Below are 111,896 nucleotides of genomic sequence, written 5' to 3'. Positions count from 1 at the left end.
GAGGTCACCCGCCGATACGTCCGGGCGGTGTTCGACAAGCACCTGCGGCACCGGCCCCAGCCCCTGCTGAACCGTTCGTCGCCCCGCTACCCGGAGGTCGTGATCGCGGCACGATGAGACGACCGCCGGCCGTACGTCAGGCGGGGAACCCGTCGCGCTCGACCTGCCGGAGGTACGGCCGGCGGTAACGTTGCGGGGCGTGCCGGACATGGACGTGTCGTGATCTCTCCCGATGAGCGCTTCCGGCAGGTCTACGCCGCCAACTTCGAGGCGCTGCTCGCCTACGCGATACGCCGGGTCGAGCAGCACGAGGACGCGTCGGACATCGTCGCCGAGACGTTCCTGGTGGCCTGGCGGCGCGGCGCGGACCTGCCACCCGACGACGAGGCGACCCTCTGGCTGTACGGGGTCGCCCGTCGCGTCCTGGCCAACCACCACCGGGGCGGCGTACGCCGGGAACGGCTCGGCGAACGGCTGCGCCAGCGGATCACCAGCCTGATGTCCGCCGATCCGGGCCACGAGGTGCCGCAACGGCTGATCGTGCGCGCGGCGCTGGCCCGTCTTCCCGAGATCGACCGGGAGGTCCTCATGCTGACCGCGTGGGAGGGTCTGCAGCCGCGTGAGGTGGCCGAGGTGCTGGGGCTGAGCGCGGGCACCGTACGGACCCGGTTGTCCCGGGCCCGTTCGCGGCTACGGGAACTGGTCGGTGACGATCCTCCGGACGCCGGACATGTACTCGACGTCCTGACCGCGACCGTCCCGGAGGAGGGCCGATGAGCGACGAGCAGCTGGACCGTCTGGTTCGCGACGCCGACCCGTACCGACCCCATCTCGTCACCGGCCTCGACGGGGCGCAGCAGAGTCTCCTGGAGGAGATCATGTCCGCACCCCCGCTGGATTCCCTCCCGCACCGGCGGCCGCTGCGCCGGCGCCTGGCCGTCGCGGTCGCCGCGGCCGCGGTCGTCACCGGCCTGATCGGAGCGACCGTCCTGCTGCGCCCCGAGCCGGAGTCGCCGCTGGTCCTTCCCGGCATCGGGGCGAGCGCCGGCATGGGGGCGAGCCCGTCGGCCGGCACGGACACCGGCGGCGAGGGGGCCGGTCGCCGGCTCGACCTCAAGGCTGCCGAGAGCTACCACCGCCTGCTGGTGGAGGAGCCGGGCTGGAAACTCGACACCATCTACGGGTTCGCCACCGCGGAGGGCACCGCCTCGTACTCCAAGGACGGGGCGACCGTCGAGTTCAACTGGTCGGCCGACGAGTTCTACCAGGGCCGCTACGAGGACCGGCTGTGGGTCGACTTCAGACCCGGTCGGACGACCGTGGCCGGCCAGGCGGGTCACCTCTTCCACAGCAACAGGTGGAATCACGAGGTGCTGCTCAAGCCGAAGGACGGCTCCTTCGTCGCCATCGTCGGCGGCGGCATGACGGCGTCCCGCTTCGACCAGTTGCTCGACCGCGTGGTCCGGGCCGGCCCGGAGGCGTTCCTGGCCTCGCTGCCGCCGGAGGTCGTCACCCCCGGCAAGGTGCGCGAGGCCGCCACCGCGATCCTCGCCGACGTGCCACTGCCTCCGGGCTTCGACGTCGACGACGTGGAGGTGGGCGGGGCGAACTCGCCCTACCAGTTCAACGCCCGGGTCATCACGAAGGTCAGCTGTCAGTGGCTCGCCGAGTGGGAGCGCGCCGACCGGGCCGGCGACGATCCGGCGGCCGAGACGGCGGCTGCCGCACTGAGCGGCGCCACCGGGTGGCAGGTCCTCAAGGACATGGAAGACGGCGGCGGCTGGTCGCGCCAGCTGTGGGACCTCGCCGCCGACGCGGCCGGCGGCGACTACCCCGAGGAGTACGAGGACAGGCTCAGCTGTAACCGGTAACGGGGGTACAGCTCAGCACCGTCGAGCCGGGGTGGTCGTTGCGGCTGCCCCGGCTCGGCGAACCCCGGGAACGTCTCTCATTTTGCGGGCCCAATACCCTGGACCGCCCGAAGTGGAAGACGGCGATAGACAAACTTCGACGAGCGCGAACCCGGCCGCGCCAGCAGGCCGAGCCTCAGCCCCGGCGGTGGGCGGAGCTGGCGAGCCTCCCGCTCGCCCTCCTGGCCCTGGGCGTGGCCGCGATGACCTACCTTGACCAGCGCGACAACAACGCCCTCATCAAGGAACGCCACGAACGTCGCTATGCCGACCGGGTCGTCTGGTGGGAGAAGGCCAGCCAGCGGGCGGACACCCGGCAGACCGAACTGCAGGTGTTCGTCCAGAACCGTGCCACGGCTCCGGTACAGAAGGTGTACATCAACTTCCGCCTCCATGCCGGAATGGACTACGGCGAACGGATCGGCAAGTACCTCACGGACGCGGGTGCCGCGTACGACGACAACTTCGACGGCACCTTGCACTCCGTCTTCACGCTGGACAGTCTTGCTCCCTGCACGAGCATCAAGGTCGTCACGCCGACTGTCGCCGGTGTCAACGTCCTGGTCGACAACGTCGAGTTCCAGGATGTGACGGGCCGATGGTGGATCGGATCCCGTGCCGTCGGGCTCGACGGCCCCAACACGCTCGGTCAGACGGTCCGCCGGATCGACGCCACCGCGATCAACGTGCTCGTCAAGGTCGCGGAGGAGAAGACGATCGAGGACTGTACCGACGCGTGACCAGGCTCGCCGGGAGCCGGGCGGGCCGGCGCTCCCGCGGCTTGATCGAGGGCGGTAGATTCGCCGCATGTCCGGGGGTTCGGCGCGGGTGGTGGGTGGCCGGTACCGGCTGGACGGCTGGCTGGGCCGGGGCGGGATGGGCGCGGTCTGGCAGGCCCACGACACGCTGCTCGGCCGCGATGTCGCCGTCAAGGAGATCTATCTGCCGGGCGACGGCGACGGTCCCGTCGACGCGGACGAGCACGCGGTCCGGCGGGCGATGCGGGAGGCGCGGGCCGCCGCACGGCTGCGACACCCCGGCATCGTCACCGTGCACGACGTCGTCGTGCAGGACGGCCGGCCGTGGATCGTGATGGAGCTGATCAGCGGCCCGTCCCTGGCGGCGGCCATCCGGGAGCACGGCCTGCTGACCGAGCACCGGTGCGCCGCCATCGGATTGCAGGTCCTCGACGCGCTGCGCGCCGCCCACCGCGAAGGCGTCCTGCACCGGGACGTGAAGCCCGCGAACATCCTGCTCGACGCCGATCGGGTCGTCCTCACCGACTTCGGGATCGCCGCGGTCGACGACGCCACCGCCCTGACCACCGCCGGACAGATGATCGGCTCCCCGGCATACCTGGCACCGGAGCGGGTCAACGGCCGGCCGGCGACCGCCGCCAGCGACCTGTGGTCGCTCGGCGTCACCCTCTACACGGCGGTGACCGGCCGTCCCCCGTTCCACGGTGCCGACACGCAGGGCACGCTTGCCGCCGTCCTGCACGGCCGCCCCGCGACGCCCGCGCACGCCGGGCAGCTCTGGCCGGTCCTCAAGGGCCTGCTGGCCAAGGATCCGGCCCACCGCCTCACCGCCGACCGGGCCCGGCCGTTGCTGGAGGCCGTGGTACGTACGCACGGCGAGGTGCCCGGCCGCAAGCCGACCGGGCGGACGCCCCGCGGGGAGCGGGTCCGGCCGGACGGCCCGGAACCGGCGCCGACCCTGCCCGCCCCGCCGGTCACCCTCGCCGCGCCGACGGCGGTACGGCCCCCGGACGGCCCGGCAGCCGGCGCGCTGCCGTCCTCCGCCCGGCGTCAGAGGGCTCCGGGACGGGGGCCGTGGATCGCCCTGGTCGTCGTCAGCGCGTTGCTCGTCGCCGGCGCGGTCACCCGGGAGGTCTGGCTGCGCACCGGGCCGGCCGGGTCGGCGGCCCCGGAACCGGCCACCTCGGCCACCACCGGCCCGGGGGCATCGGCGCCGACGGGCGTGCCCGCGGCGTTCGCCGGCCGATGGTCGGGGCGGGCCAGCCAGCCGGGCGGCAGCGTCACGTCGTGGCAGGTGACGATCACGTTCGCCGCCGCGTCGAGCGTCGGGGAGTTCGAGTCGCCGACCCTGAACTGCACCTGGAGCCTCACCGTCGTCGATCCGGCGCCGACCGGCCGTGAGCTGCGCCTGCGGCAGGAGAAGACCAGCTGGGACCCGCGCGGGTCCTGCGTCACCACAGCCGACCTCACCCTGCGCCTGGGTCCGGACGACCGCCTCGAGATGCGCTGGCAGGCGGCCGGTGACGAGTCGAACCAGGCGACGGCCTCACTGACCCGTTCCTGAGCGTCAGACGCCGATCGGGTGACGGCGGGCCCACCGGCGTAGCCGTGCCAGGCGTCGGCCACGCGGACACGGCTGGGGAACCGGGTGGACCCATCGGCAGACCAAGCCGGTGGCATTGGCTCTGTCGCGGGCCCGCCGGGGCTGACCAGGATCGAGGGTATGCATCCTGACACCCGCGTCGTCCACATTCCCGTACCGGTCCCGGACAGCACTCCGCTGAGCGTGCCGCTGTACCAGACGTCGTCGTTCGCGTTCGACGATCCCGGCCCGCTGGCCGACGGGCTGAACCGGCCCGACGGGTCGTACGTCTACTCGCGTTTCGCCAATCCGACCGTGCGCGCCCTGGAGGAGGCGATGACCGATCTCGAGGGTGGTGCCGCCGCCATCGCCACCGGCTCCGGGATGGGCGCCGTCTCGTTGCTGCTGCACAGCCTGCTGCGGTCCGGCGACCATGTGATCGCCCAGCACACCCTCTACGGCGGCACCCACGCGGCGCTGCGCAAACTCGCCGAGCGCCACGACCTCACGATCTCCTGGGTCACCGGGCACGACCCGGAGGAGGTACGTCAGGCGATCACCCCGCGTACGCGGATCCTCTACCTGGAGACGATCGCCAACCCGACCGGTCACGTGAGCGACCTGCCGGCCCTCGCCCCGATCGCGCGGGCCGCCGGGGTCGTGACGATCGTCGACAACACGTTCGCCACGCCGCTGCTGTGCCGGCCGATCGATCACGGGGCCGACGTGGTGATCCACTCGGTGACGAAGTTCCTCGGCGGGCACAGCGACGTGACCGGTGGCATCGCGGTCTTCGCCGACGACGCGCTGTACCGCGAGGTGTGGGCCGAAGCGGTCGAGTTCGGATCGGTCGCCGACCCGTTCGCGGCCTGGCTGACCCTGCGCGGCATGCAGACGCTGCCACTGCGGATCGCCCGGCACACCGGCAACGTGGCCCGCGTCGCCGGTCACCTGGCCGGGCACCCGGCGGTCGAGCGGGTGCTGTGGACCGGCTCGCCCAGCCATCCCAGTCACGCGGTCGCCACGTCGTACGTCCACGGCTTCGCCGCCCCGTTCTGTTTCGATCTGGCCGGCGGGTACGAGGCCGGCCTGCGGTTCCAGAAGCGGGTACGGGTGATCAAGCTCGCGGCGTCGCTCGGTGGTACGCAGACCCTGATCCTGCATCCGGCGTCCACGTCGCACCGGCAGCTCGACGCGGAGCAGCTGGAGGCCGCCTCGATCGGCCCCGGCACGATCCGGATCGCGGTCGGCATCGAGCACCCGGAAGACCTGATCGCCGACCTCGATCAGGCACTGCAGAGTTTCCCGGCCGCCTGAGCGGGGCATCGTCGATGGTGCGACACATCCACCACCGGACAGGAGGCCCCCCGATGGCCGGGAACGAGCACGAGGTCAACCGCAGCGCCAAGAGCGGCCGCTTCGTCAAGGAGAGCACCGCCAAGCGCAATCCGAGCACCACGACCACCGAGCGGGTGGGCGGTGACAAGGAGCACGGTGACCGGGAGGTCAACCGCAGCGCGAAGACCGGCAAGTTCGTCACGGAGACCACCACTGAGCTGCACCCCTCCACCACGGAGACGCAGCGCCGCTGACTCCCCTCGGGGAACAGGCCGCCCTCCGCCGATCCGGCGGAGGGCGGCCTTGCTTTGCACCTGGTGCAACGATGCACTTAGTGTAGAAGGGTGACCATCGATCGCCGGTCGGCGTTGAAGGCACGCCACCGGCGCGCCATCCTCGACGCCGCGAACGCCTTGATCTCCGAGGGCGTCCGGTTCAGCGTCGACCAGCTCGCCGAGCGCGCCGACGTCTCCCGGCGCACCATCTTCAACCACTTCGCGTCGATCGACGACGTGGTCACCACGGTCTGCACCGAGACGCTCAACGTGGTGATCGCCGGCTTCCGCACGAACGTCACGGCGGGCGAGCGGGCGTCGATGTTCGGTGACGTCGCCGGCGCGCTACGGGTCACCGACGTGCCCGGCATCATCGCCTTCCTGTGGCGGGCACTCGGCGGATTCGGGCCCGGCGACCCCCGGGCCACTCAGATCTTCCAGGCCACCTTCACCCGTACGTCGGAGGAGATGGCCCGGGAACTGGCCCGCCGCTACCCGGAGGCCGACCCGATCGAGGCCGCGATCCTGGTCAGCTCGCTGATGAACGGAGTCGTCGTGATCGCCACCCACTGGCTCGGCGTGACCGCCGCCCAGACCGACGAACAGTCCCGCGAGCTCTGGCACCACCTGCTCGAACGATTGATCGACACTGTCCGCACCGGCTACTAGAAGGACCGAGACACATTGGCCGAGTTTCTCTACCGCCTGGGCAGGTTCTGCGCCCGGCGGGCCGGGGTCGTCCTGGCGTCATGGCTGGTAATCCTGGGGCTCGCCGTCACCGGCTACTTCGTCGCACGGGGTGAGCTGTCCCCGGTCGTCGACATTCCCGGCACCGAGACCGCGAGGGTGAGCGACCGTCTCGGCGAGCGGCTGCCCGTCGCGGCCGGCGGCAACGGCAAGCTCGTCTTCCACACCCCCGACGGGGCGCCGCTGACCGACTCGCAGCGGGCCGGGATCACCGCCCTGCTCAAGTCGACCGCCGAACTCGAGGGCGTCGGATCGACGACCGACCCGTTCGCGATCGAGAAGCGCATCGCCGACCAGCGGGCCCAGCTCGACGACGGTCTGAAACAGATCACCGACGGCCGGGCGCAGCTCCTCGACGGGCAACAGAAGATCAACGGCGCCAAGAGCATCTGGGACCAGCTCGACCCCGCCACCCGTGCCGAGGTCGACGCCCAGCAGGCCACCGTCATCGAGAAGCGCAAGGAACTCGAGGCGCAGGCCCTGAAGGTCGACCGCGGCCGGCAGCTGCTCAACATGTCGGCGGCGATCCGCACGGTGTCCGTGGACGGCTCCGCCGCGGTGGCGCAGGTCCAGTTCGACCTGCCGCAGCTCGACGTCACCCCGGAGACCAAGGAACGCGTCGTCGAGCACGTCAACGCGGGCCTGCCGGGCGGCGTCGAGGTCGAGTACTCCAACGAGATCACCCAGGGCCTGCCGGAGCTCGTCGGCATCGGCGAGATCGTCGGCCTGATCATCGCGGCGATCACCCTGCTGGTCATGCTGCGTACGCTGATCGCCGCGGCCCTGCCCATCCTGACCGCCCTGACCGGCGTCGGCATCGGCGTCACCGCATCGCTGGCGCTCTCCGGCACGGTCGAGATGCTGTCGATCACCCCGGTGCTCGGCGTCATGCTGGGCCTGGCCGTCGGCATCGACTACTCGCTGTTCATCCTCAACAGGCACCGGCGGCAGCTGCTCGACGGCGTGGACTTCCACGAGTCGATCGGGCTGGCCAACGGCACGTCCGGCAACGCCGTGGTGTTCGCCGGGTCCACGGTGCTGGTGGCGCTGCTGGCCCTGAACGTGACCGGCATCCCGTTCCTCGGCCTGATGGGCACCGTCGCCGCGATCTGTGTGGCCGTGGCCGTACTCCTCGCCGTGACCCTGACCCCCGCACTGCTGGCGCTGATCGGCAACCGCGTCCTCAACCGCAAGGCCCACGCGCAGTCGAACGCCGACGTCCGGCCGATGAGCACCGGCCGCGCCGTGACCACCGTCCTGGTCCTGCTCATCGCCCTGGTCGCGGTCGCGGTGCCGGCGCTGTCGATGCGGCTCGGCCTGCCCGACGGCTCGTCCGAGGCGCAGGACTCCAGCCAGTACCAGGCTTTCAAGACGATCGAGCAGAAGTTCGGCGCCGGCGTCAACGGCTCCCTGGTGGTCGTCGCCGACCTGCCGGCCCCGGCCACCGGCGACGCGCTGATCGACGAACAGGTCCGCATCGGCACACTGCTGCTGGCCCAGAACAACGTGAGCGCGGTCGCCCCGATCGGCGCGTCCGCCGACAACCGGACGCTAGGCTTCCAGATCATCCCGGAGGAGGGCCCGACCACCGCCGAGACCGAACAGCTGGTCCACGACCTGCGCGGCCTCTCCCCTCTGTCCGCCGGCCCCGGCGCCTCCGGAGACGTCGTGCTCGGCGTGGCCGGCAGCGCCAGCGGCAACATCGACATCTCGGAGCGGCTGGCCGACGCGCTCCCCGGCTACCTGGGCCTGGTCATCGGCATCAGCCTGATCATCATGATCCTGGTGTTCCGGTCCATCCTGGTCCCGGTCACCGCGACGCTCGGCTTCATTCTGTCGCTGTTCGCCACGTTCGGCGGCGTCACCGCGATCTTCCAGTGGGGCTGGCTGGGCGCCGTGTTCGGCGTCCACGACCCCGGCCCGGTGCTGAGCTTCCTGCCGACCATCCTGATCGGCATCCTGTTCGGCCTGGCCATGGACTACCAGCTGTTCCTGGTCTCCGGCATGCGTGAGGCGTACGCCCACGGCGCCTCCCCCCGGCTCGCCGTCCAGCAGGGCGTGCACGCCGGCCGTACGGTCGTCACCGCGGCCGCCATCATCATGATCAGCGTCTTCGGCGGCTTCATCTTCTCGAACACCGCCATGATCAGGTCGCTGGGCTTCGGGCTGGCGTTCGGCGTGCTCGTCGACGCCTTCCTGGTCCGCATGCTGCTCATCCCGGCGGTCATGCACCTGCTCGGCCGCTCCGCCTGGTGGATCCCGCGCTGGCTCGACCGCATCCTGCCCAACGTGGACGTCGAGGGTGCCGCCCTCGAACGGGCCCACCCGGCCGGCGCCCACCACACCGGCCACGCCGAACCAGCGGAGCCCGCACTCCACTGAAACCCCTGACGATGCCTCGCTGCCGGCGATCCACTCCCGGCAGCGAGGCATCACCTTTCCCGAGGACGTCTCTCCCCAGCCGTCGCACACCGCTGCCTCAACCCGCCCGAGACAGCGACAGCGCCCAGCCCAGCCCTCGGCGGCTGGCGCGTACCGCTGTCTCAACGGGTTTGAGAGGACGGTGCTGCGCGGCCGGGGTTATGGAGTGGTGAGCAGGGTTCGGACGCCGGCGGCATCGGTGTTGGAGCCGAACAGGGCGGTTCCCGGCTCCATGTGTACGCCCGCGCTCAGTCCACCCGCGTGGACCGGGTCGAAACCGAGCCGGTCGACGATCTCGGAGACCGCGGCCACGCCGCCGGGATCGTCACCGGCGATCGCGATCGCTTTGCGCCCGGGGGCGCCGGTGGGCCGGGCCTCCTCCTCGAGGACGTGGTAGCCCATGTGGTTGAAAGCTTTGACGACCCGTGCCCCGGGCAGGGCCGCGTGGACCAGACGGCTGGTGTCGGCGCGCAGGTCGTCGCGGTGGCCGTCGACCTCCCACCAGTAGTTCATGGCGTCGATGACGAGCTTGCCGCGCAGCTCCGCGGCCGGGACGGTGCGGTGCTTACCGAGCGGCAGCGCCAGGACGACGACGTCAGCGCGGGTGGCTGCCTCGATCGCGGTGACGGCGGTGGCGCCGGGCGCCAGCACCCCGACGATCAGCTCGATCTTCGCCGGCTCACCGGAACCGGCGATCAGGGCCCGATAGCCGGCGGCGGCGGCCAGCCGTGCCAGCACGGTGCCGAGTTTGCCCGCGCCGAGAATGCCGATGGTGGTCATGACCGGACCCTTCCCCAGTAGTTGACGTGTCAGTCAACTACTGGGCGGCGAGGCTCATTCCCTACCGCTCTCACGTCCGCGGATGTAGGCCTCGATCTCCTCGTCGGTCGGCTCCCGGAAATACTCGAACGGGGCGACCGAGACGCCCTCGACGACGCGGCGCGGGTCGTCGTCCGGCGCGGCCGGATCGAGGTACGAGCCACAACGAGGCAGCCAAGGCCCTCGCCGCCACCATCGAGGCCAGCAGGGGCGCCATCGCGACAACGGCGCAAGACGCAGAAGGCAGACGGCGGGCGCAAGACCGTAGGCGGTAGGCGGTAGGCGGCAGGCGCGGAAGCGGCCACGAGCGGCACCCCCAGCACGGAAGGGCCGCCGCGACAGCCGGTGAGCGGGGATCGCAGCCCGGCGGCCGCGTTGTCGGCCGTGCGCCCCACCCTCGTCGCGGGGTGGCCCCGGGTACGGCATGGTTGCGGTTGCCCGCGGCCCACCCCGTACCCGAAATGGATCTCAGCGGGCCAGCCAGCCTCCGTCGACCGGGAGGACCGCCCCGTGGACGTACCGGGCGGCGTCGGAGGCCAGGAAGACGACCGCGCCCTTGAGGTCGCCGGGTTGACCCCAGCGGCCGGCCGGGATGCGGTCGAGGATGCCGGGCGCCCGGTCCGGGTCGGCGCGCAGGGCGGCCGTGTTGTCGGTGGCCATGTATCCGGGGGCGATGGCGTTGACGTTGACGCCGAAGCCGGCCCACTCGTTGGCGAGTGCCCTGGTCAGCCCGAGGATGGCGTGCTTGCTCGCGGTGTAGGCGGGCACCCGGATGCCGCCCTGGAAGGAGAGCATCGACGCGATGTTGATGATCTTCCCGTGGCCCTGGGCGATCATCCGCCGGCCGGCCGCCTGGGAGAGATGGAAGGCGGCGTCCAGATTTACGGTGAGCACGTCGTCCCAGTCGCCCGCGGTCACCTCGGCGGCCGGGGCACGGCGGATGATACCGGCGTTGTTGACGAGGATGTCGATGTGGTCCAGTTCGGACACGTAGGCGTGCACGTCGGCGGTGGCCAGGTCGAGTTCCTTGCTGCCGGCCGCGATCACGGTGGCGCCGGCCTCGGCCAGCGCGTCGGCGCACGCCCGGCCGAGACCGCGGTTGCCTCCGGTGACGAGGGCGACCCGCCCGTCCAGGCGGAAACTGTCCAGCACCATCAAAGGCCCAGGTCCCGCAGCGTGGGCACGGTCCGGCCGACCCAGCGCAGACCGGCGTCCTCGTGTGCGCCCTGGGTACGTTGCAGCTTGACGTCGAGGAGCGTGCACGGGTTGAACGGCAGGTCGTTGAGCCCGGCCGCCACGGGGATGCAACAGTGATACCGACAGTCCACGATGGAGCTCCTTACCAGGGGTGGGACCAGCCGGGCCGGGCGGTACGGGTGAGCGCCTCGAGGTAGAAGTAGTCCCCCCAGAGGTTGCCCTCGTCGACACCGACGGCCTTGGGTTTGTCGTAGACGCCGTGCAGCAGCAGCGCGTTGGAGTCGGGCCGCCGCACGGTCGAGTAGCCGTCGATCAGCGATCGCAGGATCCGGCCGGCGGACGCCCGATAGTGATCAGCCAGCGACGCCGGGACGTAGGCGGCCAGCTCCAGCAGGCCGTTGACCGCGATGGCCGCCGCCGAACTGTCCCGCTCCTCGGTGGTCACGGCATCCCGCGCGAAGATCAGATCCCAGTGCGCGACGCCGTCCTCCGGGAGATGTGCCAGGAAGTAGTCGGCACACCGGACCGCGGCCGCCAGCAGCGAAGGGTCTCCGGTGTACTGGTGGTTGAGCGTGAACCCGTAGATGCCCCACGCCTGGCCACGGGCCCAGCACGACTCGTCCGCGCTGCCCTGCTCGGTCTCTCCGCGCAGCGGCTCGCCGGTGGCCGGATCCCAGTAGAACGTGTGGTACGTCGTGTCGTCCGGCCGCAGCAAATGATCGCGCAGCTGGGCGGCATGCCGCCGGGCGGCCGCGGCATATCGGGGGTCCCCGCTGGTCCGGCTCGCCCAGAACAGCAGCGGCGTGTTCATCAGGCTGTCCACGATGGTGCGTCCCTGCTGTCGCGGATCGGCCAGGTCGCCCCAGGCCTGGATGATCCCCGCGGACGGCAGCACCCGGCTGAGCAGATGATCGGCGGCGGACAGCGCGGCACGTCTGGCCTCCGGGTCCCGGCTTCGCCGCCACGCGGTCACGCAGGAGAGGGTGTAGAGGAACCCCAGATCGTGGGTGTCGAGATCGATGCCCCGGCCGACCCGGTCGGCGAACGACCGGACGTGCGTGCAGGCCGCCTTGCGGTAGGTGTCGTCGCCGGTCAGGTCGTGGGCGAGCCACAGCATCCCGGGCCAGAAACTGGTGGTCCAGCCGGTGTTCGCAGGCCGGGGCCGATAGCGATCGTTCTCGGTCGTGTCACCCGGGTACCGGTCGCCGAACTCAGCCATGTTCGCGTCGATGGTGCGCAGGGCGGCGGTCACGGCAGTTCCGGTCTGGTCGGCGATCGCCGTCATGTTGTCCTTCCGGTCGGGGTCAGGGTGAACCGGCTGTTCGCCCAGACGACATAGAGCAGCGGACTGGCCACGACACCGATCGCGATGGCCGGCCGCGCTGCCAGCAACGCCTCGAACAGCACCAGCGTGACCAGCGAGAGCAGGCTCAGGTACCAGCGTCGTACGCCGAGGTGGAGTCCGGCCCGGGCGGCGTCGCGCAGTCGCGTCCCGGGGCGGTCGGCCAGGAGCACCAGCACCAGCAGTGTGGTGACGGCGATCAGCGTCATGGCCACGGTGATCATCGGCAGGACGAGGGCGCCGATCGGCCTGCCCCACGCCCAGCGCGCGTCCACGCCGAGGACGAGCAGCACGACGGTGGCGAGCGTCCCGGTGGTCAGCGCGCGTCGCGCCGAGGTGCGCCAGGCCGTCCAGAAGACCTTGACGACCGGGCTCGGGTACGACTTGAGCACCGTGAACACCGCAACCAGGGCCGGTCCGCCGAGCGGCGCGAACAGTACGAGCAGCGGCCAGGTCCGTCCCGGGTCGGTGGTGAGCACGACCAGCACCAGCGGCGCGCAGGCGATCGCGAGCAGCAGGTTCGTCAGCAGTGCCGTGTGCACCGCCTGGAAGATCCGGCCGGGGTTCATCCCTTGAGTCCCGTGGTCGCGACGCCCTCGACGAAGTACCGCTGCCCGGCCAGGAAGATCACCACGACCGGCAGCACCGACAGCACCGACCCGGTCATGATCAGCGCGTACTCGGCGTTGTACTGGCCGATGAACGACTTCAGTCCGATCTGGATCGTCCACAGGTCGGGGCTGCGCAGGTAGAGCAGCGGCCCCAGATAGTCGTTCCAGGTCGTGACCAGGGTGATCAGGCTGAGACTGGCGAGTGCCGGCACGGACAGCGGCAGCATGATCCGGCGGTAGATGCCGTACTCGTTCATCCCGTCGATGCGGGCCGCGTCGAGCAGTTCGTCCGGGACGGTCTCGTAGAACTGTTTCATCATGAAGACGCCGAGCGCACCGAACGCCTGCAGCGCCACGATCGACCACAGGGTGTCGGTGAGCTGCAGTTTCGTCATCATCACGAACTGCGGGACCATGTACGACGCCCACGGCACCGCGAGCGTGCCGATGTAGGCGAGGAACAGCACGTCGCGTCCGGGGAAGCGGATCTTCGCGAAGCCGTACGCCGCGAAGCTGCCGGTGAGGACCTGCAGCAACGTGACGATCGCGGCCAGGAAGACGGTGTTGCCGAGCCAGGTCGTCATGTCCGACTTGCGCCAGATCTCGGCGTAGTTGCTCCACACCGGGTCGGTGGCGATCCACTGGATCGGGACGGTGAAGACCTCGTTGTTGGTCTTCAGCGACGACATGACCATCCAGTAGAACGGCAGCAGCACCCCGACGGAGGCCACCCCGAGCGCCAGATAGCCCAGAACCCGCCAGCCCCGGGACGGACGGCGTGCCGGCATCCCGGTCGCGGCCGGCGCCTCTTTCACAGCCAGCAGGGTGGTCATCGGTCACTCCCGCGCTTGTTCACGACGAACTGGATGATCGTCACCAGGAAGCAGATGGCGAAGAGCACGATGGAGACCGCGGACGCGTAGCCGAACTGGTTCTCCTCGAAGCCCTTCTGGAAGATGTACTGCGACAGCACGAGCGTGGACTGGCCGGGCCCGCCGTCGGTCATCACCAGGATCACGTCGAACACCTTGAAACTGTTGATGGTGATCAGCACGGTGACGAAGAACGTGGTCGGCCGCAGCCCCGGCAGCGTGACCGCCCGGAACCGCTGCCACGCGTTGGCCCCGTCGACCCGGGCGGCCTCGTGCAGCTGCGCCGGGATGGTCTGCAACCCGGCCAGGAACAGCAGCATGTAGTAGCCCATGTCGCGCCAGGTGCCGACCAGGATGACGGCCGGCATCGACCAGTCCGCCGAGGTGGTCCAGCCGGGCGGGTTCGCCACGCCGATCCACCGCAGCACCTCGTTGACCGGCCCGAACCCCGGGCTGAGCAGCATGTTCCAGATCTGCGCGATCGCCACGATCGAGGTGATGTACGGGAAGAACGCCACCGTACGGAAGAACGCCACCCCCCGCAGTTTCCGGTTGAGCAACAGCGCCAGGGCGAGGGAGAGGCCGAGGGTGAGCGGGATGTGGAAGACCGAGTAGTAGAAGGTGTTCGTCAGCGCGGTCCAGAAGCTGGTGTCCCGGGCCATCTGCCGGAAGTTGTCCAGCCCGGTCCAGGTCGCGCCGCCGAACACGTCCCACTCGGTGAACGCGTAGTAGAACAGCAGGCCCACCGGCACCAGCGTGAGGATCACGAAGCCGGCGAAGTTCGGCAGCAGGAACGACCAGCCCACCGCCGTGTTGCGCCACCGCCGGCGCCGCACCGGCATCGTCGTCATGCAGAGCTCCTGTCGGGGTCTTGGCGCGGGCCCGGCCCGTGATGCCGGGCCCGCGGGCGGATCACTTGCTGAGGACCTCGGCCTTGGCACGGTCCTGTGCCTTGGTGATGGCCGCGTCGATCGGCGTGGCGCCGGACAGGATCTCCGTGTGCATGTCCTTGAGGATGTTCTGCAGCGGCGCGGTGTACTTGGAGACCGGGTTCTCCGGTTTGGTGTCGTGGCTGGTGAAGGTGAACTTCGACAGGTCGTCGCCCGGCGCGCCCTTGAGCGAGAAGATGGTGTCGGCCACCGAGCTGTTGTCGGCCGGGGTCACACCGATCCCGGCGAGCGCCTTCGCGGCGTCCGCCGAGGCCGCGTACGCCAGGAACTCCTTGGCCGCCGCGATCTTCCGCGCGCTGCTCTTCGGGTTGATGCCGAGTCCGGTCGGGTCGGCGAAGGTGACCGGCGTGGCCGATGTGCCGGTGGTGGCCTTGGTCAGCTGCGGTGCCGGGGCGATACCCCACTCGAAGGCGTCCGCGTCGCCCTTGGCCTGCTGGTTGAGCAGGGTGGCGATGTACCAGGTGCCCATCGTCATCATGGCCGCCTGCTGCTTACCGAACTGGGCCTGGTACGTCAGGCTGTTCGTGGTGGCGTCACCGAGACTGACCTGTGCACCGGCGATCTGCAGGTCCAGCGCCGTCTCGTAGTACGGCTTGAGGTACCCGAAGTCACCGCTGTCCAGGTTGGCGCCCGCGGTCTGGGCGAGTGCGAAGCTCTGCGCCGTGGACTGCCAGGTGTGCTGGTAGGCCCCGAGCGCCTTGTCGCCCTTCGCCTTCAGCCCGGCGGTCAGCTGCTTCGCCGCGGCCGCGTACTCCACCCAGGTCCAGCTGCCGTCCGGGTGCTTGACGCCGGCCTTGTCGAACAGCGCCTTGTTGTAATACAGCACCCACGAGTCCTGGCGGTACGGGATCGCGTAGGTCTTGCCCTCCACCTGGTAGAAGTTCAGGCCGCCGACCTTCGGGCCGAGCTTGCCGGCCACGTCGGACACGTCCACCAGTTGCTTGCCGTTCTGGTAGGTGTAGAAGTTCTTGAGGTTCTTCTGCACGTAGACGTCCGGTGCCTTGCCGGCGGCCAGGTCGGCGATCATCTGGGTGTCGTAGTTGGCGGCGTCGTACTCCTTGAGCTCGACCGTGATGTCCGGGTGCGAGGTCTTGAAGCCGTCGGCGAGGGTCTTGAACTCAGGTGTGGTGGCCAGGCTCCACCCGGCCAGGGTGAGGGTGATCGGACCCGACTCCTCCGAGCCGTCACCGTCGCCGGAGCAACCGGAGACGGCCAGCAGGAGCGCCGTGAGAGCGGCGAGGGAACGCTTCATCTCGACTCCTCTATGTCGATACGGGTGTGTGTGAGGACGGCGTCGGGCCAGACGACCCGCACGCGTGATTGATGGATCTCGACGCGGCACCGCGCCTGCGCCGGGTGGGTGGACAGTTCGACGAACAGCGCGATCCAGCTCTCCGGCACCGGGTGGTCGGTCCACGGCACCCGGACCGGATCGCCGAGCGGGGACGCGTCGTCGTGTTCGGTGGTTCCCGTCTCCCCGCCACCGAGGACCGGGGTGATCCGGGAGGTGAGGACGTCCCCGGTGACCGGCCAGCCGAGGACGCGCAGCCGTACGGCTTCGGCGCTCGCATCGCCGACCCGGACGAGACGGACCTCCCAGGCCCCGCGGACCAGGGAGAAGGTGGTGATCCGCCCGGCCCGGCGGAGGCGTCCGGCGCGGCCCGAGCCGTGGTCCCGGCCGGGCGGATCCGGGTCCAGCCAATGTGCCTCGGTCACCGACCCGGCAACCCCCACATCCCCTTCGACGCGTACGGCCAGAGTGCGCATCCCGGTGCGGTGCGAGTGCCGGCCGGCCGCGTCGACGAGGACGGCCGACTGGTCGGCGGGGTCGGTCCAGCCACTCTCGCCGAGCACCGGGGCGGTGGCCGTGGAGTAGCCGAGCCGGGCGTACAGCGGTGAGTCGCCGCCGGGCACGCCCTCCTCGCCGTGGTCGGTGCCGTGGTTGACGACCCGGACGATGCCGTCGGCGCGGGTGCCGGCGATCAGCCAGCCCGGTGCGCGGACGGCCCGCAGCACGTCGCCGGTCTCCACCGGCAGCGGCTCGGCCGGCGCGGCCCACACCGGATGGTCGGCCGGGAGTGCCACGCCGAGCAGGCCCTTGGCGGCCCAGTAGGGCGAGCCGGGACCGGAGTACGACTGGGCCAGCCGCGGCCACGGACCGTGCCAGCCGAGAGTGAGCAGGTCGCCCGCATCGGCCGCGGGGCCGGTGAAGTGGCCGGCGACCTTGGCCGCGGCGTGCCGTAACCGTCCCGGTGAGTGCGAGGGGACGTCGGCCAGCACCCCGGCCCAGAACGGTGCCGCGGCGGCGAACCGGTAGATCAGGCTGCGGCCCTGCAGCAGCGGCGAACCGTCCGCGCCGACCAGGGCGAGCGCGTCGTCGAGGTACCGGTCGAGAGCGGCCACGTCCTCCTTGCGCGGCCCCGATACCCCGGCCATCCGTGACCAGAGAACCGGGTACAGGTGCAGGGCCCAGCCGGTGTAGTGGTCGAACGCGCGGGCCGAGCCGTCGGACAGCCAGCCGTCGGCGCGCCGGAACGTGTCGTGGGTGGCCAGGTCCTCGGCCATCTCGGTGTCGGAGAACGGCCCGCCGACCGAGCGCAGGAACGTCTGCACGACCAGGCGGAACCAGACCCAGTTGATCCGCGGATAGGTGTCGTCGCCGACGGCCGGGGCCAGGTAGCCGATCACCCGTTCCTGGACGGCCGGGTCCAGCCGGTCCCAGATCCAGGGCCGGGTCATGTCGAGGACGAGGGCGATCGAGGCCGCCTCCACCTTGGCCTGGGAGTGCTCGTTCAGCCGTACCCATCGCTCGGGGTGGGTGGGGTCGGTGCCCGCCGCGAGGCCGGCGGCGTACCGCTCGGCCAGTTCGTCGAGGCCCCGGCCACGTTCGCCGGCCAGGCGGAAACCGGCCAGCAGGAACGTGCGGGCGAAGCCCTCGAGGCCGTCGACCGCCCGCCCGTAGCCACCCTCGGCGCCGGGCAGTGTGAACAGCGCGTGTGACGGCGAGGCGTGCCGGCGCGCGGCGGCGAGGAGACGGTCGGCGAAGCCGGTCCAGTCGTCCCGGGTGCCGAGGGCAGAGTTCAGGGAGGGCACGTCACGCTCCGGAGTCGATCGGGCGGGCACCTGTGATCGGTTTCCGGGAAGTAAAACGCTCACAATCGAGCATGTCAATGAGTTCTTCGCTCAGACCTCGCCAAAAGTGCTCACAGAACGCCGTGACCTGGCCTTTTAGGAGGAGCCTCGACTGTCCGTCCGGCGGTCGGCGACCGCAACTGTCGGCACAGGACGATCAAAGTGATCTGATACGATCGCGATCGATCACGGGGAGGTGACCCATGTTCGTGCCCCCAGCAAACGACCGGCAGGCGTGGAGGTCGGCCGACGAACCGACCCTCCGTCAGCTGTCCGAGCGGGCCCGCGCCACTCTCGGCACGCCGTGGCCTGCTCCGCTCGCCCGTGACTTCGCGCGCTACTTCCGCGACGGCGACCGCGACACGTACGAACAGGCTCTCTGGAAGCGGCACCGGCGCCTGGCCCGCGCCGTGACGCTCACCGCGGCCACCCTCGATCCGGTGTGGCTCGACGAGGTGGCCGACGGCGTCGTCCTGTTCTGTGAGCAGAGCACCTGGTGCTGGCCGGCCCACGACGACACGTTCACCCGGCACGGCTCGGTACTGCCGACCGTCACCGAGCCGTACCTCGACCTGGGCGCCGGTGAGGTGGCCGCGGATCTGGCATGGACCGACCACGTGCTCGGCACCCAGCTCGACGAACGGTATCCCGGACTGCGTGCCCGGATCCGGCACGAGGTCGAACGCCGGGTGCTCACGCCGTTCCTCGAACGGCGGGACTGGACCTGGCTCGGCCTCGACGGGCACGTCCACAACTGGAACCCGTGGATCCACAGCAACATCCTGATCGCCACTTCGCTGCTGGTCTCCTCGCCGGACCGGCGGCGCCGGCTGACCGATCTCGTCATCGAGGGAATCGGGCGGTACGCCGCGGCCGTGCCCGCCGACGGCGCCATCGACGAGGGCTTCCACTACTGGTGGCTCGGGGCGTTGCGCTACCTGGAGACCATGGAGCGCCTCGGCCGCGAACTCGATCCCGAGCTGATCGCCTTCCCGCACCGCGTCCACCTGGGCGGACCCTGGTACCTCAATCACGCCGACGGCCCGGCCCGGCCGTCGCCGCACCAGCCGTGGCACGCCCTGCACCGGCTGGCCCGCCGGATCGGTGCCCACGAGGCCGAGGCGCACGCGGCCACCCACCGGAGGCCCGGCGAACCGGTCGCACACGAGAGCCACGGCCTCGGTTACCTGCTGCAGGCCGTCACCGACCGGGACTGGATCGCCGCGACGCCGGCCGCCTCGCCGCTGCCCCGCGACGTCTGGTTCCCCTCCACCCAGGTGCTGCTGGCCCGGCCCGCCGGAGGCAGCGCCGCGGGTCTGACCCTGGCCGTCAAGGGCGGCCACAACGACGAGAACCACAACCACAACGACATCGGCAGCTTCGTGGTGGCCTGCGGCGGTGTGCCGGTGCTGATCGACCCGGGGCGGCCCACCTACACCGCGCAGACCTTCGGACCCCGGCGCTACGAGATCTGGACCATGCGCTCCACCTGGCACAACACCCCCTCGATCCGGGGTTCCGAGCAGGCGGCGGGACGCGCGTTCGAGGCCCGTGACGTGGCCGTCGACGTCGCCTCCGGAGAACTGACCCTCGACCTCGCCGCCGCCTACCCCCGCGACGACATCCACCGCTGGATCCGCACGGCCCGGCTGGACCGTGCCGGCGGCACGATCACCGTGCGTGACTCCTGGGAGCTGTCGCCGGGCTCCGGGCGCACCGTGATCCACCTCGTCACGGCCGGCCAGGTCACCCTGTCCGGCGGCGGCGCCGACATCGGCCCGGTCACGGTGACCTGGGGCGACCGGCCCTGCACGATCACCACCCGACGGCTCGGCGACCCGATGCTCTCCGAGGTCTGGGGTGACCACCTGACCCGCCTCGACATCGACGTCACCACCCTGGGTCCCATCGGTACCCTCGAACTGACCGTGAAGGAGAAGCAGCGGTGAGCACTTCTGACAAGCGGGGCCCGTTACAGGTGGCCCGCCGGGCGCGGCTGCTGGAACAGTTGCAGCGCGACGGCGTGCTCCGGGTCTCCGACCTCACCGACGCGCTCGGCGCCTCCACGGTCACGATCCGCCGCGACATAGCCCAGCTCGCCTCCGAGGGTCTGGTCCGGCGGGTGCACGGCGGAGTGGCGCTGCCCACCGGCGACGAGGCCCGCGACCCCGAGCTCGACCTCGCCGGCAGCATCGGCATGCTGGTCCCGTCGCTTGACTACTACTACCCGCACGTAGCCCGCGGCGCCGAGGAGGCCGCCCGCGAACTCGACCTGCGGATCGTGCTGCGGGGCTCGTCGTACCAGACCGAGGACGACCGGCCCCAGCTCGACCGGCTGGTCGACCAGGGCGTCGACGCGCTGATCGTGGCGCCCCGGCTGGACGCGCCGACCGCCCAGCAGACCATCGAGTGGCTGGCCGGCCTCGGCATCCCGGTCGTCCTGCTGGAACGCACCGCCACCGCCGGCCCGCACCACGCCCACCTCGAGTCGGTCGTCTCCGATCACGCGCAGGGCGCCGGCATGGCCGTCCGGCACCTGACCGGTCTCGGTCACCGCAAGGTGGGCGTGGTGCTGTCCGGCCCCAGCCCGACCCGCCCGCACATCCACCGCGGCTGGCTCGAGGCGGCCTCCGAGTGCGGCATCGACGTGAGCGACACGGTCGACGCGGTGGTGCCGGACGCGTCCTCACCCGAGTGCAAGGCCGCTCTCGACCGGGCGCTCGACAAGGCCCTCGAGACGGGCACCACGGCCCTGCTGGTGCACGCCGACGCCGAGGCGATAGCGCTGGTCCAGCGCTGCGAGGAACGCCACCTGTCGGTGCCCGGCGACCTGTCGATCGTCGCCTACGACGACGAGGTGGCCGGCCTGTTCAGCCCGGCCCTGACCGCGGTCCGCCCGCCACGGCGCTCGATCGGCCGGGCCGCGGTCCGCCTGGCCGCCGACCGCCTGGCCGACCCCCAGCGCCCCACCCACCGCATCATGATCAGTCCCGCGCTGCGCCTCCGCGACTCGGTCACGTCACCACGCCACTGACCCCACGCGCCCACGTGCGTGGTGAACTGCGGCTCACCCGCGGGCGCACATCACCACGCGGGGTGGGGTGTCAGGCGCGGACGCGGCGGGACAGGGAGGACTGGCGCACCACCAGTTCCGGCGCGACCAGCACACCCTGGGCGGGCCGTTTGTCGCCGTCCAGCAGCCGCGACACCATCAACTCGACGGCCAGCCGGCCGACGTGGTTCTTCGGCGGGCGGATCGCGGTCAGTGCCGGTTCGGCCAGGTGCGCCACCTCGTCGTCGTAGGAGACGATCGCCAGGTCGTCGGGTACCCGGATGCCCTGGTCGGCGGCGTTCTGGGCGAGCACGATGGCCTGCGGGTCACTGTGCACGACAACCGCGGACAAACCCCTGAGCGGTACGTTCACGGCGTCGTCCGCGATGCCGAGGTCCGCGCAGGCCCGGTGCCAGCCCTGCAACAGGTACGCCGAGGTCGGACTGCCACCGGACAGCCGCAGACCGATCCGGCGGTGGCCCTGCTCGTACAGGTGATGGACGGCGATCTCCAGTCCGAGCCCGTGATCGCTGCGGACCCATTCGATCTGCCGGGGTCCGCCCGCCCATCGGCGCGGCTGCCGCTCGACCAGGATCACCGGCACCGGCAGCCGGGTGATCCAGCTGATCATCCGGTCCGCGTCGTCACCGTCCAGGCTGGGGGCCAGCAGCAGGCCCTGCACCTGCCCGGCGTCGACGAGCCGGCCGATCTGCCGGCGGTCCTCCTCCGGGTCGTAACTGGACCCGCGCAACTGCACGTTCACTCCGAGTGCCGCGCCGGCCGCGCGCGCACCGGCGACGATCGGCGGCCAGTAGAAGTCGAGTGACGGCACCACCATGCCGACCGTGAAGGCCGTCCGGCGGGCCGGCAGCGACCGGATGGGCGCCGGCAGGGTGGCACCGCCGTGCACCCGGTGCACCAGGTTGCGGGCGGCCAGGGCGGCGATGTCCCGCCGGATGGTCAACTCACTGACTCCCAGGTCACGGGCGAGGTCGCTGACCCGGACCGCGCCGCTGCGGCGGAGCTCGGTGAGCAGGCGGTCGTGCCGCTGCACCTGGAACAGGGTTGTTCGATTGGTTGCGTTTCCGACCGAGCGGGATCGCACCATGGCCTCACCGTTTCCGACCGTTTACGAAGACGTTACACATATTCTTACGCATCGATCGGGAGCTCGGATGAGACTTCTCGCCGCCCTCGCGGTGGTCCTGCTGTTCGTGGTGCTGCCGGCCCCGGCCCAGGCCGCACCCGTCACGATCACCAACGGGGTCCAGTTCACCGACACGGCGGGAGCCGGGGTGCACGCCCACGGCGGCGGCGTGCTCAAGGCCGGCTCCTACTGGTACTGGTTCGGAGAGAACCGCAACGCCGACGACACGTTCCGCGCCGTCTCCGTCTACCGGTCGGCTGACCTGCGCACGTGGGAGTTCCGCAACAACGTACTCACCTCGTCGTCGGCATCCGAACTGGGCAGCGCCAAGATCGAACGGCCGAAGGTCGTCTACAACGCGTCGACCGGGCGGTACGTCATGTGGATGCACAAGGAGAACGGGACGGACTACGGCGAGGCGCGGGCGGCGGTGGCGTCCTCGGCCACGATCGACGGCACGTACACGTACCACAGCAGTTTCCGCCCGTTCAACCAGTACATGTCCCGCGACATCACGCTCTTCGACGACGGCGGCGTGGCGTACATGATCTCCGCGGCCGACGAGAACCGCGACCTGCAGATCTATCGCCTCACCGCCGACTACCTGCAGGTCTCGACGCTGGTCGGCAATTTCTGGGACAACGCCACGCGCGAGGCGCCGGCCATGTTCAAGCGCAACGGCGTCTACTTCCTGCTCACGTCGGGCACCTCCGGCTGGAACCCGAACCAGGCGAAATACGCGACCGCGACGAGCATCAGCGGCCCGTGGTCCGGGTGGACGAACGTCGGCGACTCCACCACCTTCGGTTCGCAGCCGGCCTACGTCCTGCCGATCACCGGTACGTCCGGCACGAGCTACCTCTACATGGGCGACCGCTGGGCCGGCGCCTGGTCCGGCCCGGTCAACGACTCGCGGTACGTGTGGCTGCCCATCACCTTCCCGAGCAGCACCAGCATGTCGCTGAACTGGTATCCCACCATCACGGTCGACGCGGCCGCCGGGACGGTCACCGGGAACGCCGCCGGCTACTACCGTGTGACCAACCGCGCCAGCGGCAAGGTGATGGACGTGGTGAGCGCCTCGATGGCCAACAGCGCCGAGGTCAAGCAGTACACCTGGAACAGCGGCGGGAACCAGCGCTGGGAATTCCGCGACGCCGGCAACGGGTATCTCCAGATCGTTGCCCAGCACAGCGGGAAGTGCCTGGACGTGGCCTCGGCGTCCACGTCCGACGGCGCCAACATCATCCAGTACACCTGCGGAAGCGGCACCAACCAGCAGTGGCAGTGGGCCGCGACCGGCAGCTACTTCCAGTTGCGGGCCAGGCACAGCGGCAAGTGCCTCGACGTCGTCTCCTCGAACACGGCGGACGGCGCCGACATCCAGCAGTACGCCTGCGGTTCCGGCAACAATCAGCAGTGGTCCCGCACCGCCTCCTGAGCAGGGCGCACCGGCCGGCCGAGCACCCTCGGCCGGCACCGCGACCGTGACCGGCGGGTCTCGTCGCCGCCGGCCGCCCGGTTCGGCGCCGTCCGTCGCCGACGGGATGATGTCAGGCGTGACGATACGGTTCGTAACGCGATGTGAGGTCGACGATCGTGTGCTCAGCGCATTGCACGCCCGCGCGTTCGGTGGTGACCCCGCCGAGGTGAGGCCGTGGGCGCAGCGGCTGGAGAGGCATGCGCTCACCTGGGTCGGCGCGTTCGAGGGCGACGATCTCGTGGGGTTCGTCCAGGTCGGCTGGGACGGTGGCGGTCACGCGTTCCTGCTGGACACCGCGGTCGATCCGGCCCGGCAGCGCGGCGGGGTCGGCCGGCGGCTCGTCGAGGTGGCCACCGCCGAGGCACGGGCGGCGGGCTGCGAATGGCTGCACGTCGACTTCGAGCCGCATCTGGAGAGGTTCTATCTGGACAGCTGCGGTTTCCGGGCCACTCCGGCCGGCTTGATCCACCTGGGTGCGGCGTGACCGGCGAGCCGGAAGTGGTGCTGGAACGGCTCCGCCCGGGCCACGCGCCGGCGCTGCTGGAGTTCGAGCTGGTCAATCGGGCCTGGTTCGCGCGATCGATACCGGATCGCGGCGACCACTATTTCGCCGAGTTCGATGATCGGCACGCGGCTCTGCTTGCCGAACAGGCGACCGGTGCCTGCCATTTTCACGTCCTTGCCGACGAGACCGGCGCGATCGTGGGACGGTTCAATCTCGTGGACGTCAGGGACGGCAGTGCGGAGCTGGGGTTCCGCATGGCGGAGCGGGCGGCCGGGCGTGGGCTGGCGAAACGGGGTGTCCGCCGGGTCTGTGACGTGGCCCGTGACGAGTACGGGCTGCAGCGTCTGACGGCCCGCGCGAGCCCGCACAACGCCGGTTCGCTGGGGGTGCTGCGCGCCACCGGCTTCGTGGTGGCCGGCACCGGCGCCCTGGCGACCGGCGACGAGTTCGTCCGGCACGTCCGTGAGCTGCGGGTGGGGTGAGCCCGAGGATGCGGATCAGATTCGGCCGCCCCGATCTCGGCGCCCATGCCGGCCGGTTCGACGTCCCGGCCGCGGACACGGCGTTCGGGGTCACCTTTCTCGGGGTGTCAGGGCTGCTGTTCAGCGACGGCACCGACGCGATCATGACTGACGGGTTCTTCTCCCGCCCGTCGATGGCACGGGTCGCGCTGCGCCGCATCGCACCGGACGGCCGCCGCATCGACGCGGCGCTGGCCCGGCTCGGCCTCCGGCCCGGCCACGGCACCGGGGCAGGGCTGCGCGCGGTCGCGGCGGTGCACACGCATTTCGATCACGTGATGGACTCACCGGCGGTGGCGGCACGGACCGGGGCGGTTCTGGCCGGTGGCGAGTCGGCCGCGAACGTCGCCCGCGGTGCCGGGCTCGCGGAGGACCGCATCCGGGTGGTGAGTCCGGGAGAGACCCTGCGGTACGGGTCGTTCACGCTCACCTTCGCACTGTCGGAGCACTGCCCGCCGGATCGTTTCCCCGGCGCGATCACCACTCCGCTCGTGCCGCCGGCCCGGGCCGGGGCCTACCGCTGCGGGGAGTCCTGGTCGATCGTGGCCGGGCACGCCAGCGGCCGGACCGCCCTGATCCAGGGCAGCGCCGGATTCGTGCCGGGCGGGCTCGACGGGCACCGGGCCGACGTCGCGTACCTCGGCATCGGCGGACTCGGCGTTCACGACGAGCGTTACCTGCGCGATTACTGGGAACACACGGTCCGTGCGGTGCGGGCACGCCGGGTCGTGCTGATCCACTGGGACGACTTCTTCCGGCCACTGGACCGGCCGTTGCGGGCCCTGCCGTACGCGGGTGACGACCTCGACGCCAGCATGCGCGTGCTGGCCCGGCTCGCCGGCCGGGACCGGGTGCCCCTGCACCTGCCCGCGGTGTGGCACCGCGAGGACCCGTGGAACGGCCTGGCAGCGTGAGATCGAACGGGCGAGAGGTGCACGTCAGATGTTGCAGATCAACGAGCGGCTGATCAGCTGGGCCAGCATTCTCGAGGAGGAGACCCGGCGGCAGGCCGAGAAGGCGTCCCGGCTGCCGTTCATCCACCCGCACATCGCGCTAATGCCGGACGCGCATCTGGGCAAGGGCGCCACGGTCGGTTCGGTGATCCCGACGCTCGGGGCGATCATCCCGGCGGCCGTCGGCGTCGACATCGGGTGCGGGATGGCGGCGGTGCGGACCCAATACCACCGCGACGACCTGGTCGGGGACCTGCGCCGGCTGCGCACGTCGATCGAGGAGGCCGTGCCGCTGTCGGCCGGCTCCTACAACTCCCGGCTCACCGAGTCGGCGCGGCGCCGGGTGGATCAGCTGACCGGAGAGGCCGAGACGGCCGGATTCGACCCCCTGCGGTACGCGAAGAACTGGCCCCTGCAACTCGGAACGCTCGGCAGCGGCAACCACTTCATCGAGGTGTGCCATGACGAGTCCGGGTCGGTGTGGCTGTTCCTGCACTCCGGCTCCCGTGGCGTCGGCAACCGGATCGCCACCCACCACATCCGGGTGGCGCAGGATCTGATGCGGCAGCGGCGGATCGACCTGCCCGACCGTGATCTCGCCTACCTGGAGGAGGGCAGCGACCAGTTCGACGCCTACCTGCGGGAGCTGCGGTGGGCGCAGAACTTCGCGCTGATCAACCGGGACGAGATGATGGACCGCGTGATCGCCTGCTTCGCGGAGTTCGTCGGCGGGCCGGTGGAGCAGCGCGAGCGGGTGCAGTGCCACCACAACTACACCGAGCGGGAGACCCACTACGGCGAACAGGTGTGGCTGTCGCGCAAGGGGGCGATCAACGCGGGCCGTGGGGTGGCGGGGCTCATTCCCGGGTCGATGGGCGACGCCTCGTACGTGGTCGTGGGTAAAGGCAATGCGGCCGCCCTGAACTCGTCGCCGCACGGGGCCGGGCGCGCCTTCTCCCGGACCGCGGCCCGCCGGGCGTTCACCCGGGAGCAGCTGCGGGAGGCGATGAAGGGCATCGAGTTCCGGGACACCGACGCGTTCCTGGACGAGATCCCGCAGGCGTACAAGCCGATCGACGTGGTCATGCGCGATGCCGAGGACCTCGTCGAGGTCCGTCACACGCTGCGGCAGATGGTCAACGTGAAGGGCGACTGAACCGGGACGTGTGATGTGCCACTAAGTGCTTTCTCCGGCGCCCGGCCAGCCGAAGGGACAGAGGGAACGGCTGACCGGCGGGAGCGGGAGGGGGCATCTGATGGAGGAACGCTACCGGGGCGTGCACACACGCCGCGCGCTGCACCGGCGCCGGATGAGCCGCCGTGCGCGGTTCGCCGCGGGGGCGTTCGCCGTGCTCGGAGTCCTCGGCGTCGGTGCCGCCGAGGCGGGTGTGACACCGGCCCGCGAGGAGAACACCACTCCGGTCGCCGCCGCCGCACCGGCCGTCACGGTCGCCGGGGCGCCGCTGGCCGGGCCCGCCTACGACTCGGCCGCCTATCGCACCGCCCTGGAGCAGCAGATCGGTCATCCGCTCTCGGACACCGGGTTCGCCGAGATCGAGGAGGTCGCCGGGCAGGTCTGCGGGTGGGACCGGGAGGAGTTCGCCGGCTGGGTGGCCGTGAACACCGACGACGGCACCCTGGCCGACGTGCATCTGGACGTCAGTCACCGCTGCCCGGAGCGCGAACCGGAGATCACCGAGGCGCTCGCCGTGATCGACAAGGCCCGCAAGTCGTGCCGGATGCCGAAGACCGACGATCCGCAGATCCGCGAGATGACCGCCGGACGGCCAGCGCAGGCCGCTCTCACCTGCGTCCTCCTGACCAAGCCGATCGCCTGAGACGCGCCGCGGGACCGGCGCCCGGCCCGCGACCGAGACGTCCGGAAAGCCGAAAGCCGCCCCCTTCGCGGGTCGGCGGGCCGACCATGGAGTGATGGGCGAGACACACGTACCGGAAGAACCGAAGAAGATCCACGGGGACAAGCTGGCCGAGGCGTTCCGTGAGCCACGGGAAGCCGAGGATCAGCCGCGGGCCGAGGACCTGCCGCGGCATCCGGCCAGCCGGACCAAGGAGAAGACCCGCAGCGGTACGCGGAGCGGCCACAGCCGGTGAAGCCGGCGGCCTCTCACGGATCCGACCGGGACCCGCCACCCACCCGGGCGTCCTCGGCCGGGTAGTCGAACCAGCCTTCGGGATCGTGGCCGGGCCGGTTCCGCAGCAGCCATCCGACCGTCTCGGCGACGGTCGCCGCGTAGTCACCGACCGGCCGGTAACCGAGTTTCTCCGCCGCGCTCGTGTCGAGGACGATCGGCGACATCCGGTGCCACGGATGCCATCCGGCCGGATCGTCGCCGGGCAGCAGGATCTCCTCCCGGGTGTGCCCGGTCAGATCGGCGATCACCCGGGAGATGGTCAGACCGTCGGGCGCGTCCGGGTCGGCCGCGTTGAGGATGCGCCGGCCCGGCCGGTCGGCGACGCAGGCGACGAGCGCGGCGATGTTGGCGGCCGCCGACGTGTGGTCGACGCCCCGGCCCTCGGCGGCGAGCAGGACGTACGGCCGGCGGTCGAGCGCCCGCTTGACGAACCACCATTCGCGTGCCGGGCCGGCTCCCGGCCCGTGCACCTTGGACGGCCGCAGCACGGTCACCGGCGCGCCGCTGTCCAGCAGCAGCCGCTCGGCGGCGACCTTGTTGGGCCCGTACCCCGCCGCCGAGTTGTAGTCCATGTCGCCCGGAGGCACGGTCGCCTGGTCCTCGGTGACCGGGCCGTCGAAGTGCGGCGGCTCCGCCGAGTTGACGTGGTTGCCATCGGCATCGGCGTAGACGGCCTTGCTGGAGATCATCACCGCGGAGCCGGCGTCGCGCATGAGCGGAAGCACCTGACGGGCGTGTCCGGCGGTGTAGCAGGCACAGTCGACGACCAGGTCGAACTGCCCGCCCGGCAGGGTGTCGTGGTCGGCCAGGACCAGGGCGACGCCGGCCGGGACCGGGCGGGGGCGACGGCCGGTGACGGTGACCTGCCAGCCCGCCGCGAGCAGGTGACGAGCGACGGCCCCGCCGATCGTCCCGGTGCCGCCGATGACCAGAACGGTTCGCATTGGATACGTTCTAGCACGTGCCCGATCAGGTTGCGCCGCATGGAACCCGCCGGCCGCGCCGGGATCGGGGCCGGCGTGCTGACCGTAGCTGCCGTCATCGATAGCCTGGCGGAGTGAAACCGCGCGCCGAGGCCGTCGAAGTCTGCCTGGAAGCGCTGGCCACCGGCCGCGTCCACGGCATCTCCCCCAACCATGACCCCGAGCTTCTCGCCGCCCACTCGCCGTTCACCCAGAGCGTCCTGAGCCCGCACGGCATGTTCCGCGACTGGGGTCTGTTCGAGGCTCACTTCACCCGCTGGGCACCGGCCCAGCCCTGGCGCTGCCAGTTCCTCATCGTGCAGGCGCACCGGATGCGCAAACCGCCGAAGTGGAGACGCCTGCTCCGCGAACTCGACGGTTTCGGGCTGGCACCCGGTTCGTACACCGTTCCCGGCTCGGACTACGTACGGATCGTCGCCTCCGGAAGCGAGGTGTGCATCGACACCGACACCGGCCGGATCATGAAGATCAGCGTGCCGGCGACACCTCCACTGACCGTTCATGATCAGGCACCAACGCACCTGCGCCGGCAGGTGCGGACCATCGCGACCGCGCCGGAGGCCGACTGGCCACGCTGGCTCGAGCGCCGCCCGCCCGGCGAATGGACCCACCATCTGGCCGTCCTGTTCCACCTGCACCGCGACGACCCGGAACGGCGCGACACCTGGACGGCGTTCGGCCTGTGGCTGCTGCGACAGGTCGCCGATCAGGTACCGGCCGACGAGTGGGCGTGGCGCTGGTCCGATTTTGTCCTCGCCCGGCCCGGCACCGTGCCGGTCGGCGACGTGGCACGGGTCTGCCTGGCCGCACTGCCGATGTCGCCGGAGGAGGCCGCGGCACTGCCCCGGGACTGGCGGTCCCGCACCCCGGAGACCGTGCGCCGATCACGGATGACCCTCGCACTGCTGCGCTTCGCGGCCGACGACGTGCCACCTCCCCCGGAACCGGCTCCGGGACTGACCGCATGGCGGCCGCTACTACGGCACATCGGCTGAGCGCGGCCTGTGTGCGGCTCAATCTCCGCACAGCGGCACACCGCAAGCATCGAGGGAAACCCATCTCTTCGGTACGGAGAAAGCGATGCGATCCTCTCGACGCACGGCCGCGATCGTGGCCGCCACCTGCACGATGCTCAGCCTCCCGGCCGCCGCGCACGCCGGACCCGATCCGGACGTCGCCCGCCTGCACGGCTCGGCCCTGGTTTTCTACCCACCGTCGCCGGCCGACGAGGTGCGGTTCACGGTGGACGCCTATGCCCGCTACGGCGGCCTCGGCCCGTGGCCGGTCCGGTCGTGGGGGACCGCGCACCTGTCCCACCACTCCCCTGCCCAGAACTACACCGTCTGGTACTCGATGCGGGTGGACTGCCTGATGACCGGCGGTGACACGGCCACCGTCACCGGCGAGGTCCTGGACGCCTCGCCGAACGCCGCCGGGTGGATCGGTGACCGGGTCGGGTTCAGCGTCACCGACCGGGGCCGGCGCGACCGGGTCGGGATGACGGGCCTGCTCAGCCCCTACCCGGACGACTCCCCCGCACCCCGCAAGTGCACAGCGCCGGCCGCATATTCCACAGTGGTCGGCGGTGGCTACACGGTGACCGACACTGATCACTGGTGACCGGTGGCCGTCCCGCTCGGCCGGCCCCGCCGAGTTCCGGGCGCACGCCGCCACCGGCACCGTCCTGTCGGTCGAGCAGTACTGGCCACTGACCGAACTCGATCGCCGGGACGGCTTCCCCGAACCGGCCCTGTGGACCCATCTCACCCCTCACCCCGCCCAGAACCCAGCGCCGTAACGAACGCACTGATACAGCGCCCGCGCCCAGCCGGGTCCGCGCGGCTGGTGCACAGCGCTGTATCACGGCCGCTGATACAGCGGTGGGTGCTGGCCGGGTGTGGTGGCCAGCAGGAGGGTGGAGGCGGCGGCGAAGACGGCGGCGCCGGCGAAGATCAGCGCCGGTGACCCGTACGAGATCAAGGAAGCGAAGGCGACGCCCGCGGTGACCGGGACACAGGCCTCGGCCATCGCGCCGACACCGGTCAGCGCCCCCTGGACCGTGCCCTGCTCGCCCGGCCGGATGCCACGGGAGATCCATGATCGTTCGGCCGCGCCGCCGAACGAGGCGACCACCCCGACGGCCTGCCCGGTGTAGAGCATCCACGGTGCGGCCGCGACCGCGGTGATCGCCGGCGAGATCGCACCGATGAGGCTGCCGGCGATGGCGGCCCGCTGGTCACCGAGCCGGCGGACGATCGGGCCGACCGCTCTGGCCTGGAACAATGCACCGGCCAGGGCACCGGCGGCCATCACGGCACCGATGTGGGCGGTGGTCCACGCGAACTGGACGGCGAGGAAGAACGACCACACCGACTGGTGGATCATGCGGGCGACGTCGGCGCAGAGCCGGGCGCAGGTGAGGCGGCCCAGCACCGGCCGGCGCAGGACGGCGATGATCGCGGTGACCGGGTTCGCGGCACGCAGCGTGAGCGGGGTGGTGCGGTCACCGGGACGGGACTCGGGCAGGATCAGCCATCCGTAGGCGGCGTTGGCGAAGCAGAGCGCGGCCGCGGCGAGGAACGGCAGGCGTACGTCGACCGCGCCGAGCAGCCCGCCGAGGATGGGTCCGGCGACGAAGCCGAGTCCGAAGGCGGCACCGATCCGGCCGTACGCCCGGGCCCGTTCCGCAGGTTCGGTGACGTCCGCGACATAGGCGTTGACCACGGTGTTCGTGCCCGCGCAGGCGCCGGCGACGGCATGGAACAGCAGCAGCGTCCACGGCCCGGACGCGGAGGCGTGGGCCAGCCAGTCGACGCCGAGGCACGTCAGCGAGACGAGGAGGACGGGCCGCCGGCCGTACCGGTCGGAGAGGCGTCCGAGCAGCGGCGACAGCGCGAACTGCAGCATGCCGTAGGTGGACCCGAGCACCCCGGACCAGACCACGGCGGTCGCCGGATCGGCGGTGACGGCGGTCATCAGGGCGGGCACGATCGGCACGATCAGGCCGAGCCCGAGCATGTCGACGAAGACGGTGACGAGCAGGAATCTCAACGGTGGCTCCGCGATGTGAGGTGGGGCTGGAGCCCCCCTCGGACCCATCGCGGGCACGGAGAATCAGACTATCGGCGTCGTCAACCCATTTCGTAGTAGGAGTTCACGGCGGGCTGCCCGGTGTAGTTGGGCCCGGCTCGGTCGTCGGCACCGAGATAGCGGTACGGCAGGTCGAGCTTCCGTGGCCCGGCACAGACGATCCGCTTCCGGCGACCGTCGTAGTCGACGCCGGCCGCCCGCAGCAGGGCGGTCAGCCTCCGGCCGCCCGGCCGGATCGATGCGAGGTCGAGGTCCGCGACGAAGGTCCCGGACGGCGTCAGCCAGGTCAGGATCCGCGCGAGTACGCCCAGCTTGTCACCCACGTAGTGCAGCCCATGGACACACGTGATCAGGTCGAACGCCCGCTCCGGGGTCCACGTCCCGATCGGCGCGGCGACCAGGGTGAGCCCCGGCGGCGCGGGCGCGAACGCGTCGACCAGATCCACCCCCACCAGTCGCGCCGGGTCGGTCCGCGCCGCGGCCTGGATCAGTGCCCGGCCGCTGCCGCAGCACAGGTCCAGCCAGCCGTCACCGGCCCGCTCCACCGGGTCGAACCCGAGCACCCGGGCATAACTGTTGACGCCGGTCAGCTGCCGCTCCCGGTTCATGGCGTTGTTGGCCACCACCGACGACGAGTGCAGGGCCTGATCATCGAGCAGTTCTGGCACTGTCACATTCTTCCAGCGGGGTCGTCCGGTGGTCCAGGTCCGACGGTTGTGGTGGCCGAGGAGGCCGAGCGGTGGTCCTGGTCCGGCATCCGGTGACCATAGAGTCGCGGGATGACCACGCACGATGATCCGGTGACACCCCACCGGCGGCGCCTGCCCGGATCGTCGTCACCTACCGGTCGTACGAGGAGAAGGACGAGACCGGGGCCGCCGCGTTCGGCGTCGGGACCGCGAGTGAGATCGTCGGCACCAGCTGGAGCGGGACGTTCGTCCGGACCGGCTTCCTGCGGCGCAGCCACCCGGACGAGCAGTTCCAGTTCGGCAACAAGGCCCTCTGCGGTACGGGTGCGAGCCGGACCGATCGGGCCGAGTGCAACGTCTGAACCCGGGATGATCGGATCGGGCCAGGACGATCGGGCGGCGGCAGGGCCGCACCGACGAGAGTTGACGCCGGAAGGAGGCCTCCATGATCTCGGCACTCAACCGGCTCGTCGACCTGGTCGAGGAGCACCTCGGCAAGGAGATGGACGTCAGCGCGGTGTCGCGGGAACTCGCGACGACCGAGTACCACCTGCGGCGGATGTTCTCGTCGCTGGCCGGGATGCCGCTGTCGGAGTACGTGCGGCGGCGCCGGATGACGGTCGCCGCCGGCGACGTGGTCCGTGGTGACGACCTGCTGGGCATCGCGGTGCGGTACGGGTACGGCTCGGCCGAGGCGTTCGGCCGGGCGTTCCGGGCCGTCCACGGCGCCGGGCCGGCTGAGGTACGCCGCGACGGAGGCCCCCTTCGGACACAACCGCAGATCAGGTTCCACCTGACCGTCGAAGGGAGCACCCCCATGGACGCCCGAATCGCCGACCGGCCCGAGATCCGGCTCGTCGGCCACGCCACCCGGGTCCCGCTGATCCACGCGGGAGCCAACCCGCACATCCAGGAGTTCGTCGCCGGCCTGTCGACGTCGGAGCACCAGCGGCTCAAAGCCCTTAGCGACACCGAGCCGGCCGGCCTGCTTCAGGTCACGCACGGGATCGAGCCGGACGCGCCGGAGGGCAGCGAGCTGACCTACCTGCACGGGGCGGCCGTCGGCCGGGACACCCCGGTCCCGGACGACCTCGACGCCATCGAGGTGCCGGCCGGCAAGTGGGTGGTGTTCCGCACCTCGGGGCCCTATCCGGAGGCGCTGCAGACGGCGTGGGCGGCGACCGCTACCGACTGGTTCCCGTCGAACCCGTGGCGGCTGCGGCCGGGCCCGTCGATCGTCGCGATGCTCGACCTCGCCGCCGACTTCAGCACCGCCACATGTGAGCTGTGGATGCCGGTCGAGCCCGCCTGAGTGCCGGGATGCACGCGCGGCTCGGCGGTGTCAGCCGCGCGAGTCGGCGTGCATCTCCCACGGGGCCTGCGGCAGCACGTGGCCGGTCTCGAGGAGTGACTTGAGGTTGGCCATCACGGCCGGCCAGCCGTGCGAGACAGCCTCGGCGTCGCTGTCGCTCGGCAGGTTCTCGTGGGTGACGGACAGCCGGACGATGTCGTGGTGCGGTTCGATGAGGAACGTGACCGTCGACGCGTCCGGCCCGGCGCCGGAACCGGGTTCGCCGAACGTCATGACGAGCCGGTGCGGCGGGTCGGCCTCGAGCACGACGCCGCCGCCGTCGGAGATGCCGGACCCGTCGGTCCGCACGTGCTCCCACGGCGATCCGGGCCGCCAGTCGGAGACGTTGTTGTGCCCCCAGAACTCGCCGGTCAGGTCCGCCGAGGTCAACGCCTCCCAGACCCGGTCCGGGGTGGCGTGGATGTAGGTCACGTACACGAAGTTCGGTTTCATCGGTGACTCCTCCGCATGCCGCCGGATCGTGTCGAGCGTCCGCAGCCGCGGCTCCTCGAACGGGGCGATCCATCGCTGCCGTAGATCGTGGATGGGAACCGGGTTGAGGTAATGCAGCTTCTCCCGGCCGCGCCGGACCGTGCTGATCAGGTTCGCCTCCTCCAGCACGGCGAGGTGCTGGGTGACGGACTGCCGGGTGATGTCCAGGCCGGCGGCGAGCCGGCCCAGCGTCTGGCCGTCCTCCGCGCGCAGGCCGTCGAGCAGCCGGCGGCGGGTGGGATCGGCAAGCGCCCGGAACACCGCGTCCATGACCTGCATTATGCAGTCTTCAGACTGCATGTTGTCAACCGACGTTCGCGATCATCCGGCCCAGAACCCGCAGCGCGACGACGTAGTCGGCGTCGTCGATCCCCTCGTGGATCCGGGCGCGGATCGCGGGCGCATGAGACTTCATCTCCAGGCGCGCCGCCTCCCCCGCCTCGGTGATCCACCAGCGCCCGGCGCCGTCCACCCGCAGCAGACCAAGCTCCGCGAGCGCCCCGGCCTCGGCCGCCAGATCGTCCTCGGCCCGCAGGTACGTGCTCATCGCCTCCTCGAGCTCCGGAACGGTCCTGCCCTGCCCGTCCGGTGAGAGATCATTCGCGGACAGGTTGCGCAGCAGCCAGAACCCCGGCTGGGTGAACCCGGCCGCGGCCTGCTGCCGCCGGGTGAAACCGATGAGCGCCTCGTACGCCACGCCGGTCCAGTAGGCGGCCGGCTGGCCCGCCAGCTCCTCGTCAGTCAGCTCCTCGATGTCCATGCGGCGACCGTAGGACCTCAACGGAGGTTGAGATCAAGCCCGGCGGCTGGCGGTCGCGGGCTACCGTGGGCCCGTGATCGATTTCTCGAGCCCCTCCGTTTTCAAGCTCACCCCGGTCGACCCCGGTGCGGTGTATTCACAGGTGGCGCCGCTGCTGATCCAGGGCGAGCAGCTGATCTACGCATTCAAGACGACCCGGGACTTCGTGGCGTTCACCAACAAGCGGCTCATCGCCGCCAACATCCAGGGCATGACCGGCAAGAAGGTGGACTTCACCTCGCTGCCGTACAACAAGATCCAGGCCTTTTCGATCGAGACCGCCGGCAACTTCGACCGGGACGCCGAGCTGGAGCTGTATTTCAGCGGCCTCGGCAAGGTGCGCCTGGAGTTCAAGTCGAGCTCCGACATCCGTCAGCTGGGCCAGCTGATCGCCGGCTTCGTCCTCTGAGCACCGCGTAATCTCGCGGGATGATCAAAGCAGTCGTCATCGATGTGGACGACACCCTCTGCATGACCGAGGCGTCGTCCTTCGAACTGGAGAACGAGGTGCTCGCCGCGATGGGGCGGCCGCCGATCCGGCGTGCCGTGCACCTGGCGACCTGGGGCGAGCCGTTGCTCGAGGCGATGCCGAAACGATCACCGGGCCTCGACCTCGGCGAGTTCGCGCCGCTGTTCCAGGCCACGATGGAGCGTTACATCGCCGAGGGACGGCTCGACGTGATCCCGCCGGAAAACCTGGCCGCCCTCGACGAACTGGTGCTCTCCGGGCGTACCGTCATGTTGCTGACCTCCCGCACCGGGCCGGAGGTACGCCACATGCTGGAGCCTGATCACGTGCTCGCCGAACGGATCAGCGGCATCTGGCACCGCGACAACACCCGGTACGGCAAACCCGACCCGCGTGCGTTCGACGAGCTGCTCGCGCACACCGGGCTGTCGCCGGCGCAGTGTGTCTACGTCGGCGACTCGCCCGGTGACGCGGTCGCGGCCGGCGGCGCCGGGATGGCGTTCGTGGCCTGCCTGCAGAGCGGTGTCCGCAGCATCGGCGATTTCGACGGCCGTTACGTGACCGCGTCGGTCAACGCGTTCCCCGAGGTCGTCGCCGTGGTGGAGGACCTCAGCCGAATTCCACGCTGATCCGGTGCCCGCTCGACGGCCAGGCCGGCACCGGCAGCACGGTACGTCCGCCGCCACGTTCCTGGGCCACGATCCGTACCGATCCGCGGTCCGACGCCGGAATGAACAGGTCCACTCCCGAGATGAACGTCTGCGCGATGAACTCGGGCAGCGGCGCGGACAGGTCGCTGACCCCGTCGACGTCGTCGTCGAACGCGAAGACGCCGATCACCCGCCGGTTGTGCGGGGCGGTGGCCGGGTTCAGGATGTCCTGCCCGTTGATCCACAGGTGGTCGCCCTCGCCGCCCCACCACTCCTTCTGCCTTTGGAAGGTCAGCGCGGTGTGCCGGTCGCCGGTGTCGACGAGCCCGCCGAGCCCTTCGCCGGGACGACTGGTCAGCAGCCGCACGAACGAGTCGGACCGGCGGAACGGCTCGAAGTAGAAGTGGTGCGCCGACTGGCCGTCCCGCAGGAGCGCGAACTCGTACCGCTCGTGCGGTGCCAGCGCGACCGGGCCGAATGCTCCGTCGGCACCGACCGTCGTCCGAATCGGCCGGCCCCGGCGGTGACCGGTCCGCGGGCTGACCCGGTAGATCTCCAGGTCCGCGCCGGTCACCCCGGCATTGCTGGGAAAGAGAACAGCCCTGCCGGAGACGTACGCGACACGCGCGAGACGGACCTCGGTGGTGTGCGGTTCGCGCCCGGCCAGGAAGCGGAAGATCTCCCGGAACGACTCCGGCGACGAGACGGTCTGGGTGTGCGACTGCGCCGGGAAGTACACATTGGTCGCGCCGGTGACGGTGCGCGCCGGGTCACCCTCGCCCCAGATCGCCAGGGTCGGCACCCCGCCCGGCAACGCGGTGGCCGGGCGGCCGTCCAGGTTGACGTAATGCGCGACCCGGGCGGCCCGCTCCGGCGAACTGTTCAGATAACCCTGCGTCACATAGGTGCCGAGCGAGTGCGCCAGCAGGTCGACCTGATCAGATCCGGTCAGCGCGAGGAGCCGCTCGATCCGCGCGTCGAGGCCGGCCCACACCTGCTGCAGGATCGCGACGATGTTCGGCGAGTCGTACTCGTGCGCCTCGACGGTCCCGGCCGGGTAGCCGTTGCTCGCCAGGCGCTTGGCCTGCACCCGGAACTGCATGGCCGAGCCGGCACTGCCGTGGACGAAGATCGCCGGGCGTGGCCGCCGGCCCCGGCCCGCGGTGGCCGGTGTGGTGACGGCGGCGGCGACAGCCACGCCGCCGGGTAGTGCGATCAGAGTTCGGCGAGTAATCCCCATCGACCCTCCCGATAGACAGTCGTGATTATTGCACGGTCCGTGCGATTATCTCGGCCGAGCCGGAACCGGGCAACCTCCAGCTCGGGGTGCCGCCGCTCGCAAGTCACCGTCCCCGTCAGCGCCGCCGGACTGGGCAGCGTCCGCTTTGGGGCTTCCCGCCGTCACGGTCAGCGCCGCCGGGATCAGGCAACGTCCGCCGAGGGGGTCCCGCCGTCGCAGGTCACCGTCATGGTCACCAGCCGGCTGCCCTGCCGGAACGTCACGGCCGGGGCGGACGCCGGACCTGGATCCACCGAATCCAGCCGGTACGGCCGGGTGGCACTCCACGACAGCAACTCGGCGGTCTCCGGGGACGGACAGGTCGCCACCACTTTCCCGCCCGCCGATGAGAACGTCCGTTCCACCGCCGCGGGCGGCGGCGTCGTCGTCCTCGTCGGCACGGGCGTCGTGGCCGTCGTCGGCACCACCGTGGCCGGTGCCGTCCCCGCCGCCGACGAGGCCGCCGCGGGGCCCGGGGCGATCGCCCGCGACGGTGTCACCAGCGGGCTCTCTCCCACCTGCACCGGCCGCGACCGGTCCGGGCCCCCGCTTCCGCGAGGCCCGGCGGGAGCAGCCCCACTGCGCGCCGGAAGGGCCGGCGACGCCACCGGAGTGGCCGCGACGACACCGGCGCCCCCGCCCACCTGCTCCGGGCCCTGGATCAGCGCCCACACGCCGACGCCCACGGCCACCAGCACGGCCGCCACGGCTGCCACCGGACGCCACCGCCGCTTCGCCTTCGGCGGTGCCGACCTCCTGCGGACCAGCACGGTCAGCTCAGGCGAGGCGGCCGGGACGGGCACCGCGCCGGTCGGCTCGTCACTCACTACCCGGATCCCGGCGCCGCGGGCCAGCACCTCGGCGGCCTCATCGGCGGTCGGACGCTGGTCCGGGTCCTTCGCCAGACAGCGGTCGCAGAGCCGGATCACGTAATCCGGCACGCCCGCTATCGGCGACAGCCGCGCAGGCGGGATGTAAAGGTGCGCCTCCACCATCTGCCGGGTGTCCTCGCTGCTCCACGGTGACCGGCCGGACAGCATCCGGTAGAGGACCACGCCGAGCGCGTACACATCGGAGGCCGGCACCACCGCGTCGCCGATCAGGCGCTCCGGCGCCAGGTAGGCCGGTGTGCCGAGAACGTCGTCCTCGGGTTCCTCCGGGCCACCCGGCGAGATCGCGGCGGCGATGCCGAAGTCCACCACCTTCGCCCCGGTCGGAGCGAGCATCACATTGCCCGGCTTGATGTCGCGGTGCACCAGACCTTCGGCATGCGCCGCCGCCAGCGCCGCGGCGATTTCCGCGGCGATCCGCATCGCGAACTCGGGCGGCGGCAGCCCCGCCGAGAGCCGCGCCAGCAGGGTGCCGCCGTGCACGAGCTCCATCACCACGTACGGGAAGACCCGCCCGGCCCGATCCATCTCGCCGTAGTCGTGCACCTGCGCGACATTCGGATGCGACAACGCCGCGGCCGCCCGCGCCTCATGCCGGATCCGCTCCCGGAGACGCGCGTCCCAGGCCCGCCCCGGGGCGACCACCTTCACCGCCACGGCCCGGCCCAGCACATCGTCATGAGCCCGCCAGACCACCGCCATCCCACCGGCGCCGATCTGCCGCTGCAGCCGGTAGCGCCCGCCGAGGACCAGACCTTCCAGAGAGGGCCCGTACGCATCGTCGGTCATACTCATTCACGCCAGTCTGCCGGGATATCGAAAGATCCGCAGCCCGCTCCCGCTCATCAATTTCTCCGCGTCGCCTTCCCGCGCCGGATCGCCGTCCCGCTCCGCCGTCCCGCCGTCCCCTCCACGGGCTTTCGGCTGTCTCGGCTATCGCCATTCCGGTCGCCGACCGCCGTCAGCGGAGGCAGCTCCAGAACGTGCCGCCCGAGGCGAGCGGCGTCCTCCACGCACGTGGTGACCTGTGGTGCGCGTCAGACCTCAAGCCACCACGCTGCCGGCCGGAACAACCGCGTGGTGACTTACACCCGCCGGCGGGCGCAGGTCGCCACGCTGCCGCACGGAACACGACTCCGACTCCGGCTCCCACTCCGGCTTCGGCTTCGGCTTCGGCTTCGGCCGGACGCTGATGAAATAGGCGGCGGTCGTCGGTGGCACCGACTGGATGGGGTACGCGTAGCCGTACGAGAGTCAGTTGTTGACCTTGATCTTGGTGTTGATGGTCCTGACGTTGCCGGCGGCGTCGGTCGCGGTGAGGGTGAGCGGGTATGTGCTGGTGCGGGTTCCGGGCTTCCATCGCATCGTCCACGGTGACCGGGACGCGGTCAGGGTGATCTTCTTCGAGCCGGCGGTGATCACTGCTCTGACCTGCTTGACCGAGTGGTTGTCGCGGACCGACGGGGTGATCGTCACGGTGCCCCGGAGGGCGTCGTCGTTGACGAAGTCGTAGCCGGGCAGCAGCCGCCAGTGACGTGACCGGGTCGCCGGTCACGGTGACCGTGACGGCGCCGAGGACGGGGGCGGTGTCGCTGTCGAGGACCCGGACGGCCGGGTCGGCGTCCAGGTCACGGACGGTCTGGGCCGCCGGCACGCCGGGGCGCAGGCCGATGGTGACGGTGGTGCTGGTGGCCGCCGCATGGGCGGGGGCCACTCCGGTCAGGGATGCCGCGGTGAGGGCCGCGACTACAGTCATCGTGCGATACCGCACCATTCGAACGTACGTTTGTCCGACATTTCCGGCGGCAGCTGATCAGCCGGTATGACCCGGCTGATCAGGACATGGTGGGGTGGTTCTGCCGGTCCGGTTCAGGAGATCTCGGACCGAGTGGCCGGCCGTTCGGCCGACTCCGGAACGCCCACCAGGCCAGCAGCAGAACCGTGATCACCTCGGCGAGACCGAGCAGCCGTTCGACACCGCCCAGCGGGATGGCCTGCCACCAGCGCACCCCGGTCCACGGTTCGGCCAGGACCGCCCACAGGATGGGCATGAAGCAGAGCAGTGAGACCACGCCGCCGGCCGCCACCCAGCGGGCCGGGCCGCCGCCCCGCCGGGCCGCGAGCAGGGCACCGACCGGCAGGCTCAGAAAGGCCACGACGCTCGCCACCCGGTGGACGTCGCCGCTCACCGACGGCCCCACCTGCCAGTTGTGCTTCTCGAACCAGACCACCCCGATCAGCCCCGCCACCCACAGGCCGAGCGCGGCCGCCGCTCCCCCGGTCAGAGCACCGGCGCGGAGCAGCGCGGCCACGATCGCGGCCGAACCGGCGGCGAGCAGCAGCGTGGCGGTGTCGAAGATCCAGCCGTTGGGCATCAGCGCGTACTGGCTGATGGTGCGGCGCATCCAGTCGAGGTCGGCAGAGGGCCCCATCACGTGCAAGCCCGCGTACAGCGACAGGGACGCCAGGACACACGCGACACCGAGGCCGGCTACGGCTTTCATCCGCCAAGGGTGCACGATCATCCTGTGAGTGTTCTTGAGATCTCCGCGGCCCTGCCCGGCGCGGAGCAACTGCGACGGCGTTCGCAGGCGCTGGCCATGTGCGACGCGATCATGAGTCCGGCCTGGGAGGACAGGTACTACTCCTTCGACTCCGGGTGGAACCCGGACCGGCGCGAGCAGATGGCGTCGATGCGCAACGGGTCGGGTGACGAGTACTCGATCGTGTTCGCCCCGGCGGGCGTCTGGATCCGCGGGCTCGACCACGAGGCCCCGCACGGCCCGGGACTCTTCGACGACGTGCCCGGGGTCTTCGCCGCCCAGGTCACGGAGCCGGCGTTCAGCGGCGGCGCCAACATCTGCCTGTGGCGCGAGACCGGCGGGGACCGCTGGCACGGCCGCGGGCTGGACCGGGTGACCTGGCTCTTCGAACTGCTCGTCGACGGTACGCCCGAGGCGTACCGGGAGTTCGCCCAGGACTACTACGAGGAGGACGTGGACCTCGATGCGGTCCGGGAGGTCTTCGCCCTGCGGCCGCTCAGCGACGCGCTGGTGCGCCGGCTCAACCCGGACGTGACCGTCGCATACCTGGCCGACGACATCGCGGAGATCGATTACCCGCGGTGATGGCGTTTCACGAAGGTGTACCCGGGTTCCAGGGTGAAACCGTCGATCTGTTCCTTCTCGATGGCCTGCTGATGGACGTTCTGCTGCTTCTTCGAGGCGTGGGCGCCGGGTGGCAGGCGCCGGACGAACCCGTTCACCCAGTGGTCACGCCGCCCGCTGCCGCCGTCGCCGTGCGGGTCGCCACCGGCGGCGTCCGGCAGCGGGGCCTCCTCCACGAGCGGGGCGTAGAACAGCAGGTCCAGGCTCTCCTCACCGTCGACGGCCGGATAGTTGAGCGCGCCGTCCGGGCCGGTGCTGCCGGCCACGCGCGTGACATAGCCCTCCCGCAGCAGCTGGTCGACGGCGTTGCGCAGCAGGAACATCCCCTTCTTGCCGCGTCCCAGACCGCAGTGCGCGGGCAGCTCGGCCTCCGGGAAGGCGGCCGAGCCGTCGTCGAAGACGCGCCCGAGCCGGCGCACCGCGTTGAGCACCTGCCCACGGTTGGAGACCCCCGGGTCGAACTCGCGGGTCACCACCCTCGGGTCGTAGTCGTGATAGAAGTCGACGCCGTCGACTCGCATCGGCTCGTCCAGGACCGTGGTCCGCACCGTCAGATACTCCTCCGACGACCGCCAGGCGACCGTCACGAACACGCCCGGCCGCACGTCCGGAGGCCAGACGATCCCCGGCAGCCGCCACCCCGGATCCTGTACGGCTGTCGCCTCGAAGGTTTCCCGCGCGGGCGTGACGCCTCGCAAGCGGTGATCGAGCACGACCGTGACCGACTCCCGCTCCCCCACCGTGGCGGCGAGATCATCGGGCAGCGGGCACACCGCGTTCTCGAGATCCGCCCGCACCAGCGCGAACCGACGACTCCTCACGCCGGGAAGGTTACCTTCTCCGGGAGGCCCGAAGCATCGCCGGGAAATGTCAGGGGGTGCCGCTAGCCTGCACTCCCATGACGGGGATCGATGGTTCCGACAACGAGAAAGCCGTGCTGCACGAGTTCCTGACCTATCAGCGGGGCGCCGCCGTGGCGATCGTCGACGGGCTCGACGACCGGGCGCTGCACACCACGGTGCTGCCCTCGGGGTGGACGCCACTCGGGTTGATCGAGCACCTGGGACACGCCGAGATGCACTGGTTCCAGGACGTGCTGACCGGGTCCGCCGAGCCGCTGCCCTGGCCCGGCGACTGCCCACCGCTCACCACGCCACGGCCGGCCGAGGTGGTTCTCGCTTTCTACCGCCGCATGTGCGATCTGTCCGACGAGCGGATCGCCGCGACGCCGCTGGACGCGGCCCCGGTGCGGCGGCATCAGGTCGAGTGGCTCGCGGAGCAGACCACCGACCTGCGGCGGATCATCCTGCACATGATCGAGGAGACCGCCCGCCACGCCGGCCACCTCGATGTCGCCCGCGAGCTGATCGACGGGCGCACCGGCCTGGGCCCGCGCTGAGCTCGAGGTGAGCCCCGCCCGTGGTCCCGATCAGCCGCGCGGGGTGATCAGCCGCGCCCGCAGACGGTGCAGAAGGGGCATCAGGCCGTAAACCACGATCGGCACCGCGATCGTCGCCAGCACGAACGTGCGCAGCACCACCGGCGTGTCCCGGAGCAGGTCGCCGAGCAGCAACTGCAGGACGGTCAGGGTGGGGAAGACGGCGATCCAGATCATGACGGCGGTACGGTGGCGGTTCGATTCATTCGACATGGCGATAACTCCTGGTCTCGATGCTGTTGAGCCTGCTGAAGGGATGTGGAGGGACGGCCGTCGCCCGGTCCGGATCCGCGGTGACCCTCAGAGCGGACGGCTGTTGACGATGGCGGCGACCCGGCGTTCCTGGGCCGCGGAGAACGGGAGGGCGTCACGTACGTCCTCCTCGACGAGGTCGGCGTTGATGTCGATGGCCGCCGCCGAGCCGGCACCCGCCGCGGTGATCACCTGTGCGCGGGGGTCGACCGCGTTGCCGGCCGCCCACACGCCCGGCACGCCGGTGCGTCCGGTGCGCTCGTCGATCAGGGCCGCGCCGAGCCCGGTGAGCAGGCCGTCGCTCGGCACGAGCCGCGGGCGGACGAAGAGGGCGTGCGGCGCGACGATGCTGGCCCGGTCCAGCTCGACGCCGGCGAACCGGTCGCCGTCGAGGATCAGGCGGGTCACGACGCCCTCGGCGACGCGGATGCCGCGGACGGCCAGACGCTGACGCTCGTCGTTGCTCAGGTCGTGGGTGTGGGCGAAGAAGGTAACGTCGGCCGACCACTGACGGACCAGCAGAGCGTGCGCAACGGTCTCGGGACTGCCGCCGAGCACGCCGAGCGGCCGATCCCGTACCTCGTACCCGTGGCAGTACGGACAGTGCAGCACGTCGCGGCCCCAGCGTTCGGCCAGGCCGGGGATCGCCGGGATCTCGTCACGCAGGCCGGTCGCCACGAGCACCCGGCGGGCGGAGACCAGCCGGCCGGAGGCGAGCCGTACGCGGAACCCGGCGTTCCCGGCAGCCGTGCGCAACCCCGTCTCCGCCGCGTGCACGGCAGCCGGGACCGGTGAGCGTGGGTTGATCGCGGTTACGGTGTCGGCGAGCAGCTCCGCACCGTACCCGATGATCTCGGCCCGTCCGGCGGCGAGGAAGTCGGCGGGCGGCATGCCGTCACGCGACAGATATCCGTGCATGTGTGCCGCCGGAGCATTGCGCGGGCGGCCCGCGTCGATCACCGCCACCCGCCGCCGGGCACGGGCCAGGACCAGTGCGGCGCTGAGTCCGGCGGCGCCGCCGCCCACCACTACGACGTCATATTCGTTCATGCCGCCCAGGCTGCGCGGCCCTCGCGGGCACCGCAAAGAACGTTGCCGTTTCCGGGAAGACCAGCCGGGTTTCCCGGAAACGGCAACATTGGTTGCCGGATCGGGGCCGGCCGGGTCGAATGGCCTGGTGGAACACGAGATCGCCGCCGCCCTCGCCGAGGTCGGCCCCCGGCTGAGAGCCCTGCGCACCCGCCGCAACGTCACCCTGACCGCGCTGGCCGAGGTCACCGGCATCTCCAAGAGCACCCTGTCGCGGCTGGAGAGCGGACAGCGCAAACCGAGCCTGGAGCTGCTGCTGCCGATCGCACAGGCCCATCGGGTGCCGATCGACGAGCTGATCGGGGCGCCGCAGATCGCGGACCCACGGGTCCGGCCGGCACCCCGCAAGGTGAACGGGCGGATCGTGCTGCCGCTGACCCCGCATGCGGGCTCGCTGCAGGCCTGGAAGGTGATCATTCCGGCTGATCAGACCGAGCCGGATCCGCGTACGCACGAAGGCTACGAGTGGCTGTACGTGCTCTCCGGGCGGCTGCGGCTGGTCCTCGGCGACCACGATTTCACGCTCGCGGCCGGGGAGGCGGCTGAGTTCGACACCCGGGTGCCGCACTGGTTCGGGAGCACCGGCGAACACCCGGTCGAGATCATCAGCATTCTCGGACGGCAGGGCGAGCGGATGCACGTCCGGGCACGCCCCGCGACGGCCGGCTAGAGGCGTTCGACCAGGATGCGGTACCAGGCGACGCCCTTGAGGTAGGCGTCGACGGTGATGTGCTCGTCGCTCGCGTGGATCGACTCGCGCTGTTTCCTCGTCATCTCGAACGGCGTGAACCGGTAGACCCGCTCGCTGATCTTCGTGAAGTGACGGGCGTCGGTCGCGGCCATCATCACGTACGGAGAGGTCACCGCTTCCGGGAAGTGTTCGGCGGTCACCGCGGCGATGAGGTCGAACGCCTCGTCGAGCGGAGACGACGGGGACGGCTCGCCCTCGTCGATCACGGTGATCCGTACCTGCGGATCCTTGATCACCCGGCTAACGTGCCGGATGACGCCCTCCATGGTGTCGCCGACCAGGATGCGGATGTTCACGCCGGCGGTGGCCGTGGCGGCGACCACGTTCAGTGCCGGGGAGCCGCTGAGGGTCGTCACCGCGACGGTGGTGCGGACCATCGCCGCCGTCTCGGGACCGGCCGCGATCAGCAGGCGGGTCAGCAGGGCGCGGCTGCGGACGGCGGTGTTCAACGCGTACCGCATCGCGGGTCTGGCGTGTGGCGCCGCCCTGCGGAAGAGCTCCATGGTGGCGTCGGGCGCGGACGCACGCATCGGCGCGCGGTCGAGGCGGGTGACGGCCCGCGCGAGGCGCGCGGTCGGGCCGAGCGGTGCGGGCGTGGACGCGTGCCCGCCGCGGCCGTCGACGCGCAGTTCGAGCGAGGTGACGCCTTTCTCGGTGACGCCGATGACCGCGATCGGCTTGTCCACGCCGGGGAACGCGTCGTAGGCGACCGCGCCGCCCTCGTCGAGCACCAACCACGGGGTGACACCGCGTCGCCGCAGTTCCTCGACGGCAAGTGGGGCCGCGTCGCCGGCCACCTCCTCGTTGCAGCCGAACGACAGCCACACGTCCTGCTGCGGGGTGTGCCCGGCGGCGAGCAGATCCTCGACGGCCTGGCAGATCGCGGTGAGGCTGCCCTTGCAGTCGAGGGTTCCACGGCCCCAGACGACGCCGTCCTCGACGACCGCCCCGAAGGGTGGGTGCCGCCAACCGCCCTCGACCGGAACGACGTCGATGTGTGCCATCAGCACCATCGGTCTGTCGCTCGACGTGCCGGCCCAGTGGAACAGCAACCCGTGACTGCTCACCCGCACCACCGGAAGCGTGTGCAGACGTGGGAAATGCCGCCTCAACGCCTCGTGGAAGGCGTCGAAGGCGGCATCGTCCCGGGCAGCCGCGTCCCGGGTGGAGATCGTCGGGATGCGGAGCAGATCGAGGAAGGCCTCAATCATTCGGCCGGCAGCGTGTCCATGAACGAGCTGACCGAGAAGACCGCGTTGCCGGCGCCGGGCGGACCGTAGCCGGGCGGGCTGGACAGCCCGTTCGCCTCCATGGTCGCGCGGTACGCCTCGAGGAGCCGGATGTGGTACTCCAGCGGGGCGCCCTCCGGGTTCATCTTGCCCAGCGGGGTGGTCGGCTCCGGGCACCAGGTGGTGAACCGCGGAGTGATCCCCCGGGACATGAAATATTGCAGGCCCTCGGTGGTCGACGCGATCGCCTCGTCCACGGTGGTGAAACCGAACGGTGCGGCCATCTCGATACCGGCCACGAAGTTCGGGATCACGTTGCGCGGCCCGAACACCTCGGCCGAGGTGAGGATGCGGCGGTGCCATTCCTCCCGGCCGACATAGCGTTCCTTGCCGGGGCAGTAACGCTCGAAGAGGTATTTGTCCCACACCTCGTAGTTGGGGTGGTAGATGCGGATCCCGTAGTCGTAGAACCGCTGGACGTCCTCTTTGGGGAGCGCCTGCGCGACGACCTTGCCGATCCACCGGCCCGGGAAGCGCTCCTCGATGGCCTGCGCATACCGCCCGTAGAAGTCGGCCTCGGCCAGCCCGTCGACCTTGCTGGTGACACTGCCACCGGTCAGGGTGTAGGCGTGCGACGTCTTCGCGGTGTCGTACTTGTCGATGATCGCGAGCGCCTCGAGCACCTCGTCGACCGGCTTCACACCGGTGTACGGCCGCCCGGCCGCCTTGTGCTGACGCCAGTTGTGGTTGATGTCGCAGTACTGGCATTCCTCTTTGGCGCCGAAATACTGACAGACCCGGAAAACGGTGAGGTAGACGAGGTAGCCCCACTGAATGGTGGGCGCGACCTCCATCACCTGCTTGCCGTTCTCCAGCGTGTGCCGGTAGTAGTCCGGCATCGGCGGCAGCCCGACGTCACCGATCGGCCGGTCGTCGAGGAAGAGCTGCAACTTCCCGTCCTCGCCCGGCTTGACCCGGTAGGGCGACGACGGGTTGATCCGCACCGACACCACCGTGCGCCGCAGGTCGTAGGGCCCGCCGGTGAGCACGATCTCCTCCGGCGGCCGCCGCAGGGCCGCCTCGCCGAGCTCGGGCAGGGTGCGGTGGTCGAACGAGAAGATGAAGTAGGACTTCGGCTTCACGTCGCCGTTCTCGTTGTCGGTGAGCGCCGAGTCGTCGAACGCCAGCCCGCCCCGCAGCAGGTCTTCCTTGATCACCGCCTCACGCGGGATGTGCGGGAACCGTCCCATCAGATCTTCGATGAGATCCGTGCGCCTTTGCATGCTGCGTCCTCCCCGACGGACCGTAGCACGCCCAGCCCCTTACATCCGGAGTCAGGCCGCCGTGTCCAGGATCACCCAAACCCCAGGTCAGCGCACTTCTCCAGGTCCCAGGCACGGTCACGGTCAGTACCTCAGGTGCTGGCGCGTGAGCCCGGCGATCCTCTCGACCAGGGCGATCCCGCTCCGATAGTTCTTGTTGCGACGGGACAGGACGACGACGGACACGTCCACCTTGCCGTTCTTCGAGGTGATCCGGCCGATGGTGTTGACCGCCCAGAGGCCGCCGTCGGCCGTACGCGTGTCCCAGCCGTTCTTGACCGTGAAGATCTCACCGGTCCTGGCGACCACCGGGACACCCCAGTCCTGCGCCTTGTCGACGGTGTTCATCAGGGTGAAGGCGGTCTTGCGGGAGGACGCGTTCAGCGGGCCCCTCGTGTCGACGAGTTCCTCCAGCAGGCGGATCTGGTCGGCGGCCGTGGTCCGGGTCAGGCCCCACCGGCTGTTCACGACGGTCTGGGTGAGACCGAGCCGCTTGTTGCACTTCGTGACCGCGGTCCGGCCGCCGATCCTCTGGTAGAGCGAGGTGGTCGCGTTGTTGTCGCTCAGCCGGATCATCGGCCTGGCCAGTTTCATCTCGGCGGACGTCGGCCCACGGCCGGCGTCCTGGGCCTTGAGCAGCATGCACGTCAGGACCTGCACCTTGACGATGCTGGCGGTGTCGAACTTGACGGAGCCACGATGGACGTACCGCAGGCCGGCCCTCCGGTCGTGGACGGCGACGGAGAAGTCGCCCTTGACCGACTTCAGAGCCGCGTTCAACTGCTTCACGCTCTTCGCCCGATCCGCGGCGAGCTGGGCGTCCGCGGCGGTGAGCTGGGCGGCGGTCGGCCCGGCCGATGGCGGGGACGCAGCCGGGGACGGCGGCACGACGGCCGCGGCCGGCGGGGAATCCGGAGCGGCCCACGCCGGAGCGGGATCGTCGCTGCTCAGGTGCGCCACCACCAGGCCACCTCCACCCGCTGCGACGGTCAGCGCCGTCGCGAGGACCCACACCCGTATCGACCTCATGGCGGCTCACTCTAACCGACCGGACGGCCCGGTCCGGGGAGGTAATCGGCGGTCAGGGAGATCAACGCGCGGGCCGCGGCGCCGGGCGGGCGACCGGCCGGGACCGCCAGCGACAGCGGCCAGCGCAGGTTTGCCCCGGTCACCGGAATCGACGCGATACTCGCCGCGCCGACAGCCAGGAAACGCGGCAGAAGGGCAACACCGAGACCATGTCGTACGTACTCCGCGCGGGGACTCGCTGCCGCTGCTGCTGACGGCGCGGTTCATCACCGGCCTCGGCGTCGGCATGATCACCGCGGCGGCCACCGCGCACCTGCTCGAACTGCACGCCGCCGACCGGCCGGGCGCCTCCGGAACCCGCTTCGCGATGGTGTCGACGGCCGCCAACATCGGCGGGCTGGGGCTCGGCACGCTGGTCGCCGGTCTGCTCGCCGAATTCGTCACGGCGCCATTGCGTACGCCGTACGCCGTCTTCGTGGTTCTCCTGATCGCGGCCATCGCGGCAGTCACGCTGGCCCCGGAGACGGTGCGTCCGGCCGGCACGTACCGTTACCGGCCGCAACGGGTGACCACCGGCCGCGGCCCCGCCTACCTGGCCGCCGCGACGGGAGCGTTCGCCGCCTTCTCGGTCTTCGGCTTCTTCACCTCGGTCGCGCCCGGCTTCGTCGCCGGCACCCTGCACCAGCCGTCCCGCGCCCTCGCCGGGTTGATCGTCTTCGCGGTGCTCGGCGGGTCGGCCGCCGCGCAGACCCTCACCACCGCGCTCAGCGCGCGGGCCAGGACGGCACTGGGCCTGGCCGCCCAGGTAGCCGGCACGGTCATCCTGGTCACCGGCATGCATCTGGCCAGCCTGCCGGTTTTCCTCATCGGCGGTCTGCTCGCCGCCGCGGGCGCCGGCGTCCTCTTCAAGGCGAGCATCGGTACGGTCGCCGCGCTGGCGACCGCGCAGGACCGGGGCGCCGCGCTCGCCGGCATCTTCCTGATCGCCTACGTCGCGCTGGCCGTCTCCGCGCTGGCCATCGGTGTGGCGGCCCTATACGTCACGGTGATGACCTGGTTCGCCGCGGTCCTGCTGACGATGCTGACCGCGGTGGCGGCCCTCATCCGCCGCTGATCCCGCCCCCGCGGCCGGTCCCTGCCGCTGCCACACCGAGCCCAAGACAGCCCTTCGGCTTTTTGTTGACGTGGGCGGTAACTTGCTGGTCAGGGAGCGCGAGCCGGGATGCGCGGGGAAACCGTGCAGCCGGCCGATCGGAGGCGAACGGTGACGGAAACGACGGTGGCCGGGGTGCTGGCCGAACTGGCCGCGCTGGACGACCCGAAGGCGCGCGCGGTGAACGAGCGGCACGGCGACGATCACGGGGTCAACCTCGGCGCGCTACGGGCGATCGCGAAGCGACTCAAGACGCAGCAGGATCTCGCGACCGCACTGTGGGCGACCGGCGACTCCGCGGCCCGGCTGCTGGCGCTGCTGATCTGCCGCCCGCGAGCGTTCAGCCGTGACGAGCTCGACGCCATGCTTCGCGAGGCCCATACCCCGAAGGTGCAGGACTGGCTGGTCAACTACGTGGTGAAGAAGAGCCCGCACGCCGAGGAACTACGCCTTCGCTGGGCTGCCGACCCGGATCCCGTCGTCGCCAGCGCCGGCTGGGCGCTGACCACCGAACGGGTCGCGAAGAAACCCGAGGGCCTCGACCTCGGCGGGCTGCTCGACGTCATCGAGCAGCGGATGAAGGACGCCCCGGACCGGCTGCAGTGGGCGATGAACCACTGCCTGGCCCAGATCGGCATCTCGCATGCCGACCAGCGCGCCCGCGCCGTCGGCATCGGCGAGCGCCTGGAGGTCCTCAAGGACTATCCGACCCCACCGAACTGCACGTCGCCGTACGCGCCGACCTGGATCGCCGAGATGGTGCGCCGCCATGAACCGGCTCCGGCGGGACGGCCCTGACCCCTGAGCCGACGGGGGGTGGCCCGGCAGGCGGCGGCGACAACGGTGGTACGGATTCGGCGCTGACCGTCTGGGATCTGGCGGACCCGGCCGTACCGTCCCGGGTCGCCGTTCTTCCCGCGCGGGGCGGGGTGCAGGCGCTGGAGGCGCGCGGCGGTTGGGGGTCACGGTGGACCGGGAGATCGTGACGTGGAACGGCCGCGACGGCAGCGACCGGGTGGTCCGCGCGGCACAACGGCCCGGCAGGCGGATCGCCGGGATCGGCGCGGTCACACTGTCCGCCGACCGTACGCTCCTGGCCGTCACCGGCCGCTCCGGCACCGAACTGTGGAACCTGCCCAGCGACGATGACGTTGCGCGACCCGCTGGCCGAGGCGTGCCTGCGCCAGGGTGGACTGACCGCGGCGGAGTGGCCCGCCCATGTCACCGGCATGCGTTACGAGCCGGCCTGCTCCTGACCGTCGCGGTTGTCCCGGAACCGCTGGAGCAGCGCGGCGAGCACCCGCATCTCGGCGGCGAGTGCCTCCCGGCCGAGGGCGGTGATCGCCGCCCACGTGCGGGGCCGGCGGCCTTCGTGGCCTTTCTGGATCTCGACGAGACCCTGCAACGCGAGCGCCTCGAGATGGCGGCCGAGGTTGCCGTCGGTGAGTCCGAGCAACGCCTTGAGGTAGGGGAAGTCGGCCCGGCCGGCCTCGTCGAGCACGGTCAGCAGCGCGAGCCGGGTCTTCTGGTGCACCCGGTCGTCGAGTTCCAGGGCCGGGTGGCGGTCCGGTTCGTTCAATCGAGGCTCCGCTCGTGGTTGCGCTCGACGAGCCCGGCCAGGGCCAGGCCGACGCCGCCGGCGCCCATGTAGAACGGTTCGTAGTGGCCGCTGAGCAGGAACAGGTCGGCGAACCAGTTCATGATCATCATGCCGCCGATGATGCCGGACCACCACGCGAGCCGCCGGTTGTGCTGCCACACCGCCAGGACGGTCAGCACGGTCGCGGGCCACAGCAGCATCCGCAGGACCGGAAGAAACCAGAGCAGGTTGCCGGCGACCAGCAGCGTCACCAGCCCGGCGGCGGCAAGCCGATAGGTGAACCGGCCCTCGCCGACCCCGCTGCGACGGGACCGCCACCGTGCGATCGGCCAGAGCAGGAGCAGGGCGGTCAGGCTGCACAGCGGCCAGAACAGCGGCATCGGCACGAAGTGGTAACCGACCAGGCCGTCGTAGACCGCGAAGGCCAGGGTGGTCAGTCCGAACACGAGCATGGGGGCGGATCCCGCCCGGCGGGCGGCCCGCACCCGCATCCGCAACCGATCCAGCTCGGCTCCGTCATAGGCGACCATCGCTATCCCCTCTCCACTGCAGAGAACTCTGTCATGCAGAGTGAATGAGGGCAAGTATTAAGGTCGGCCGATGAGGATCTTGCCCCGTTCACTGGCGGGATGGACGATCGCCGTCTTCGGCGTGATGGCGGTGCTCTTCGGGATCATCGGGCTGGTGTCGCCGCAGACCGTGGCGACCAGCGCCGGATTCGGGACCCTGAGCACCGACGGCCGGGTGTTCGCCACCGCGTCGTCGATGGCGTCGCTCAACATGGGCGTGTACTACCTGGTCGCCATGGCCACCGAGTGGCGGCCGTTCTTCCGGTTCACCATCCCGTTCCGGCTGCTCACCTTCACCGTCTTCACCACCCTGGTGGCCACCGGCGCGGCTCCGGGCGAGTTCCTGAGCGTCGCCCTGTGGGAGGCCGCGGGCGCGATCGCCACCGGAGCGGGACTCTACGTCGACGCGCGGCGGCCCGATCCGGCATAGCCTGGTCGCATGCTGGACGAACTCGATCTGTCCGATCTGTCCGCACGACCCGGACTGAAGTGGGTCCAGGCCGGCGCCGCCGGAGCGATCCCCGCCTGGGTCGCCGACATGGACTTCCCGATCGCCGACCCGGTCCGGGAGGCCCTCACCGCGGCGGCTGCCGGCGACCTGGGCTACCCGGCCTGGGACGACGATCAACATGACAACCCCCTGATCGACGCGTACGTGAAACGGACCGCCGACCGCTACGGTCACCGTCCCGACCCCGGCCACATCCGGATCTTCACCGAGATCATCCAGGCGCTTCAGGCGATCCTGCACGTGACCACCGCTCCCGGCGACGCGGTGGCGATGCACACCCCGGCCTATCCACCGTTCCTGGAGACGATCGAACGCATGGGACGGCGTCTCGTGCCGCTCCCGATGGTCGCCTCCGGCTCCGGCTGGACCTTCGATCCCGCGCCGATGGCCGGCTGCAAGGCACTCATCCTGGTCAATCCACACAACCCGACCGGCCGTGTCTTCACCCACGACGAACTCTCCGGGATCGCGGCCCTGGCCGAGCGACACGACGTGCTGGTGATCGCGGACGAGATCCACGCCGATCTCACCCACGAACCACACCGGCACATCACGTTCGCCCCGCTGGCGCCGGAGCGCACGGTCACGCTGACCTCGGCGAGCAAGGCGTTCAACCTGGCGGGACTACGCTGCGCGGTCGCCGACGTGGCGCCGCCCCGGGTGCGCGCGGTACTGGACGAGCTGCCGCCGATGCTGCTGGGACAACCCGGGACACTCGGGGTCGTCGGCACGCTCGCCGCATGGCAGCACGGGGAACCGTGGCTGGCCGAGGTGCGCCGCCTGCTGAACCGCAACCGGCGCCTGCTCGCCGAGGCCTTCCCGGAGGCGCGGCTGCCGGAGGCCACCTATCTGGCCTGGCTCGACCTGCACGAGCTCGGTGACGACCCGGCGGCACGGATCCTCACCCAGGCCAAGGTGATGCTCAGCCCGGGACTGAACTTCGGTCCCGGTGGTGCCGGTTTCGCCCGGTTGAACTTCGCCACGTCGCGCCCGGTCATGGAGGAGATACTGCGCCGTCTCGAGACGATCCGACCAGACTAACCTCACGTCGCCGATCTATCACTATGCGTGGAAAATTCCGGACAAGAAGTGCCGAGAGGTTCGTCCATTTGGGACACTGCCGGACATGCCAACGACGGATCTTGCGGTCGTCGACATCGCCGCGTGGTGGGTCACCGCGGTGTACGAGTCCGGGGGTGCCGTACAGCCCGCGCTCTTCGACGGACGAGCCCGCGCCCCCAGCGGAGTGTTCCAGGGTTCCGGCGTCTACACCGCCGGGACCGCCGCTCTGACCGCCGGGCTGGCCCAGCCCGAGTCGTACCGGCCCGACCCGATGACCCTGCTACGGCACGGCGGCCCACCGGCCGTGGTCGCCGCCGTCCTGTCCCACGTCGCCGACCGTACCGGCCGCCCCGCCGCACTCACCGTCGTCACCGCGCAGGAATGGGACCGGCCCGCCCGTGACCGGCTCGCTCAGGCCGCCGCCACCGCCGGGCTCCCCCGTCCCCGAATCGTCTCGACCGCCGTCGCCGCGGCCGCCCGGGCCGCCGGCCGGCTGACGCTGGTCTGTGTGGCCGGGGCCGCCTGGCCGGAGCTGACCCTCGTCGACGGCGAGCAGCACGTGGTCTCGGCCGCCGTCCGCGCACCCGGGGCGCCCACGGTCGACGAGGCCCTGCTGCGGGTCGCGGCCAGCCGCGGCGGCGCCGAGGCCGACCCCGACGACTGGCGGCTGACCCGCGAGATCGAACGCGCCCGCGCCCGCCTCGGCGTACAGCAGCGGGCCGCGATGCTGCTGCCGGAGCCGCATCAGGCGGTCGTGCTGACCCGCGACGACCTGGCCGCCGCCAAGGCCGTCCACCTCGACCGCCTGGCCGACACGGCGAAGCTGCTGCTCGCCGACGCCCACGCCGACGGGGTCGACGCGGTCGTCCAGGTCGGGACGGACGAGCAGGTGGCGGCGGCTATGACCGACATCGGCCGGCGTCCGGACCTGACGATCCGCAACCCGCACGAGCTGCTGACCGGCCTGGCCCGCGCGCTGCCACCGGCCCGACGCCACTGGTGGCGCCGCTGACCCCCACAGCTCGACGTCACCGCTGCCTCAGCCCGCCCGAGACAGCGGTACAAGGCAGCCTCGAAAGACCAGCTGGACGTCACCGCTGCCTCGAGGGGCGGGAGACAGCGGTACGCGACAGCTGGGGGGTTCCTACTGGAAGACGATGGTGTGGTTGCCGTGGCGGATCACACGGTCCTCGGCGTGCCACAGCACGGCGCGGGACAGCACCGCCCGCTCCACGTCCGCGCCGCGCCGGCGCAGCTCGGCGACGGTGTGTGCGTGGTTCACCCGTACGACGTCCTGCTCGATGATCGGGCCCTCGTCGAGGTCCTCAGTGACGTAGTGGGCGGTCGCCCCGACCAGCTTGACGCCGCGCTGCTGCGCCTTCGCGTACGGATCGGCACCGATGAACGCCGGCAGGAAGCTGTGGTGAATGTTGATGATCGGCACGCCGACCTTCTGGATGAAGTCACCGGACAGGATCTGCATGTAGCGGGCCAGCACGATGAAGTCGACGTTCCCGGTCAGCAACTGCAGGTGCTGCGCCTCGGCGGCCGACTTGTCCGGGCCCTGCGACGGCACGTGGACGAACGGGATGCCGAACGAGCGGACCTCGTCGGCGGTGTGCGCGTGGTTCGAGATGACCATGCTGATGTTGATCGGCAGCTCGCCGCGGCGGTGCCGCCACAGCAGGTCGAGCAGGCAGTGGTCGGCCTTGGACGCGAAGATCGCCACGCGCTTCGGGACCGACAGTTCCCGCAGCGTGTACTCGAGTTCGAACCCGTTGGCCAGCTCGGTACGCAGATCTTCCTCGATCGCCGGGAGCGCCGCCTTCAGGTCGGCCCGGCCGAACACGGTCCGCTGGAAGAACGCGCCACCCTGCGGATTGTCCGAGTACTGGTCGAGCGACACGATGTTGGCCCCGTGCCGGCCCAGGACGGTGCTCAGGGTCGCGACGATCCCGGTCCGGTCCCGGCCGTGCACGATGAGCACGGCCTGGTCGCCCGTGCTCGGGTGCGTCTCGTGCGGCGCGGGGGCGTGCTGGGTCAGGGTCACGACGGGGCATCCTTCCGATGGTCGGCTACAGGTCACCGAAGTCTAGGAATCTAACCCGATCCTGCCGACGACCCGTTCCGCGGCTCACCCTCCGGGAAAAGCCTCACCCGATCTTGTACGGCTACGCCGCTCCGCAGGATCGGGACGGTAACGGGGCCACCACACGTCGCGGGCGGCCCCTCGCGGCCCCAAGGCGCCTCACGGGCTGAGGCGGGCCGTCACCCCGGGACCGCCGGCCGTACCCGGAGAAGGGGTTTCTCAGGAGGGCAGGTAACCGGAGGCCTTGGTGACCACGTCGTGGACCGCCTGGCGCGGGTCGGCACCGAGGCTCGCGATGGCGACGAGGGCCGTGAAGGCCACGTCGGCCAGCTCGCCCACCACGTCGCCGGTGGTGTGGGTGACGCCCTTGCGCGGGTTCTGGCCGAGCACGCCGATCCAGGCCTGGGCCGCCTCGCCCGCCTCCTCGGTGATCTTCATGATCCGGCAGGTCAGCTCGAGTGGGTCGGTGCCGTTGTGCGCATCGAGGTGCTCGCGCCAGCGATGGGCGGCGGCCCAGATCTCGTCGTCCATGGTCCGTCCTGTCGGTGTCGATGGGTCACGTAGGGTGTCCGGATGTCACGGTTCGGGGCGTCGTCGTCGGGGCTTCGGCCGCCCATCGTGCCGGACGGGCTTCCGGAGGTTCCGTTCGACCTCGAGTCGGAGGATCTGCACGAGAAGGTGCTGTTCGCCGACGCCGACCTGTCCGGGGTGTTCGCGCAGTCGGTGGAGTTCGGGCAGGTCCGGTTCCGGGCGGCCCGGCTGGCCGGCGCGACGCTGCCGAAGGTGCGGCTCACCGACTGTGCGGTGGAACGCTGCGACTGGTCGAACCTGCGTGCCGAGAACGCGACGATGGAACGGGTCGCGGTCTCCGGCTGCCGGATGACCGGCCTGGCGTGGAACGGCGGCCTGCTGCGCGACGTGACGTTCACCGACGGCCGGCTGGACCTGACGAACTGGCGGATGGCCCGGTTCGACGCGGTGGCGGTCACCGGCTGCAACCTGTCCGGGGCGGACTTCTCGAACTCGGATCTGCGCGGCGCCCGGTTCACCGGCTGCGACCTGACCGGTGCCCAGTTCAGCGGGGCCACCATGCAGGGCGCCCGGTTCGAACGCTGCGAGCTGACCGGAATCGGCGGCATCACCAGCTGGACGGGCGCGATCGTGCACCCGGACGACCTGATCGGCCTCTCGTACGTGCTGGCCGGCGCCCTCGGCATCGTCGTGAGCAGCTGACGCCGGTCAGTCAGGACAGTCCCGCCTCCCGGGCCAGGATGGCGGCCTGCACCCGGGAACTGCAGCCGAGTTTGGCGAGTACCCGGGAGACGTGGGTCTTCGCGGTGGCCTCGGTGATGGTCAGCTCGGCCGCCAGGTCGGCGTTGGACAGCCCACGGCCCAGCCCGGCCAGTACGTCGAGCTCGCGCGCGGTCAGCTCGCTGAGCGAGGGCGGTGTGGTGCTGACCGGTGGCGGCGTGGCGACGAAGGCCGCGAGCAGGCGACGGGTCACCTCGGGTGCGAGGAAGCCGTCCCCGGCGGCGACCCGGCGCACCGCGTCGACAAGCGCGGCGGGCTCGACCGATTTGAGCAGGAAGCCGGCCGCCCCGGCGCGCAGTGCGCCGAACAGGTACTCGTCGAGGTCGAACGTGGTCAGGATGAGCACCTCGGCCAGTCCGGCGGCGGTGATCTCCCGGGTGGCATGGATGCCGTCGGTCCCGGGCATCCGGATGTCCATCAGCACCACGTCCGGTCGCAGCGCGGCGGCCTGCCGTACGGCGATCGCACCGTCAGCCGCCTCACCGACCACCTCGATGTCGTCGGCCTGCTCCAGCATGAGCCGCATGCCGGCCCGGATGGCGGAGTGGTCGTCGGCGACCAGGACCCGGATCATGCGGCGCTCGCCGGCAGGCTCGCGTGGACCGTCCAGCGGTCGTCGTCGCGGGTGGCGGTCAGCTCGCCGCCGAGCAGGGCGGCCCGTTCCCGGATCGACCACAGCCCGGTGCCCGCGCTCAGCGCCGGATGATCGAGATCCGACCTGGTCAGGGTGTTCGTCACGGTGACCGTGATCCGGTCGCCGGCGGGTCGCACGTCGAGGCTGACCTCGGAACCGGGCGCATGTTTGCCGGCGTTGGTGAGGGCTTCGCGGACGATGCCGTAGACGGTGTGCGCGACGACCACCGGAATGCCGGAGACGTCGCCGGTGCGCACCCGCACCCGCAGGCCGCCCGCGGTGGCGGCGGCGACCAGGTCGGGCAGCCGGTCGAGGCCGCCGGGCAGTGCGGCTTCCTTGCGCCCGGTGTCGTCACGCAGCAGCAGGATCATGGATCGCATCTCCTCGAGGGCGGCGAGACTGCTGGTCCGGACGGCCCGCAGGGCGGCCCGGTCCCGGTTCTCGTCGGCCGGCATGGCCAGGGCCGCACCGGAGTGCATCGCCGTGGTCGCCAGGTGGGCGGCGATGACGTCGTGCAGGTCACGGGCCATGGCGGTACGTTCGGCGGCGACCGCCTCGCGGGCGGTGCGCTCAGCGTCCAGGGCACCGAGCCGGTGCTGCTGGCGCAGGTTGGCGGCCCACCAGAGCGGCACGAACAGCAGCGACGTGAGCTGCAGGCAGATGAACACGGCGACCCGTACCTCGCCGACGGCCAGGCCGCCCACCACGCTCGCCGTGCCGATCAGGACGAAGACGCCCGCGGTCACGGTCGCGCGGGCCCGGGCCGAGGCGAACCGGCCGACCGAGAAGAGCAGGTCGAACAGCACCAGGATGAAGGCGACGCTGCCGCCGAGGGCCAGGTCGGCCAGCAACGCGGCGATCCCGGCGCCGAGGGCGAGCATCGGGTGACGGCGCCGGGCGAGCAGGGCCAGGCATCCGGCGGCCAGCGGCAGGTTGTGCCACCAGTCGGACCGGCCGGGCAGGAGCTCCGGGATGTCCCAGACATCGGTCAGGCCGACGGCGTTGAGCACCAGGCCGATGCCGAAGTTGGCGATCGGACTGGTGAGGTCCTGCATGCGGGTGCTGTGCCGCCATCGTTCCCGCACGTTCACGCCGTCATCCCATCATGCCGCCGATCAGCGTGGCGTCCGCCTAAAGTTGTAGGCGCCCGGCCGGCGCACCTCCTTGGGCTGACGCGCGCGGGGAGCCCGGTCGTCCACCGTGACGGGTATGGACGCCGCCCTCGCCGCCGCACTTGCCGTTCTCGCGCTCATCGACTCCACCAGTTTCGGGACCCTGCTGATCCCCATCTGGCTTCTGCTGCATCCGGGGCCGGTCCGTTCCGGTCGCATTCTTCTTTTCCTGGGTACGGTCGCCACGTTCTACTTCGCGCTGGGGCTGGCCGTGACGCTCGGGGCCGGCGCGGTCCTCCCGCAGATCACCGCGTTGCTGAACACCCGCCCGGTGCAGTGGACGCAGCTGGTGCTCGGGGTGGCGCTGTTCTTCTACAGCTTCGTGATGGGCCGTAACCGTAAGGCGGGTGACCGGGGTGGCATGCGGCGGTGGCGGGAGCGGGCCCTGAACGACGAGGGTGGCATGCTGCCGCTGGCCGGGCTGGCGCTGACGGCCGCCGCGGTGGAGGTGGGCACGATGCTGCCGTACATCGCCGCGATCGGCCTGATCACCACGGCACACCTGCCGGTCGCCACGACGGCCGTGACGCTTGCCGGTTACTGCCTGCTGATGATCGTGCCGGCGCTGGTGCTGCTGGCCGTGCGGGTGACCGCCGGGAAGCGTCTGGAGCCGGTGCTGACCCGGATCAGCGAGTGGATGACCAACAGCGAGACGATGGCCTGGATCGTCGGCATCGTCGGTTTTCTGCTGGCCCGGGACGCAGCCGTGAAACTGGCTCTACTCGGCTCCTGAAAATGTAGCCACGCAATTACACGATGGCGTCGCCAGCCCTTTTGGTAAAGGGGTCGGCGACGCTATACCATGATCACGTCGTGGCGGTCCGCGGGCGCGGGGGACCGTTGTTTCCCCTGCGTTTCCGGAGGTTGACGTGGCCTGGTTCGTCGGCCAGTCCCTCGTCCTCATCCTGCTGGCATTCTTTCTCGGAGTGATTGCCGGACGCCTTTCCGTGAAGCCCCGGGAAATGGTTGAGCCCGTCCAGCAGCCGGTCGCCGACGAATTGGAACGCATCGTGGGAATGGATCCGGCCATGGCGAATGCGCTGCGCGTCGCCGGGATTCGCACCTTCGCCGATGTCGCCGCATGTGACGACGGGACGAAACGGGCGGCGATCACGTCGGCGGGGCTCGGTTCCGCTCCGGGCCTGCACACCTGGAGCCGGCAGGCCAGGCTGCTCGCCGACGGTGACGAGGCCGCGTTCGCCGTGCTGGCCACCCGCCTGAGCACCGCTCGGGCCGGCACCGCCGCCCGGGCCGGCACCGCCGCCCCGCAGCGCCGCCGCCCGAGCCCACGCCCCCGTCCGGTGACGGCCACGGACCGGACGATCACGGACCGGACGATCACGGACCGGACAGCCACGGACCGGACAGCCACAGACCGGACAGCCACAGACGAGACGGCCACGGACAGCGGGACCCGATGAGCCGTCGCCTGCCCACCGCTCTCGGCGTCCTGCTCGGGGTGGTCACGGTCATCGCGGTGCAGCTAGGCCCCAACCGGGACCGCATCGAGGACGACCTGACCCGGCGCGCCACCGTGGCGCTGGCCGCCGCGGGCCAGCCGGACGCACACGTCACCTTCACCGGCCGGGACGGCCTGATCGTCACGTCGGCGTCCGCATCGGCCCGCGCCCACGACGTGGTGGCGGCGATCGACGGCGTCCGCGAGGTGCGGACACGGGTCGTCGTCACCCAGGCCGTCCCGGCCCGGATGCCGCCGCGGATGCGGGCCGTGGCGGGGCGGGTCAGGGCCGCGGTGGCCGGGAGCGTCGAAGCCGCCCTGTTGCGACGCGAGCTCGCCGCCGTGCCTCCGCTGACGTTCCGTACCGGAGGTGCCGAGCTGTCCCCCGCGTCCCGCGCCGCGCTGCGGAGGGCGGCTGTCCTGCTCGGCTCCCGTCCGGACGCGCGGATCCGGGTCGAGGGCCACACCGACTCCCGCGGCACGGAACAGGCCAACCTGGCACTGAGCCGGGACCGCGCGGAGGCGGTACGGGCCGCCCTGGTGGAGTACGGGATTCCCGCCGGCCGGATGACCGTGGCCGGTCACGGCGAGGCTCGCCCCAGGGCCGTGGGCGACACCGCGTCGCACTGTGCCGCGAACCGCCGCGTCGAACTGGCCGTGAGGTAAACCCCGGCTGTGCGCGACCGCTGGCTCAGCGCGGCTGAGACAGCGGTGCGCGCCAGCCGGTTCGTACGGTCAGGGCGCCGTGATGTGCTCCGCCGTACGCGACGCCAGCGCCATGACGGTGATCATCGGGTTGGTCCCGGACGAGCTCGGGAACGCCGACGCGTCACCGATCCACACGCCGGGTGTGTCGTGCAGCTCGCCGCGCGGCCCGGCGACGCTGGTCGCCGGATCGGTACCCATCCGGCAGCTGCCCATCTGGTGCGCCGAGAACAGGGTCATGCCCCCGGCTGACAGCGGCACCCGCTGCGCGGCCGCGATGTAGGCGTCCAGGTCCTCACCCTGCCTCCACCGGCCGAGCCCGTGTGCGAACACCTGGATGGCGCGTGCCCCGGCCGCGTGGTGGAGCCGGATCTGTGCCTCCAGGGCCCGGTGCGTGTTACGGACGTCGAGCTCGTCGGTCAGGTCGTACCAGGCGACCGTGTTCCCGGCCGGGTCGAGGGTGACCGAGCCGTGCCCGCGGTCGCGGATCAGGCCGATGAACGAACCGTTGTCGCGATATCCGGCCATCGCCTCCTTGTGCGCGGCGGGCGTGGTGAACGGCACCGCCGACGCGCCGAGCCCGGTGGCGTACTGCACGCTCTCCATCAGGAAACCGTGGCCGTCCTCGACGTCCGCGAACTCGTCGACCAGGCCGGCCTGCGGCGGGCCCCACCAGGCGCGCATGTCGTCGCCGTAGTCGCCCATGGTGACCGTGCACGGGTGCAGGCGCAGGAACTTCCCGGCGGCCGGGCCGCCGATGCCGGAGCGCAGCAGTACGCCGGGCGATTCGAGGGCACCCGCCGCCACGACGACGGCCGGGGCGCGGACCGTCACGGTGGCACTTCCGGTGCCGTCCTCGCTGGTCCAGTGCCCGATCACACCGGCCGCGCGGCCGCCTTCGACCAGGATCCGGCCGGCCCGGCAGCCGTCGACGACCCGGGCGCCGTGCTCGAGCACCGCGGGCTCCAGGTACACCTTGAGTGCCGACTGTTTCGCCCCGGAGCGGTCGCCGAAACCGAGGTGGCCGGCGACCGCGGCGTCGTGGCGTTTCTCGTCCCAGTTGCGGAAGATCGTGGCGAACGACCAGCCCAGCTTCTCGGCGCCGCGCTGCATGGCCTCGTGGACCGGGTTGAACTCGGAGCACCGGCCGGTGACCGAGAGTTCCCGCCAGACGGCGTCGAGGTGGCGGTCGAAGGAGCCGGTCGCGAGGTCGGTGAGACCGTGCTCGGCGGCCCACTCCCGCCGTACCCGATCCCTGGTTCTGAGGCAGTTGGTCCAGTTGATCACCGTGCCCCCGCCGACTCCGGCGCCGGCCATCAGGGTGACGTTCAGGTCGGCGGTCGGGGTGGGGCCGCCACGCCAGTAGGAGGCCTGGTAGGCGGCGAGCTCGAGCTGGTGGAAGTCGGCCTCGGTGCGGTATCGGCCCGCCTCCAGGACCACGACCCGGGCACCCGACGCGGCGAGCCGGCCGGCGATCAGGCCGCCGCCGGCACCGGATCCGATCACCACGACGTCGGCGTCCAGCTCCAGGTCTCCGGTGGGTCGCAGAGGCGTGATGGTACGGCTGTCCGCCGCCGGCGAACCGTCCGGTCCGGGATAGCCGAGCCGTGTCCAGTTGGGGTTGCGGCCGTCCGCGCCGGGGATCGCGTAGGTCATCATCAGGATCATGCTGATCAGCGAGCCGGTCTCGGGGATGGCCCCCAGCATCTGCTCACGGGCCGCCTGTGGCGCGGTCCGGAAACCGTTGGCCGCGAGGGCGTCGAACAGGGCGCCGAACCCCTGCTGGTGCTCGGCGGGCATGGCCGCGATGAGAGCGAGGACGCCCTGATCGGCGCCGGTGTCGGTGGCGCGGCGGGCCCAGAACCCGTCGCCGTCGTCAGGGTGGGCGATCGAGGGGACCACGGTGTCGCAGAGCAGGCGCAGAATTTCGGTCTGATCCGGAGTGAGCACGATGCGGGCCTCCTGCTTTGGTGGAGAAGTGCCCACAATGTAAGTCCGGATTCGCACCCCGGAACAGGTCGCTTCCTGCTGATCGTGCTGTTCCGGGCACGTGCGACGATGAGCCGATGGATCTCTCGGTCTCGATTTCCGACGGTGTGGCCCGGCTCGAGATGCGCCGGCCACCGGCCAATCATTTCGACGAGGCGCTGATCGGGCAGGTCGTCGACGCAGCGCTGGGGCTCGACGACGACCCGGCCTGCCGGGTGATCGTGCTGGCGTCGGAGGGCAAACACTTCTGCGCCGGCGCGGACTTCGGCGACGGCGAATTCACGCGCGATGTCGTCGCCGCGGCGGAGCGGCTCTACCGCCGGGCGGCGCAGTTGTTCGACGTGCGTACGCCGATCGTCGCGGCCGTGCAGGGCACCGCGGTCGGCGGTGGACTCGGCCTGGCCTGCGCGGCCGACTTCCGGGTCGCCGAGCCGTCCACCCGGTTCGTGGCGAACTTCGCACGCCTCGGGTTCCATCAGGGCTTCGGCACCAGTGTCACGCTCCCGGAGATCGTCGGACGGCAGGCGGCGGCCGACATGCTGCTGACCGGCCGCCGCATCGACGGCGCGGAGGCGCTGCGGATCGGGCTGGCCGACCGGCTGGCCGAGCCGGGCCGGTTGCACGAGACGGCGCGGGCTCTGGCCGCGGAGATCGCCGCGTCGGCGCCGCTGGCGGTCCGGTCGATCCGGGCGACGCTGCGCGAGGGCCTGGCCGCGCGGGTACGTGCGGCGCTCGAGCACGAGCTGGCCGAGCAGAAGATCCACTGGGCGACGCGTGACAGCGCGGAGGGCATCGCCGCGAGCCTGGAGCGCCGTCAGCCGGTTTTCCACGGCGAGTGAGAAGTTAAGAAGAAAGCAATATCTGCAAGGACTTGCAAAGGGGTCCATCCATATTAGGCTTGGCGAGCCTCCTCCGATGAGGAGGTTCCGACCCGTCCACCTGCACGGATCGGAACCCTCGTACTCTCTGGAGAACTATGCGTTCCGTCAGCAAGTTCTTGCTAACACTGCTCGTCGGTTTAGCCGGCGTTCTGGTGATCGCCGGACCGGTCTCCGCCTCCCCGCGCCCGCCCACCGAACTCGGCGGACTCGACCTGGGTGCCTACTGCCGGTCGATCGGCTACGCGGACGCCGCCCTGACCGGCTCCACCGCCTACGACTGGCACTGCGTCAGCGGCGACGGGCGTCAGGGCGACCTGGCCTTCGACGCGGCCTGCCGGTGGGCGTACGCCACCGAACACGCTGTCGACCGCATCGCCGACTTCCACGACCCGCGGTCGGTGCGGTGCTGGCGGGTCCAGCCGCACGTCGTCACGCCGGACTTCGCTGAATACTGCACCCGCACGGGCTACAGCGACGCCGCGCTGCTCGGCACGACCGTCTACGACTGGCACTGCGTCCGGTACAGCCGGGCCGGTCCGACCTACCACGACATCGACGTGGCGGCGGCCTGCCACGAGCTGACGTACGGCTACGCCGGCCTCAACCGCTTCGTCAACTTCTACGACGCGGCCACCTGGCAGTGCCGGCCCTGACCCGATTGATGAACCTCGACGACGCGGCCACCCGGCGACAGCCGGGCCTGACCCGCTGATCGGGCCGGCGGTGCGCCTCGTGCCGCCGGCCCGCTCGCGGGCGGGTCAGCTCTCACCCGGGTAGGCGCGCGTCTCGGCAGCCTTCACCGCGACCCACAGCTGCTGCCCCGGCTCCAGACGCAACTGCGCGGCGGCGGCCGGCGTGATGTCGGCCGCCACACTGATCGGCCCGTCCAGCCGTACCCGGAGATTGTCGCCGTGATGCTGGACATCGGCCAGGACCGCCGCCCAGGTGTTGCGGGGGCTGCCCTCGGGCCGCTGCGGGTGCAGCGCCACCGCCGACGGCGGGAAGGCCACGAACGCGTCCCCGTCGACGCTGTCGGTACTGGTCAGAGTGAAACCGTCGGCGATCTCGACGCCATGCCCGTGCCCGCGGCCGCGATAGAGGTTGAGCCCGACGAGCCGGGCCACGTAGTCGGTGCGCGGTCTCGCCGTGATCGTCGCCGCGTCGCCCTCCTGCACCACCCGGCCCTCCTCCACGATCACCAGACGGTCGGCGAGGACCAGCGCGTCCAGGGGGTCATGGGTGACCAGCAGGGTCGCGCCGGGATGGGCGCTCAGATGCCGCCGCAGTTCACCACGGGTCTCCAGGCGGGTGCGGGCGTCCAGGGCGGCCAGTGGCTCGTCGAGCAGCAGCAGCACCGGATCGACGGCCAGCGCCCGGGCCAGGGCGACCCGCTGCGCCTGGCCGCCGGAGAGGTTCCGCGGTTTGCGCCGGCCGTAGCCGGTCAGGCCGACCCGCTCCAGCCAGCGATCAGCGACCGCGTGCGCCGACTTGCGATCCATGCCGTGCCGCCGGGGGCCGAACGCGACGTTGTCACGGGCGCTCAGGTGCGGGAACAGCAGATAGTCCTGGAAGACGACACCGATCGGCCGCTCCTCCGGTGGCGCTTCGGTGATGTCCCGCCCGTCGAGGACGAGGTGTCCCTCGTCGAGCGGCGCGAGCCCGGAGAGCGCCCGCAGTGCGGTGGTCTTCCCGGCCCCGTTCGGCCCGAGCAGCGCGACTGTCTCCCCCGGCTCGATGCGCAGGCCGATGTCGAGCCGGAACTCGCCGCGCCGCACCACCAGGTGGGCATCGAGAAGCGTCACGACACAGCCCTTCTCGCGGCCGGGCGCGGCCGACAGAACCTCTTCACGCGGCGGCCCTTCTCGCGGCCGGCGCCGGCCGGTAGGACGGCTTCACGGGGCGGTCAGCCAGCGGTCCCGGAGGCCGGCCAGGATCGCGACCGAGACGACCAGCAGGATCAGGCTCAGCACGACGGCGCCCTCCAGGTCACCGCTCTCCATGGTCTGGTAGACGGCGAGCGGCATGGTCTGCGTGATGCCCGGATAGTTCCCGGCGAACGTGATGGTGGCCCCGAACTCACCGAGTGCCCGCGCCCAGCACAGCACCGCCCCCGCCGCGATCCCCGGCGCGACCAGCGGCAGCGTCACATGGGTGAACGTCGTCCAGCGCGTCGACCCGAGGGTGGCGGCGGCCTCCTCGTACCGGCTGTCGGCCCCGCGCAGCGCCCCCTCGACCGCGATGACCAGGAACGGCAGCGCCACGAACGACTCGGCGATCACCACACCGGCGGTCGTGAACGGCAGCGTGATCCCGAACGTCGAGTCCAGCCACTGCCCCACCAGGCCGCGCCGGCCGAGCGCCAGCAGCAGCGCGATGCCACCGACGACCGGCGGCAGCACGAGCGGCACGGTGATCAGGGCCCGGACCAGCCGCCGTCCCGGGAACGTCACCCGGGCCAGCAGCCACGCCAGCGGCACCCCCAGCACCAGGCAGAGCAGAGTCGCCAGAGTCGAGGTGAGCAGCGACAACCGCAGCGCGGTCACCACCCCGGGCTCGGCGAGCCGATCCGGCAGGCTCGCCCAGGGCGTGCGTGCCAGGAGCCCCACGAGCGGCAGGATCAGGAAGATCAGACCCAGAATCGCGGGCAGCAACAGCGGTACGGGGACGCGCGCCGCCCTCATGACCGGCGGCTCGATCGCTCCACGACCACCGTGGTCGACTTGATCACCGCGACGGCGACCGAGCCGACCCGGAGGTCGAGCTCGTCGACGGCTTCCCGGCTCATCAGCGACACCAGCCGGAACGGTCCGCACTGGATGTCCACCTGAGCCATCACGGTGTCCTTGACGACCGCGGTGACGATGCCGCGCAGCCGGTTGCGGGCCGACGACTCGTCGGCCCGGTCGTCGGGGTCGTTGCCCTTGGCACGCACGAACGCGGCCAGTTCCACCCCGTTGATCATCCGGTGGCCACCCTCGTCACGTCCGGCCGGCAGCCGTCCCGCGTCGATCCAGCGCCGCACGGTGTCCGCGCTGACGCCGAGCAGTTCCGCCGCCTCCCCGATCCGAAACACCGTCACACGAGGCACTCTAGCCCCTGGCAGTTGCCGCCTCCGGCCGGCCGGACGCCCCGCAGAAGCAACAGCGACACCGCCTTGGCACCCGCACCTGCGCAGGGCAGGGTCAGCGGGACGGGTGCACGGCCGGGTGCGGGAGGGCGGCGGCCACCCGGTCGGCCTGGGCGCGGATCTCCGGTACGGCGGTGGCCTCCCAGAGACGGCCACGGCACAGCGGGCCGACCACCCACAGCCCGGGACGGGCCTGGCCGTCGTCGTCGGTGCTGATGCCGAGCCGGTGCGGGCCGGTCCGGACCAGACCGTCCGCAAGCAGATCGGCCAGCAGCGGCCCGGCCGAGCACGGCAGCGGTCCGGGCCCGGTACAGGTGATCACGGCGCCGTAGCGGCGTGGGGCCTCGAGCCCTCCGGGCCCCTCGGCGCGGACGGTCAGGCCGCCGCCGGGGTGCGGCTCGATCGAGACGAGACGACCGGTCCGGAACCGGAGCATGCCCTGTTCACGAAGTTCGGCGACGCGCTCGGCGGTGGGCGGTGCCATCCGGTGGCGGTGCACCTCCCAGTACCGCTGGGCGTGCCGCAGGAACCGTTCGCGGGCGGCCGGTTCGAGGCTGCTCCACAGGTGGTCGGCCCGGGTGCGCACGTGGTCCACGACGGCGCTCCAGTCGGCTCCGGCGTCGACGGCGGCGCGGATCCGGCGTACCAGCGGAGCGAGGGTCGCGGTGGCCGGGAGATCGAGGGCGACGGGGCCGGCGGGTCGCGGTGGGTGGGCCAGTGGCAGCAGGCCACGACGGGACAGAGCCTCGACGGGTACGCGACGCGAGCCCCGGGTCAGCGTCAGCGCCACGTCGACGGCGGTGAGCCCGGTGCCGAGCAGCAGCACGGGCTGGTCGACGGGTACCGCGTCGAGGGCGCCGGGCGCCCACGGGTCGGCCACGAAGGCGACGTCGCGGCGGGCGGCCTCGCTCACTCCGGACGGCACGCGGGGCGGCGGATTGCCGAGGGCCAGGACCACGTGTTCGGCACGTGTCCGGGCGCCGGAGTCGTCGGTGACGACATAGCCGTGCCCGTCCGCGCGTACCCCGACGGCGGTGGCCCGATGGTGCACGGACCGGGACCGGTCCGCACCGGTGAACTGGTCGGCGAGGTAGTCGCCGAAGAGTGCGCGGGGCAGGAAGTCGCCCGGATCGGCGGGCCGCCCCCGGGCCCGGCACCAGCGCAGCAGGTGGTCCGCGTCGTGAGCGTCGGCACTCATCGTGGCGGCTCGGGAGTTGAGCAGGTGCCAGGGTTCGGCGGCACCGTAGGCGACTCCCCGGCCGGGGCGGCTCTCCGGCGAGATCAGCACTGTCCGCCATGCGGAATTCCGCAGGATGGCGCGCACGGTGAGCACGCCGCTCGCACCACCGCCGATGATCGCCACGGTGCCGGGACGGACGCCGAGCTCGATCGGGTTCCGGGTGACAGTGCTGGTCATCGCGGTGTCACCGCGTTCGACGGCGGCTCGGTACAGTGGTCCGGCATCGCGCCCTCCGGGAGGTGTGAGACTCCCTCCAGCGAACCACAAACCCCGTAGGTTTGGTAGGTGATGGCGGGCGTGTCACGGACACTTCACCGACCCGGCCATCGGCCCGCACCCTCCCCCGGAATGCGAATCCACCATTCGACTTCGTCGCCCGTTAATACATGAGTCGTTATGCAAATAGGTGTTAACCGATGAGGTCTTTCCGCGCAGGTCCAACGTAGATATGGTGATCACCGCTTTTGGAACTACGGGGGGTAACCAAAGCGCAACACGTCGACACCCCCTGCCCCTTGCTGGAAGGACACCCTGTCTTGTCTGAGACTCCGTTGTGGCTGCAGGGCCGTGATGCCGTGATCGAGGCCGCCGACCCGTCCGAGTTCCGCCACGGCACCCCGGACTATCACCTGTCACACATCGTGATGCCCGAGCAGCGGACCACCGATCACGCGCCGGGGTCGCTCGAGGCGATCGTCGAGTCGATCGTGCAGGTGTTCGAGATGGAGGTCTCGCACAAGCAGGACCCGGCGACCTGGGTCTCGATGGTCAGCGAGCACTTCCGGACCAACGTCAACGGCGGCGGGTGGGCCTCCGCGCAGGACATCGCGGACCAGGGCTCGTACAACATCCTGATCGGTGACTCGCCCTTCTACCGGGTCGGCAAGGAGTCGTTCGACAGCCAGCACGACATCTTCCACGGCGCCTTCCCGAACGGCTTCTACTGGGAGGTCCTCGAGGTTCTCAGCCCGCCGCCGGTGGTCACCTTCAAGTGGCGGCACTGGGGCGCCTTCGAGGGCGAATACCACGGCCACCAGCCGAGCGGGAAGACTATCGAGATGTTCGGCATGAGCGTCGCCAAGGTCAACGACGACCTCAAGCTGCTGGAGGTCGAGCACTACTACGACCCCAACGCGTTCCTCGGCAAGCTGACCGGCGGCTGCCCGATCGCTCACTAGTCCCCGCGCACCGGCCTCCCCTCCATCCCGGCACCTCGGTGGTGCGGGAGGCCGGTGCGTCGATCGGCTCACCAGCCGCCCTGGAGAAGGGCCAGCAACGCGGGCGCCGGATCCGCCGCGGTCGTCGTGTTCGCCACCGCGATGACGGCCACCAGCAGTGGCAGCAGCGAAGCGAGGACACCGGACGACGCCAGCACCCGCCGCGTCCGCCGATCCGGTCGCGGGGTGGCCGCGAACCGGCGCCACAGCAGCACACCGCCGGCGGCGAGACCGGCCGCCACCACGGCGGCAATCACCGCCATCGCCACGTGATAGCGGGCGAAGTCTTCGATCAGAACCGTCAGCGCGGGCGACGCCGAGCCCGCGGCCAGTCCCTGCCGTACCTGCTCCAGGGCCGCGGCCTCCGGCCCGCCCGGCGAGCCGTCGGTCAGCAGCGGCAGCAGCGACGCGAACGGCGCGATCATGCCCTGGACGTTCGCCATCACGAGACCGAGCGAGAACAGCGCGAACACCGTGACGAACGTGCCGCCCGCCGCGAGAGCGGCCCGCCGGGCCGGACCGAGCCGCCCGGCCCGCGCGAAAGCGCCCCACAGCCGGACCCCGAGCACGGTCAGCACGACCAGCAGGATCCCGGCGGTCACCGCCTTGACCAGGTGGTAGCGCATCCAGTAGTCGATCAGCTCCCGCAGCTCGGGTGTGAACGTACCGCCGCCGGAGCGCCAGTAGCCGGTGAACGCCGACCCGAATGCGCCGGCCAGCTCGCGTTCGCCGGTGAACCGGCCACCGGCCACCAGAGGTGGGGCCACCACGAACGCGACCGGCAGGAGCACGGCGAGGACGATCAGGAGCGTTCTCTTCCACATCGGACGCACGGTAGCGACAGCTGTCACCCGAACTCCTCGGGCGGAGACTGAGGCCCCTAGGCTCGGCGGGTGACGCTGATCCTGAAACTCGTGCTCGCGCCGCTGCTCGTGGTCGGTTCGACGCTGGCCGGACGCCGCTGGGGCGACCGGGTCGCCGGGACGCTCGTGGCGTTCCCGATCGTGGCGGGGCCGATCCTGCTGATCGCCACCCTGCAGCACGGGACCGAGTTCGGTGCGCGGGCCGCGTCGGCGTCGCTTTTTGGACTGGTGTCGCTGGCGGTGTTCGCGGTGTCGTTCGCCTACCTGGGCCGCCGGTACGGGTGGCTGCCGTCGCTGCTGTTGTCCTGGAACGCGACGCTCGCGGCCGACGTCGTCCTGATGCCGTTCGCCGCCGGGCCGTACGCCGGTCTCGCCGTTGTCATGGCCGGAGTGTGGACGGCACATCGGCTGGTCACGCGGATCGACTCCGGCGAGGTCCGGACCGGCGGGGTGCCCGCGCCGTGGTGGGACCTGCCCGGCCGGGCGGCCGCGACCGGACTGCTCGTGCTGACGGTGACCGGGATCTCGGCGGCGGTCGGCCCGGCGGTCACCGGCATGCTGGCGCCGTTCCCGATCGCGACCGGGGTGGTCGCGGCGTTCGTGCTTGGCGGGCAGGGGCCGGCCGCGACGATCCGCACGATGGCCGGGGTGATCCGCGGGCTGACCGGCTTCGCCGCGTTCTGTTTCCTGCTCGCGATCCTGCTCGGGCCGTTCGGGGTCGCGGGTGCTTTCACCGCTGCCGTCGCCGGCACGCTTGCCGTCCATCTCGCGTGCAGGGCCGTGCCCGTCCGGCGCGTGCCGACGACTGCCCCGCAAGGCCCGGCCCGAACCTAGGCCGGTAGCGGGGAGACCTGTTTGGTGACACCGAAGGCGAAGGTGGTCTGGATCGAGGCGAGACCGGGAATGGTCCGCAGCCGGGTACGCACGAACGTCTCGTACGAAGCGAACGAGCCGATCGTGACCTTCAGCAGGTAGTCCTGGTCCCCGGCGAGCAGGTACGCCTCGACGATCTCCGGGATCTGCCGGATCTCCGCCTCGACCCGTTCGACGACGTCCTGGCCGTGGGTCTCCAGGGTGATCCGGACGAACGCGGTGATCGGCAGGCCCACCGCCTCCTGGTCGACGACCGCGCGGTACCCGGCGATCACCCCGGCCTCCTCCAGCAGCCGCACCCGGCGCAGGCACGGTGACGGGGACAGGCCCACCCGATCGGCGAGGTCCTGGTTGCTGACGCGGCCGTCACGCTGCAACTCGAGCAGAATCCGCCGGTCGATGTCGTCGAGATCTCTCATGTGGCAGATTCTGCCAAACCGAGGGCTGATCGCGCATGATTTAGCAATCGGCTGCCGCGCCGGAAAGCCTAGCGTTCCACACATGAGAAGAGGACTGGCCGCGATGGCGGTGACCGTCGCCGTGTGGGCCGGATTCGCGCTCAGCATCCGCGGTATCGGCGCGTCCTCCCTGACCACCATGGACACCGCGCTCATCCGGTTCGTCACGCCACTGCTGCTGCTCGGCCCGTGGATCCCCCGGACCCTGCGGCGGCTGCGGGGGGAACGGCCGGTCGTCCTGGCCGGGCTGTGCGCCGGCGCGGGACTGCCGTTCTTCCTGGTGGCGTCGGCCGGGGGGCGGCTCACCAGCGCGGGGCTCGTGGGACTCGTCATCCCGGGTACCGTTCCGATCTTCGTGGCGCTTCTCGCGTACCGCATGTGGGGTTCGAGGGTCGGCCGGGCGCAGGTGGCCGCGCTCGCCGCAATTCTCGCGGGCGTCGCCCTCGCCGGCGGCCGGCCGGCCGGTGCCGGCACCGTCGTGCTGATCCTGGCGGGCTCCATCTGGGCGGTCTACACCATGTCGCTGCGGGTCACCGTTCTTGATCCGGTGGGTACGGTCATCGTGCTCTGCCTTCCGTCGGCCCTGCTCTCCGCTCTGTTGATCGGCACCGGCGCGGCCGGCTCCAACCTGGCCGCCGGCACCGCCCGCATGGACGACGTGCTGATCTACCTGGCGGCGCAGGGTGTCGGGGCGGGCGTGCTGGCCGCACTCTGCTATCCGGTCGCCATCCGCCGTCTGGGCAGCCGCACCGCCGCCAGCCTGGGCGCGCTGAGCCCGGTCGTCACCGCGGTTGCCGCCGTGCCGCTGCTCGGCGAACCGCTCACCGGCATTCCCGGGTTCGCCCTGGTGGTGGCCGGTGTCGTCGCTTTCAATCTGCTTCCCGCACGCCCGGAAGGAACCGCCCCGCATGCTGCTGACCCGCCCCCGCACCACGACCGACCCGCTGTGGCAGCTGACCGCGGACTGCGCCGGTGACGTCCGGCCGGAACGGCTCGATCTGCTCGTCGGCGTCTACCGGGACGACTCCGGTGCCGCCCCGGTGATGGACGCCGTCCGGGCCGCCGAACTGCGCCTGGCACGCCGTTCACCGTCGAAGGCCTACGTCGGCCCGGCCGGCAGCGAGCGGTTCCTGGGGGCGATGTCGGCGCTGCTGTTCGCCGACGACCGGTTGTCGGCGCGGGCCGCCGGGGTGCAGACGGTCGCCGGTACCGGTGCCCTGCGTCTGCTCGCCGAACTGCTGGCGGCCACCGGCCCGGACCGGACCGTGCTGCTGGGCACGCCCGCGTACGTCAACCATCCGGCGATCCTGGCGGCGGCCGGGCTGCGCACCGCGATCCACCCGGTGACCGCGGACGGTTCGGCGATGCTCGCCGCCGTCGACGCGGCGCGGCCCGGTGACGTGCTGCTCGTGCAGGGCTGCTGCCACAACCCGACCGGGCTGAGCATGCCGGTCGCGCTCTGGGACGAGCTGGCCGCGGCACTGGTCCGCCGCGGTGTGGTGCCTTTCGTCGACCAGGCGTACTTCGGGCTCGGCGACGGCTTGGACGAGGACCTGGAGGGGATGCGGCGACTGCTGCGCACCGTCCCGGACGCGGTGGTGGCGGTCAGCGCGTCGAAGGCGTGGGGGCTGTACAACGAGCGGACCGGTGCCGCGTTCGTGCTCAGCGACGACGCCGGGCACCGCACGCAGGCCCGGACTCTGCTGGAGAACATCGCCCGCGCCAGTTACTCGCAGCCGCCCGCACACGGGGCGGCGATCGTCGAGGAGATCCTCACCGATCCGGTGCTGACCGGCCGCTGGCGGACCGAGCTGGAGACCATGCGGCTGCGGCTCGGCAGCCTGCGCGACGGCCTCGCCGGGCTCACCGGCTTCACCGGGCTGGCCGATCAGCGCGGCATGTTCCTCACCCTTCCCCTGGACGCCGCGGCGATGCTGCGGCTCCGGTCCGACCACGGGGTGTACGGGCTGCCGTCCGGCCGCGTCAACCTGGCCGGCATCCCGTCGTCACGCCTGGCGGAGGTGGCCGCCGCGATCCGCGCCGCCGGCCGGGCTCTCGTCCCGTCGTCGTAGAGCTGGAGTCAGGACGGATCCCCGTACTGCCGCAGGAGGGCGTTGAGCTTGCGAAGCTTGTCGATCGTCCCCTCCGGCGGCTGGTCCGGATTGAAATGCATGACGTCATTACGGATCTTACGAATCTCGTCGAGCCGCTCGATAAAAACCGAACGGTCCAGCGGCCAGCCGAGGGTCGCCCAGACGCCCGGATCACCGAGGACCCGCTGGTAGTCACCCATCGACAGGCCGTCGAAGGACCGCACCGGCCGGTTGCAGAGCCCGGCCACCTGGTCGAGGCTCAGGTTCCGGGAGATCACCCGGCGCAGGCTCCGGTCCACCTCGCCGACCTGGAAGAACGGCATCGCCATCTGGCCGTACTGCTGCACCACGTCGGCGGTGGTGACGATGCCGGCGACCACGTTCTCCTGATCGCGGACGAACACGAAACCGGTCCGCTGCAGATCCGGCAGGACGTCGATGAGCTCCTTGTCGTAGCGGACCACACCCACGTCCGGCTCGATCGCGGCGGACAGCCCCGCCTGAGGGTCGGCGTGACGGGAGTGCGCTATCGAGCGCCACGTCACGGCGCCCCGCAGATTCCGTGGACCGTTCAGCACCGCCAGCTGCGAGAAGTCGTTGAGCAGCATCTTGGTGAGTGCCTCGTCGAAGGTCGCGTTGGGCGCGACGGAACACAGACCGCCGAGGGCCGACTGCAGGTTGCCCACGGTGAGCCCGATCGGATCGTCCTCGGTCTCCTCGTCGGCGACCGCGGACTCCACGGACGCCAGGTGCGCGGAAACCTCGTCCGCGCCGGCTGACGAGACGACCAGCCGGACCGTCGAATCGAGGGTCACCTTGCGGAAACTGGGTGTGGTGACCAGGCCGTGGTTGGCCAGGTCCGCCTCGATCCGGCTGATCTGGTCGCCGCGATCCTTCGCTCCCCACAGTCCGAGCAGTTCCCGTACCGAGAACTCCTCGGGGTTGTGGTCCTCAGCGCGTTTACGCGCCTCGCGCAGCCGTTCATGGATCCGCGGATTCAGCGCCTGCTCGCCGGAGGCGGGTGGTGCGGTCGCCACCGCACGGTCCAGAAGCTCCTGCCGCAGGACATCGAGCGTCCGGCCGGTCTCCACCACCGTCCACACCAGCCATCCGTCCACCGCGCGCATGCCGGCGGCGACCGCCGCGGCCCGGGACGGGGTGGGGAACTCCTGGCCGTCGGGGAGCAGGCGGACCCAGCCGGAACCGGTGACCTCGGCGTGATAAGTCAGGCGCATCCGCCGGCGCTGGAACCGCAGTTTCGCGCCCGGACCGATCAGTCCGGCCTCGATCAGGTCCCGGACCTGGACCCGCCGGCCGCTCAGCAGGTAGTTGGAACGACGTTCGTCGGCCATGTCCGCTCCCGTCAGCCCCGGGTCAGCGCGGCGTGTTTGCCGCGGCTCGCCAGCGTGATGGTGAGGACCCGTTTGGCGGTGTCGGCCATGTTCCGGCCGGGCGGCACCCCCAGGAACCGGGCGAGTTCCTTGAGGTCCGTCGCGCGGGGCTTCAGGTTTGCCAGCAGCTCGGCGCCCTGGTCGACGGTGGCACAGGCGCGCAGTTGCGCCGCCACCGTCTCGGCGTCGAACGACGACGTGGCCGCCAGCGCGCGGCGAGGCCGGGATGCCGCGGCCCGGGGCACAGGCACGGGTTCGGATGCGGCTGCGGGTGCGGGTGCGGCTGTGGCTGCGGATGCGGGGACGGGCTCAGGGACATCGGCGGCGGTGACGATCGTCAGGTGCGCACGCCCCTCGGCGAGCGCGACGAGATGGTCGGCCGCCAGCTCGGCGAGGAAGGTCGCGATCCGGGCCTGCACCCGGATCAGGAGCATCAGGTCCTTCATCACGCGGCACGCTCCCCGACCTTGTCCAGGATCTCGGTGGTCAGCTTGCGGAACTCCACCACGACCTCGTCGGTGACCGGGGCTCGCAGTATCGCGGGAACGCCGCTCTCCCCCGCGTCTCCGAAATAGCGCGGGCTGTCACGGACCGCGCCGTCCAGCACGTTCATCTCGGAGTTGAGCCGCACGTCCTCGATGTAGTACTTCTGGGTGCCGATCGGCTGACCGGCGTAGTACTTGACCATGGTGAACACCACTCCGACGAAACGGGTCTCGATCGTCTTCTCGCCTCCCGCCGAGGCGCCGTGATTCACATAGTCGTTGTATTCGGCGACCAATTCGTGACAGTTGCCGGCGAGGTACTGAATACCAAGCGTCGAAAGGTAGTCGGCTTTCGCGGGGACGAGCACATGATCACTGGCGACGATCGCGGTTTTGGTGATGAGCCCGAAGTTCGGTGGACAGTCGATCAGCACCAGGTCGTATTCCCGGAAGGCGTCGTGCCGCAGTGCCCGGGCCAGGGAACCGTGCAGGTCGAGGAACTTGCGTTTCGACTCGCCGATCGTGGTGCCGCCGCCCAGCCGTGCGGCCAGACGGAGGTCCATGTCGATCAGGCGCAGATGTGAGGAGATCAGGTCCAGGCGCCCACCGGAGTCTGCGAGCTCCGCGTTGACCACCGGCGGCGTGACCACCAGGTCCTGGAGGGCGACCTCCCGGCCCGGCAGGTCGCCTTCGTACCAGCGCATGATCGTCAGGTCTTTCCGCAGCTCCTCACGCCACTGCTCGACGCTGTAGAAGGAGAACGTGAGGTTGGCCTGTGGGTCCAGATCGAGAAGCAGGACGCGGTGCCCGCGATGGGCGATCTCGGCGCCCAGGTTGGCGGTGAGTGTCGTCTTACCCACGCCGCCCTTGTAGTTCATGACCGCGATGACCTTCATGCCGCTCCCCATTGACGTTCCGCGGATGACATCGCGACAGTAACGGCGGCGGGAGCGCGGACAAATAATGGACGGGCCGATAAATTACACTGCCGTGCGACTTACCGCAATGTGATCATCGGCGAATCCGCCCGAGCCGGCCGGCGGCACAGCCACCCGATCTGGCTGTTGGAACATCTGTCGGAACGCCGTGCGCGGCCATGACGAATCAACGATTTTCACACACGCTGATTCATCGAGTCCAGGTCAGACAATCGGGCCGTCATTCTCACCTGATCAGGGTGTTGATTCCGGCTACCCCCACACCTCGGCGGCGGTCTCGGCGATCAGGGTGAGTTTGGCGACCTGCTCGTCGTACGTCAGGACGTTGCCCTCGACCGTCGAGGAGAACCCGCACTGCGGCGACAGGCAGAGCTGCTCGAGCGGCACGTACCGGGCCGCCTCGTCGATCCGCCGTTTCAGGTCGTCCTTGGACTCGAGCGCGCCGCGTTTGGTGGTGACCAGCCCGAGCACGACCGTCTTGCCGGGTGGCACGAACCGCAGCGGCGCGAATCCGCCGGAGCGGTCGTCGTCGTACTCGAGGAAGAACCCGTCGACCGCGAGCTCGCTGAACAGGGCTTCGGCGACGAAGTCGTACCCGCCCTCGGCGGCCCACGACGAGCGGAAATTGCCGCGGCACATGTGGGTGGTGACGTTCAGCCCGTCCGGCCGCCCGGCGATGGCGGCGTTGATCTGCCGGATGTACCGCAGGTGCTGGTGCTCGGCGTCGTCGCCGCGGTCGGTGAGCAGCCGGCGCTGTGCCGGGTCGTTGAGGTAGGCGAGGCTGGTGTCGTCGAGTTGCAGGTAGCGGCACCCGAGCGCCGCGATCCGGCGCACCTGCTCGGCGTAGGCGGCGCTCAGGTCGTCCCAGAACCGTTCCTCGTCCGGGTAGACGGCCGGATCGATGGCGGCCCGGCCGCCACGGTAGTGGACCATGCTCGGCGACGGGATGGTGAGCTTGGCGGTGACCCCGTCCCCGACGAGCCCGGCCAGGTATTCGAAATCGGTCCCGAAGATCGTCTCCTGGAGACTGATCGAGCCGTCCACGGCGAGCGCCGCCGATTCGAAGTCGAGTTCGCCGTTCTCGTTGCGGAAGTGCACCTGGATCTTCTCGTCGGTCGGCCGGATCCCGCCGAGCCGGTAGATGAAGTCCATGTGCCAGGAGGTGCGCCGGAACTCGCCGTCGGTCGCCGATCGCAGGCCCACGTCACGCTGCATCCGGACCACCTCGCGGATCGCCTCGTCCTCGACGACGCGAAGTTCCTCGGCGCTGATCTCGCCGACGGCGCGCTGCTCCCGGGCCTTGAGCAGCCGCGGCGGCCGGAGCAGGCTGCCGACGTGGTCGGCGCGGAACGGAGGTATGTCACGGGACGTCATCGGCGCGGCCTCCTTCAATGGGGTTCCGCTGTCAACCTACGCCGGAGAATGATCAATGGCCATCGATGCCACCCGGCTCCCACTTCCCGGCCCTGGAGGTCCCCGATCTGCTGATCGCCGACCTGCGTGCCTTCTTCCGGCTGATCGGTAACCGGATGGCGTGGTTCCGGTCAGGCGTAGCGGGCGATCTCCGCCGCCGTCACGGGTGACCGGAGATAGCCGGCCATGGTGTGGAAGTCGGCGACGCCGATCGGGGTGGTGTGGTGCTCGTCGACATCGAATCGGCCGCCGAGTTCCGTCGGCACCGCGATGACGTCACCGGGGTCGGCGATGTTGACCCACCGGCCGACTCCGGGCGGCCGGATTCCGCGCCCGTCGCGCGGTTCCGGGTCGAGCGCGTCGAAGACGATCTCCGGCAGGGCCAGCGGTGAGCCGAGCGTGACCAGCAACGGGACTTCGAGGTCCGGTCGCCGGTGCAGCGCCTCGTACGTGACGACGCTGCCGAGCGAGTGTGCCACCACGACACGTGGCCGGTGTTCCTCGAGGGCGCTGACGACGGTCTGCCGGACCCGCTCGCGGACCGCGGGACGGGTGAGGTAGACGAATACCTCCCGCAGGAACGCGCCCATGATCCGGGCGAGGACCGCGCGGCCGGGCAGTCCGGGGCGGCGGGCCAGCCAGTCGAGTCCCTGGCGGAGCGGCCATGTGCCGTACCCCTGGTGGACTTCCGCGGGCACGCCGAGCCGGGTCATCCAGGCCCATGCCCACCGCTGTTCACGCTCGGTCAGGTGGTCGAGCCCGTCGTCGCCCTGACTGTTGGTCGCGAGCAGTTGCGCGTAGTAGACGGCCGTGACGCCCGGGGCTGCTGCTCCGGGAGCCGCCTTCTCGTAGCCGGCCGAGAGTGCCGCGTGCCAGGCGGTCTCCCGCTTGCCCGCGGCCTGCTCGGGGGTCAGGCTGCTCTCCAGGTTCCAGATGCCGTGCACACCGAGTACGGATGCGTCCATCCACTGTGTCTACCAGGACAGACCGCCGGTCGGCGGGACCGGCGGTCCGCCCCCGGTGCCGTTACTCCTTCTCGTCCTCGCGCCGGCGCAGGTCCTCCTCGCGGCGGCGCAGGTCGGCCTCCCACTTCTTCATCAGGTCGTCGTCCTCCTTCTTCTGCCGGGAGGCGATGCCGCGGAGGAACTCGGGATCGTCGTCGGGTGCGGACGGCCGGGGCCGCTGGTTCTCCGGGAAGCCGCTGCCCGGCCGCCAGACGGTGCCGTTGCTGAGCTTGATCGGACGGGCGGGACGACCGGCCACGAACCAGGCGATCGGGCCGATCGGTGAGAAGAGCAGGATGAGGATGACCCACACGATCCGGGGCAGCGCCCGGATCTCGTGCTCCTCGGCGGACAGGCAGGAGATCAACGCGGCGATGATCAACACGAGGTCGATCAGCGCGAACAGCGAGTAGAGGCGAATCACGCCGGAGATGATGCCAAAGGCACGGCTCCGGCGTGGTCCCATCCGGCACAGGTCAGCCGGCCGTCTCCTCGAGCGTACGGTCGTGGCGCAGCGAGGTGCGCGCGGTCTCCTTGGCGAGCAGCACCGCCACGACGGTGAGCACCGAGGCGACGGTCATGTAGATCGCCACCGCCGTCGGGTTCGGGTCGGTCACGTCGCCGAGCAGCTTGAGCGCGATGATCGGCGCCAGTGCCCCGGCCAGGATCGACGCCAGCTGGTATCCGACCGACGCACCGGTGTAGCGGACCGAGGTGCCGAACAGCTCGGAGAAGAAGGCCGCCTGCGGCGCGTACATCAGGGCGTGCAGCACCAGCCCGACCAGGACCGCGAGAATGATCTTCGGCTCGGACCGGCTCTCCAGCAGCCCGAAGAAGACGAACGACCAGATCGCCAGGCCGACCGCCCCGGTGAGGTAGAGCGGGCGGCGCCCGACCCGGTCGGAGAGCGCCCCGATCAGCGGGATCACCACGAACTGTACGGCCGAGCCGATCAGCAGCGCGGTCAGGATCATGCCCTTGTCCGCCGACGTACCGGCATAGGTCGTCAGGTAGGTGATCGAGATGACCGTGACCAGGTAATACCCGATGTTCTCGGCAAGCCGCATGCCCATCGCCAGCAGGACCTCACGCGGGTAGCGGCGGATCACCTCACGCAACGGCTGATGATCCTGCTTGCGGTCCTTGAGCAGTTCCTGGGTCTGCCGGAAGACCGGCGACTCCTCGATCGTCATCCGCACCCAGAGCCCGACCAGCACCAGCACCGCGCTGAGCAGGAACGGGACCCGCCATCCCCAGGACTTGAACGCCTCGTCGGACTGCACCAGCGCGAGGACCCACAGCACCCCGGTGGCCAGCAGGTTACCCAGTGCCACACCGGCCTGCGGCCACGACGACCAGAACCCCCGGCGGGCGTCGTCGCCGTGCTCGGCCGCCATCAGCACCGCACCGCCCCACTCGCCACCGACCGCGAAGCCCTGCGCGAGGCGGCAGATCAGCAGCAGCACCGGCGCGGCGACACCGATGGTGGCGTAGGTGGGCAGCAGTCCGATCGCGACGGTCGCCACGCCCATCACCATCAGCGACACCACAAGCATCTTCTTGCGGCCCACCCGGTCGCCGAAGTGGCCGAACACGATGCCGCCGAGCGGGCGGGCGACGAACCCGAGGGCGTAGGTGCCGAACGCCAGCAGGGTGCCGGTGACCGGGTCCGACGAGGGGAAGAACAGGGTGCCGAAGACGAGCGCGGCGGCGGAGCCGTAGAGGAAGAAGTCGTACCACTCCACGGCGGTGCCGACCAGCGACGCGAAGACGACCTTGACTATCGGGGCACGTTCGGTGGCGATCGTGGCCATGGCGGTCCTTCCGGGGGTTCACGGGTTTCGGTGGTACCGGGACGCTACGTCCGGCACCGGTCGCGAACCCATGGAGCGGGCACACACATTGAGGACCGTTCAGGTGGGGGCGTCACCCAGGGGGCCGCGCAACCGGTGCAGGCGCAGTGCCAGCTGAAGGTCGAGCGCCCGGTTCGGGCTCTGCCAGTCCTCGCCGAGTAGTTGCGCCACCCGGTCCAGGCGCTGGGTGACCGTGTTGACGTGCACGTGCAGGGTCTCGGCGGCGCGGGCCAGTCCACCGCCGGCCTCGAAGTACGCCTCCAGGGTGCGGATCAGGGCGGTGCCGCGGCGGGCGTCGTAGTCGATCACCGGGCCGGCCACCCCGCCGACGAACCCGGCGACGTCCCGGCGGTCGCCGAGCAGCAGGCCCACGTACCCCAGATCGGCCGCGCCCGCGCCGCTGCCGGACCGGCCCAGGGTGATCAGCGCGCTCAGGCACTGGTCGGCCTCCCGGTAGGCACCCGCCACCGCCGCCGTCCCGCGGGCCGGACCGGCTCCACCCGCGGTGACCGGCCGGCCCAGCGTCCGGCTCAGCTCGCGGGCCACCAGCCGGGCGGTCCCGGCCGGGTCGGCGCCGGGAAGCAGCAGCGCGACCCGGCCGTCGCGGGGCATGGCCAGGCCACGGCGTGCGGCCGCGAACGTCCGCGCCCAGGAGGCGGCCCGCTGGCCGAGGCCGTCACCGGTGTCGTCGCCGGCCGCCACCACCACCCAGGGGGCCTCCATGTCCAGGCCGAGGCGGGCGGCCCGGGAGCGTACCGCCTCGGGATCGCGGACCGGCCGGCTGATCAGGTCGTCCAGCAGGTCACCGCGGACCTGGGCCTCGGCGTCGGCCACGGTCCGCCGGAACAGCAGCAGCAGCGCCGTCACCTGGGCGGCCCGCTCCAGGATCCGCTGGTCGGCGTCGGTGAGCGGATGGTCGGGCCGGAACACCAGGGCGCCCAGGTTGTCGGCACCGGCCACCACCGCGGCGATCATCAGGTCACCGCGGCGCACGCTGCGGCCCTCACCACGGGACGCGGCGACCGCCTCGTCGACGGTCGCCCCGGCCGGTTCCGGCAGGTCCGCGGGGCTGTCCGGGGTTCGTGCGGTGGTCAACGCCCGGCCGTCGGCGTCGATCACCAGCAGTGCCCCCTGCAGCACGCCGACCAGGTCGGCGGCCACGTCCTCGACCCCTCCCCCGCGCAGCACCACCGCGGTCATCCGGTCGTGCGCGGCGGCGGCCCGCTCCACCGACGCGCTGTGCGCCCGGATCACCTCGTTCGCGGCCGACAGCTCGGTCAGCGCCGTCTGTGTCTCGCTGAGCAGGCGGGCCGTGTCCAGGGCGACGGCCGCGTGCGCGGCCAGCGAGGACAGCAGCGCCACCTCCTCCCGCCCGAACGGACGCTCGGCCCGGTTGGCGGCGAACAGCACCCCGATCACCGCCGACCCCAGCCGCATCGGTACGCCCAGAATCGCCACCAGCCCTTCGTCACCGACCCCTTCGTCGATGTCGTGGGTGTGCCGGAACCGGGGATCGGTCGGGTAGTTCGCCGTCGCGTAGGGCGCCCCGGTCAGCGCCACCAACCCACCGAGCCCCGCGCCGGGCGGCAGCCGCAGCGACTGGAAACTGGCCGCCACCGAGCCGTCGGTGATCCGCATGTACGTGTCCCCGCGCTCGGCGTCGTTGAGCGTCATGTAGGAGACGTCCACGTTCAGCAGGGTGCGGACCCGGTGCACGATGGCCCGCAGCACCGCGTCCACGTCCCGCAGCCCGGCCAGGTCGCCGGCCGTGTCGTACAGGGCGGACAGCTCCTCCTCGCGCCGGCGGCGGCGTTCGAGCAGCGCCCGCACCTTGAGGGCGGACAGTTTCGCCCGCTCCAGCTCGTCGAGCCGGTCTCCGGACGCGCCCGCGGTGCGCGCCGCCAGTACCGGCCGTTCGAACTCGATCAGCGCCGCCTCACGGGCGAGCAGGTCCAGATACTCGAGCTCGCTCGGCATGCCGCACACCCTACGAGTCACACACGACCCTCATCCATGGCGGAATCCACCAGCCGCAGCGGTCCGGTCATGTCGGAAGCCCACAGTGCGGAGCAGTTTTCGGGGCAATCGGGCGTGGCCGCCAGCCGGATGGCGAATGATTCCTTCCGGGGCCAATCGCCGACGAGGGGAACGACGTCATGACCGAGCCCGTACCATCGACGGCCCGGCTGGCCGGCAACGTGCGCATCGGCACCAAGATCCTCGTGGTCGTGATGCTGGTGGCGGTGCTCGGCGGTGCCGTCGGCGTCTTCGCGCTCAGCCAGATGTCCACGCTCGCGTCCGCCAGCAAGGGCGAGTACGCACAGACCCTGAAGACGCAGGCCGTCGCCGATCTGCGCTCGTCCTTCAACCGGGTCCGGATCAGCGCGCTCGGCTATCTGCTGGCCGGCGACGACGCCGGCCGGGCCGCCGAGGAGCGGGACTTCACCGCCGAGGTGGACGCCGTCGCCGCGCAGTCCACCGCGGTGCGGGAGCTGGCGACGAGCGGCGAACGGGAGAGCCTCGACAGGTTCGGCGACGCCTGGCAGAACTACCTGACAATCGTGACGGACCAGTTGTTCCCTCTCGCCGAGGCGGGCAACCTGCCGCGGGTACGGGCGGTCCGGGAGAACGATCTCCAGCCGCTGATCGCCGAGATGCGCGACGCCCTCACCGCGCTCTCCGAAGCGGCCGTCGCCGACGCCACCACCTCTCACCAGGACGCCGTCGACGCCTACGGCACGGGCCGGGCCGTCATCATCACCGCGATCGTGATCGTCCTGCTGATCGGCGCGGTCGTCGCGATCCTGTTCGCCCGGGGCATCACCCGGCCGATGGCCCAGTGCGTCGACGTGCTGCGCCACATCGACGACGGCGACCTGACCGCCCGCGCCCGGATCAGTGGCACCGACGAGATCGGCAAACTGGCGAAGGCACTCAACAGCACGGCGTCCACCGTCGCCACCACGGTCCGGCACGTCCGCGACGACGCCGCCGCCCTGGCCACCACGTCCGACCGGCTGTCCGTCATCGCGGAGGAACTCACCCGCTCCGCCCAGACCACCGCCGACCAGGCCGGTTCGGTCTCCGCGGCGGCCGAGGTGATCTCCTCCAACGTGCAGACCGTCGCCGCCGGCACCGAGGAGATGAGCGCCTCCATCCGCGAGATCGCCACCAGCGCCGGCGACGCGGCCCAGGTCGCCGGCACGGCCACCACCGCGGCCCAGCGCACCAGCGACACGATGGCCAAACTCGGCCAGGCCAGTGCCGAGATCACCGAGGTGATCAACGCGATCACCAGCATCGCCGAACAGACCAACCTGCTCGCCCTCAACGCCACCATCGAGGCCGCCCGCGCCGGCGAGTCCGGCAAGGGTTTCGCGGTCGTCGCCTCCGAGGTCAAGGACCTGGCTCAGGAGACCGCCCGGGCCACCGAGGACATCAGCAAGCGGATCTCCGCCATCCAGTCCGACACCGACGCCGCGGTCGCCGCGATCGGCGACATCGGTGACGTGATCGCCCAGATCAACGACTACGCCACCACCATCGCGGCCGCCGTCGAGGAACAGACCGCCACCACCGGCGAGATGGGCCGCAACGTGGCGCAGGCCGCCAACGGCTCCGGAACCATCGCCGCCGACATCACCAATGTCGCCACCACCGCCAACCAGACCACCCGGAGCGCCGGCGAGGCCCGCAGCACCGCCGCCGAGCTGGCCGGCATGGCCGAGCGCCTGGGCGGTGCCGTCAGCGGTTACCACGTCTGACCATGCGCGTGCCGCCGTGCCCCGTACCGGCATGGCCGATGTTTTGGCATTGCGATCGTATTGTCATCACGGTTACAGTGCAGTCGTATTGCAACCGGACGCTTCGGAAGGGGCGATCACGATGACGGAGAACGTCACGGTCGTACGCAAGGCCTTCGAGACACTGCAGCACGGCAGCCTCGACGCGTGCGCTGAACAGCTCACCGAGAACTTCGTCGTCAACCTCCCCGGACTGCCCGATCCGCTGTACGGCCGGGACATCTGGAAGCTCGGCGTCCAGGCGATGCGCGACGGCTTCGCCGACCTCCGCATCACCATCGAGGACATCTTCGGTGCCGGCGACAAGGTCGCGGTGCGCCTGCGATTCAGCGGCACACACACCGGCCTGTTCCAGGGTGTGCCGCCCACCGGCCGGCAGGTCGCGTTCACCAGCATCGACATCTACCGCGTCGAAGGCGACAAGATAGCGGAGGAGTGGGTGTCGCCCGACATGACGAGCCTCATGGGACAGATCTCCGGACCCGCTGACGCCTGACGTCCCCGGGCGGTCCGGCGCACCCGTACCGCCCGGGGACCCCGCTACGCCGGGCCGAGATGCAGGCGGGGCCAGGTGGCCAGGTCGGCCAGCAGCCTGCGGTCGTGGGTCGCGACCACGACCGCGGCCGGAGTGGACAGCAGGACTCCGGTCAGCTCGTCGACCAGGGTGGACGACAGATGGTTGGTGGGCTCGTCGAAGATCAGCAGATCCGGGCCGCCCGCCAGCTGCAGAGCGAGGTCGAGGCGGCGCTGCTGGCCCTGCGACAGGAACCGCACCGGAGTACCCAGCGCCTCCGCGTCCAGCAGCCCCATCGTGCCGCGCCCGGCCAGCAGCCGGTCCGGGGTGGCGTCGGCCGGCCACTCCGGGACCTCCTGGGCGACCAGGGCGACGTCCGCGTCCGCGGAGCGGTGGACCACCCCGGTCACCGGCCGCAGGCAACCGGCGAGCAGCGACAACAGGGTGGACTTACCGGCGCCGTTCGGACCGGTGACCAGCAGGCGGTCACCGCCGGAGAGGGACAGGGTCACCGGGCGGTCCAGCCGGCCGGGCACCCGGACCTCCTCGGCACGTAGCAGCGGCACGCCTTTGCGGGTGTCCGGCTCCGGCGGGCGCAGCACCGGTGGCGGCTCCGGAACGGTGATCGGGTGCGCCTCGAGAGCCTCCCGCTCCCGGTTGAGGGCCTGCACCACGCCCGGCGTGTGGGATTGACGTCTGTGCTTGTTGACGCCCTTGTCCGGACGCCAGCCGGTACGCAGCCGGGACCGTGCCCGGTCGACCGCCTCGGTCAGGCGGCGATGCTCGGCCTGCTGCTCGTCGTACTCCTGCGACCATCGCTCCCGGTCCCGCCGGCGGCCCCGCTGCCATGCGTCGTAGCCGCCGGCGTACGTCCGGGCCCGGCCGTCCCGGCTCGGGTCCAAGTCGAGGAACTCGTGGGCGACATCGCGCAGCAACTGCCGGTCGTGGCTGACCAGGACGATGCCGCCGGGGTGCGCACGCAGCCGCGCGGTCAGGAAGGCCAGGCCGGAGGCGTCCAGGTGGTTGGTGGGTTCATCGAGCAGGAGCAGATCGTGGTACGCCCCGAGCAGGCACGCCAGGCGCACCCGGTAGCGCTGGCCCACCGAGAGGGTACGCAGCTCACGGCTCCGGTCGGTGCACGCGCCGAGGGCTTCCAGCGCAATGTCGACGCGGCGTTCGGCGTCCCAGGCGTCCAGCCGGGTGACGGTGTCCAGGGCGGACGCGTACCGGTCGCCGGCGCCGGCCCGATCCGCGGCCAGCTCGGTGGCCGCCTCGTCCAGGGCGGCGAGCGCCTCCAGCGACTCGCGCAGCGCGGCACCGGTCAGGGTGCCGACCGTGTCGCCCGGATGGGCGTGCAAGGCCTGGGCGGCGAGGCCGATCGTGCCGGACCGCCGCACCGAACCGGAGTCGGGTGTGATCAGTCCGGCGAGGACGTGCAGCAGGGTGGTCTTGCCCCGCCCGTTCTCGCCGGCGACGGCCAGCCGGGAACCGGCCGGGACGGTGACGGAAACCGCATCGAGGACCAGGCGGGCGCCGAGACGAACGGTGACGTCGTCGGCACGAAGATGCGCAAGGGACATGGTGCTGTGTGCTCCGCAGCTCGAGGATGAGCCGGGTAGCCGGAAACGGCCGCCCGGCATGACACCGAGACGGCGGCGGATCAATCGTGCAGGTCGCGCCGCCGTCAGCGGGCGCTGCGGATCCTCACGAAGGCAAGTCCCATGAACATGCCGAGGAGGCTAACCGGTCTCCCGGCCACCGTCACCCGAATATTCGGATGTTCTTATCATCGGGATGGCCGGTGTATCTTGACGGCATGGTCCGGTTGACGAGGGTGCAGCAACAGGCGCGGACGCGGGCCGCCGTGCTCGACGCGGCGGTGGAGGAGTTCGCCGAGCACGGCTATGCCGATGCCAAGGTCGACCGGATAGCGGCTCGCGCCGATCTCACCCGCGGTGCGGTGTATTCGAACTTCACGAGCAAACGCTCGCTCTACATGGCGGTGCTGCTCGACCACACGTCACCGCACGCGTCCCCGCTTCCGGCCACCGCGACATCCGGGCGGCTCGAGGCCGGCGCCGCGGCCGAGGCGTTCGCCCGCACCTGGCTCGAGCGGCTCCCGCTGGCCGGTGACAGCGCGGCCGCGGGCCGGCTGCGGTCCCGTTCGGTGACCGGGGTCTTCGACGACCGGTCCGGCCGCGCTGTCCTCGCCGCGATCACCCGGCTGGAGAGCCTGATGCTGGGCCTGGCTCTGGAGGCCTGCCCGCCGGTCGCCGGCCGCCGGGTGCGGCTGGCCGAGCTGATCCTCACCCTGCTGCACGGTGCCGACCACCTGGCCGGAACGGCTCCCGGTTTCGGCGACCCGTTCGACGTCACCCAGGCCTGCGGACACCTGGCGCGCACCACGCTGCACGACGAGTGGGATCCACCCCATCTCCCCTTCGTACGGGACGCCGAGCCCCGCGACGACCCATGGCATCCGGCGGACGGCGTGGCCGACGACGGGGTGCTCGTGATTCTCGGCTCGGCCCGCCTCGGCGCCGCGGAGGAGGCCGTCCGGGCCGCCGGCGGTGAACGGGTGACCGTGGCCGTCGTCTCCGGCGACCCGGCCGAGACCGGCGCACTCGTCCGGCTGCGGATCACCGAGTTCACGGCCTGCCTGCGGCGGGCGTTCCCACCGGTGGCTGCCGCGCCGCTGCACATCGAGCTCGACGACGGCCCGGCGCTCGCCGCGGCAGCCGGCGCTGCGATCACCGACGACACCGAGACCGCGGTCCGCATCCGGGACGGCCGGATCGTGGCCCGCGCGTCCGGCCGGGGAGCCGGGCACGCCGTGGCGGTCGCGCCGTGACCGACCTTCTCGTTCTGCACACCCTGCGCTGCCTCGGCTTCACCGACCCGGCCCGCGTCGCCGACGCCGCCGCCCTGACCGAGGCCGACGCCGAGTCCCGGCTCATCGACCTCGCCGTCGAAGGCCTCGTCACCCGCACTCCCGGCCCGTTCGGCGGCTGGGGCCTGACCGAGGCCGGCAAATCGGAGGACGCCCGGCTCGTCGCCGCGGAACTCGCGGCGGCCGGCACCCGGGACGCGGTCACCGGTGCGTTCGAACGCTTCCTGGTGCTCAACCCGGAACTGCTGGACCTGTGCACGGCCTGGCACATGCGGCCGGTCCACGGGGTGACCGAGGTCAACGACCACACCGACGCCGGCTACGACGCCCGGGTGCTGGCCCGCTTCGCCGACCTCGACCGGCGGGCGGCGGACGTCTGCGCCGACCTCGGGACCGCGCTGCCCCGGTTCGCGCGTTACCGGGAACGGCTGACGGCGGCACTCGCGCGGGCCACGGCCGGCGAGCTGGAGCACCTGGCCGACACCACCACGTCTTACCACAACGTGTGGTTCCAGCTGCACGAAGACCTTCTGGTCACCCTGGGCATCCCGCGATGACCGGCATCCGTCCACTGTCCCCCGGCGACCCGGCGGGACCCGGGGTGCTCGGCGGCAAGGGGCACGGGCTCGTCACGCTGATGCGGCTCGGCCTGCCGGTGCCGCCCGGCTTCGTGATCCCGCCCGCGGCCTGCCGGGCCTATCTGCGCGACGGCACGTTCCCGGACGGTCTCGACGCCGCGGCACGCGACCTCCGGGCCGCGCTCGTGTCCGTGCGGTCCGGGGCGGCCGTGTCGATGCCCGGCATGATGGACACCTTCCTCGACGTGGATCCGCGCTCGGCGGACCTGCGGGCCGCGGTCGAGGCCGTCTTCTCGTCATGGCTGCTGCCGCGCGCTGTCACGTACCGTGAACTGCACGGCATTCCCCACGACCTGGGCACCGCGGTGGTCGTCCAGGCGATGGTGTCGGGCGACCGTGACGAGCACAGCGGCAGCGGCGTCGCGTTCAGCCGTGATCCCAGTACCGGCGCCAGACATCCGTACGGTGACGTGCTGTTCGAGCGTCCCGGCACGGACGTCGTCTCCGGGCGGGTCGCCACCCGGCCGCTGGGCGAGCTCGAACAGCGCGAACCGGCGGTGTGGGCGGCCCTGCTCGACGGCCTGGACCGGGTGGAACGGCACTACCGCGACGTCTGCCACGTCGAGTTCACCTTCGAGTCCGGCCGGCTGTGGTTCCTGCAGGTACGGCCGGGCGGACTGGCCGGGCGCGCGGCGGTACGGGTCGCGGTCGACCTCGCCGACGAACGGATCATCGACCGGGCGACGGCCGTGCGGCGCGTCTCGGCACGGCAGATCCGCGCGGCGCGTACCCCCAGGATCCTGATCACCGACGACCTGGACGTGATCGCCCGCGGCACCGGCGCCAGCCCCGGCGTGGCAACCGGCCGGATCGCGGTGACCGCCGACCGGGCCGCCCGGATGGCCGCCGACGGCCCGGTGATCCTGGTCCGGCCGCACACGTCCCCTCTCGACATGCACGGCCTGGCGGCGGCCGCCGGCATCGTCACGACCGTCGGCGGCCCCACCAGCCACGCCGCCGTCGTCGCCCGCGCGATGGGCAAGGCGGCGATCGTCGGCGCCGCCGGGCTCACCGTGGACTTGGCCTCCGGGCAGATCCTGACCTCCGGCCGCACCCTGCCCGAAGGGGTCCTGATCACCATCGACGGCACCGGCGGCGAACTGGTCGCCGGCACGGCCGAGACCACCACCGACGAAAGCGGCTCCCACCTGGACCGCCTGCTCGCCTGGGCCGCATCAGCGGACACCGCACTGTCCCCGTAGGACGCCTCCGCCGCACCCGGCGTGGCGACACGCGACGATGCGGGGGTGCCGGCGACGGGGCGATCCCGCATGGGAGGGTGGGCGGGTGCCCATGGACGACGTCATCGATCAGCCGCTCCGGGTCCAATGGGAGTCGTTCCTCGACGACCACCGCTCGGCCCTGCACGACAGCCTCGACGGCCTGACCGAGGAGGAGGCACGGCGCCGGCTGGTCCCGTCCCGGACCACCCTGCTCGGCCTCGTCAAGCACGCCGGATTCGTCGAGAAGGTGTGGTTCGACGAGGCGTTCACCGGCCGGCCGCGCAGCGAGATCGGCATCCCGGACACGCCCGGCGAGTCGTTCGCCCTCGACGACGGCGACACCATCGACAGCGTGCGGGCCGCCCACCGCGCCGCCTGCGCGGCGTCCCGGCAGGCCGCGGCGGCGCTGAGCCTGGACGACGTGGTGACCGGCAACCGTCGCGGGCCGCTGCCGCTGCGCTGGATCTACCTGCATCTGCTGCGCGAACTGGCCCAGCACTGCGGCCACGCCGACATCCTCCGCGAGCAGATCCTCGCCGCCCGCCCCGCCTGACGGCACGGTCGGTGCCGGTCGGTGCCCGCGGTGCTATCCAGGCCTGTCGACGTGGCGGTCGAGTGCCGCGTGCAGTTGGGCGTCGCTCAAGCCCGTGTACACGGCCTTATCAGCGAGCTTGTACTCGGGGCAGGCGTCGTGGTCGCCGACCATCTCCTGGCGGTCGATCACCCGATGGGTACGCAGCTCGAAGACGGTGATCTCGTACCGGGCGGTCCGCACTTCCTGCTGTTCGGCGACCTGCGGCAGTCCCCTGGTGTAGCTGCAGAACTCGCCGCTGGGCGTATCGCTGAGCAGTCGCACACACGCGGCGAGCTGAAGGACGCCGGTGTCGCGGATGTCGTGCCACTGCCAGGCCGGGGCGGCATCCGAGGGCAGGCGGGCGGGAGGAACCGCCTGCACGATGATCGGATGTGGCGGCAGGCCACCGTACGCCGGCACGTCACGGTAACCCCGGCCGTCCGGGCCGCACACCACGCCCATTCCGGTGTTGTCCGGCACTCCGGCGAGATAGGCCGGCCAGATGACAATGCCGGCCGCCGTCCCGGCGAAGGCCAGCGCCACCGCGGCAATGCCGCACCGGCCGCCGGCCACTGCTCGCCGCCGGCAACTCCAACGGCGACATCCCGATGCTCCAGTTCGCACAGCATGCGACCAAGCCGTTCCTGCGCCTGCTCGTGCGGCATGACGACAAGGAGCGCGAGTTCGACTACACCGCCGGCGCCGAGCAGGCCCTGGACGACGCGGGCCGTCACGGCTGGACGGTGGTCAGCATCAAGGACGACTGGTCGACCGTTTTCGATTAGCGAAACCCGGTTCTCCGGGTACGGACCGTTCGCTACCTGCCCACCATGTTGACCGCCGCGGAGATCGCCGCCGACCCCGGCGTCCCGGTCAACACCGTCAAGGCGCACATCAGGTCCATATACCGCACGATCGACCAGGGTCCGGCTCTCGCGCTGCGGATGCTTTCCCGTACTCGGTGTGTGCCGGTTCCTGCCGGGGGTATCCGGCCCGCATGCCCCAGCGATTCCATGACTATGACCGGGTGGCGATCGTCACCGGCTCCGACTCCGGCATCGGCGAGGCCACCGCCGTCGCCCTGGCCAAGGCCGGTTTCGACGTCGGCGTGACGTACCGCGGCGACGACACCGGCGCGCGGGAGGTGGCCGCGAAGGTCCGCGACGCCGGCCGCCGCTGCGAGATCCGCCAGCTGGACCTGGTCCGGCTGCCGGGCGCCGCCGAGGTCATCGACGACCTGGCCGGCGCTCTCGGCGGCCTGGGGGTGCTGGTGAACTGCGCCGGCACCGGTATCTCCACCCCGGTCGTCGACACCAGCTGGGAGGACTGGCGGGAGGTCCTCGCCGTCGACCTGGACGGCCCGTTCCTCTGTGCCCAGCGCGCCGCCCGCCGGATGCTCGCCACCGGCCGCGGCGGCCGCATCATCAATGTCACGAGCGTGCACGAGCATGCCCCACGGGTCGGATCGGGCGCGTACTGCGCGGCGAAAGGCGGCTTGGGCCTGCTCACCAAGGTTATGGCCCAGGAACTGGCGGCCTCCGGAATCACCGTGAACGCGGTCGCCCCGGGGGAGATCGCCACGGCGATGACCGGCAACGAGGACGTCGATCCGCACACGGTGGCACGTCCCGGTATCCCGGTGGGCCGGCCCGGCGACGCCAACGAGGTCGCTGCGGTGATCGCCATGCTCGCCTCACCCGAGGCCGCCTATGTCACCGGCGCCTCCTGGGTCGTCGACGGCGGCATGCTGCTGATGGGCCCGCAGGCCGGCTCCCACCTCACCTCCGGCGAGTGGCGCGAGGGCTGACGAGGCCGCACCCGGTTTCCGCCGGGTCGGCATCGTGGTTCCGCAAGCTCACTCCGTCTCCGGACGTCCGCCGACGCGGATCATGCAGGACACTCACGCTCCGCCGGCAGCCTTGGCGGAGTGGTGTACCACCAGCCGTGACCGGCGCCCGGCGAAGGTGCTCCGCAAGTCTCTGACCTCCCGGCCTTTTCGGGAGAAGAAGCCCGTGGTCCCGTCGACGTGGACGACCAGGGTGTCATGGCGGTCGATCAGGTTCGAGATGCCCCGCGCCTGGATCGTGTCGCGCCAGGCGTCGACATTGCGTCCGAACCAGGAGGGAAGCTCGCAAGGGCCGGACACCGCATCCCAGAAGTCGTCGATCGTCTCGATCCGCGTGCCTCGTAGATCGACAACGAGTTCCGTGGTCACCTGAGTGCCCTTTCGACAACGGTGGTGCGACATCCCCGGCCGTACACAGTAGCTCGCGGACCGGCGAGGACTCCCACCGCTGGCGGACGCCGGCCCGTTGATTGACAGAGGTTAATCCGCTCGTAACAATCGATACCTACTGGGAGCGCTCCCATCATCGGTCGGTGATGCCACCGGAAGGACCTCTGTGAATCCATATCGACGGCGAGACGTCACCGCCTTGCTCGCGGCAGGCGTAGCGGCCACCCTCGCGCTGAGTCTTCTGACAGCTGCCCCCGCCTCCGCCGAGCCGGTCCAGCACATCCCCAACGGCACGTTCGCCTCCGGCTCCACGGGCTGGTGGTCCACCGAGAACGCGCCCACGTCGATCGTCGACGGGCGGCTCTGCGCTGACGTCCCCGGCGGGACCACCAACGCCTGGGACGTCAGTCTCGGCCACAACAGCGTCCCGCTGATCGACGGAGCCGCCTACGCCCTCAGCTTCAGCGCGTCGGCAAGTGCGGACGTCAGTGTCCGAGCCAACGTCCAGCTCAACGAGGCGCCGTACACCACGGCGCTGTCACGTGCCGTCGCGCTCACCGCCGAAGCGCAGACCTTCGAGTACGAGTTCACCGCCGGCATCGACTCCCCCAACGGCACGCTGACCTTCCAGCTCGGCGGCAGCGCCGACGGGTTCACCTTCTGCCTGGACGACGTCAGCCTGACCAGCGACGACGCCGTGACGCCCCCGGACGGTCCGGAACAGATCGAGAACGGCAACTTCGCCGACGGCACCTCGGGCTGGTACTCGTACGGAACCACGTCCACCGGGGTGGACGACGGGCGACTGTGCTCGGCGGTTCCGGCCGGACTGGCCAACCCCTGGGACGCCGGCATCGGGCAGAACGGTGTCCCGCTGGTGGCCGGCTCGTCGTACACGTTCGCGTTCGACGCCTCCGCCACGCCGGGGGCCACGATCCGGGCGAACGTGCAGCTCGGTGCGGAGCCGTACACCTCGTTCCTGTCCCGGGACGTCGTGCTCACCGCGAGCCCGCAGCACTTCGAGTACACCTTCACCGCCTCCGCCGACACCACCGCGGGCCAGGTCGCCTTCCAGGTGGGTGGCAGCGCGGCGGCGTACACGCTGTGCCTGGACAACGTCTCCCTGATCGGCGGGGCGGAGGAGCCGCCCTATGTGCCGGAGACCGGACCGCGGGTCCGGGTCAACCAGGTCGGCTATCTGCCCGCCGGGCCGAAGAACGCGACCGTGGTCACCGACGACACCGAGGCCCTCGCCTGGCAGCTGAAGAACGCCGGCGGGGACGTGGTCGCCGACGGCACCAGCACGCCGCGCGGAGTTGATCCGGCGTCCGGGCAGAACGTGCACAGCATCGACTTCAGTTCCTTCCGCACCGCCGGCACCGGATACACGCTTGTCGCCGACGGGCAGACCAGCCACCCGTTCGACATCTCCGGCACCGTCTACCAGCAGCTGCGCTCCGACGCCCTGCAGTTCTTCTACATCCAGCGCAGTGGCATCGAGATCGACGGTGACCTGGTCGGCGAGGAGTACGCCCGCCCCGCCGGACATCTCGGCGTCGCACCGAACCGCGGCGACACCGACGTGCCGTGCCGGGCCGGCTCCTGCGACTACCGGCTCGACGTCCGCGGCGGCTGGTACGACGCGGGTGACCACGGCAAATATGTGGTCAACGGTGGCATCGCCGTGCAGCAGCTGATGAGCACCTTCGAACGCACGAAGACCGCGCCCACGGCGGGGCACGGCGCCGCACTTGCGGACAGCACGCTGCGGGTGCCCGAGCGCGGCAACAAGGTGCCGGACATCCTGGACGAGGCCCGCTGGGAGCTGGAGTTCCTGATGCGGATGCAGGTGCCGGCCGGCAGGCAGTTCGCCGGAATGGCCCACCACAAGATGCACGACGCCAACTGGACCGGCATCCCGATGCAGCCCGAGGACGACCCGGAGCAGCGTGAACTGCACCCGGTGTCGACGGCGGCCACGCTCAACCTGGCGGCGACCGCGGCACAGTGCGCGCGGCTGTTCGCTCCCTACGACGCGGCGTTCGCCGGCCGGTGCCTGAGCGTGGCGCGCACGGCGTACACCGCGGCGAAGGCGAACCCCGCCAAGATCGCCCAGGACCTCGGCGGCGGTGGCGGCGGGTACGGCGACAACGACGTCAGTGACGAGTTCTACTGGGCCGCCGCGGAGCTGTACCTGAGCACCGCCGAGCAGGCGTTCCTGAACGACCTCACGGCCAGCCCGCATCACACCGGTGACGTCTTCGCCGCCACCGGCTTCGGCTGGGGCAGCACCGCCGCCCTCGGCCGGCTCGACCTGGCCACGGTGCCCAACCTGCTTCCGCAGGCCGACCGGCAGCGCGTGCGGCAGTCGGTCGCGGCGGCCGCCGACCGCTACCTGGAGACCCTGCGGGCGCAGGCGTACGGCCTGCCCATGCCCGGCAACGCGGGCAGCTACTTCTGGGGTGCGAACAGCAACGTCCTGAACAACGTCCAGGTGCTGGCCACCGCGTACGACCTGACCGGTGACGTCAAGTACCGGGACGGGGCGCTGCAGGGCGTCGACTACATCTTCGGCCGCAACGCGCTGAACCAGTCGTACGTCACCGGCTGGGGCGAAAAGTTCTCGCAGAACCAGCACAGCCGAATCTTCGCCCACCAGGCGGACGCGAGTACGCCGCATCCGCCGGCCGGCTCGCTCGCCGGCGGTGCCAACGCGAGCCTCGACGATCCGTACGCCAAGGATCTGCTGGAAGGCTGCAAGCCGATGTTCTGCTACGTCGACCACATCGAGTCGTACGCGACGAACGAGGTGGCGATCAACTGGAACTCGGCACTCGCGTGGGTGTCCTCGTTCCTCGCCGATCAGGGCACCGGTCAGCAGGCCGGCGGCGTGTCCTGCGACGCGACCTACAGCAATTACGGCCCCTGGCAGGGCAACGGCGGCTTCACCGCCCAGGTGACCCTGACCAACACCGGGACCACGGTGATCGACGGGTGGACCGCACGGTTCGCGTTCCTCGGCGGCCAGCGGTTGCGGGAGGCGTGGTCGGCGGCGGCGACGCAGGACGGCGCAACGGTGACCAGCAAGAACGTCACCAGGAACCGGCGGATTCAGCCGGGGCAGACAGTGTATTTCGGCTTCAACGCCACAACGCCCGGCGGCCCCAACCCGTCGCCGGAGCTGATTACCCTCAACGGATCCGCCTGCCGCTGAGATGGGCATCGGCCCGGCCGGTCAACCCCGGCCGGGCCGCGACTCGTAGGCCGTCCGGCTCGCTTCGATGGCCGGCACATGGTCGATGGCCCAGTCGGCCAGGGCCAGCGCGGGCGGGATGAGGCTCGTGCCGGTCGGGATGAGGGTGTATTCGGGCCGGGTCGACCGCATCCCGATGGGCCCGGTACGGCTGATCGGTCTCGACATCGGGCTGCTGGTGGCGGGCGCCGTCACGACCTGGCTGGCATTCCGCATGCGGTGACCTCAGGGACCAACACCGGGCGGAACGTCCATGTACAGATGGAACGTGGTGGCGCCCGGCACGGTGTGGACACGCACCAGATCGCAGAGGTGATGGGCAAGCAGCAGGCCGCGACCGCCCTCGGTTCGGCTGGCCGGTGGGATCCGCCCGGCCAGCGGGTCGGCCAGATGTCCCTGGTCGGCGATCCGGCAGACGAACTGGCCGCGGTCCGCCCAGACGGTCAGCGTGCCCCCGCCGGCGGTGTGCACCAGAGTGTTCTCCGCCAGTTCGTTGACCGCGCTGACCAGGTCCTCACCGCGGGTCTCGGCCAGACCGGCCTTGGCGGCGTGCTCGGCGGCGAACCGGCGGACCGCACCGAGGTCGGCCGGTTCGGCGTAGCGCATCCGGACGGCCCCGTCCGGCGGGCCGGGCAGTGGACGGTTCGAACGGGCCGCCGTGACGATCGGATCGGTGTAGGCCACGCTGGCCCTCCGCACACCGTCGACGATCATGGCCGGGTGGGACCGCCCCGCCTCGGCGATCGCGGCGCCGTCCAGACGGGTCGCGTCGTACGGGCAGATGATCGCCGTGTCGCGGCCCGCGAAGACCGCGTTGACCAGCGCGTCGTGCTGGGCGCAGGCGGGCCGTTCGAGTTCTGTCCGGCCGGGCCACAGCGACTCGGCGATGATCGACGTCCGGCGGCCGGGGTGCGCGGCGGCGAACGCCAGCAGCACGCCGGGGATGATGCGGCCGGGATTGCGGCCGGCCTCGGTCATGTCGGTGAAGGACACCGCCCGGTCCAGGCCGACCAGTGCCTCCCGCAGCACTGCCAGGTTCGGTCCGGGCACCGCGACCAGCACGGCATCCCCGGCCGCCACCGCGTGCCGGGCGAACCCGCTGAGGACGGTCCGGTACTCAGAAAGGTCCCGGTAGAGCAGCGCCGGGTGGTCGAGCGTCATACGACCACTTCGGCGCCGTTGAACGCGAGCAGCCGCCGCATGCCCGGCGTGCAGCCCGCCACCCGCATCCGGGGCGCACCGGCGACCGCCGCCCTCAGCAGGATCCGCACCGCCGCACTGTCGGCGAACCGCAGGTCGGACACGTCCACGATGAGTGGCCGGTCGCCTGCCGCGGTGTCCTCGGCCAGGTTCTCCAGGACGGCCCGCAAGGCCTGCCGGTTCGCCAGGTCGACCTCACCCTGCAGGCGGATGCCCGGTGGCTCGGCCACGCGGGTGAACCGCAGGGCCGGTTCGACGTCGGCACCGGTGTGCCGGTCGACGGCGGCCGGATGCGCCCACGTCATGCGCTGCAGTTCGGACGGGCTGAACAGCCGCCGGTCGTACAGGCAGATCGCCATGGCCTGCCGTTCGGCGAAGACCCGGTTGACGTTCGCCTCATACCAGGCGAGCCGGTCGGCGCCGGGTCGCGGGCGCGCCGCCCAGGACATGTCGCCGATCGCCCGCAGACTCCGGAAACCGTCGGCGCGGGCGCGGGCCGCCTCGACCCGCCACCCGGCCATCGCCGACTCCGGGTGGAAAGTGCCCGAGGCCAGGTACGACTCTTCGGCCGTCACCATCTCGAGCTGTCCCCGCCGGATCGCGCCGGGAGCGTCCACACCGGCTGTGACCAGGTCGGCGGCGAGCCGCTCGTGATCCGGCCCGAAGTAGAGGATGCGCTCGTCGTCGCGGAGCCCGGCGCTGACGTAGGTGGCGAGGCTGCGCAGCCGGGAACCGTCGTCGTCCACGACCACGCAGGCGTGATCACCCGGGCGGAGACGACCGAGCATGCCCGCTTCGATCATCGACCGCTCCTCGCCTCGTCCGGCCATCCTAACGGAACACCCGGTAGTGGTAGCTGTGTGAATGTTGGAAGCCGACCTTCGCGTACAGCTGGCGTGCCGCCGCGTTCTCCCCCTCGACCTGCAGGTAGAGCAGCTCGGCGCCCCGCTCGGCCGACCAGGCCGCCCCCGCCCGCAGGATCGCCTCGGCCAGGCCGCGCCGCCGGTGCCGCGGGTCGGTGGCCATGCAGAACACACCGCCGATCCCGCCGTCCACCACGAACAGCCCGAGCGCCGCGATCGAACCGTCCACGACGATCGAGGCGAACCCGGTTGCCGGAGCGATCCGGTCGAGGACGTGCTCGCTCACGGCGTCGTTGCCGTAGGCGGACCGCCACCCGCTGGTGAGCCCGGTGCTGATCGTCACCTCCGGCACCGGCCGCATGACCTCGCCGGGCGCCGCGGTCAGCACCAGGGTCGGCGCCTCGTAGCGGTATCCGCGCGCGGCCAGCACCCCGTCCAGGGCCTCGTGCTCCTCGGCCGGGCTGACCTGCACGATCACCGGCATGCCGCGTTCCCGGTAGAACCGCTCGGCCGCGTCGATCCCGCCGGCGGCGCCGGGCGGCGGCAACGCCGAGTTGTTACGGCGCTTGCCGACACCGGGGGTGTGCCGCAGCAGCCAGCCATCCGCTCTCTCGGCATGGGTGGCCGGCCACGCACCGACCGCGTGCTCCTCGATGTCCGCGACGCTTCTCACGATCGACGATCTTATGATCATCGGGCTTTGAGGTGTCCGCTAACCTGGGCCGATGCCGAGAACCGACCCGTCCGCCGAGTCCGCCCCCGCCTGGCTGCTGTGGCCGCTACGGGCGATCGCGGTCGTGGTGGTGCTGCCGTTCCGACTGCTCGGCATGGCGCTCTCCGCGGTCGGTGGTTTCCTGTACCGCTACCTGATCGTCCCGCTGCTCTGGCTCTGGGAGCATCTGGTCGTCATCCCGCTGGCCTGGCTGTGGAAATACCTGGTCGCCATCCCGCTGACCTGGCTGTGGCGCACCCTGCTGTTCCCGGCGCTGCGCTGGCTCGGCAACGCGCTGGTCAAGCTGATCGGCTGGATCATGGCGGTTCCGGTGCTGGTCATCGGCGTGCCGGTGCAGTGGCTCTGGGAGCACGCCATGGTTCCCGTCGCCCGCCTGTTCTACCGCTGGGTTCTGCGCCCGATCGGCCGGGCCATTGCGGTGACCTGCGTCTTCCTCTGGAAGTGGATCCTGGCGCCGGTCGGCCGCGCCCTGCTGTGGTTCCTCACGGCCGGCTGGCGGGGCACGTCCTGGCTGTTCCGTCAGGTCTACCGCTGGCTGCTCCGCCCGATCGGCATCGCGGTCGCGGTCACCTGGCACTGGACCTTCGGCGCCCTCTGGCGCCATGTGGTCGCGCCGGCCTCCCGCTGGGTGCGCGACGAGATCCTCCGGCCCACCGGCGCTGCGATCCGGTCCATCCTCGCATCCCTCGGCCTCCGCTGAAGGACCACCCCTTTCTCGTACGGCCATCGCTCCCCCGACCGCACCAGCATGAACCGGGGCTGCCCCAACGACGTGGCCGCCCACCCCCGCGGCGCCAACCAGCTGTCACCTGCTGCTGTCTCAGCCGTCCCGAGACAGCGGTGCCGTCCAGGCGGAGGTGGTGTTTGGGCGGCTGGGCGGTACTGGTGTCTCCGAGCGGCTGAGGCAGCGGTAGGCGACCGGCGGTCAGCGTCTGGGGCCGTGGATCTCGCGGTGCAGGCGTTCCATCCGCAGGTCCAGGCGCGCGGCGTCCTCGGCGGCGGCGGTGAGCTCGTCACGCAGGCGCGGCGGGACGACGTCCGGGTCGTGCTTGTAGTAGATCTTGTGCTCGAGGCTGGCCCAGAAGTCCATCGCGACCGTACGCAGCTGCACCTCGACCGGCACGGCGACCACCCGGTCGGACATGAAGACCGGGATCTCGACGATCAGGTGCAGGCTCCGGTACCCGTTCGGCTTCGGTTTGGCGATGTAGTCCTTGGTGACGACGAGGTTGACATCGGGCTGGCGGGTGAGCATGTTCGCGACCGTGTAGACGTCGGAGACGAAACTGCACACGATCCGGATGCCGGCGATGTCACGGATCCGGGCGCGCATGTCGTCGAAGTGCAGCGGGCAGTTGAGTCGGCGGGCCTTCGCCGTGATGCTCGCCGGGGACTTCAGGCGCGGGCTGACGTGTTCGATCGGGTTGCCGGACCCCCGGTGGGTGAGTTCCTCGGCCAGGATCGTGATCTTCGTGTTGATCTCAGCGAGTCCGAATTTGTACACCATGAGGAAGTGGTTGAGATCGGTCCACTGCTCGTGCCACGCCTCGGCATGTCCCCACCTGGCGAGCTGGCCGGGCTGATCGGTCGTCACGTCACTTTCTCCACGGAATCCGTCATCGTCGGCGTGAGGCCGACTTCGCCCGGTACATGGCGGCGTCAGCCTCGCGCAGCAGCAGGTCGGGGTCGGACGACCCGTCACCGGAGACCGCCGACCCGATGCTCAGCCCCACCTCGACGACCTGCCCGTCGATCAGGTACGGCTCGGTCACCGCGGCCATGATCCCGGCGCGGACCGCTTCGTCCCCGCCCGGCCCGGAGACGTCGTCGACCAGCACGACGAACTCGTCCCCACCCAGCCGGGCTACCGTATCGGTGCGCCGCAACGCGGCCGTCAGCCGTCTCGCCACCTGGACCAGCAACTGGTCGCCGGCGGCGTGCCCGAGGGCGTCGTTGACCGCTTTGAACCCGTCCAGATCCAGCAGGAGGACCGCGAAACGATAGCCGGGCTCGCGTGCCGCCCGCAGCCCCGCCTGGGTGAGCCGGTCCTCGAGCAGCAGACGGTTCGGCAGGCCGGTCAGGTGGTCGCGCATCGCCGCCGTACGCAGGCGTTCCTCCATGACCCGGTAGTCGAGGGCCTTCGCCAGCAGCGACCCGGAGTGGTTCATCATCTCCCGGCCCGGCGGGGTCGTCGACTGGATCCGCCCGACCGCGGCGAGCACCCCCCAGTCCCGCGTCCGGCTGCGGACCGGCACCGTGAACACGATGTCGCCGGCCGGCCCGCCGGCCGCCTCAAACAGTTCGGCCGGCGGAAATTCATCCACCGGAAGGACTCCGGACACCCCGCACCGGAACGCCCCCACCACGTCGAGCTTCTCCGGCTCGTCGTGGTGCCACACGCCGAGACAACCGGCCAGGGCCGTGGTCCGGTCCAGCCAGTCCAGCCGCGCCGGGTCGCTGCCGCCCTGCCCGCCGCCGCCCTGCGCGGCCAGCAACGCGACGCCGAGCTCGTACTGCACGTTCAGGGTGTCCTGCAGATAGCGGACCTGGCCGAACAGCTCACGCGTGTGCGCCTCGGACACCGGCAGGCCACCGGTGTCGCAGCCGCACGACTCGCGCGGCTGGAACAGCGTCGCCACCTGTACGGTCTGCGGCGGCTCGTCCATCAGGCCGTAGACCGCGGCGCCGATCGCATCCAGCGGCTGCCGCACGCTCGACAGCGCGGGACGCAGGTAGGCGGCGTCGGCGATGTCGTCGAACCCGACCACCGCCAGGTCGCGCGGCAGGTCGTAACCTGCCTCGATCAGCCGCCCGACCAGCCCGATCGCGTTGCGGTCGGTGCCCAGCACGATCGCCGTCACCGGCATACCGGTCCGGATCAGCGAGTCGGCGACCGTCTCCCCACCCGACTCGTGGTTGTCCCCGGTGTCCAGGAGCAACGGGGACAGGCCGTGCGTGGCCATGCCCGCGGCGTACCCGGCGGCCCGTTCCCGGAGGTCGTAGTGGGCCATGTACCCGGCGAAGGCGATTCGCTCGTGGCCGTGCCCGATCAGGTGGGCGACCGCGTCGCGGACTCCGCTGCGGTTGTCGGCGGCCACCACCGACATGCCGGGGCCCGCCGACTCGGCCGCCACCATCACGACCGGCAGCCCGGCCCGCCGGGCACCGGCCGCGTACTCCGGCGACACCGCACCCGGCAGCACCGCCAGGCCGGAGAGGTGCCGCCACGCCAGCGGACGATGGAAGTCGGGCAGGCCGCTGCGGTCCGCGCTGTGCGACCCCGGATCCAGCGTCTGCAGTGCCATCACCCGGTCGCCACCGGCCACCGCGGCCGCGCTGATCCCCTCGATGATGGCCCCGTAGTAGTCCCCTCCGACGAAGGGCGACAGGATTCCGAACGTACGCCCACTCACGCTGTTCATGATTCCGCATATCGGGGGCTGACAGGCGATTCCGGGCCGAAGCCACTGTTACCGCTCGCAGACGACGCCGTCGGAGTCGCGGTCCTGGTACCACTCGTACTCCGGGTCGGTCCCGCGGACGTAGGGCCCGTAGCCTGCCGCGTTGGCCTTCGCGCAGGTGTCGAACCGGGGATCGGTGCCGGTGGTCGGCTCCTCGGTCTCGACGGGCGCGTCGTCGTCGCCGTTCGCCTCGCAGGCGATCCCGTCGCCGTCCCGGTCCAGGGCGGCGCGATAGCCGGGGCCGCCACGGGTCAGTTCGCCCGGCGCCGCGTCGCAGTCCGCGTAGTGGACGGCCGCCGGAGACTTCGACGGGACCTTCGTCGCGGTGGGCTTCGCCGTGGGCGGTGACGGCTTCACGGGTTTGGACGCGGCCGGGGTCGTGTCCGGCTTCCGGCCGGCCGTCGCGCTGCCGGTCGGGCTCGCGGCCGACGCGACGGTCGCCGCCTGACGCACGGCCGCGGCCGTGCTCCGATCCGGAGCCGTGGCCGGCCCGGCCTCCCTGTCCGGGGCGAGGAACATCACCGCGCACAGGCCGAGGGTCCCCACGCCGAGGGCACCCAGAACCGCCTTGTGCCAGGGCTGCCACCGCGGTGCCGCTGCGGTCGGCGCCATCCCGTACGGCGGCGTGCCGTACGCGGACGCCCCAAATGGCGGCGTGCCGTAAGGCGGCGTGCCGTGAGGCGGCGTGCCATAAGGCGGCGTGCCATAAGGCGGCGTGCCGTAAGGCGGCGTGCCGTGAGGCGGCGTTGTCTGGGGCAGGGGCGCGTTTGACGGCGAGCCGTGCGGCGGAAACGCCGGGCCGGAGGCGATCGGCGGCCCCGGTGCCGGGTACGGAGCGTAGTGAGTGGGCGACTCATCCGGTGGAAAATGTTGTCCCTGGCCGGTGGGCAGAGCGTGACCAGGCTCCGGTGCCGCATACGGATTCGGCTGCTCAGCCCAGGGGTCCTGTGGAGGCGGCAAGTTCACAGCGTGAGCTTGATGTCGCTCGATCACGTACGGTACCGGCCATCCGGTTGATGCCCTCGCTACCCAGATGGGCGATTCGTTGCGGACATCGGCGCCTTCCCCGGTCGACGATGTGGCCGTCGTCACCGCTTGGAGAAGCTCCTCGAGGAACTTCCGCAGGTCACGCCGACGACGATGATTCCGGAGTCTTTGCCGACGCCACCGCGAACCGGGGCGCCCACGACCGGAACATCCGCCCGCCGAGGGGCTGTCGCATATCGGTCACCCCCGAGCCACCCCGTCCGCATGGACACCCGTCGCTACTGTCTGCGCCGTGCAATTGATCGAGAACCCATGGGGTGTGACCGCCTTCGGGGCGGCGAGTGTCAAGTCGAAGCCGGATCTCGTTCGCGTGCGATTCGAGGTGTCCCGCATCGAGCCGCAGCCGGCCGAGGCGTTCGCGCTGGTGAACGAGACGGTCCGAGCGGTCCGCCGGGTACTGCGGGACCACGGTGTCCCGGACTCCGCCGTACAGCGGTCCGGTCTCGACCTGTCGACGGCGTGGAACGGTTACGGCGCCGACCGGACGTTCCGCGGCCACGAGTGCACAGCCTCGCTCGTCGTCGAATCGCGGAATCTGGACGACACCCAGCAACTGCTCACCGAGCTCATCGCGGCCGGCGTCACCGAGATCAAGTCCGTCGACTTCGACACCGTCACCAAGCCGGACCTGAGGGCGCGGGCCCGGCGGGAGGCGGTCGCCGCCGCCCGCCGCAAGGCTGAGCTGTACGCCGACGCGGCCGGGGTCCGGCTCGGCCAGGTCGTTCACATCGAGGACGTCGACCCGGAACGCCCGGGAGCGGAACGCCACCGCGGTCACGGAGGCGGCGGCGAGACCTCCGCGGAGGACCTGGCGCCCGGTCAGGTGGTCGTCTCCGCCGCGGTGACCCTCGGTTTCGCCATCGCAGCCGGCTGAGAGTCACTGCAGCCGACTGAGAGTCATGCCACCGCAGCCGGCTGAGGTCACCGCAGCCGACTGAGAGTCACGCCGACGTGCCGGTCAGCCGCCGCACCGACGGCCGGAATGTTGGCCCGCGACGGGCCGGGGTGCCACCGGCACGCATCCCGGCACCGTGGTGAAAATGCGTTGCCGAACCGCCCGACGGGTGCTGGGCTCCTCGTATGGATCATGATGAGGTGCTCGCCCTGTTCGACCGCCAGCTCCGGCGGGAGATCCGGGCCGAAGGCGTCGGCTCCCGGCTCGAACCGGACGGTCCGGCGATCCGGCACGTCGCCACCGATCCGCGAGGGTGGAACGCGGTGGTGTGGTCCGCTCTCGACGAGGACACCGCCGACGCGGTGATCACCCGGCAGGTGCAGCGGTTCGCGGAGCTGGGATTCGGCTTCGAGTGGAAGCTGTACGCCTACGACCAGCCCGCCGACCTGCCCGAACGCCTGCTGGCGGCCGGATTCGTCCCGGACGAGCGGGAGACGCTGATGGTTGCCGAGATCCGCGACCTCAAGGTCGGAGGTCAACTTCCCGAGGGCGTACGGATCGAGCGCGTCACCGACGCGGCCGGTGTCGAACTAATGGTCCGCGCCAGTGAGCAGGCGTTCGGTGAGAACGCCGACTGGCTGCGGCACCGCGCCTCGGACCAGCTCGCCAACGACCCGGACAACGCGTACCTGTTCGTGGCGATGGCCGGCGACGAGCCGGTGTCCGCGGCCCGGATGGACGTCAACCACGGCACCGCGTTCGCCGGCCTGTGGGGTGGCGGCACCGTCGAGGCTTGGCGGGGCCGCGGCATCTACCGTGCCCTGGTCGCCGAACGTGCCCGTATCGCCGCCGACCTCGGCTACCGGTACCTGCAGGTAGACGCCTCCGACCAGAGCCGCCCGATCCTGGAACGCCTCGGCTTCGCCGTTCTCACGACGACCACCCCGTACAACATGCCGGCACCCCGCCGGCCGTAGCCCACGCCGCTGTCGCGCCGCACCGGGCAAGCCTGACGTACGGCTCATGGCCGCCGGTCGTACGTCAGGCAGAGCCCGGGAATCTGTCCCCCGCAGGGCGGGGGGTTACTGCCAGGAGCAGGTGTCGCCGGTCCGGAGGCGGCCGGGGTGTTCGACGGCGGCCACCACTCCGAAGGTCATCTCGTGGTGGGCGGCGAGGGTCTTGAGCAGGTCGGCGCGCCCGGGAGCCGTGTCCTGCGGCATGTCGACCATCACACAGCGGGTCAGCGGGCGGACCACCCGCAGCACGACGTCGGCGCCGATGCGCAGCCGGCGGCCCGGCCAGTCGTCCTCCGGGAAGCTCGCTTCGGGGGCGTCCGCGATGTCGATCAGCAGGTTGGCACGGAAGCGCTGCGGGTCGACGGCGGTTCCGTCCGGTCCGCCGCCGGCCAGTGCGGTGAGGGCCCGCAGCCCGGTCGTGGTGATCAGGCTGATCGGGCCCTCGTCGTGGTGCGGGATCCCGGACTCCGGGGTGAGGGTCACCGGGCGGCCGAGCAGTTCGCTGATCGCGCGGTGACCGGCGGCGTCGTCGGCGGCGAAGGCGCGGCCGTCCGGCAGCTCCACGAACGGTACGGCCGAGGGTCCGGTCCGGGCCCGGAGGCTGAACAGTCCGGGCATGCGGCGGAAACGGCGGGTGTTCTTGCCGCTGCCGAACTTGCCGTCGGGGTCGCGGACCGCCCACAGGCGGTCGCCGGCCAGGCCGCGGCCGGTCGCCGCGGCGGCCCGCGGAACCTCACCGAGCAGGGACTTCACCGGATAGCGTCGGATCTCGATCAGCTGCACGCACCGACGGTAGGAGATGCACTCCGGTGGTGGTGACCCGCTGTCAGGGTCACCGCGGTGAGTGTCGGCATCGAGGTCGTACGTACGGATCGCCCGGGCGGCCGGGGCCCGTACGGTGGACCTGACCGCCACGGATCCGGGTTGACGGTGAGGGTCGCATGCGGCCCGGCGGTGCCGCCCGGGGCCGTGAGGTACCCCCTACGTCGCCGCGTGGCCCCGGTTCGCGCGCGTGCGGTCGGACAAGCGATGGCCGTACGTGAGAGTGTTCAATTTTTGACGCACGGTGAGAACCGCCCCCCTGGCCACGGCGAACAACGCCGTTTGTGGGATTCCTACAAATTGCGCTGCACGACATGCATGATCCGGCCATGGCTCGACCGGCCGGTAGCCGGAAGGGTGAGGGTGGATAAACCTGACGGGGCTAAGGGAGGCTCGGCGAGTGTTCAGTCGTGTCGCGATCATCAACCGTGGAGAGGCCGCGATGCGGCTCATCCACGCCGTGCGGGATCTGTCCGCGGAGACCGGGACCCGGATCGAGACGGTCGCCCTCTACAGCGACGAGGACCGGACCGCGACGTTCGTGCGTGAGGCGGATCTGACGTATCCGCTGGGACCGGCGGCCGACCGTCCCTATCTCAACCATGGGCTGCTGGAGCGGGCGCTGCTCGAGACCGGGGCCGACGCGGCCTGGGTGGGCTGGGGCTTCGTGGCCGAGGACCCGGTGTTCGCGGAGCTGTGCGACCGGATCGGGGTGACCTTCGTCGGGCCCAGCGCCGACGCCATGCGCAAGCTCGGTGACAAGATCGGGTCGAAGCTGATCGCCGAGGAGGTCGGCGTCCCGGTGGCGCCGTGGAGCCGCGGCGAGGTGGCCACGCTCGAGGACGCGCTGCGCGCCGGTGACGAGATCGGCTATCCGCTGATGCTGAAGGCGACCGCCGGCGGCGGCGGGCGCGGCATCCGGCGGGTCGACTCGGCCGAGGACCTGACCGACGCGTACGAGCGGACGAGTCAGGAGGCGCTGCGGGCGTTCGGTTCCGGCGTCGTGTTCCTGGAGCGCCTGGTGACCGGGGCGCGGCACGTCGAGGTCCAGATGATCGCGGACGGGCAGGGCGGCGCCTGGGCGCTGGGTGTCCGGGACTGTTCGGTGCAGCGGCGCAACCAGAAGATCATCGAGGAGTCGTCCTCGGTGGTGATGGCCCCCGAGCAGGCGGCCGAGCTGAAGGCGTCGGCGGTCCGGCTCGCGCTCGCCGTGGGCTACCGGGGCGCCGGTACGGTCGAGTTCCTCTACCACCCGGGCGACAAGCTGTTCGCGTTCCTCGAGGTCAACACCCGCCTGCAGGTCGAGCACCCGATCACCGAGATCACCACCGGCACCGACCTGGTCAAACTGCAGCTGCACGTGGCCGCCGGCGGCCGCCTGGAGGGTGAGCCGCCCGCCGAGCAGGGGCACGCGGTCGAGGCGCGGCTCAACGCCGAGGACCCGGACCGTGACTTCGCGCCGTCGCCGGGCCGCATCTCGCGTCTCGCGCTGCCGGCCGGTCCGGGCATCCGGGTGGACACCGGGGTCAGCGAGGGCGACAGCATCCCGGCCGCGTTCGACTCGATGATTGCCAAGATCATCGCGTACGGGAAGAACCGTGACGAGGCACTCGGCCGTCTCCGCCGCGCCATGGCCGAGACCACCGTGATCATCGAGGGCGGCTCGACGAACAAGAGCTTCGTCCTCGACCTGCTCGACCAGCCCGAGGTGATCGACGGCAGCGCCGACACCGGCTGGATCGACCGGGTCCGCGCCGAGGGCCGCCTGGTCAGCCACAAGCACTCGGCGATCGCGCTGGCCGCCGCCGGCATCGAGGCGTACCAGGACGAGGAGGACGTCAGCCGGCAGCGGCTGCTGACCACCGCGCACGGCGGGCGCCCGCAGGTGCAGCACGAGACCGGCCGCCCGCTCGACCTGAAACTGCGTGGCGTCGGGTACCGCGTGCAGGTCTCCCGGCTGGGCCGCAACCGTTTCCGGGTCGGCATCGCCTCCGGCGCCTCGGTGGAGTACGCCGATGTCGTCAGCGAGCGGTTCGACGAGCACAGCGCACAGATGTACGTCAACGGCCACCGGTTCCGCCTGATCACGGCGACGCACGGGCCGATCCACACGATCGAGGTCGACGGGGTCACCCACCGGGTCAGCCGGGACGAGGGCGGCGTGGTCCGCTCCCCCGCTCCCGCGCTGGTCGTGGCCACCCCGCTGGCCGTCGGCGACGAGGTCGAGGCGGGCGCGCCGATCCTCGTGCTGGAGAGCATGAAGATGGAGAACGTGCTCCGGGCGCCGTTCAAGGCCCGGGTACGCGAGTGCCCGGTCGCCGTCGGCAGCCAGGTCGAGACCGGGGCGCCGCTGATGCGCCTGGAGCCTCTCTCCTCCGAGGACGAGGCCGCCTCCGCCCCGGCCGAGGCGGTGGAGATCGACCTGCCCGCCGGGTCGGCCGCCGGCCACGGTGTGGACGACCTGCGGGCACTGCTGCTCGGGTACGACGTCGAGCCGGGCATCGTCAAGGTCTACCTGGCCGACCACGGCCGCCGCCCGCTCCCCGGCGAGATCGACCTGCTCACGATCTGCGCCGATCTGCTCGAACTCAGCCGCAACAAGCCGGGCGACGAGTGGAAGACCGAACCCGGCAACGCGGTCCGCAGCCCGCGCGAGAACTTCCACACCTACCTGCAGAGCCTCGACGTGGAGCGGGCCGGTGTGCCGCAGGCGTTCCAGGACCGGCTGTCGCGGGTGCTCGCACACTACGGCGTGACGAGCCTCGACCGGACGCCGGAGCTGGAGGACGCTGTCTTCCGGATCTTCCTGGCACTGCAGCGGTCGGCCGCGAACGTCGGCGTCGTCTCCTCGGTGCTGCACCAGTGGATCGCCGGGCACCCGCCGCAGGAGGCGCTGGCCGAACGGGCCGGCATCGCCCTCGAGCACCTGATCGAGGCCACCCAGGTACGGTTCCCGTCGGTGTCCGACCTGGCCCGCGGCATCGTCTTCCGGTGGTACGCCCAGCCGCTGCTGCGCCGTACCCGGGCCGAGGTGTACGCGTCGGTCCGCGCCGACCTGCGGCACCTCGACCACCATCCGGACTCACCGAACCGCGACGAACTGATCCAGCGGATGGTGGCCTGCTCGGAGCCGCTGGTCCGCCTGGTCGGGCAGCGGATCGGGCGGCCGGGCCGGGATCACATGCCGCTGCTCGAGGTCCTCACCCGTCGCTACTACGAGAACCGCGGTCTCTCCGACTTCTCGGTCGCGTCCGCCGGCGACATCCGTTTCATGACCACGACGCACACGGGTTCCCGCGTGACCCGGGTGGCCGCGGCCGCCGTCGACATCGCGGACCTGCCGCAGACGCTTGCCGCGGTCTCCTCCGATGTCGCCGACATCTACGTCGCCTGGGACGACCAGCCCGGCGCCGACGAGATGGCCGCACAGCTCAGCGCCCTGTTCGCCGGTCTGTCGCTGCAGGGCACCCGGCGGATCACCACGACGATCGCGGGCACCAGCGGCGCGGTCATGCACCACCACTTCACGTTCCGGGCCGACGAGTCCGGCCGTTTCACCGAGGACCGGCTCATCCGGGGGCTGCACCCGCAGATCGCGCTGCGCCTGCAGCTCGAACGGCTGCGCGAGTTCGACCTCACGCGCCTGCCGTCCACCGACGAGGAGATGTACCTGTTCAAGGCTGTCGCCAAGTCGAACCCGTCCGACGAGCGGCTCATCGCGATGTACCAGGTCCGCGACCTGACCGCGCTCCGCGAGACCGACGGCCGGCTCGTCGCGCTGCCGGCCCTCGAGGAGGGCGTCACCCTCACCCTCGACGCGATCCGCAACATCCAGGCACTGCGACCGCAGAACAAGCGGTTCGACACCAACCGCATCATGATGTACATCTGGCCGATCACCGAGCTGTCCATCGACGAGCTTAACGCGCTGACCCAGCGCATCCTGCCGACGGCCAGCGGGGCGGGTCTGGAGGAGGTCCAGTTCATCGCCCGGCAGCGCCGGTCCAGCGGTGAGCTCACCGAGGTCGCGGTGACCATCACGCTCGAGCCGGGCAACGGGGCGAACCTGCACGTCGGCGAACCGTCGACCGACCCGGTCCAGCCGCTCGACGACTACCGGCAGAAGGTGCTGCGGGCCGCCCGGCGCGGGACGGTCTACCCGTACGAGCTGACCGGTCTTCTCGGCAGTTTCACCGAGTACGACCTGTCGCCCGCCGGGGTGCTGGAACCCGTCGACCGGCCGAAGGGCAAGAACGCGGCGGCGATCGTGGCCGGTGTCGTCACCACACCGACCGACCGCTACCCGGAGGGCATCACCCGGGTGGTGCTGCTCGGCGACCCGACCAAGTCCCTCGGCGCGCTGTCGGAGCCCGAGTGCGCGCGGGTGATCGCCGCTCTGGACCTGGCGGAGTCGATGAACGTGCCGCTCGAGTGGTTCGCGCTGTCCGCCGGTGCCCGGATCTCGATGACCTCGGGCACCGAGAACATGGACTGGGTGGCGGCCGCGCTGAAGCGGATCGTCACGTTCACCCAGGCCGGTGGCGAGATCAACATCGTGGTGGCGGGCATCAACGTGGGCGCCCAGCCGTACTGGAACGCCGAGGCCACGATGCTCATGCACACCAAGGGCATCCTGGTGATGACCCCCGACTCGGCGATGGTGCTGACCGGCAAGCAGTCACTCGACTTCTCCGGCGGGGTGTCGGCCGAGGACAACTTCGGCATCGGCGGGTACGACCGGGTGATGGGCCCCAACGGTCAGGCGCAATACTGGGCGCCCTCGCTCCCGGCCGCTCGCGACGTGCTGATGGCGCACTATGACCACACGTATGTCGCTCCGGGTGAGAGCGGCCCCCGCCCGGCTCTCACCACCGACCCGGCCGACCGGGACGTCTCCGACTTCCCGCACACGTTCGCCGGAAGCGACTTCACCACGGTCGGGCAGATCTTCTCCGTGGCACACAACCCGGACCGCAAGAAGGCGTTCGACATCCGCACCGTCATGCGTGCGGTGTCCGACCAGGATCACCCGGTGCTGGAACGCTGGGCCGGCATGGCCGACGCCGACACGTCGGTCGTCCAGGACGTCCACATCGGCGGCCGGCCGGTCTGCCTGGTCGGCATCGAGTCCCGCTCGGTGTCACGGCGCGGCTTCCCGCCCACCGACGGCCCCGACACGTACACGGCGGGCACCCTGTTCCCGCGTTCGTCGAAGAAGACCGCACGGGCCATCAACGCCGCCTCCGGCAACCGCCCCCTGGTCGTCCTCGCGAACCTGTCCGGTTTCGACGGCTCCCCCGAGTCGATGCGCAACCTGCAGCTCGAATACGGCGCCGAGATCGGCCGGGCCATCGTCAACTTCGAGGGCCCGATCGTGTTCACGGTCATCTCTCGCTACCACGGCGGCGCGTTCGTCGTATTCTCCAAGGCCCTCAACCCGAACATGACGGTCCTGGCCCTGGAGGGCTCGTTCGCCTCCGTGCTGGGCGGCGCCCCCGCGGCGGCGGTCGTCTTCTCCGGTGAGGTCAACAACCGCACCGCCAACGACCCGCGCGTCACCGAACTGCAGTCCCTGGTCGCCGCCGCGTCCGCCGCGGAGCGCTCGGAACTCACCGCGCGTCTCGCCGAGGTGCAGTCCTCGGTCCGCGCCGAGAAGCTGGGCGAGGTGGCTGCGGAGTTCGACCGTGTCCACAGCATCCAGCGGGCCGTGGAGGTCGGGTCGGTGGACGCGATCGTCAGTACCGCCGAGCTGCGTCCGCGCATCATCGAGGCCATCGAGCACGGCCTCAAGAGCTGAGTCCACCTGGCTTGTACGTCGGGGTGGGGGGGGGGGGGCGGGCGCGGCGGGGGGCGGGGGGGCGCCGGGCTGTGCTGGCCCGGGGCGCGGGGGCGGGCGGGCGC

Annotated in this window: 112 protein-coding genes and 1 pseudogene (1 of these 113 running past the window's edge); 54 read left to right on the top strand and 59 right to left on the bottom strand. The window is 71.1% G+C overall.

All coding sequences use genetic code 11. The features are described from left to right. The 9 genes from AB0G04_RS28840 to AB0G04_RS28800 form a co-directional block, all read left to right on the top strand. Positions 1–117 carry the end of a hypothetical protein gene (locus AB0G04_RS28840; protein WP_360988685.1) on the top strand. Its footprint begins 720 nt before the window's first position, so only the last 117 of its 837 coding nucleotides appear in the window; the start codon falls outside the window, past its left edge; the stop codon is at positions 115–117. A gap of 102 nt (positions 118–219) precedes the next feature. Next, a complete protein-coding gene (locus AB0G04_RS28835; RefSeq protein WP_360988683.1) occupies positions 220–777 on the top strand; it encodes a sigma-70 family RNA polymerase sigma factor in 558 nt (185 codons plus the stop codon). Continuing rightward, the gene (locus AB0G04_RS28830) at positions 774–1,871 is read left to right on the top strand and encodes a hypothetical protein (protein WP_360988681.1); all 1,098 of its coding nucleotides are present in this window, start codon (positions 774–776) and stop codon (positions 1,869–1,871) included. The genes AB0G04_RS28835 and AB0G04_RS28830 overlap by 4 nt, the downstream gene beginning before the upstream one ends. Before the next feature lie 242 nt (positions 1,872–2,113). After that, positions 2,114–2,650 (top strand): hypothetical protein, encoded by a 537-nt coding sequence (locus tag AB0G04_RS28825; protein ID WP_360988679.1) that lies wholly within the window; start codon positions 2,114–2,116, stop codon positions 2,648–2,650. 67 nt (positions 2,651–2,717) lie between these two features. Beyond that, positions 2,718–4,232: a protein kinase gene (locus AB0G04_RS28820; RefSeq protein ID WP_360988677.1), complete on the top strand. Its 1,515-nt coding sequence runs from the start codon at positions 2,718–2,720 to the stop codon at positions 4,230–4,232. 159 nt (positions 4,233–4,391) lie between these two features. Next, complete coding sequence (locus tag AB0G04_RS28815) at positions 4,392–5,567, top strand: aminotransferase class I/II-fold pyridoxal phosphate-dependent enzyme (protein ID WP_360988675.1); 1,176 nt, start codon at positions 4,392–4,394, stop codon at positions 5,565–5,567. A 53-nt stretch (positions 5,568–5,620) separates the two neighbouring features. After that, complete coding sequence (locus AB0G04_RS28810) at positions 5,621–5,842, top strand: hypothetical protein (RefSeq protein WP_360988673.1); 222 nt, start codon at positions 5,621–5,623, stop codon at positions 5,840–5,842. Positions 5,843–5,932: 90 nt separating this feature from the next. Continuing rightward, on the top strand, positions 5,933–6,532 hold the full coding sequence (locus AB0G04_RS28805) for a TetR/AcrR family transcriptional regulator (protein WP_360988671.1): 600 nt from the start codon (positions 5,933–5,935) through the stop codon (positions 6,530–6,532). A gap of 15 nt (positions 6,533–6,547) precedes the next feature. Beyond that, entirely contained in the window at positions 6,548–8,992 is a 2,445-nt protein-coding gene (locus AB0G04_RS28800; protein WP_360988669.1) for an MMPL family transporter, read from the top strand. A gap of 198 nt (positions 8,993–9,190) precedes the next feature. Here the strand turns inward: AB0G04_RS28800 and AB0G04_RS28795 are convergent, their stop codons facing one another. The 9 genes from AB0G04_RS28795 to AB0G04_RS28755 form a co-directional block, all read right to left on the bottom strand. After that, positions 9,191–9,811 carry an NAD(P)-binding domain-containing protein gene (locus AB0G04_RS28795; RefSeq protein ID WP_360988667.1) on the bottom strand — a complete coding sequence of 207 codons (621 nt, stop codon included), beginning with the start codon at positions 9,809–9,811 and terminating at the stop codon, positions 9,191–9,193. A gap of 507 nt (positions 9,812–10,318) precedes the next feature. Then, entirely contained in the window at positions 10,319–11,005 is a 687-nt protein-coding gene (locus tag AB0G04_RS28790) for an SDR family oxidoreductase (protein WP_360988665.1), read from the bottom strand. After that, on the bottom strand, positions 11,005–11,178 hold the full coding sequence (locus AB0G04_RS28785) for a hypothetical protein (protein ID WP_360988663.1): 174 nt from the start codon (positions 11,176–11,178) through the stop codon (positions 11,005–11,007). Before AB0G04_RS28785 ends, AB0G04_RS28790 begins: the two co-directional genes overlap by 1 nt. Positions 11,179–11,189: 11 nt before the next feature. Continuing rightward, entirely contained in the window at positions 11,190–12,332 is a 1,143-nt protein-coding gene (locus AB0G04_RS28780; RefSeq protein ID WP_360988661.1) for a glycoside hydrolase family 88 protein, read from the bottom strand. Beyond that, positions 12,329–12,958 (bottom strand): hypothetical protein, encoded by a 630-nt coding sequence (locus tag AB0G04_RS28775; RefSeq protein WP_360988659.1) that lies wholly within the window; start codon positions 12,956–12,958, stop codon positions 12,329–12,331. The genes AB0G04_RS28780 and AB0G04_RS28775 overlap by 4 nt, the downstream gene beginning before the upstream one ends. Continuing rightward, positions 12,955–13,833 (bottom strand): carbohydrate ABC transporter permease, encoded by an 879-nt coding sequence (locus AB0G04_RS28770; protein ID WP_360988657.1) that lies wholly within the window; start codon positions 13,831–13,833, stop codon positions 12,955–12,957. Before AB0G04_RS28770 ends, AB0G04_RS28775 begins: the two co-directional genes overlap by 4 nt. Continuing rightward, a complete protein-coding gene (locus AB0G04_RS28765; RefSeq protein WP_360988655.1) occupies positions 13,830–14,723 on the bottom strand; it encodes a sugar ABC transporter permease in 894 nt (297 codons plus the stop codon). The genes AB0G04_RS28770 and AB0G04_RS28765 overlap by 4 nt, the downstream gene beginning before the upstream one ends. 61 nt (positions 14,724–14,784) lie before the next feature. Further along, positions 14,785–16,074: an extracellular solute-binding protein gene (locus AB0G04_RS28760; protein ID WP_360988653.1), complete on the bottom strand. Its 1,290-nt coding sequence runs from the start codon at positions 16,072–16,074 to the stop codon at positions 14,785–14,787. Then, positions 16,071–17,915 carry a DUF2264 domain-containing protein gene (locus AB0G04_RS28755; protein WP_360988651.1) on the bottom strand — a complete coding sequence of 615 codons (1,845 nt, stop codon included), beginning with the start codon at positions 17,913–17,915 and terminating at the stop codon, positions 16,071–16,073. The genes AB0G04_RS28760 and AB0G04_RS28755 overlap by 4 nt, the downstream gene beginning before the upstream one ends. A gap of 242 nt (positions 17,916–18,157) precedes the next feature. Here AB0G04_RS28755 and AB0G04_RS28750 point away from each other — a divergent pair, with 242 nt between their 5' ends. Both AB0G04_RS28750 and AB0G04_RS28745 read left to right on the top strand, forming a co-directional pair. Next, entirely contained in the window at positions 18,158–19,903 is a 1,746-nt protein-coding gene (locus AB0G04_RS28750; RefSeq protein WP_360988649.1) for a heparinase II/III family protein, read from the top strand. Then, a complete protein-coding gene (locus AB0G04_RS28745) occupies positions 19,900–20,988 on the top strand; it encodes a substrate-binding domain-containing protein (protein ID WP_360988647.1) in 1,089 nt (362 codons plus the stop codon). The genes AB0G04_RS28750 and AB0G04_RS28745 overlap by 4 nt, the downstream gene beginning before the upstream one ends. Before the next feature lie 70 nt (positions 20,989–21,058). On the opposite strand, the gene AB0G04_RS28740 is transcribed toward AB0G04_RS28745, so the two are convergent. Then, positions 21,059–22,060, bottom strand: a complete 1,002-nt coding sequence (locus tag AB0G04_RS28740) for a substrate-binding domain-containing protein (protein ID WP_360988645.1) — start codon at positions 22,058–22,060, stop codon at positions 21,059–21,061. Positions 22,061–22,181: 121 nt separating this feature from the next. Here AB0G04_RS28740 and AB0G04_RS28735 point away from each other — a divergent pair, with 121 nt between their 5' ends. From AB0G04_RS28735 to AB0G04_RS28705, 7 genes are all read left to right on the top strand, one after another. Beyond that, positions 22,182–23,594: an RICIN domain-containing protein gene (locus tag AB0G04_RS28735; protein ID WP_360988643.1), complete on the top strand. Its 1,413-nt coding sequence runs from the start codon at positions 22,182–22,184 to the stop codon at positions 23,592–23,594. A gap of 118 nt (positions 23,595–23,712) precedes the next feature. After that, positions 23,713–24,120, top strand: coding sequence for a GNAT family N-acetyltransferase (locus tag AB0G04_RS28730; protein ID WP_360988641.1), 408 nt, complete (start codon positions 23,713–23,715; stop codon positions 24,118–24,120). After that, positions 24,117–24,623: a GNAT family N-acetyltransferase gene (locus AB0G04_RS28725; RefSeq protein WP_360988639.1), complete on the top strand. Its 507-nt coding sequence runs from the start codon at positions 24,117–24,119 to the stop codon at positions 24,621–24,623. The genes AB0G04_RS28730 and AB0G04_RS28725 overlap by 4 nt, the downstream gene beginning before the upstream one ends. 8 nt (positions 24,624–24,631) lie before the next feature. Further along, positions 24,632–25,576: an MBL fold metallo-hydrolase gene (locus AB0G04_RS28720; protein ID WP_360988637.1), complete on the top strand. Its 945-nt coding sequence runs from the start codon at positions 24,632–24,634 to the stop codon at positions 25,574–25,576. Positions 25,577–25,604: 28 nt separating this feature from the next. Next, positions 25,605–26,771 (top strand): RtcB family protein, encoded by a 1,167-nt coding sequence (locus AB0G04_RS28715; RefSeq protein ID WP_360988635.1) that lies wholly within the window; start codon positions 25,605–25,607, stop codon positions 26,769–26,771. 100 nt (positions 26,772–26,871) lie between these two features. Then, positions 26,872–27,453, top strand: coding sequence for a hypothetical protein (locus AB0G04_RS28710; RefSeq protein ID WP_360988633.1), 582 nt, complete (start codon positions 26,872–26,874; stop codon positions 27,451–27,453). A gap of 94 nt (positions 27,454–27,547) precedes the next feature. Further along, the gene (locus AB0G04_RS28705) at positions 27,548–27,727 is read left to right on the top strand and encodes a hypothetical protein (RefSeq protein WP_360988631.1); all 180 of its coding nucleotides are present in this window, start codon (positions 27,548–27,550) and stop codon (positions 27,725–27,727) included. A 13-nt stretch (positions 27,728–27,740) separates the two neighbouring features. Here the strand turns inward: AB0G04_RS28705 and AB0G04_RS28700 are convergent, their stop codons facing one another. Continuing rightward, entirely contained in the window at positions 27,741–28,712 is a 972-nt protein-coding gene (locus tag AB0G04_RS28700; RefSeq protein WP_360988629.1) for an NAD-dependent epimerase/dehydratase family protein, read from the bottom strand. Between the two features lie 113 nt (positions 28,713–28,825). Between AB0G04_RS28700 and AB0G04_RS28695 the strand changes: the two genes are divergently transcribed. Both AB0G04_RS28695 and AB0G04_RS28690 read left to right on the top strand, forming a co-directional pair. Continuing rightward, positions 28,826–29,746, top strand: coding sequence for a hypothetical protein (locus AB0G04_RS28695; protein WP_360988627.1), 921 nt, complete (start codon positions 28,826–28,828; stop codon positions 29,744–29,746). 85 nt (positions 29,747–29,831) lie between these two features. Next, a complete protein-coding gene (locus tag AB0G04_RS28690; protein WP_360988625.1) occupies positions 29,832–30,371 on the top strand; it encodes a hypothetical protein in 540 nt (179 codons plus the stop codon). A gap of 240 nt (positions 30,372–30,611) precedes the next feature. Here AB0G04_RS28690 and AB0G04_RS28685 read toward each other — a convergent pair whose 3' ends face one another. The 3 genes from AB0G04_RS28685 to AB0G04_RS28675 all read right to left on the bottom strand — a co-directional run bounded on the left by AB0G04_RS28685 (position 30,612) and on the right by AB0G04_RS28675 (position 32,837). Continuing rightward, on the bottom strand, positions 30,612–31,802 hold the full coding sequence (locus AB0G04_RS28685; protein WP_360988623.1) for an MFS transporter: 1,191 nt from the start codon (positions 31,800–31,802) through the stop codon (positions 30,612–30,614). A gap of 80 nt (positions 31,803–31,882) precedes the next feature. Then, on the bottom strand, positions 31,883–32,509 hold the full coding sequence (locus AB0G04_RS28680; protein WP_360988621.1) for a class I SAM-dependent methyltransferase: 627 nt from the start codon (positions 32,507–32,509) through the stop codon (positions 31,883–31,885). A 172-nt stretch (positions 32,510–32,681) separates the two neighbouring features. Then, entirely contained in the window at positions 32,682–32,837 is a 156-nt protein-coding gene (locus AB0G04_RS28675; protein ID WP_360988619.1) for a hypothetical protein, read from the bottom strand. A gap of 138 nt (positions 32,838–32,975) precedes the next feature. Between AB0G04_RS28675 and AB0G04_RS28670 the strand changes: the two genes are divergently transcribed. Then, a complete protein-coding gene (locus AB0G04_RS28670) occupies positions 32,976–33,842 on the top strand; it encodes an AraC family transcriptional regulator (protein WP_360988617.1) in 867 nt (288 codons plus the stop codon). A 30-nt stretch (positions 33,843–33,872) separates the two neighbouring features. Here the strand turns inward: AB0G04_RS28670 and AB0G04_RS28665 are convergent, their stop codons facing one another. Both AB0G04_RS28665 and AB0G04_RS28660 read right to left on the bottom strand, forming a co-directional pair. Then, the gene (locus AB0G04_RS28665) at positions 33,873–34,643 is read right to left on the bottom strand and encodes a metalloregulator ArsR/SmtB family transcription factor (protein WP_360988615.1); all 771 of its coding nucleotides are present in this window, start codon (positions 34,641–34,643) and stop codon (positions 33,873–33,875) included. A 34-nt stretch (positions 34,644–34,677) separates the two neighbouring features. Beyond that, the gene (locus tag AB0G04_RS28660; protein ID WP_360988613.1) at positions 34,678–35,133 is read right to left on the bottom strand and encodes a MarR family transcriptional regulator; all 456 of its coding nucleotides are present in this window, start codon (positions 35,131–35,133) and stop codon (positions 34,678–34,680) included. 73 nt (positions 35,134–35,206) lie between these two features. Here AB0G04_RS28660 and AB0G04_RS28655 point away from each other — a divergent pair, with 73 nt between their 5' ends. Together AB0G04_RS28655 and AB0G04_RS28650 are read left to right on the top strand one after the other, a co-directional pair. Next, entirely contained in the window at positions 35,207–35,581 is a 375-nt protein-coding gene (locus AB0G04_RS28655; RefSeq protein ID WP_360988611.1) for a PH domain-containing protein, read from the top strand. 20 nt (positions 35,582–35,601) lie between these two features. After that, positions 35,602–36,270 (top strand): HAD hydrolase-like protein, encoded by a 669-nt coding sequence (locus AB0G04_RS28650; RefSeq protein WP_360988609.1) that lies wholly within the window; start codon positions 35,602–35,604, stop codon positions 36,268–36,270. On the opposite strand, the gene AB0G04_RS28645 is transcribed toward AB0G04_RS28650, so the two are convergent. The 4 genes from AB0G04_RS28645 to AB0G04_RS28630 all read right to left on the bottom strand — a co-directional run bounded on the left by AB0G04_RS28645 (position 36,251) and on the right by AB0G04_RS28630 (position 40,964). Further along, positions 36,251–37,531 carry an alpha/beta hydrolase gene (locus AB0G04_RS28645; protein ID WP_360988607.1) on the bottom strand — a complete coding sequence of 427 codons (1,281 nt, stop codon included), beginning with the start codon at positions 37,529–37,531 and terminating at the stop codon, positions 36,251–36,253. The genes AB0G04_RS28650 and AB0G04_RS28645 overlap by 20 nt on opposite strands. A gap of 182 nt (positions 37,532–37,713) precedes the next feature. Further along, entirely contained in the window at positions 37,714–39,255 is a 1,542-nt protein-coding gene (locus AB0G04_RS28640; RefSeq protein WP_360988605.1) for a serine/threonine-protein kinase, read from the bottom strand. Positions 39,256–39,714: 459 nt separating this feature from the next. Beyond that, positions 39,715–39,936 carry an Ig-like domain-containing protein gene (locus tag AB0G04_RS28635; RefSeq protein WP_360988603.1) on the bottom strand — a complete coding sequence of 74 codons (222 nt, stop codon included), beginning with the start codon at positions 39,934–39,936 and terminating at the stop codon, positions 39,715–39,717. 359 nt (positions 39,937–40,295) lie between these two features. Beyond that, a complete protein-coding gene (locus tag AB0G04_RS28630; RefSeq protein WP_360988601.1) occupies positions 40,296–40,964 on the bottom strand; it encodes a DUF998 domain-containing protein in 669 nt (222 codons plus the stop codon). 24 nt (positions 40,965–40,988) lie between these two features. On the opposite strand from AB0G04_RS28630, the gene AB0G04_RS28625 reads away from it, so the two are divergent. Next, a complete protein-coding gene (locus AB0G04_RS28625; protein WP_360988599.1) occupies positions 40,989–41,588 on the top strand; it encodes a hypothetical protein in 600 nt (199 codons plus the stop codon). Here AB0G04_RS28625 and AB0G04_RS28620 read toward each other — a convergent pair. After that, positions 41,576–42,448 (bottom strand): hypothetical protein, encoded by an 873-nt coding sequence (locus AB0G04_RS28620; RefSeq protein WP_360988597.1) that lies wholly within the window; start codon positions 42,446–42,448, stop codon positions 41,576–41,578. The two genes, AB0G04_RS28625 and AB0G04_RS28620, sit on opposite strands and share 13 nt — an antisense overlap. A gap of 77 nt (positions 42,449–42,525) precedes the next feature. Between AB0G04_RS28620 and AB0G04_RS28615 the strand changes: the two genes are divergently transcribed. Beyond that, positions 42,526–43,026, top strand: a complete 501-nt coding sequence (locus AB0G04_RS28615) for a DinB family protein (RefSeq protein WP_360988595.1) — start codon at positions 42,526–42,528, stop codon at positions 43,024–43,026. Positions 43,027–43,056: 30 nt separating this feature from the next. On the opposite strand, the gene AB0G04_RS28610 is transcribed toward AB0G04_RS28615, so the two are convergent. Both AB0G04_RS28610 and AB0G04_RS28605 read right to left on the bottom strand, forming a co-directional pair. Then, a complete protein-coding gene (locus AB0G04_RS28610; RefSeq protein ID WP_360988593.1) occupies positions 43,057–43,278 on the bottom strand; it encodes a hypothetical protein in 222 nt (73 codons plus the stop codon). A gap of 87 nt (positions 43,279–43,365) precedes the next feature. Then, complete coding sequence (locus tag AB0G04_RS28605) at positions 43,366–44,367, bottom strand: NAD(P)/FAD-dependent oxidoreductase (RefSeq protein ID WP_360988591.1); 1,002 nt, start codon at positions 44,365–44,367, stop codon at positions 43,366–43,368. Positions 44,368–44,494: 127 nt separating this feature from the next. On the opposite strand from AB0G04_RS28605, the gene AB0G04_RS28600 reads away from it, so the two are divergent. Next, the gene (locus AB0G04_RS28600; protein ID WP_360988589.1) at positions 44,495–45,076 is read left to right on the top strand and encodes an XRE family transcriptional regulator; all 582 of its coding nucleotides are present in this window, start codon (positions 44,495–44,497) and stop codon (positions 45,074–45,076) included. Here AB0G04_RS28600 and AB0G04_RS28595 read toward each other — a convergent pair. The 4 genes and pseudogenes from AB0G04_RS28595 to AB0G04_RS28580 all read right to left on the bottom strand — a co-directional run. After that, a complete protein-coding gene (locus AB0G04_RS28595; protein WP_360988587.1) occupies positions 45,073–46,368 on the bottom strand; it encodes a M20/M25/M40 family metallo-hydrolase in 1,296 nt (431 codons plus the stop codon). The genes AB0G04_RS28600 and AB0G04_RS28595 overlap by 4 nt on opposite strands. Next, complete coding sequence (locus tag AB0G04_RS28590; RefSeq protein ID WP_360988585.1) at positions 46,365–47,669, bottom strand: radical SAM protein; 1,305 nt, start codon at positions 47,667–47,669, stop codon at positions 46,365–46,367. Before AB0G04_RS28590 ends, AB0G04_RS28595 begins: the two co-directional genes overlap by 4 nt. A gap of 123 nt (positions 47,670–47,792) precedes the next feature. After that, positions 47,793–48,737 (bottom strand): serine hydrolase, encoded by a 945-nt coding sequence (locus AB0G04_RS28585; protein WP_360988583.1) that lies wholly within the window; start codon positions 48,735–48,737, stop codon positions 47,793–47,795. 11 nt (positions 48,738–48,748) lie between these two features. Next, positions 48,749–48,949 (bottom strand): annotated as a pseudogene (locus AB0G04_RS28580) (LysR family transcriptional regulator); the annotation flags it as partial. A 74-nt stretch (positions 48,950–49,023) separates the two neighbouring features. On the opposite strand from AB0G04_RS28580, the gene AB0G04_RS28575 reads away from it, so the two are divergent. Then, positions 49,024–49,851 carry an MFS transporter gene (locus AB0G04_RS28575; RefSeq protein ID WP_360988582.1) on the top strand — a complete coding sequence of 276 codons (828 nt, stop codon included), beginning with the start codon at positions 49,024–49,026 and terminating at the stop codon, positions 49,849–49,851. Between the two features lie 150 nt (positions 49,852–50,001). Further along, a complete protein-coding gene (locus tag AB0G04_RS28570; protein WP_360988580.1) occupies positions 50,002–50,688 on the top strand; it encodes a DNA alkylation repair protein in 687 nt (228 codons plus the stop codon). 436 nt (positions 50,689–51,124) lie between these two features. Here AB0G04_RS28570 and AB0G04_RS28565 read toward each other — a convergent pair whose 3' ends face one another. Both AB0G04_RS28565 and AB0G04_RS28560 read right to left on the bottom strand, forming a co-directional pair. Continuing rightward, positions 51,125–51,469: a transcriptional regulator gene (locus AB0G04_RS28565; protein WP_360988578.1), complete on the bottom strand. Its 345-nt coding sequence runs from the start codon at positions 51,467–51,469 to the stop codon at positions 51,125–51,127. Further along, complete coding sequence (locus AB0G04_RS28560; protein ID WP_360988576.1) at positions 51,466–52,020, bottom strand: hypothetical protein; 555 nt, start codon at positions 52,018–52,020, stop codon at positions 51,466–51,468. Before AB0G04_RS28560 ends, AB0G04_RS28565 begins: the two co-directional genes overlap by 4 nt. Before the next feature lie 70 nt (positions 52,021–52,090). Here AB0G04_RS28560 and AB0G04_RS28555 point away from each other — a divergent pair, with 70 nt between their 5' ends. From AB0G04_RS28555 to AB0G04_RS28545, 3 genes are all read left to right on the top strand, one after another. Next, the gene (locus AB0G04_RS28555) at positions 52,091–52,489 is read left to right on the top strand and encodes a hypothetical protein (RefSeq protein WP_360988574.1); all 399 of its coding nucleotides are present in this window, start codon (positions 52,091–52,093) and stop codon (positions 52,487–52,489) included. 9 nt (positions 52,490–52,498) lie between these two features. Then, positions 52,499–53,611, top strand: a complete 1,113-nt coding sequence (locus AB0G04_RS28550) for an aminotransferase class I/II-fold pyridoxal phosphate-dependent enzyme (RefSeq protein WP_360988572.1) — start codon at positions 52,499–52,501, stop codon at positions 53,609–53,611. An 85-nt stretch (positions 53,612–53,696) separates the two neighbouring features. After that, positions 53,697–54,644 (top strand): hypothetical protein, encoded by a 948-nt coding sequence (locus tag AB0G04_RS28545; protein ID WP_360988570.1) that lies wholly within the window; start codon positions 53,697–53,699, stop codon positions 54,642–54,644. A 132-nt stretch (positions 54,645–54,776) separates the two neighbouring features. Here AB0G04_RS28545 and purU read toward each other — a convergent pair whose 3' ends face one another. Both purU and AB0G04_RS28535 read right to left on the bottom strand, forming a co-directional pair. Further along, a complete protein-coding gene (purU, locus tag AB0G04_RS28540; RefSeq protein ID WP_360988568.1) occupies positions 54,777–55,682 on the bottom strand; it encodes a formyltetrahydrofolate deformylase in 906 nt (301 codons plus the stop codon). Positions 55,683–55,940: 258 nt separating this feature from the next. Then, positions 55,941–56,252 (bottom strand): MazG-like family protein, encoded by a 312-nt coding sequence (locus AB0G04_RS28535; protein WP_360988566.1) that lies wholly within the window; start codon positions 56,250–56,252, stop codon positions 55,941–55,943. A gap of 42 nt (positions 56,253–56,294) precedes the next feature. On the opposite strand from AB0G04_RS28535, the gene AB0G04_RS28530 reads away from it, so the two are divergent. Then, the gene (locus AB0G04_RS28530; RefSeq protein ID WP_360988564.1) at positions 56,295–56,954 is read left to right on the top strand and encodes a pentapeptide repeat-containing protein; all 660 of its coding nucleotides are present in this window, start codon (positions 56,295–56,297) and stop codon (positions 56,952–56,954) included. A gap of 10 nt (positions 56,955–56,964) precedes the next feature. Here the strand turns inward: AB0G04_RS28530 and AB0G04_RS28525 are convergent, their stop codons facing one another. Beyond that, positions 56,965–57,606, bottom strand: a complete 642-nt coding sequence (locus tag AB0G04_RS28525) for a response regulator transcription factor (protein WP_360988562.1) — start codon at positions 57,604–57,606, stop codon at positions 56,965–56,967. Continuing rightward, complete coding sequence (locus AB0G04_RS28520; protein WP_360988560.1) at positions 57,603–58,757, bottom strand: histidine kinase; 1,155 nt, start codon at positions 58,755–58,757, stop codon at positions 57,603–57,605. Before AB0G04_RS28520 ends, AB0G04_RS28525 begins: the two co-directional genes overlap by 4 nt. A gap of 118 nt (positions 58,758–58,875) precedes the next feature. Here AB0G04_RS28520 and AB0G04_RS28515 point away from each other — a divergent pair, with 118 nt between their 5' ends. The 3 genes from AB0G04_RS28515 to AB0G04_RS28505 all read left to right on the top strand — a co-directional run bounded on the left by AB0G04_RS28515 (position 58,876) and on the right by AB0G04_RS28505 (position 60,963). Continuing rightward, positions 58,876–59,571 (top strand): GAP family protein, encoded by a 696-nt coding sequence (locus AB0G04_RS28515; protein WP_360988558.1) that lies wholly within the window; start codon positions 58,876–58,878, stop codon positions 59,569–59,571. Positions 59,572–59,800: 229 nt separating this feature from the next. Further along, positions 59,801–60,259 (top strand): hypothetical protein, encoded by a 459-nt coding sequence (locus AB0G04_RS28510; RefSeq protein ID WP_360988556.1) that lies wholly within the window; start codon positions 59,801–59,803, stop codon positions 60,257–60,259. Further along, on the top strand, positions 60,256–60,963 hold the full coding sequence (locus tag AB0G04_RS28505) for an OmpA family protein (RefSeq protein ID WP_360988554.1): 708 nt from the start codon (positions 60,256–60,258) through the stop codon (positions 60,961–60,963). The genes AB0G04_RS28510 and AB0G04_RS28505 overlap by 4 nt, the downstream gene beginning before the upstream one ends. Before the next feature lie 69 nt (positions 60,964–61,032). Here AB0G04_RS28505 and AB0G04_RS28500 read toward each other — a convergent pair whose 3' ends face one another. Beyond that, positions 61,033–62,952, bottom strand: a complete 1,920-nt coding sequence (locus tag AB0G04_RS28500) for a GMC family oxidoreductase (protein ID WP_360988552.1) — start codon at positions 62,950–62,952, stop codon at positions 61,033–61,035. Positions 62,953–63,068: 116 nt separating this feature from the next. On the opposite strand from AB0G04_RS28500, the gene AB0G04_RS28495 reads away from it, so the two are divergent. After that, the gene (locus tag AB0G04_RS28495) at positions 63,069–63,830 is read left to right on the top strand and encodes an enoyl-CoA hydratase/isomerase family protein (protein ID WP_360988550.1); all 762 of its coding nucleotides are present in this window, start codon (positions 63,069–63,071) and stop codon (positions 63,828–63,830) included. Between the two features lie 137 nt (positions 63,831–63,967). Then, the gene (locus AB0G04_RS28490) at positions 63,968–64,525 is read left to right on the top strand and encodes a hypothetical protein (RefSeq protein ID WP_360988548.1); all 558 of its coding nucleotides are present in this window, start codon (positions 63,968–63,970) and stop codon (positions 64,523–64,525) included. A gap of 105 nt (positions 64,526–64,630) precedes the next feature. On the opposite strand, the gene AB0G04_RS28485 is transcribed toward AB0G04_RS28490, so the two are convergent. The 4 genes from AB0G04_RS28485 to AB0G04_RS28470 all read right to left on the bottom strand — a co-directional run bounded on the left by AB0G04_RS28485 (position 64,631) and on the right by AB0G04_RS28470 (position 68,416). Continuing rightward, complete coding sequence (locus tag AB0G04_RS28485) at positions 64,631–65,674, bottom strand: ABC transporter ATP-binding protein (protein ID WP_360988546.1); 1,044 nt, start codon at positions 65,672–65,674, stop codon at positions 64,631–64,633. 90 nt (positions 65,675–65,764) lie between these two features. Beyond that, on the bottom strand, positions 65,765–66,553 hold the full coding sequence (locus AB0G04_RS28480) for an ABC transporter permease (RefSeq protein ID WP_360988544.1): 789 nt from the start codon (positions 66,551–66,553) through the stop codon (positions 65,765–65,767). Beyond that, the gene (locus AB0G04_RS28475) at positions 66,550–66,951 is read right to left on the bottom strand and encodes a helix-turn-helix domain-containing protein (protein ID WP_360988542.1); all 402 of its coding nucleotides are present in this window, start codon (positions 66,949–66,951) and stop codon (positions 66,550–66,552) included. The genes AB0G04_RS28480 and AB0G04_RS28475 overlap by 4 nt, the downstream gene beginning before the upstream one ends. A gap of 103 nt (positions 66,952–67,054) precedes the next feature. Continuing rightward, complete coding sequence (locus AB0G04_RS28470; RefSeq protein WP_360988540.1) at positions 67,055–68,416, bottom strand: FAD/NAD(P)-binding protein; 1,362 nt, start codon at positions 68,414–68,416, stop codon at positions 67,055–67,057. Positions 68,417–68,775: 359 nt separating this feature from the next. Here AB0G04_RS28470 and AB0G04_RS28465 point away from each other — a divergent pair, with 359 nt between their 5' ends. Continuing rightward, on the top strand, positions 68,776–69,417 hold the full coding sequence (locus tag AB0G04_RS28465) for a SnoaL-like polyketide cyclase (RefSeq protein ID WP_360988538.1): 642 nt from the start codon (positions 68,776–68,778) through the stop codon (positions 69,415–69,417). Between the two features lie 68 nt (positions 69,418–69,485). On the opposite strand, the gene AB0G04_RS28460 is transcribed toward AB0G04_RS28465, so the two are convergent. Continuing rightward, positions 69,486–70,280, bottom strand: coding sequence for a hypothetical protein (locus tag AB0G04_RS28460; protein WP_360988536.1), 795 nt, complete (start codon positions 70,278–70,280; stop codon positions 69,486–69,488). A 69-nt stretch (positions 70,281–70,349) separates the two neighbouring features. Here AB0G04_RS28460 and AB0G04_RS28455 point away from each other — a divergent pair, with 69 nt between their 5' ends. Beyond that, complete coding sequence (locus tag AB0G04_RS28455; protein WP_360988534.1) at positions 70,350–71,153, top strand: hypothetical protein; 804 nt, start codon at positions 70,350–70,352, stop codon at positions 71,151–71,153. Here the strand turns inward: AB0G04_RS28455 and AB0G04_RS28450 are convergent. Further along, the gene (locus AB0G04_RS28450; RefSeq protein WP_360988532.1) at positions 71,150–71,611 is read right to left on the bottom strand and encodes an Lrp/AsnC family transcriptional regulator; all 462 of its coding nucleotides are present in this window, start codon (positions 71,609–71,611) and stop codon (positions 71,150–71,152) included. The genes AB0G04_RS28455 and AB0G04_RS28450 overlap by 4 nt on opposite strands. An 82-nt stretch (positions 71,612–71,693) precedes the next feature. Between AB0G04_RS28450 and AB0G04_RS28445 the strand changes: the two genes are divergently transcribed. Next, positions 71,694–72,626, top strand: a complete 933-nt coding sequence (locus tag AB0G04_RS28445) for a DMT family transporter (protein WP_360988530.1) — start codon at positions 71,694–71,696, stop codon at positions 72,624–72,626. Then, complete coding sequence (locus AB0G04_RS28440; protein ID WP_360988528.1) at positions 72,559–73,722, top strand: aminotransferase class I/II-fold pyridoxal phosphate-dependent enzyme; 1,164 nt, start codon at positions 72,559–72,561, stop codon at positions 73,720–73,722. The genes AB0G04_RS28445 and AB0G04_RS28440 overlap by 68 nt, the downstream gene beginning before the upstream one ends. Positions 73,723–73,730: 8 nt before the next feature. Here AB0G04_RS28440 and AB0G04_RS28435 read toward each other — a convergent pair whose 3' ends face one another. The 8 genes from AB0G04_RS28435 to AB0G04_RS28400 all read right to left on the bottom strand — a co-directional run bounded on the left by AB0G04_RS28435 (position 73,731) and on the right by AB0G04_RS28400 (position 82,804). Beyond that, on the bottom strand, positions 73,731–75,095 hold the full coding sequence (locus AB0G04_RS28435) for a hypothetical protein (RefSeq protein WP_360988526.1): 1,365 nt from the start codon (positions 75,093–75,095) through the stop codon (positions 73,731–73,733). A gap of 11 nt (positions 75,096–75,106) precedes the next feature. After that, positions 75,107–75,580 carry a hypothetical protein gene (locus AB0G04_RS28430; protein ID WP_360988524.1) on the bottom strand — a complete coding sequence of 158 codons (474 nt, stop codon included), beginning with the start codon at positions 75,578–75,580 and terminating at the stop codon, positions 75,107–75,109. Next, complete coding sequence (locus tag AB0G04_RS28425) at positions 75,580–76,515, bottom strand: AAA family ATPase (protein ID WP_360988522.1); 936 nt, start codon at positions 76,513–76,515, stop codon at positions 75,580–75,582. The genes AB0G04_RS28430 and AB0G04_RS28425 overlap by 1 nt, the downstream gene beginning before the upstream one ends. 294 nt (positions 76,516–76,809) lie before the next feature. Next, complete coding sequence (locus tag AB0G04_RS28420; protein WP_360988520.1) at positions 76,810–77,931, bottom strand: 5-methyltetrahydropteroyltriglutamate--homocysteine S-methyltransferase; 1,122 nt, start codon at positions 77,929–77,931, stop codon at positions 76,810–76,812. Between the two features lie 170 nt (positions 77,932–78,101). Further along, a complete protein-coding gene (locus AB0G04_RS28415) occupies positions 78,102–78,935 on the bottom strand; it encodes a hypothetical protein (protein ID WP_360988518.1) in 834 nt (277 codons plus the stop codon). Between the two features lie 61 nt (positions 78,936–78,996). Next, complete coding sequence (locus tag AB0G04_RS28410; RefSeq protein ID WP_360988516.1) at positions 78,997–79,398, bottom strand: PLD nuclease N-terminal domain-containing protein; 402 nt, start codon at positions 79,396–79,398, stop codon at positions 78,997–78,999. A 52-nt stretch (positions 79,399–79,450) separates the two neighbouring features. Further along, positions 79,451–80,788: an MFS transporter gene (locus AB0G04_RS28405; RefSeq protein WP_360988514.1), complete on the bottom strand. Its 1,338-nt coding sequence runs from the start codon at positions 80,786–80,788 to the stop codon at positions 79,451–79,453. 99 nt (positions 80,789–80,887) lie between these two features. After that, positions 80,888–82,804, bottom strand: coding sequence for a helix-turn-helix domain-containing protein (locus tag AB0G04_RS28400; protein WP_360988512.1), 1,917 nt, complete (start codon positions 82,802–82,804; stop codon positions 80,888–80,890). Positions 82,805–82,983: 179 nt separating this feature from the next. Here AB0G04_RS28400 and AB0G04_RS28395 point away from each other — a divergent pair, with 179 nt between their 5' ends. After that, positions 82,984–84,591, top strand: coding sequence for a methyl-accepting chemotaxis protein (locus AB0G04_RS28395; RefSeq protein WP_360988510.1), 1,608 nt, complete (start codon positions 82,984–82,986; stop codon positions 84,589–84,591). Between the two features lie 121 nt (positions 84,592–84,712). Next, positions 84,713–85,126 carry an ester cyclase gene (locus AB0G04_RS28390; RefSeq protein WP_360988508.1) on the top strand — a complete coding sequence of 138 codons (414 nt, stop codon included), beginning with the start codon at positions 84,713–84,715 and terminating at the stop codon, positions 85,124–85,126. Between the two features lie 44 nt (positions 85,127–85,170). On the opposite strand, the gene AB0G04_RS28385 is transcribed toward AB0G04_RS28390, so the two are convergent. Beyond that, positions 85,171–86,724 (bottom strand): ATP-binding cassette domain-containing protein, encoded by a 1,554-nt coding sequence (locus AB0G04_RS28385; protein WP_360988506.1) that lies wholly within the window; start codon positions 86,722–86,724, stop codon positions 85,171–85,173. Positions 86,725–86,960: 236 nt separating this feature from the next. On the opposite strand from AB0G04_RS28385, the gene AB0G04_RS28380 reads away from it, so the two are divergent. From AB0G04_RS28380 to AB0G04_RS28365, 4 genes are all read left to right on the top strand, one after another. After that, the gene (locus AB0G04_RS28380) at positions 86,961–87,995 is read left to right on the top strand and encodes a TetR/AcrR family transcriptional regulator (protein WP_360988504.1); all 1,035 of its coding nucleotides are present in this window, start codon (positions 86,961–86,963) and stop codon (positions 87,993–87,995) included. Further along, positions 87,992–88,591, top strand: a complete 600-nt coding sequence (locus tag AB0G04_RS28375) for a transcriptional regulator (RefSeq protein ID WP_360988502.1) — start codon at positions 87,992–87,994, stop codon at positions 88,589–88,591. The genes AB0G04_RS28380 and AB0G04_RS28375 overlap by 4 nt, the downstream gene beginning before the upstream one ends. Then, on the top strand, positions 88,588–89,874 hold the full coding sequence (locus AB0G04_RS28370; protein ID WP_360988500.1) for a PEP/pyruvate-binding domain-containing protein: 1,287 nt from the start codon (positions 88,588–88,590) through the stop codon (positions 89,872–89,874). The genes AB0G04_RS28375 and AB0G04_RS28370 overlap by 4 nt, the downstream gene beginning before the upstream one ends. 91 nt (positions 89,875–89,965) lie before the next feature. Next, the gene (locus AB0G04_RS28365; RefSeq protein ID WP_360988810.1) at positions 89,966–90,448 is read left to right on the top strand and encodes a DinB family protein; all 483 of its coding nucleotides are present in this window, start codon (positions 89,966–89,968) and stop codon (positions 90,446–90,448) included. 33 nt (positions 90,449–90,481) lie between these two features. Here the strand turns inward: AB0G04_RS28365 and AB0G04_RS28360 are convergent, their stop codons facing one another. Further along, entirely contained in the window at positions 90,482–91,012 is a 531-nt protein-coding gene (locus AB0G04_RS28360) for a hypothetical protein (RefSeq protein WP_360988498.1), read from the bottom strand. Positions 91,013–91,077: 65 nt separating this feature from the next. On the opposite strand from AB0G04_RS28360, the gene AB0G04_RS28355 reads away from it, so the two are divergent. Next, a complete protein-coding gene (locus AB0G04_RS28355; RefSeq protein WP_360988496.1) occupies positions 91,078–91,254 on the top strand; it encodes a hypothetical protein in 177 nt (58 codons plus the stop codon). A gap of 212 nt (positions 91,255–91,466) precedes the next feature. Then, positions 91,467–92,276, top strand: a complete 810-nt coding sequence (locus AB0G04_RS28350) for an SDR family oxidoreductase (protein ID WP_360988494.1) — start codon at positions 91,467–91,469, stop codon at positions 92,274–92,276. Between the two features lie 93 nt (positions 92,277–92,369). Here the strand turns inward: AB0G04_RS28350 and AB0G04_RS28345 are convergent, their stop codons facing one another. Beyond that, positions 92,370–92,684: a barstar family protein gene (locus AB0G04_RS28345; protein WP_360988492.1), complete on the bottom strand. Its 315-nt coding sequence runs from the start codon at positions 92,682–92,684 to the stop codon at positions 92,370–92,372. Positions 92,685–92,871: 187 nt separating this feature from the next. Here AB0G04_RS28345 and AB0G04_RS28340 point away from each other — a divergent pair, with 187 nt between their 5' ends. Continuing rightward, positions 92,872–95,919 carry a glycoside hydrolase family 9 protein gene (locus AB0G04_RS28340; RefSeq protein ID WP_360988490.1) on the top strand — a complete coding sequence of 1,016 codons (3,048 nt, stop codon included), beginning with the start codon at positions 92,872–92,874 and terminating at the stop codon, positions 95,917–95,919. 21 nt (positions 95,920–95,940) lie between these two features. On the opposite strand, the gene AB0G04_RS28335 is transcribed toward AB0G04_RS28340, so the two are convergent. Genes AB0G04_RS28335 through AB0G04_RS28320 form a run of 4 tightly spaced genes read right to left on the bottom strand, consistent with a single transcriptional unit; the run spans position 95,941 to position 98,694 of the window. Beyond that, positions 95,941–96,174, bottom strand: coding sequence for a hypothetical protein (locus AB0G04_RS28335; protein ID WP_360988488.1), 234 nt, complete (start codon positions 96,172–96,174; stop codon positions 95,941–95,943). Positions 96,175–96,183: 9 nt separating this feature from the next. Further along, a complete protein-coding gene (locus AB0G04_RS28330; protein ID WP_360988486.1) occupies positions 96,184–97,119 on the bottom strand; it encodes a sensor histidine kinase in 936 nt (311 codons plus the stop codon). Further along, positions 97,116–97,961 (bottom strand): MEDS domain-containing protein, encoded by an 846-nt coding sequence (locus tag AB0G04_RS28325; protein WP_360988484.1) that lies wholly within the window; start codon positions 97,959–97,961, stop codon positions 97,116–97,118. The genes AB0G04_RS28330 and AB0G04_RS28325 overlap by 4 nt, the downstream gene beginning before the upstream one ends. Before the next feature lie 28 nt (positions 97,962–97,989). Continuing rightward, positions 97,990–98,694 (bottom strand): GNAT family N-acetyltransferase, encoded by a 705-nt coding sequence (locus AB0G04_RS28320; protein WP_360988482.1) that lies wholly within the window; start codon positions 98,692–98,694, stop codon positions 97,990–97,992. Between the two features lie 52 nt (positions 98,695–98,746). Here AB0G04_RS28320 and AB0G04_RS28315 point away from each other — a divergent pair, with 52 nt between their 5' ends. Next, positions 98,747–99,454, top strand: coding sequence for a hypothetical protein (locus tag AB0G04_RS28315; RefSeq protein ID WP_360988480.1), 708 nt, complete (start codon positions 98,747–98,749; stop codon positions 99,452–99,454). Between the two features lie 225 nt (positions 99,455–99,679). Here AB0G04_RS28315 and AB0G04_RS28310 read toward each other — a convergent pair whose 3' ends face one another. The 3 genes from AB0G04_RS28310 to AB0G04_RS28300 are packed head-to-tail and all read right to left on the bottom strand — an operon-like array spanning position 99,680 to position 102,761. Beyond that, complete coding sequence (locus AB0G04_RS28310; RefSeq protein WP_239166366.1) at positions 99,680–100,348, bottom strand: GTP pyrophosphokinase family protein; 669 nt, start codon at positions 100,346–100,348, stop codon at positions 99,680–99,682. Positions 100,349–100,370: 22 nt separating this feature from the next. Then, positions 100,371–102,167, bottom strand: a complete 1,797-nt coding sequence (locus tag AB0G04_RS28305) for a GGDEF domain-containing protein (protein WP_360988478.1) — start codon at positions 102,165–102,167, stop codon at positions 100,371–100,373. A gap of 57 nt (positions 102,168–102,224) precedes the next feature. Beyond that, the gene (locus AB0G04_RS28300) at positions 102,225–102,761 is read right to left on the bottom strand and encodes an excalibur calcium-binding domain-containing protein (protein WP_360988476.1); all 537 of its coding nucleotides are present in this window, start codon (positions 102,759–102,761) and stop codon (positions 102,225–102,227) included. A 733-nt stretch (positions 102,762–103,494) separates the two neighbouring features. Here AB0G04_RS28300 and AB0G04_RS28295 point away from each other — a divergent pair. Beyond that, a complete protein-coding gene (locus AB0G04_RS28295) occupies positions 103,495–104,136 on the top strand; it encodes an SIMPL domain-containing protein (protein WP_360988474.1) in 642 nt (213 codons plus the stop codon). Positions 104,137–104,342: 206 nt separating this feature from the next. Next, complete coding sequence (locus tag AB0G04_RS28290) at positions 104,343–105,134, top strand: GNAT family N-acetyltransferase (RefSeq protein WP_360988472.1); 792 nt, start codon at positions 104,343–104,345, stop codon at positions 105,132–105,134. A gap of 105 nt (positions 105,135–105,239) precedes the next feature. On the opposite strand, the gene AB0G04_RS28285 is transcribed toward AB0G04_RS28290, so the two are convergent. Continuing rightward, positions 105,240–105,956: an MOSC domain-containing protein gene (locus AB0G04_RS28285; RefSeq protein ID WP_360988470.1), complete on the bottom strand. Its 717-nt coding sequence runs from the start codon at positions 105,954–105,956 to the stop codon at positions 105,240–105,242. Positions 105,957–106,395: 439 nt separating this feature from the next. Here AB0G04_RS28285 and AB0G04_RS28280 point away from each other — a divergent pair, with 439 nt between their 5' ends. After that, positions 106,396–111,792 carry a carboxyl transferase domain-containing protein gene (locus AB0G04_RS28280; protein WP_360988468.1) on the top strand — a complete coding sequence of 1,799 codons (5,397 nt, stop codon included), beginning with the start codon at positions 106,396–106,398 and terminating at the stop codon, positions 111,790–111,792. Positions 111,793–111,896 lie beyond the last annotated feature (104 nt).

Origin of the sequence: Actinoplanes sp. NPDC023801, from assembly GCF_040639655.1 — a bacterium.
In the GTDB taxonomy this organism is placed as follows: domain Bacteria; phylum Actinomycetota; class Actinomycetes; order Mycobacteriales; family Micromonosporaceae; genus Actinoplanes.
The sequence above is the reverse complement of the archived record's forward strand: the minus strand, read 5'-3'. Positions and strand labels throughout refer to the sequence as shown.

Excerpts from the sequence above, each read along its gene's own strand:
- AB0G04_RS28830 (WP_360988681.1), top strand. The coding sequence starts at position 774 with ATGAGCGACGAGCAGCTGGACCGTCTGGTTCGCGACGCCGACCCGTAC.
- AB0G04_RS28825 (WP_360988679.1), top strand. The coding sequence starts at position 2,114 with ATGACCTACCTTGACCAGCGCGACAACAACGCCCTCATCAAGGAACGC.
- AB0G04_RS28820 (WP_360988677.1), top strand. The coding sequence starts at position 2,718 with ATGTCCGGGGGTTCGGCGCGGGTGGTGGGTGGCCGGTACCGGCTGGAC.
- AB0G04_RS28815 (WP_360988675.1), top strand. The coding sequence starts at position 4,392 with ATGCATCCTGACACCCGCGTCGTCCACATTCCCGTACCGGTCCCGGAC.
- AB0G04_RS28810 (WP_360988673.1), top strand. The coding sequence starts at position 5,621 with ATGGCCGGGAACGAGCACGAGGTCAACCGCAGCGCCAAGAGCGGCCGC.
- AB0G04_RS28795 (WP_360988667.1), bottom strand. The coding sequence starts at position 9,811 with ATGACCACCATCGGCATTCTCGGCGCGGGCAAACTCGGCACCGTGCTG.
- AB0G04_RS28790 (WP_360988665.1), bottom strand. The coding sequence starts at position 11,005 with ATGGTGCTGGACAGTTTCCGCCTGGACGGGCGGGTCGCCCTCGTCACC.
- AB0G04_RS28780 (WP_360988661.1), bottom strand. The coding sequence starts at position 12,332 with ATGACGGCGATCGCCGACCAGACCGGAACTGCCGTGACCGCCGCCCTG.
- AB0G04_RS28775 (WP_360988659.1), bottom strand. The coding sequence starts at position 12,958 with ATGAACCCCGGCCGGATCTTCCAGGCGGTGCACACGGCACTGCTGACG.
- AB0G04_RS28770 (WP_360988657.1), bottom strand. The coding sequence starts at position 13,833 with ATGACCACCCTGCTGGCTGTGAAAGAGGCGCCGGCCGCGACCGGGATG.
- AB0G04_RS28765 (WP_360988655.1), bottom strand. The coding sequence starts at position 14,723 with ATGACGACGATGCCGGTGCGGCGCCGGCGGTGGCGCAACACGGCGGTG.
- AB0G04_RS28760 (WP_360988653.1), bottom strand. The coding sequence starts at position 16,074 with ATGAAGCGTTCCCTCGCCGCTCTCACGGCGCTCCTGCTGGCCGTCTCC.
- AB0G04_RS28750 (WP_360988649.1), top strand. The coding sequence starts at position 18,158 with ATGTTCGTGCCCCCAGCAAACGACCGGCAGGCGTGGAGGTCGGCCGAC.
- AB0G04_RS28735 (WP_360988643.1), top strand. The coding sequence starts at position 22,182 with ATGAGACTTCTCGCCGCCCTCGCGGTGGTCCTGCTGTTCGTGGTGCTG.
- AB0G04_RS28720 (WP_360988637.1), top strand. The coding sequence starts at position 24,632 with ATGCGGATCAGATTCGGCCGCCCCGATCTCGGCGCCCATGCCGGCCGG.
- AB0G04_RS28715 (WP_360988635.1), top strand. The coding sequence starts at position 25,605 with ATGTTGCAGATCAACGAGCGGCTGATCAGCTGGGCCAGCATTCTCGAG.
- AB0G04_RS28710 (WP_360988633.1), top strand. The coding sequence starts at position 26,872 with ATGGAGGAACGCTACCGGGGCGTGCACACACGCCGCGCGCTGCACCGG.
- AB0G04_RS28705 (WP_360988631.1), top strand. The coding sequence starts at position 27,548 with ATGGGCGAGACACACGTACCGGAAGAACCGAAGAAGATCCACGGGGAC.
- AB0G04_RS28700 (WP_360988629.1), bottom strand. The coding sequence starts at position 28,712 with ATGCGAACCGTTCTGGTCATCGGCGGCACCGGGACGATCGGCGGGGCC.
- AB0G04_RS28690 (WP_360988625.1), top strand. The coding sequence starts at position 29,832 with ATGCGATCCTCTCGACGCACGGCCGCGATCGTGGCCGCCACCTGCACG.
- AB0G04_RS28670 (WP_360988617.1), top strand. The coding sequence starts at position 32,976 with ATGATCTCGGCACTCAACCGGCTCGTCGACCTGGTCGAGGAGCACCTC.
- AB0G04_RS28665 (WP_360988615.1), bottom strand. The coding sequence starts at position 34,643 with ATGGACGCGGTGTTCCGGGCGCTTGCCGATCCCACCCGCCGCCGGCTG.
- AB0G04_RS28660 (WP_360988613.1), bottom strand. The coding sequence starts at position 35,133 with ATGGACATCGAGGAGCTGACTGACGAGGAGCTGGCGGGCCAGCCGGCC.
- AB0G04_RS28650 (WP_360988609.1), top strand. The coding sequence starts at position 35,602 with ATGATCAAAGCAGTCGTCATCGATGTGGACGACACCCTCTGCATGACC.
- AB0G04_RS28645 (WP_360988607.1), bottom strand. The coding sequence starts at position 37,531 with ATGGGGATTACTCGCCGAACTCTGATCGCACTACCCGGCGGCGTGGCT.
- AB0G04_RS28640 (WP_360988605.1), bottom strand. The coding sequence starts at position 39,255 with ATGAGTATGACCGACGATGCGTACGGGCCCTCTCTGGAAGGTCTGGTC.
- AB0G04_RS28630 (WP_360988601.1), bottom strand. The coding sequence starts at position 40,964 with ATGAAAGCCGTAGCCGGCCTCGGTGTCGCGTGTGTCCTGGCGTCCCTG.
- AB0G04_RS28615 (WP_360988595.1), top strand. The coding sequence starts at position 42,526 with ATGACGGGGATCGATGGTTCCGACAACGAGAAAGCCGTGCTGCACGAG.
- AB0G04_RS28610 (WP_360988593.1), bottom strand. The coding sequence starts at position 43,278 with ATGTCGAATGAATCGAACCGCCACCGTACCGCCGTCATGATCTGGATC.
- AB0G04_RS28605 (WP_360988591.1), bottom strand. The coding sequence starts at position 44,367 with ATGAACGAATATGACGTCGTAGTGGTGGGCGGCGGCGCCGCCGGACTC.
- AB0G04_RS28595 (WP_360988587.1), bottom strand. The coding sequence starts at position 46,368 with ATGATTGAGGCCTTCCTCGATCTGCTCCGCATCCCGACGATCTCCACC.
- AB0G04_RS28590 (WP_360988585.1), bottom strand. The coding sequence starts at position 47,669 with ATGCAAAGGCGCACGGATCTCATCGAAGATCTGATGGGACGGTTCCCG.
- AB0G04_RS28585 (WP_360988583.1), bottom strand. The coding sequence starts at position 48,737 with ATGAGGTCGATACGGGTGTGGGTCCTCGCGACGGCGCTGACCGTCGCA.
- AB0G04_RS28575 (WP_360988582.1), top strand. The coding sequence starts at position 49,024 with ATGATCACCGCGGCGGCCACCGCGCACCTGCTCGAACTGCACGCCGCC.
- AB0G04_RS28560 (WP_360988576.1), bottom strand. The coding sequence starts at position 52,020 with ATGGTCGCCTATGACGGAGCCGAGCTGGATCGGTTGCGGATGCGGGTG.
- AB0G04_RS28555 (WP_360988574.1), top strand. The coding sequence starts at position 52,091 with ATGAGGATCTTGCCCCGTTCACTGGCGGGATGGACGATCGCCGTCTTC.
- AB0G04_RS28550 (WP_360988572.1), top strand. The coding sequence starts at position 52,499 with ATGCTGGACGAACTCGATCTGTCCGATCTGTCCGCACGACCCGGACTG.
- AB0G04_RS28545 (WP_360988570.1), top strand. The coding sequence starts at position 53,697 with ATGCCAACGACGGATCTTGCGGTCGTCGACATCGCCGCGTGGTGGGTC.
- AB0G04_RS28535 (WP_360988566.1), bottom strand. The coding sequence starts at position 56,252 with ATGGACGACGAGATCTGGGCCGCCGCCCATCGCTGGCGCGAGCACCTC.
- AB0G04_RS28530 (WP_360988564.1), top strand. The coding sequence starts at position 56,295 with ATGTCACGGTTCGGGGCGTCGTCGTCGGGGCTTCGGCCGCCCATCGTG.
- AB0G04_RS28525 (WP_360988562.1), bottom strand. The coding sequence starts at position 57,606 with ATGATCCGGGTCCTGGTCGCCGACGACCACTCCGCCATCCGGGCCGGC.
- AB0G04_RS28515 (WP_360988558.1), top strand. The coding sequence starts at position 58,876 with ATGGACGCCGCCCTCGCCGCCGCACTTGCCGTTCTCGCGCTCATCGAC.
- AB0G04_RS28510 (WP_360988556.1), top strand. The coding sequence starts at position 59,801 with ATGGTTGAGCCCGTCCAGCAGCCGGTCGCCGACGAATTGGAACGCATC.
- AB0G04_RS28505 (WP_360988554.1), top strand. The coding sequence starts at position 60,256 with ATGAGCCGTCGCCTGCCCACCGCTCTCGGCGTCCTGCTCGGGGTGGTC.
- AB0G04_RS28495 (WP_360988550.1), top strand. The coding sequence starts at position 63,069 with ATGGATCTCTCGGTCTCGATTTCCGACGGTGTGGCCCGGCTCGAGATG.
- AB0G04_RS28490 (WP_360988548.1), top strand. The coding sequence starts at position 63,968 with ATGCGTTCCGTCAGCAAGTTCTTGCTAACACTGCTCGTCGGTTTAGCC.
- AB0G04_RS28480 (WP_360988544.1), bottom strand. The coding sequence starts at position 66,553 with ATGAGGGCGGCGCGCGTCCCCGTACCGCTGTTGCTGCCCGCGATTCTG.
- AB0G04_RS28470 (WP_360988540.1), bottom strand. The coding sequence starts at position 68,416 with ATGACCAGCACTGTCACCCGGAACCCGATCGAGCTCGGCGTCCGTCCC.
- AB0G04_RS28460 (WP_360988536.1), bottom strand. The coding sequence starts at position 70,280 with ATGTGGAAGAGAACGCTCCTGATCGTCCTCGCCGTGCTCCTGCCGGTC.
- AB0G04_RS28450 (WP_360988532.1), bottom strand. The coding sequence starts at position 71,611 with ATGAGAGATCTCGACGACATCGACCGGCGGATTCTGCTCGAGTTGCAG.
- AB0G04_RS28445 (WP_360988530.1), top strand. The coding sequence starts at position 71,694 with ATGAGAAGAGGACTGGCCGCGATGGCGGTGACCGTCGCCGTGTGGGCC.
- AB0G04_RS28440 (WP_360988528.1), top strand. The coding sequence starts at position 72,559 with ATGCTGCTGACCCGCCCCCGCACCACGACCGACCCGCTGTGGCAGCTG.
- AB0G04_RS28435 (WP_360988526.1), bottom strand. The coding sequence starts at position 75,095 with ATGGCCGACGAACGTCGTTCCAACTACCTGCTGAGCGGCCGGCGGGTC.
- AB0G04_RS28430 (WP_360988524.1), bottom strand. The coding sequence starts at position 75,580 with ATGAAGGACCTGATGCTCCTGATCCGGGTGCAGGCCCGGATCGCGACC.
- AB0G04_RS28425 (WP_360988522.1), bottom strand. The coding sequence starts at position 76,515 with ATGAAGGTCATCGCGGTCATGAACTACAAGGGCGGCGTGGGTAAGACG.
- AB0G04_RS28420 (WP_360988520.1), bottom strand. The coding sequence starts at position 77,931 with ATGACGTCCCGTGACATACCTCCGTTCCGCGCCGACCACGTCGGCAGC.
- AB0G04_RS28415 (WP_360988518.1), bottom strand. The coding sequence starts at position 78,935 with ATGGACGCATCCGTACTCGGTGTGCACGGCATCTGGAACCTGGAGAGC.
- AB0G04_RS28405 (WP_360988514.1), bottom strand. The coding sequence starts at position 80,788 with ATGGCCACGATCGCCACCGAACGTGCCCCGATAGTCAAGGTCGTCTTC.
- AB0G04_RS28400 (WP_360988512.1), bottom strand. The coding sequence starts at position 82,804 with ATGCCGAGCGAGCTCGAGTATCTGGACCTGCTCGCCCGTGAGGCGGCG.
- AB0G04_RS28395 (WP_360988510.1), top strand. The coding sequence starts at position 82,984 with ATGACCGAGCCCGTACCATCGACGGCCCGGCTGGCCGGCAACGTGCGC.
- AB0G04_RS28390 (WP_360988508.1), top strand. The coding sequence starts at position 84,713 with ATGACGGAGAACGTCACGGTCGTACGCAAGGCCTTCGAGACACTGCAG.
- AB0G04_RS28385 (WP_360988506.1), bottom strand. The coding sequence starts at position 86,724 with ATGTCCCTTGCGCATCTTCGTGCCGACGACGTCACCGTTCGTCTCGGC.
- AB0G04_RS28380 (WP_360988504.1), top strand. The coding sequence starts at position 86,961 with ATGGTCCGGTTGACGAGGGTGCAGCAACAGGCGCGGACGCGGGCCGCC.
- AB0G04_RS28370 (WP_360988500.1), top strand. The coding sequence starts at position 88,588 with ATGACCGGCATCCGTCCACTGTCCCCCGGCGACCCGGCGGGACCCGGG.
- AB0G04_RS28365 (WP_360988810.1), top strand. The coding sequence starts at position 89,966 with ATGGACGACGTCATCGATCAGCCGCTCCGGGTCCAATGGGAGTCGTTC.
- AB0G04_RS28355 (WP_360988496.1), top strand. The coding sequence starts at position 91,078 with ATGCTCCAGTTCGCACAGCATGCGACCAAGCCGTTCCTGCGCCTGCTC.
- AB0G04_RS28350 (WP_360988494.1), top strand. The coding sequence starts at position 91,467 with ATGCCCCAGCGATTCCATGACTATGACCGGGTGGCGATCGTCACCGGC.
- AB0G04_RS28335 (WP_360988488.1), bottom strand. The coding sequence starts at position 96,174 with ATGCGGAATGCCAGCCAGGTCGTGACGGCGCCCGCCACCAGCAGCCCG.
- AB0G04_RS28330 (WP_360988486.1), bottom strand. The coding sequence starts at position 97,119 with ATGACGCTCGACCACCCGGCGCTGCTCTACCGGGACCTTTCTGAGTAC.
- AB0G04_RS28325 (WP_360988484.1), bottom strand. The coding sequence starts at position 97,961 with ATGATCGAAGCGGGCATGCTCGGTCGTCTCCGCCCGGGTGATCACGCC.
- AB0G04_RS28315 (WP_360988480.1), top strand. The coding sequence starts at position 98,747 with ATGCCGAGAACCGACCCGTCCGCCGAGTCCGCCCCCGCCTGGCTGCTG.
- AB0G04_RS28290 (WP_360988472.1), top strand. The coding sequence starts at position 104,343 with ATGGATCATGATGAGGTGCTCGCCCTGTTCGACCGCCAGCTCCGGCGG.